We start from the raw sequence: 115,343 nt of genomic DNA on the forward strand, positions 1-115,343 counted from the left end.
CGATCCTGTTAGGCGCTATTTTGGGCGGGATGATGTGTGCCGATATGGGAGGAGCGGTAAACAAAGCCGCCTATGCGTTTGGTGTCGGCTTGCTCAGTTCGCAAACCTACGCGCCAATGGCTGCCATTATGGCGGCGGGGATGGTCCCACCGCTGGCAATGGGCGTGGCGACACTGATTGCCCGGAGGAAATTCGATAGCGTTCAGCGGGAAAGCGGCAAAGCTGCATTGGTGTTGGGGTTGTGCTTTATTTCCGAAGGGGCGATCCCTTTTGCTGTCCGTGATCCGATGCGTGTGCTCCCATGCTGTATCGTCGGTGGTGCGGTGACTGGGGCTTTCTCTATGGCCGTGAGCGCACAACTGATGGCGCCGCACGGTGGCTTGTTTGTATTGTTGATCCCAGGGGCTATTACACCAGTACTGGGTTATTTGATGTCGATTATTGTCGGTACACTGTTGGGAGGGTTAACCTACGCAGTGTTGAAACGTCCGGAGCCGGCCACAACCAAAGCGTAAAAATAGTTTAATGAAAAGCTGGATTTTGCGGCAATTGCAAAAAAATACTCATTTAATCGTGACCTCATTCGCATTTTTGCTATTTTCCGATTGTTATTTGTTTCTTTAAATCGGATATAAATACATTCAAAAAAATGAAGAATAATTATGAGTCGTGGTCTGCTTAAAAAAGAGGGGGTCGCTCAGGCATGTTTGGCGCGTTATCTGCTAGGTGAGTGCAATGGTAACCGCTTGAGGACCATTGAGGAGCTGTCGTCTGACTATGCGTTGTCGGTTGGGTTGGTACAGTTTGCATTAAAAAAACTGGAGAATTCCGGTGCAATTTGTGTGGATCGACGGGGGCGTAACGGTAGTTACCTGGTCAGTCTGGATCACAAGGCGCTGTTAGCACATGCCGATATCGGTAACGTGGTTTGTGTGATGCCGTTGCCTTATACCCGATTGTACGAAGGGCTGGCGAGTGGTCTGAAAGCGCAATTTGATGGTATTCCGTTTTACTTTGCCCACATGAGAGGTTCAGACGCGAGGGTGGAATGTCTGCGTAACGGCATTTATGACCTGGCGGTGGTATCTCATCTGGCGGCGCAAACTTATCTGGAACAACATGATGTGTGCGCTGTACTTGAATTAGGCCCACATACCTATGTTGCGGCACATCAACTGATTTATCGTAAGGGAGGTGAACATAACATCCGTCGTATTGGGTTGGATAATCATTCTGCCGACCAGAAGATCATGACAGAAGTGTACTTTGCCGGGCAGGATATCACGCTGGTGGATATCTCTTACCACGAAAGCCTGGATAAGGTGGCGAAAGGCGACATTGATGCAGTGATCTGGAACGCTAGCAGAGAGGATGAACTGAGTTCCCGGGAGCTTATCGCGGTACCGCTCCGTGGAAACCCGTTCTTTATACAAGCCTCAGAGGCGGTGATTTTAACCAGAGCTGATGACATTCCGATTCAACAACTTTTACGTACTACGGTGGATAAAACAGAGTTGTTGGCTCATCAACAACGTGTACTGACAGGTCAACAGGATCCAAGTTATTAGTTTGAAATGGACGGAGTAAATGAAATGGAAAATCGACTGAATCTGCTCTGTCAGGGAAATGTCATCGATCAGGACATCTGCGATGGCATGCTGCAAGTTGTGACTCAGCTTGAGAATGATTGGGAAATCCCTGTCAGGAATGGGCTGGGTGAAATGGTAGTAACACATATGGCAAATGCATTGATGCGCTCGCGCCGGGGAGAACAAATCGGTTCAATGGATGCTGAACTGTTGATGGAAGTACGTCAATCTGATGCCTTTACGCATTTGCGGGCGATTAACGCTTCGTTGCTGGCACAATTTGACGTGCAATTACATCCCTGTGAAGAGGGTTATCTGCTGGCGAACTTGTTTAGCCTTTGGGCGGCAAAAGATCAGGAGTAGCACGGCAACAGAGATGAAGGAATTTTTTTTCCATCAAATATTCAAAAAAATAATTATTTAAACATTTATTTCTTGCTTTGGCATTGACCGCTGTCAGGAGTACAAGGAGGTACAGCATGTTTATTAATGCACTAAAAAAACAAAATTCTGCACTGATTGAAACTGCCCATACATTATGGGAGAAAGGCGCTTTACTACCCGATACATATGTCATTGACGTTGATCAGGTTTTGGAAAATGCCGGGCGGTTGCTTGCGGTAGCGAAGCACCATGATATTGCGCTGTATCTGATGACTAAACAGATTGGGCGTAACCCCTGGTTGGCACACAAACTGATAGAATTGGGTTATCAGGGGGTGACTGCGGTGGATTTTAAAGAAGCCAGGATATTAATGAGTAGCAAGATCCCGGTTATTCATGCCGGTCATCTGGTGCAGATCCCCCGTAACATGCTCTCCTCAGTGATACAGCAACACCCGGAAGTGATCACGGTATTTTCTTTAGAAAAAGCAGAGGAAATTTCCTGTCTGGCACAGCATAAAGGAAATGTACAATGCATTATGCTGAAAATCTATGATGAACATGATCATTTATATCCCGGACAGGAAGCAGGTTTTCATTTATCGGTATTGAACACCGTTGTGCGACGCATTATGGCGATGTCCGGCGTAAAACTGGTGGGATTAACACATTTTCCTTGCTTATTGTGGCAAGAGGCGCTGCAACAGACACTGCCTGCACCAAACTTATTTACTTTGCTGAAAGCAAAAGAGATTTTACAGCGGGCCGGAGTTGAGGTAACACAGATAAATGCCCCGTCGGCGTCAAGCTGTAGCACCTTGCCGTTACTGGCAAAATATGGTGTTACCCATACAGAGCCCGGACATGCACTAACCGGAACAATCCTTGCCAATTTTCAGGGAGAACAGCCCGAACGTATTGCTATGCTGTATCTGACAGAAATATCCCATCGGTTTAACGGCAACAGCTATTGCTATGGAGGCGGTTATTATCGTCGTGGGCGAGCTCATAACGCGCTGATATTCATGCCAAACGGCCAGATCATATCCACTCACCTGTTACCGATGGATAACAGCAGTATTGATTACCACTTTTCCCTTAGCGGTGAATTTCCGGTCGGCTGTGCTGTCGTGTTGTGCTTTCGTACTCAGATATTTGCCACCCGCAGTGATGTGGCGTTGGTCAGCGGCATTCAGTCAGGGCATCCGGTATTGGAAGGGCTTTATGACAGCCAGGGAAATCGTATCCTTGATAATGGGGAATAAATTCATTTGCATCATCCTCACATTTGGGCAGCATTCTCATGACTCAGCAAGATAGATTTGATGCATCCGGCTATACCTATGCGCATGAGCATCTGCATATTGATTTATCGTCATTTAAAAACAACCTTGACTGCCGGCTGGATCAATACGAGCTGATTTGTGATGAGATGAAAACATTGGTCAGCCTGGGTGTACGCAATATTGTAGAAATGACCAATCGCTACATGGGGCGTAACCCACAGTTTATGCTGGATTTAATGCGGGATTCCGGCATTAACGTAATCGCCTCAACCGGTTATTACCAGTCTGCTTTTTTTCCTCAGCATGTGGCACACACCACAGCCCGGCAACTGGCGGATGAAATGATCGCTGAGATTGAACAGGGTATTGATGGTACAACGTTGAAAGCCGGGGTCATTGGGGAAATTGGTTCCAGCAAAGGGGTGATTACGCCTGATGAAGAGAAAATATTTCACGCCGCGGCTATCGCGCATTTGGAAACCGGGCGTCCTGTCTCTACCCATACGTCATTAAGCACGATGGGGCTTGAGCAATTGGCGTTACTGAAAAAGCGGGGCGTAGATGCTGAACGGGTGGTGATTGGTCACTGTGATCTTAGAGACAATCTGGACAGCATACTGCGCATGATTGAACAGGGGGCCTACATACAGTTTGACACAATTGGCAAAAACGATTACTACCCGGATGAAAAACGGATTGCCATGTTACAGACATTGGCCCAACGCGGCCTGCTTAACCGCGTCATGTTATCGATGGATATTACCCGCCGTTCCCATTTGAAAGCCAATGGTGGCAATGGGTTTGAATATTTAATCAGCACCTTTGTGCCGATGTTAAGCCATGCCGGATTGACACAGATAGAAATTGATTTGATGTTACGTGATAACCCCGCTGTATTTTTCAAATAAAGGAAAAACATATGAGATTTGTTATTGGAGGACAAATTGAGAAGGAAAAAATTGCTGAAACCTTACGCCGTCTGGCCGGAGATAAAGCCTCATCCATTACTGTAATGGGCGACATTGATGCCGCTATGGCTCTCAAGAGCGGTAATGCGGATTACTACTTGGGGGCTTGTAATACTGGTGGAGGCGCTTTGGCAATGGCGATAGCTATTGTTGGTATTGATAAATGCGTCACGATTAGCATGCCGGGGAAAATCCTGCCTGATGAAGAAATTATTGCCCATATTAACGCTGGGAAAACAGCATTTGGTTTTACTGGTCAGGATATAGAAGCCGTTATTCCGGTGGTCATCAGGGCTATTTTTTCTTCATGAGGACGGGAAGATGGAATATGAGTTTTTCACACGTTTAATGGAAATTGATCCGTTTAAAGCGGGTTTGTTGGCAGTTGTTGGTGGAATATCCACCATGATGGCTAACTGTGGTATCGCGGTGTTTCATGATGGTCTGCGTCCTTTAATCCCGGAACATCTTGAAGGGCGGATGGATCGTAAAACCCTGGCTGCGACCAGTTTTGCCTTAAGTTTTGGCTTGGTTATCGGTTTTGGTATCCCGTTTTCGCTGACGGCGCCAATTATTCTGGTGCATAGCCTGTTGCTGGGAACCGACGTCATTGGCACCTGGTGTGCAAACAGTAAAAAAGGTTTCATACTTTCCGGGGTCCTGGGGGCACTGTATGCCGTCGCTTTGATGACGGGTTTACGATCGGTTGTCGATATCTTTGCCCATTTGCCGGTAAATTTCATGAATAATCTGAGCAAAGTTGGCGATCCCATTGTTGCCTGTTTCGCGTTATTTCCTGCCATTGTTGTGGCCTATCAATACGGATATGGCAAAGGGATATGGGTGCTGATTGCGACATTGGTGGGGTATGTTGCGACGAAAGCGATAGGCTCACTGAGTTTTGGCGGTTCCCTGGATAAATCGGTACAACTGGATCCTAACGGGATAGCGCTGCTGATTTCGATGATTGTGATGTTCTACTTTGCCATGAAAGAGCGTGCGCCCAAATCAGGGGATGGGCCGGCCCCGGCTAAAGGCGCGAATGAGGTTCTGGTCGGCTTGTTTTCCACGCGGATCCAACGTATTCAAAACAACATCTGGTTACTGGTGCTAAGTGGGGGATTAACTGCGGTAGCGGCCTCAATGTCACTCAGTTTATTGGCGGAAGGTCCTGTATCACTACAACTGATGGCACAAGGAGAAGGGGCTAACGCCATGTTGGTAGCGCTTGCCAGGGCGATCAGTTTTGTTCCGTTAGTGGGGATGACGGCAATCGCCACAGGGGTTTATAGCCCGGTCGGCATGAAGTTTGTGTTTGTCGCTGGATTAGTCACGAATAACCTATGGATCGCTTTCATTGCCGGCAGTGTGATTATGTTTATGGAAATCAAACTACTGGCAAAAATTGCTATCTGGCTGGATAAATACCCTGGCGTAAAAGCATGTGGCGACCATATTCGTACTGTCATTACTCGTATGCTGGAAGTTGCCCTATTGGTAGGGGGAATGATTGCTGCCAACGCTATCCTGCCGGGAATGGGATTTATGGTGGTGGCGGGCATTTATCTGCTCAATCGTACATCTAAACGTCCTTTAGTTGAAATGGCTATTGGGCCTATCGCAACGATTATTGTTGGTGTTTTGGCCAACATTATCCATCTGATAGGCATCGGTTAATTGAATAGATCTCCCCCCTTATTTTGCGATGAAAAAATAAAAGGGGGAGTGCCGGAGAGCAGATATTGAACACTTATCCATTACATAGTCTGAATATGATGCAGGCGCAGCAAAAACAGTTTCGTTTGGTTGATATTATCTGCCGTCATTTTCCCGGCGCAGACTTTCTTACCACGGGAGATTTAGGGTTGGTACCGGGGTTGAACCAGCCACAGATGACACAGCGAGTTGAGCGGATCATTGCTGATTTCTTTTCGGCTGAGGCTGCTGTGTTGGTGCAAGGGGCGGGAACTGGTGCAATACGTTGTGGTTTAGCGGCATTGCTAAAGGCAGGCGATACCTTGCTGATTCATGATGCGCCGTTATATCCCACGACAGCGATGATTGCTGAACAGATGGGATTACATCTTGTTCGGGCGGATTTTAATCAACCAGAACAAATACGGGTTGCGATTTTGCAACATTGGCCGGTGGGGGGATTGGTACAGCATACGCGGCAGAAAATTGATGATTCTTATGAGCTGGCGGCTGTCATATCACTGCTGAATGCGGCGTCACTACCGGTTCTGGTTGACGATAATTATGCTGCTATGAAAGTGGAACATATTGGTTGTGAATGTGGTGCGGCGTTATCGACTTTTTCCAGCTTTAAACTGTTCGGTCCGCAAGGTGTCGGTGTTGTGGCAGGTCAACAAACGCTAATAGACCGCATCCGGCGTAATATGTATTCCGGCGGAAGTCAGATACAAGGATTTCAGGCATTAAAAGTATTGCGTGGACTGGTATTTGCGCCAGTGATGCATGCGGTACAGGCTCAGGTTAATGAAACGCTGGTTATCTGGCTTAATCAGGGCGTTATACCGCAGGTAAAACAGGCGGTTGTCGCAAATGCACAATCGAAAGTATTGCTGGTGGAATTTTATGAAGAGATTGCAGAGCAGGTGCTTTGTTTTGCCCATCAACTCGGTGCATTGCCTTATCCGGTGGGGGCCGAATCAAAATTTGAAATACCGCCACTGTTTTACCGGGTGTCCGGTACATTCCGTCAGTCTGATCCCACATTAGAAAAACGAATGATAAGGATAAATCCCAATCGAAGTGGGGCGGAGACGATAATGAGGATTCTGAATCAAAGTTGTGCGCAGGCCGTCGCCTTGCTGTAAGTAAGAGGCTAAAGTAAACAGAAGATTATTCTGGACACGGTAACATCCGCCGCAATGGGCGGTATATATCGTCAGTCATCCAAAACGTTTTCAATATGTTTTGTCGGCATAGAACTTTATCGTTTGAAGGAGTAGAAAAATCTGTAATGCCATTATTGTATTCCTGATTATTACTATAATGATCAATAGGTTAGGGCGAAACAAATAATAATAAAATTGACTATGTTAATAAGAAATGACTTATAGACTCAGAATATCTTGGTGGGATATAGAGGTCATAACCATTTTCTTTGCAAAGTAACCTTAACTCCAAAACCGATCCGACGGAAAATTTCTCATAAATATTTTCAAAATGTTTTTCTACAGTACGGCATGAGAGATTCATTTCAGTGGCTATATCTTTATTACTAATGCCACAGCAAAATAGAAAAATAATTATCCACTCTTTATCTTTCAATAAATTATTGGGTGGCCTGGGGTAGATAGATATTGGTATATTATTCTTAAGATAATGAGATACCGTAAAATGATCTATTTCTTTGGCATGAGAAATGATTCCAATACATTGATTATTCTCACACATCAGTGGATATTTTTCGCAAAAATAGGATTTAGGTAGTTGACCACTACCTTGAGGATAAGTACCAATAGATGATATTCGTTGCATACACGCTAAGACTCTGCGCTCATGTTCTTTAAAATGGTGAGCGAAACCACTAACTGGTGTTGGTAATTCTTCATCCGTGTACCCTATAATATTAAAATTTTCAGGTAACTTATTGGCTTTAATAAACACGCTATTTGCGTAAATAAAACGAGATTCCTTATCTTTTACAAACCAAGGGTCAGAGCTTCTGTCCCACATATTTGTTAACTGAGAAGTAATAAAAGGGACTTTTCTTAATCCTGATTTATTCATATATATCCTTTAATGTATTGTTTTTTTTGAACTATTGAGTATAAATATATTCTATTTATGAATAAGAGTCATATTCCTACAGGGCTATTCATTTTATCAACAAATAACTAACAAAGGTAGTGTGTTGAAACAGGGAAGTAATACTTAATCTAAGACAATAAAAATTTTTCTGGTATATAGTGATTGAAATTATTGACTAGACAGTATTCTTCCAATTGCTGACTGGAAGTAATACCTATCTTACGATATATCCGGGCCATATGTGTTTCAACCGTACGATAGGTAATATTTAGTATTTTCCCAATCTGTTTTCTGGAGTATTTCTGTAAAAAGAGAAAGATGATATCCCATTCATGTCGAGTAAAAAGATCAGTCGGCGGTTGGAGTATAATGGATGATGGTAGTTTTTCATGATATCGATGTAGGTAGGTCAATGAGTACTCTTTTACTTTCCACATATGAAACACAATACCCATACAATTACCATTGTCATGATAAAGTGGTAATTTTTCGCAAAAATAGGACGATAGAGTTTGCTCTTGCCCGAATACATGAGTTTCAATTGAACATATTCTTTGTCCTTTTGTCATTGTATTTCTATCGTGGGTAATAAATTCTTTTGAAAAAACAGCCCCATCCCAGGGAAGTTCATGATCATAAAATCCTTCGTAATCAAATGATTCCTTAAAATTATGAACAAATTTTTTTGTTGCAGAATTACTGTAAATGAAGTTTGAAGAACTATCTTTTATTCCCCACGGCTCATTGCTTATTTCCATTGTGTTAATAATTTGCGGTGATATTGCATAGTTCTTCTTCATGTTATCAAAAATTCCTTTTTAATCTAAAGGTTAAAGAAACATTCTGCTTTCTGGGTGTACAAATCTTTCTGGTACATAGAGATCATAATCATTCAGCCGGCAATATTCTTCCAACTGATAACTGGAATTGACACCAATTTTTCTATATATCCGTGAGATATGAGTTTCAACGGTGCGATAGGAGATATCCAACATTTTGCCCATTTGCTTACTGGTATACTTTTGTAAAAGAAGGAAAATAACATCCCATTCCCGTTGAGTAAATAAATCAGTCGGTGGCTGGAACAAAATAGATGCAGGGAGTTTTCCATGATATAGACGAGTTAATGAGAAATCCTGAGCTTTCCACATATGATACATAACTCCTATACAATTTCCATTATCATGGTAAATAGGTGTTTTTTCACAAAAATAAGATGATAGAAATTTATCTTTACCAAATAAATGTGTTTCAAGTGAACATACTCTTTTTCCGTTTGCCATCACACTTTTATCATGATCAATAAATTCTTTTGCAAACTCAGCTCCGTCCCAATTGAGTTCATCATCATAAAGCCCCTCGTAATCAAATGATTTTTTAAAATCATGAATAAATTTTTTTGTTGCTGAATTACCATAAATAAAACATGAGTTTTCATCTTTTATCCCCCAAGGGTCATTACTTTGCTCTAATGTATTAATTACTTGGGCTGAAATGGTTAATTTACTATTCATATTATCATTCCTCTTTTTCAGTTTTAAAATTTGATTATTAATATTTAAGTTTATAATCAATATAATTCTATGCTACCAATAGTGACAAATCTTTCTGGAATATAAAGATCAAATTTGTTTTCTTTGCAGAAATCTTTTAATTCTGCATGCAGTGGTAAATCAAATTTTCGGTAAATTGACTGAATATGATTAACCACATCTTCCGTACTTATCATTAATTCGTCACTGATACTCTCTTCATCCAATGAACGAAGGAACAGAAAAAGGACTTCCCATTCAGTTTGCGTCAGTGTGTCATTAGGTGGTATGAATTGCAGTGCCGACGGAGATGTTTTTTCATAATAATAGGCAACAGAAAAATTTTCCGTTTTACACATATGAAAAGTAATACCAATACAATGACCATCTTCATCAAAAAGTGGATATTTATTACAAAGATAGATTTGCTTAATCCTATGTTCTTCAAATGGATGAGTTTCCAATGAAGTAACTCGTTGCATGGTTTGAATAACTTTCTGATCTTGACGGTAGAACTCTTCTGCATATTCTGCAACAGGAGAAGGTAATTCACCTGTAGAAATTCCGGTAATATTGAAATCCTCTGGTAAGTTGAGTAGTTGATAAAAAGCGGAATTGGCATAGATAAACCGTGATTGGAGATCTTTAGCTCCCCAAGGTTCGTTGCTTTTTTCCCACGTGTGAATTAATTGTGGTGTGATATTATTGGGTTTGTTTTTTATATTTTGCATTGTGACTCCTGAATGATTATTCCAGCCGTTATCTGCGAGGCCTGCCTGCCAATTATACCTTCATTATACTTAAAATATTTTAGTCTCATAATAGAATATAATAACTTGCGCGTCAAAATACATATATTTATTAATTAAGCCTTATTATTATTTTATATAGTAACTTTAATTATTTGTAAATGTAACAATTAATACTATTTTATACAAAAACATTTTAGTATGATTAATAATTAGACAAATTAATGAATTTGATTTTTCAGTCATGAGTAATTAAGTGACATGTGTCAAGAATTTTCTGTCATGAACCGGGGATGGAGAGAACTATTCTTATAACGATGACTGTGTAATAGGATGAAAGAAAAGGTGTTATCTCTGGGCCAGAATAATGCGAATAAAATAGTATTTAATTGAAATAATGTGCGATTAATTAAAGAATGTTTCTTAAATAGCGTATGCGAGACATTGTAATTCGATAAGATATATTTAGGAAGTGTCAGCATAATCAACTATATGAGCTTTTTAACCCAAAAACCGGGTTTGAATTTTTTGGCCGTTGGAATAACTAAACTTAAATAAAATTAAAGTTAGGGAAATTCTGCTTAATTTAGTTTTTGAAGAATAATGAAATAAAAAACTTACTTAAAATGGTATAGCTACAAGATATAAAGTTGTATTTCAAGTTCAACTTAGATATTTGTAGCAACCCGGTTCTGGATAAGATTGCAGTATCTTTGCCTGTCTGTGAATCTCCGCCTGATGGTTTTTATGATGCTGGCTATAACGAAGGTATTCAGGACTGTAAAAAAGCTCTCTTAACTTCTGGAATAAAAATACGGAGTTAGATTATTTTAAAAATAAAGCCAATCCATTGGCCTTATTTATTCTTCTGAGGATAAGATCACTAATTTTATCTATACGTCAGTGAACCTGATTCGGCTTGGCTGGTGGGTAAGCGTGCGAAAAATCGTGAAGCCCAATACTTAGTCAGACCAACGAAGTGTTTGAGGGTGGCGTTTCTCACAGGGTGCTTGCACAGTAACTGGGGAAGCCTGGCATCAGATCCGGTCAGAAAATCCCCTGATAACATCCAATCAATTCATTATGAATAATGGTAACTGATGTTAAAGTGTTAATTAATAGCTTACTTATCGCTATACATCTGGGCACTAAAAAATTAACTATTACGATGAATTTAATCTGAGTTCAGTAAGGCGCTAAAAAACAATATGATTTATACACCATAAATGATATTTGTTGATATAAAATCACGTTGAAAATTTACATTTATCTCCTTAGCTAATTAGATTAGTTAAATAAACCAGAGTAAGGAACATATAATTAATAAAATCGATTATTTATAATAAAAAGTGACCTGTAGGTTGAAAATATCTTGGTGGAGTATATATGTCATAGCCATTTTCTTTGCAAAATAGCCTTAATTCAATCGATGATCCAATTGATAGTTTATGGTAGATACTTTCAAAATATTTTTCCACAGTATGGTATGAGATTTTCATTTCATTAGCAATACATTTATTACTGATGCCGCGACAGAATAAAAATATTATTATCCATTCTTTCTGTGTCAATATATTGTTAGGTGGTCTAAGTTTAACAGATATAGACATAGTATTCATCATGTAATGAGATACTGTGAAATGATCTATTTCTTTAGCGTGAGAAATGATTCCAATACATTGATTATCTTCATCCATTAATGGATATTTATTACAAAAATAGGATTTAAGTTGTTGACCATTGCCTTGAGGGTAAGTGCCAACAGATGATATTCGTTGCATGCATGCTAAGACTTTGCGGTCATGCTCTTCAAAAAGGTCAGCAAAATGATTGAACGGTGTAGGTAATTCTTTATCAGTATATCCAATAATATTAAATTTTTTAGGTAATTTATTGGCTTTAATAGCGACAGTATTTATGTAAATAAAGCGAAGTTCCTTATCTTTTACGAACCATGATTCTGTGCTTCTATCCCATGTATTTGTTAACTGAGTGGTAATAAAAGGAACTTTTTTACATCCAAATTTTTTCATGTATAACCTTTAAAAAATTATTGAGTATAACTATAACGTTTTTAAATAAAAATATATTCCAGAAAGGCTAGCTATTTTGTCCATTAATCATGGACAAGGGCAGCATATGAAACCGAGCATAACTATCTAATTTAAGACAATAAAAATCTTTCCGGTATATAGTGATTGAAATTATTGGCCCGACAATATTCCTCTAGTTGTTGACTGGAATTAATTCCTATTTTGTGATATATCTGGGCTATATAGGATTCAACAGTTCGATAAGCAATATTTAATATCTGCCCGATCTGTCTTCTGGTATTTTTTTGTAGAAAGAGGAAAATGATATCCCATTCACATTGAGTAAAAAGATCAGTCGGTGGTTGGAGCATAATGGAGGCGGGTAGTTTATCATGATATTGATACAGATGAGTTAATGAATAACTTTGGGCTTTCCAGCCATGATATATGACTCCAATACAGTTTCCATTTTCATGATAAAAAGGAAGTTTTTCGAAAAAATAAGATGACAGAATTTGCTCTCGTCCAAATATATGTGTTTCAACTGAACATATTCTTTGTTGTTTTTCCATCACTTTCTTATCATGCTTGATAAATTCTTCTGCAAATTTAGCACTATCCCAGGGAAGTTCATTCTCATAAAACCCCTCAAATTCAAATGAATTTGAAAAATTCTGAAGAGATTTTAATGCCAGATTGCCGTAAATAAAGCATGAATTTTTATCTTTGACTCCCCAAGGATCATTACTTATTGCCAGTGTGTTGATAATTTGAGGTGATATGGTGGTGTGATGACTCATATTATAACTCCTTTTTCCACAACTTTCGGATGTCAATCTTGGTATGTTTGAATTGTGTAGTTAGTTTAATACTTTATTACCAGAAAAGACAAATTTTTTAAAAACATCATGATTATGGCTATTTTATTACGAGAATTATTTAATTATATATGCCATTATGGATTGAATTTTTATTAAATTAGTTGTGGAGTGATGTTGATTACTTTGATAGGGTGTTTTTTCGAAATAATCAGTAATAGTAGTAGGTAATATCCATTTTGCTGGTGGTAATTATTGATGAACGCTATTCCATTTCACTGATTAACTAAAATGTTTACATTTAATTATCCCTAAGTTAAATCATGAGAAGGCTGAAAGGGAGAACAACCAGTAAGCTGTTTGAAGAATTTTCACATTTGAAAAAGCGGTATTGGGGCCAACACTTTTGGGGTCGAGGCTATTTTTGGTGGGCGTGCCGGGATACAGGACGGCGTAGCTCAACCCGCGAATGTGGACGCTATATTGAAAGAATGCTTCGGTCATAAAATGGGGCCACTTGAAACGGCGGACCTGATTGGCATTGACACGGTAGCTTATTAAATCCTTTGCGGATTAGGTAATCACTTTAAATACTTAGGGCCTTTATCCAGGAAAATAACAACGGCAACCGGGAGACCGGTTGTCACATTGAAGATTGCTGCTCTCTGGATATAAGCGAAACGGCTCTGTATCGTTTCGCTTATACAGATGTCTTTTGGTGCTTATTGTTTTATTTTTGTCCATCCATGAGGTATAAAGATTGAATTAAGTACGCAAAATATGTACAAAAAATAAGTATAACTAACCAGAGAAGGAATTAAACTATGATCACTTTCACTTACAGCAGAGCACGGGAAAGCCTTGCAGCAGTCCTCGATCAAGCTATTGCTGGCGAACCTGTAGAAATAACCCGACGTGGCAGTGAATCCGCTGTTGTGATCAGTAAAACCAGTTTTGAAGCGTACTGCAAGGCAATGTTAAATATGGAATTTTCACAGTTTATCGGCCAGTTTGATGTAACTAACAAAGAATTGACCGATAAATGATTAAGCACGTTATCTTGGCTGAAGTCATCGCTTTGTATAACTACTTTTTGCAGCACTATGCAGGTGCTGCGGGTATGGCCGACTATGGTCGCGTTGATGTCATATCTGTAGCTACGGCATAGTGGTAGGATATCCAGTAATTGATTGGATATTATTCTGAAAATATAGCCCTGAATTCACAGGGTTATTTTTATCTGTCATTTAAGCTCGATATTCATTCCTGTATATACAAATAACAATAAGCCACCTGATTTGGTGGCTTTTTCGTAACATCTCACATTAACCGCCTCTGTGAAATGAATTCTTATGTATGGGTTGGTGTCTAACATTATTTATCTAGTTTCGAGTGGTTAGAAATAAGAAAATTGGAGTGTAAATGGGTTATGAGGAAATTAATATTATTGATTTTACTGCCATTTTTTGCATTTGCTAATAATGGTACCAAAAGAGATAAAAATATGAACATCTCTATTGTAGATGGTGAGTATTCTTGCAAGGTAAGAAGTGCTCCTGACGGCGGGGGATCATTTAATGAGTTAAATGTTCAGCCAATTATAGGGAACGCGATATTAAATATATTCGGAGACGGCTCTCAGAAAAAAGTAAAAATTGATATTCCAGGTGTAAATAATACTTTTGAGTTCTCTGCTCCGTTAAAAGAAAAGAATTCCCTGATGATCAGCTATGTTATGGCTGGTAAGAAATCAATATCTGTAGTAATGGCGACTGAGCAATACGGAATCAATGTGCTTCTGATGAGAAAATCGCTGGATGATGGAGTTAATATAGTTTTGACGAATTGCCTGTTGAATAAATCAGGTGATTCAACGAAATCCCGTTAGATCTTAGTGTATTTTTTCAGAAAAGCATCGCAAGCAGAAAGACAAATAGCAATGCTAAAAGAAATAGTGTTCGACTACCACATTATCCCAAGTTGACGATAGCCTGTATATTGATTACCTTCAGGCGAAATTTGCTACAGCCAACAGTGCAGACTTTAAAACGTTGGCAAAACAGAATTGGAAACTTCGTGAGAAATGCACAACGGTTGAATGTTTTCAGAATTGGTATCAACGGTCATCTGAAATGTACAGAAGAATTGCAGCAGGTAAAACAACAGAGAACTGCCATGAAGAAGGACAAAAAATAACTCTTGATGGCACGTTGCTAAGGATCACCTATCCTGGCCCACCAAATTACGAAAGCGTGGAAATTGATGATAGATGTTTATTGAATTGCTTATTGCTACGATTATATAAAAAACAGCTAACCTTATAGATAATGGGAATATCGTATTATCCTTTTTCTGAACTAGACTTTGATTAGTATGAATTGCAGGAGGATTATTTTCAAAATAATTCAATATGTTAATTATAAAATAATATTATTTAATTTGAGGGAAATATATGAATCCTAAGAATGATTTTAAGGCTTTTTCTATTAGTGATAATGCGAATGTAGTGAGTCAGGAAAGATATGAAGAAAGTAAGGATTTGCTGACGGGGTTTCCACCAAATGATGTTCCCACTCATAAGTTAAATAAAGTATTACGTCAAGCGTCAACTATATCATCTGTTGTGGCTGATTTTATCGCGACACAATCTGGTAATGATATTTTGGATGATGGAAACATAGCTAAGCTCACCGATCAATTAAATAAAGCATTAGAACAAAAAATTACAACAAATATTCCCAGTGCTTCATTAACACAAAAAGGTGTTGTCCAGCTTACAAATGTGATTGGCAATAGCGATACATTGGTGGTTACACAAAAGTTTGTTCAGGAAATAATAAATTCATTACGTGAATATACCCGCGAAGAGATAGATAACCGGATTAAAACAGTCAATGAAATTCCTGTTGGTGCTCCTATTCCGTGGCCGTTGCCTTATCCACCGATCGGCTATCTCGTTTGTAATGGTTCTGCTTTTAATAAATTACAGTATCCGAGGTTGGCGGAGGCTTATCCTGACGGTAGGTTACCTGATCTAAGAGGTGAATTTATCCGCGGATGGGATGATAATCGAGGTATTGATAGTGATCGTGAGCTTTTGTCATGGCAAAAAGGATCGCTAGTTGCTGGCGATATAGTTTCAGCAGTTGCAATGCTAGCTAATGTAAGCGGAGGGAGTGTAAGTCTATGGAGTATATACGGATGGGATAACATGCAATCAATCGAACAGTACAACGCCTTAATTGCGGGATATATGCCAGCAAACTTCATAAAAAAAGAAAATGATGTGTTGCCGTACTGTGGTATTACACGTCCCCGAAACATAGCATTTAATTACATAGTGAGAGCAGCGTAATAACAGAAAATACTCTTTAGAACCCGAAATGGCTAGTGTAGGGAAAAGATGGATTAGCAGAGAAAGCCGGTTGGATAAATGTTTACCACACTAATCAAATGACAAGGGAATGTATAAGCGCTGATATTGAATATCTGGTGCTCTGTATCAATCTATCAGCAGGTGCTTATTCCGATGCGCCAGAGTTGTCGAAGTCTATTGATCACTCATGCCATTACCCTGTTTTCAGGTTGGTGGCATTTTTATTTTGTATCGACTGAACATTGAACCGACATGAGGAGTAAGGTTGTTAATCAACTCAATATTAATGAATTTTAGATGTTAGCGTTCGGATGCCTAAAGATTCAGTGTGGAACCTGAATACAGAGGGAGTTGCAGGAAGAAATGGAAGGAATAAGAGAAAAAGAGTTTTCAGATGTTAAATGTAAATTTTGGATATGTTTTCGATTCCAAAATATTGAACTGCTTATTTCTGCCAATTATATAAAACAGTTAATCTTATAATAAATAGGAATGCCGCATTATTATTTTTCTGAACTAGACTTTGATTGATGTGAATTGCATAGAGAGTGTTTTTACAATAACTTAATATGTTTATTACATGATAAAATTATTTAATTTAAGAGGAGTGTATGAGCAAAAAAATAATTTTAAGGCTTTATCTATTAATGATAATACTATGTCGTGAGTCAAGAGAAATATGAAGATAGCCAAACTTATTGATCAATTAAATTTGGGCAATAGAGATACATTGGCGGTTACACAAAAGCTTGCCGAGAAAATAATAAATTCATTGCGTGAAGAAATTAATATACTTGTGGGTTCTCCTATTCCGTGGCCGTTGCCTTATCTTTCGGTAAAAGCTGTAAATTATCCAACTGGAACAGAATGGTTGGCGGATTCTAATTTTATAGGAGTGTCAAGACCACGAAACATGGCATTTAACTATATTGTAAGGGCAGCATAATGAACATATCTTTACTTGAAGAGATCCCGGTAGGAATACCACTTCCTTGGCCGACTAACATACCACCAAATGGGTGGGCGAAATGTAATGGAGCGATCTTTGATAAATTTTTATATCCAAAATTAGCGGAAGCTTATCCTAGTGGCATATTACCCGATTTACGGGGTGAATTTATTCGTGGTTGGGATGATGGGCGTGGGGTGGACGTTAATCGATATCTACTTTCCAATCAATTGGCAGATATTGCTCCACATAGTCACAGGATTGGCCGGATGTGGTCCAACTCAAATGCTGGAGCCGAGGGTTTGGGTACACCAAGCCGTATTCTCAATAGTGTCTACCAAGGCGTTAACTACGGAATTGATTCTCGCGGACTAGGCATTGCTATCGGAATGGGATCGGGTGGTTTCGGTTATATGGATAATGCGGTTGTTGCTTCAACAGGAACAGAAACACGTCCGCGAAACGTAGCATTTAATTACATTGTGAGGATTGCATGATGAATAAGGCTTTACTGGATAAAAATAATATTGCTATCAGTACCGGAAGTATCATTGTGTTTAATTACGATGCGATTACGCTGGAGTATTTAAACAGTACTGATGAGTATCTTCCTGTTGGTGTCGGTCTTCCTGCTAATTCTTGCACAGATGCACCACCTGATACCCAAGAGGGATATGTTGCCTGTCGTTCATCTGATTTAAGCAATTGGATGATTGTACCCGATTACCGTGGAAAAACAGCTTATAACATGCAGACACGTTTGCCGCAGGAGGTTACTGAAATCGGTGAGCTACCCGAAACTCTGACTTTCAAAAAACCCGTCACCGATTATGATAAGTGGGATGGTCAAGAGTGGGTAGTTGATAAAGACCTACTGAAATCCCATCAAATCGAAGAAGCCAGGCAGCAGAAAACAACACTGTTACGACAAGCGAATGAAACACTATCGTTACTTCAAGACTCTGTTGACCTGGAAATCGCGACAGAGGCCGAAAAAACCGCTTTATTGGCATGGAAGAAATACCGGGTATTACTGAGCAGGGTAGATACTTCACAGGTTCCCGATGTTGAGTGGCCGGAGGTGCCGAAGTGATAAACAGGACCATTGTGGCCTTGATTGCTATTGATAGTTTTGTTAATAGATAGTCGCAGTGGATGAATGTTTATTCAATTTTAAAAAAACATCTTTTGAAATCATATTCTGAATGTGATCTAAATCGATAAAAAAGCTGCCTGACGGTGGCTTCGAACCACTGACAAACCTCGTTTAAAAGAACGGGGTTTGTTTCTTTTATGATGAAAAATGTTGTGGCTTATTTTCTTCATTAGAGCAATGTGCTCACCTACCGATGTGCCATTTTTACCCTTGCCGCACTATATGCCTCTTTTATTCAGCAATAAATAAAACAGAGTGCCGGTGTCATTTTCAGAAGGCGACTGCACCAGTTCACAGGGCTGACAGCCCGATGTGCAGCCAACTTCTGAACAGGTTTCGTCAGCAGTCCTGTGCACGATATCTCTTCCTCCGGCTGGTGATCGTTAACTCTCTCTGCTGATCCTCGCTGCCAGTCGTGTCATGAGGTCCATGCGTTCATGAAAAATCGCCACGACCAGTGCGGGCGCACTCCCGCGTGGCAGGCAGAAGACATAGTGATGTTCACAATGCGCCATCCGTAACTCAGGAAAGAGTTCGCTCATATCCTTGAAAGTACCTCGCCCTACGGCAAGGCAGGCAATACCATGTTCCAGCCTGGTGATATAGCGGCGTACTTGCGCTGTGCCCCACTGTTTGCGCGTGTAGCGGATGATGCTGCGTAGATCTGCTTCAGCCTCCGCCGTGAGGATGTAGGTCGTCAAGCGCGATCCCCGCCGAGTTCTTCGTCAAGAATTTCTCCGATGCTCCTGGTGGACACCTTCCCCGCAATCCCGTTATTGATGCGGTTTCCCAGCAGAGTTTTCAGTTCCTGCCATGCCTGATCGGCATCTGCATCGCCGGGGAACAAACGTTCGAGAGCGTATTGTTTGATGGTCTTACCTTGTAGGGCTGCCAGCGCTTTCAGGCTTTGGTGCTGCTGGTCTGTTATGTCGATTGTCAGGCGGCTCATAGAGGGCATCTCCTTTAAAATACACAAACCCACATTAGCACATATGTATAAATAAAGCCATCAGACCGCTCTGTCCATCAAACGAACGTTTGACGGTCAGACCGGAATCTGTCCGACAATATACTTGTTTAATGGTTTGTCGGACATTAAGATAGGCGGACGGAATGACGGACAAATGAGGCAAAATGGCACTGATTGGCTATGCGCGGGTATCGACGGCGGAACAGGACACCGCCTTGCAGACGGATGCGTTGCGCAAGGCGGGTTGCGAGAGAATTTTTGAAGACACGGTTTCCGGGGCCAGGACCGACCGCCCAGGACTGACTGCCGCGCTGGCCTGGCTGCGCGACGGGGATGTGCTGGTCGTCTGGCGGCTGGACAGACTCGGTCGCTCGATGGCACACCTGATCGAGACAATCAGTGCGCTGGAGTTGGGAGGTGTCGGCTTCCGGTCGTTGACCGAGAACATCGACACCACCACGCCAGGCGGGCTACTCATTTTCCATGTGTTTGGTGCGCTGAGCCAGTTTGAGCGTGACCTGATCCGCGAGCGCACCCGGGCCGGGTTGACCGCTGCTGCTCGCGGGCGAAAGGGCGGGCGCAAGCCTGTTGTCACTGCCGACAAGTTGCAGCGGGCGCGTGAGTATATTGCCACAGGTTTGAACGTCCGCGAGGCCGCTACACGGCTCAGAATCAGTAAGACAGCCCTGTATGCCGCATTGCAAAACGGGAGTGAACAATGATGAGTCGCAAGCAAAGCAGTGCCTTCGTCACGACCAGAAAGGGCTTCTGCTATCTCACGGTCAAAGTTGGCAGAAGCAATTCTAACATCATGCGTATTCGGAACTATACGCTTACGCCGCAGGACAAGCGTGACATGCAGCGGTTGTATCCCGACTATCTCTTTGACTGGAAGAAGATCAGCCAGCAACTTACTGAAAAGAGAGAGGTATGCAGAGCGTATCGCTCCAGGCGGCAAACTCCGCGGAGTACGGAACGCGCGCATCAGTCCCTTTTGTCATGGTGTCTTATGACCCAGGGACGCGCACGGTTTACGCATCCGACACCTGCGATTCATTGCCATTGCTTGACGCCGTCCTGCACATAGAACGTTCACGAAAGAAATAGTTCCGACAAGCAGTGCAGCCGACTCCTGACATTTCGTGCAGTTGTCTTCTGAAAATGACAGCCGGATAATAAAGAACGTCAAGCAGAGGGAGTTGCAGGAAGAGATGGAAGGAATAAGAGAAAAATAGTTTTCAGATGTTTAATATAAATTTTTGGATATATTTTTAACTCCAAAATGTTGAACTACTTATTGCTGTAATTATATAAAAACAGTTAGCCTTGTAATTAATAAGGATACTGCATTATTCTTTTCCTGAACTAGACTGTGATTGTCGTGAATTACAGAGGATTATTTTTACAATAATTTAATATATTGATTATAACATCATTTAATTTAAGGCGTATATATGAGTTACAAGAATGATTTTAAGGCTTTTTCTATTAGTGATAATGCAAATGTAGTGAGTCAGGAAAAATATGAAGAAAGTGAGGATTTGCTGACGGGGTTTCCACCAAATGATGTTCCCATTCATAAGTTAAATAAAGTATTACGTCAAGCATCAACTATATCATCTGTTGTGGCTGCTTTTATTGCAACACAATCTGGTAATGATGTTTTGGATGATGGAAACATAGCTAAACTCACCGAACAATTAAATAAAGCGTTAGAACAAAAAATTACAACAGATATTCCCAGTGCTTCATTAACACAAAAAGGTGTTGTCCAGCTTACAAATGTGATTGGCAATAGCGACACATTGGCAGTTACACAAAAGCTTGTTCAGGAAGTAATAAATTCATTACGCGAGTATACCCGCGAAGAGATAGATAACCGGATTAAAACAGTCAATGAAATTCCTATCGGTTCTCCTATTCCGTGGCCGCTACCCCATCCACCTATTGGTTATTTCACTTGTAACGGTTCGGCTTTTAATAAATTACAGTACCCGAAATTAGCTGAAGCTTATCCTGATGGTAGATTACCTGATTTAAGAGGAGAGTTTATTCGTGGATGGGATGATGGAAAAGGGGTAGATTCATCTCGTTCATTATTGTCATGGCAAGAAGGGTCTTATTTGGTACAAGAAATTAATAATCCGCCTGATAGTATTGTTAATTTCTCACTTAATGATCGTGTGGCACTACAGTGGGATATCCCTAAAAATCAATCTATTTCGGTAAGAGCTAGGGGCGTTACAGCAAATCGTGGAACTTGGACTACTGTTGCTGCTTATATAGGGGCATCAAGGCCACGCAACATTGCATTTAACTAGGTAGTGAGAGCAGCATAATGATCCCCATGTGTGTGGACCTCTGATATTGAATGGCCGGAGATGCCGAAGTAAGGAAAGGGGGAGTAATGCCCCCGTGGTTTTCACTTCCAGCACTTTGATAGAGTTAGAGTCAACCAGACCACCGCCCACATAATTTGTCAGTGTGGGCTTTAATAAATCCTGGCTCAGTGATATTGTTGGGACGGGTACGGGTGTGTGTCTCATGGTTAACGATGAAATAACCCCGTTTGAAGTCACCCAAACCTATCTTAGTGAGGAGGGGCGCATTTGATGGGGCAGATCGGCTTTTTGCTGGCGCAATTCAAGTAATTTTTTCATGGTGTTTTTGCAGTTGGTGATTTTTTACAGAAAGGACTATTTAACAGCATAAAAAATAACGGAAAAGCCCCTAAAAATCAGAGGCTAAACAGGCGAAAACATGAGGGCAGAATATTTACAAAATTTTTCACTCACATAATTTAATGTTTTTGACATAAGTTGTAGGCGACATCCATGAGATTTTTTCACATACCAAATAACCATCACTTTTTAAGTGATAACCAACATAAGAAGAGATAGGAAAGCTAACGATAAACGATGCAATCATCAGCATAGTTAAATATTTGATAATCAACTTATTAAATTTCGGCAATCGATCAAAAACAAAGAAAAAAATAGAGCCTGATATAGAATAAAATATTAAAGGAAAGGAAATGAAATACATAACAACAGGACCAGAAAATGTTATTTTTTCTTTCATTAGAGTTAATGAAAAAACGCAGTCACTCACTAAGTACATTATAGATGTGACTACTAGCAATAATATTGTTCCGTATGCGATTTTTACATGCTTATTATTCACTTTATTTTACCTAAGCTGTTAAATACATGTTGTAAATTTCCTTCTGGTAACCTTGGTTTTCTTTTCATTTCTTCTTTTATTAACTCTATTAACTTTTTACTTATTCCATATCTTGCATCGAGAATTTCTAAACCAATAGCAACTCCAAATCCAATAAGAATAACTATTCCAGCAACGGCAATAATACTACCACCTAAAATAGCTGTAGTAGTCAAAAATGAACCCACAGCCCAAGAAGTAGCCGCAATTATTGCTGTTTTAGCCATATCAACAGTTATGTTGCCAATGAAATCCGCTAAGATATATTCATCTTTAAAAATAGCTTCAATCGTGCGATACATAACAGAAAAGATAATGCAGAATTTAACCCCTTTAACGATACTTGAATTAAGACCTTGTTGTCCTATACCCATCGACAGCATTTTAGGATTGTTAGCACCGTATCGTGTTCCAGTAATAATACGTCTAAGACCTGCATGACCTGATATTTTTATATAACACTTGCCATTTTTATCAAAATATTCCGTTGCGGTGATCCCTATACTCCTAAACTCTCTGACAATCTCGGAAAATGCAAAAAAATCATGTATATTTCCAGCAAAAGGCGAAATGGAGTCGGTAACAGAAAAAACCTCCTCATGGTAATTATTTAATTTTATTCTTGGTCTTGTTGGTGAAAAAGGATTGATATCACTTAAAATACTCACTGCTTCTTCTGGAGTGAGAAGGGCGATATATACGGTATTATCACTTAATACCTTTTCTAACCCTACGGCATCAAAGAATTCATGTTGAGGTTTTAACTGATTAATGCCTACATTACCCCTTAAAAAATCCCCCATGTAACCTTCCACACTGGGATTATATTTTTTATATGTCATATGCTCTCCTTACATCAGTTTAATATTACTTATTCTGACATCTTCGTTTATATAACAAGCAGGGTCAACAAAAATAATTTAATTCCTGCCAAAATGAACCCGACAAACTGATAACTCCCCCTGGCTTCATCCAGTGCTTTCATATTGCCGCTTGCGGTTATTGTGTTTACCGGCTAATAAAGACGCGATAATGGTTTGCCAATATCATAAATAGGGTGGTATTAATGCAGGCCATCTTGTTCACATCATTACTCGCGGCATGGGATAACCCGCGATAAAAATTCGGGGTGTGTGCCTGCAAATTTTCCCCTTTTATGGGCTGGGTAAACTCAATGCCATTATGATTCATTAGCCAGTGTTCAGGCTGGTGAGGCTTAAATACCTTCGTCGATAAATCATAAACACCATTACTAAAGCCGATGATTTCCCTGAGCTGCCCTCTGATAACAGGGAGTTGTAATTTCATTGTGTCAATCGCGTTGTTGATTCCACTAGGTGTTTAATCCAAATACCTAAAGATTTAGTGTGGAATGTTAAACAGAGGGAGATGCAGGAAAAGATAGAAGGAATAAGAGAAAAATAGTTTCCAGATGTTAAATATAAATGGATTTAGTATATTTTTAGTTGGAAATATTAGGTTTTTTACTCTTTGAATTATATAAAAATAATCAGCCTTCTGAGTTATAAGGGTGTTTTATTATTATTTTATTGAAATACACTGAATTGTGATAAGTCATCTATAACATTATTTAATTCGAGGAGGATATATGAGTCCCAAGAATGATTTTAAGGCTTTTTCTATTAGTAATAATGCGAATGTCGTGAGTCAGAGATTATATGAAGAAAGTAAGGATTTACTGACTGGGTTTCCACCAAATGATGTTCCCACTCATATATTAAATAAGGCATTGCGTCAATCATCAACCATATCATCTGTCTTGGCTAATTTTATCGCGGCACAATCTGGTGATGATGTTCTGGATGATGGGGATATAGCTAAACTCACTGCACAATTAAATAGAGCTTTAGAACAAAAAACCACAACAAAAGTTCCCGATGCCTCATTAACACAAAAGGGGGTTGTTCAGCTTACGGATGTGGTGGGCAATAGCGACACATTGGCGGTTACACAAAAGCTTGCTCAGGAAATAATAAATTTATTGCGTGAAGATATTAATAATAGAGTGCCTAATACCCGGAAGGTGAATGGGAAAGCGTTAAGTACAGATATTAGTCTGAGTGCAGTGGATGTAGGGACATATACCAAGGCGGAAGTTAATAATCTTATCAATGCAGTCAATAATATTCCTGTAGGTGCACCTATTCCCTGGCCGACTGCTATACCGCCAGCTGGATGGCTGCAATGTAACGGTGCGACCTTTGATAAGTCTAAATTTCCGAAATTAGCTGAAGCTTATCCTGACGGTAGATTACCTGATTTAAGAGGCGAATTTATCCGCGGATGGGATGATGGGCGTGGTATTGATCCAAACCGTTCATTATTGGAATGGCAAGAAGGGTCTTATTTATTACAGGAAGGCGGTTCGGGTGATTTTGTTCTTAGTTTCTCACTTAATAATCTAAAGGTATTGCAGTGGGATGCCTCCAAAAATAAAACTCTTTCATTAAGAGCTAGGATTGCTAGACCAATTTCTACCTGGGATGCTATGACAGCTTCTTATATAGGGGTGTCAAGACCACGAAACATAGCGTTTAACTACATAGTGAGAGTAGCATAATGATCCCCATGTGTGTGGGCTCCTGATGTTGAGTGGTCAGAGGTGCCGAAGTAACTATAGGGGCCAGCAGTGGCTCTGATTACTATTGATAATTTGTTAATAGATAGTCGAAGTAGGTGGATATTTATTCAATTTTGGAAAAGCATATTCTGAATGTGATTTGTATCAACAAAAAAGCCACCTTACGGTGGCTTTTTCTTTTCCCTAACTCACTGAATTATCAGCAAGTTTCATTTGGTGCCCAGGGCGGGACTTGAACCCGCACAGCCTTACAGCCGAGGGATTTTAAATCCCTTGTGTCTACCGATTTCACCACCTGGGCTGAATTTGGAGGCGCGTCCCGGAGTCGAACCGAGGTTGACGGATTTGCAATCCGCTGCATGACCACTCTGCCAACGCGCCTTACTTATCAGCTATTAAGTTACTAACCCTTTATTCTAACTAGTAACTTGGAGCGGGAAACGAGATTCGAACTCGCGACCCCAACCTTGGCAAGGTTGTGCTCTACCAACTGAGCTATTCCCGCACCGCTTCGAACTGGCTGATTTACTTATTTGTTTTTGTAAATCTTATGTGCCGTTCGATGCGTTGCATTCTACTTACTTAACGTATCGAGTCAACACAATTATTGTTAGGGTATGTTTGTTCGATGATTTTTACGTCACTTCGATCAAGCTTCACGCAAATCAGACCACGCCGCGTTGACATATTGAAACATTGACCAAAATGTCATCACTGTAGCAATATAAAGTAATATGAATCCACCCAGTTCGAATTCAAAATTGGGGCGCCATAATAAGGCAACTAATGCCGTCATCTGTGCTGTCGTCTTTACCTTACCCATCCAAGAAACGGCAACGTTACTGCGTTTTCCTAATTCAGCCATCCATTCCCTGAGAGAAGAGATGATAATTTCACGTGCTATCATGGTTGCAGCAGGGAGTGTTATCCACCATGTATGATAGTGCTCGGAAACTAATACTAATGCGGCGGCAACCATGATTTTGTCAGCAACAGGATCAAGAAATGCGCCAAAGCGAGTTGTCTGCTTCCAAAGGCGGGCGAGAAAACCGTCAAACCAGTCTGTCGCTGCAGCGACAACAAAAATTATGGCACAGACCATCGGCGCCCAACTGAATGGCAAATAAAATGCCAATACAAAAAATGGGATCAGGGCGATACGGAATAGAGTGAGCCATGTTGGTATATTTAATTGCATAGTGCTTCTTAACTATCTGGCTATAGTGGAATTTATAAGTATGGTGCATCAATGCACCTAGTGTTTCAATGCATTATGAATTTTTTCTGCTAATGCATAGGAAATAGTCGGTACTTTTGCGATCTCTTCGACACTTGCGTTGCGTAAAGGCTGTAATCCCCCCATATATTTCAGTAACATTTGCCGGCGTTTTGGACCAACACCGGCAATAGATTCCAGCGTACTGGTTTTTCTCACTTTATCTCTCCGCTGGCGGTGCCCGGTTATTGCATGGTTATGTGATTCGTCACGGATATGTTGAATCACATGCAGGGCAGGTGAGTCCGGTGGTAATGCCATACCTTCACCTTCCGCCGCGAAAAATAGTGTTTCAAGCCCGGCTTTGCGATCACTTCCTTTGGCAACGCCTATCAACTGAGGGCGTGTTTTGTCCCATTCAACATCAAGAGACTGGAATACCTCTATTGCCTGAGCTAATTGCCCTTTTCCGCCATCAATGAAAATAATGTCGGGAATTTTTGATTCATCCAATGTCTTTCCGTATCGACGGCGCAGTACTTGATTCATGGCAGCGTAATCATCACCGGGCGTAATGCCACTAATATTATAGCGCCGATATTCAGAACGTAGTGGGCCATTACTATCAAAGACAACACAAGATGCAACAGTTTGTTCCCCCATAGTGTGACTGATATCAAAACATTCCATTCTCTGAATTTTTGCCAACTTAACTAAATTAGCGAGAGATTCTAATCTTTGGTGAATGGTGGATTGTTGAGATAAGCGAGTAACTAAAGCTGTTGCTGCATTTGTCCGGGCGAGTTTCAAATAACGGGCCCTGTCTCCGCGAGGGCGGGTTTGAATATGAATCTTTCGACCGGATATTTCAGATAAAGAATCAGATAAGATGTCTTTCTCTTGCAGAGCAAAATCCAGTAAAATTTCTGATGGCAAAGTCCGGTTTTGGCTGCCTTGTAAATAAAACTGACCAAGGAATGTTTGCATAATCTCGTCAGGTTTTGTCCCGACAGGGACTTTAGGGTAATAACTTCGGCTTCCCAGCACCTTGCCTTGACGTATGAACAGGACATGCAGACAAGCCATGCCCGCTTCAAATGCAATGCTGATGACATCCAGATCGTCGTCTGTTCCTGAAACAAATTGTCTTTCAGTAACCTGACGAACGGTTTGAATTTGGTCGCGATATTTTGCAGCATCTTCAAATTTCAGTTGCTGACTGGCTTCTTCCATTCGGCTAATCAATTGGGTTAAAACTTGCTGATCTTTGCCTGAAAGGAACAGACGAATATAATCAACTTGTTGTTGATATTCTTCTTCACTTACCAACCCGTTAACACAAGGCCCAAGACATCGGCCAATTTGATATTGAAGGCATGGCCGGGAGCGATTGCGGTAGACACTATCCTCACATTGCCGGATAGGAAAAAGTTTTTGCAGTAAGATTAATGATTCACGTACCGCATAAGAGCTTGGAAATGGGCCAAAATATTCACCTTTAGCATGTTTAGCACCCCGATACATTGCCAGCCGCGGGTGTTTATCTGCGCTGAGAAAAATATAAGGATAAGATTTGTCATCTCGCAGTAAAACGTTATATCGGGGCTGATAAAGCTTGATGTAATTATGCTCCAGTAACAACGCTTCGGTTTCTGTATGTGTGACAGTAACATCTATTTGAGCAATGTTTTTGACCAGAGATTCGGTTTTACGGCTGGCAACCTGTACCCGAAAATAACTGGAAAGCCGTTTTTTTAAATCCTTAGCTTTACCGACATAAATAACTGTTCCCGAGGTGTCATACATACGATAAACACCAGGCTGACTGGTTACTGTTTTTAAGAATGCTTTTGAATCAAATTGTTCCGTCACTATTTAACAGACTCTCTGTGTCGAACAGCCCATAACGTATTGCCATATGTGTTAATTCTACATCACCGCCGATATTTAGTTTACTAAACATTCTATAGCGATAGCTATTGACAGTTTTTGGGCTAAGGTTAAGTTGTTCAGAGATATCGCTCACCTTTTGTCCCTTTGTGATCATCAGCATAATCTGTAATTCACGATCAGACAGGCAACTTAGTGGGTTATCTGTCTGTGGATTAATTTGGCTAAGAGCCATCTGCTGGGCAATATCGGGCGCGATATAGCGCTGCCCGGCATTAACGGTACGAATCGCATTGACCATATCCTGAGGGGTAGAGGCTTTACTGAGATACCCTCTGGCGCCCGCCTGCATCACCTTCATTGGCAATGGATTTTCAGTATAGATAGTCAACATAATTACCCGGACATCGGGATGATAACGCAGGATTCTTTTTGTTGTCTCCAGGCCACCGATGCCTGGCATATTCATATCCATTAACACGATATCTACTTTATTCGTCCGGCACCATTTTATCGCATCTTCACCACAATTGACTTCTCCTGTAACTGTTATCCCTTTTACGTCATCAAGAATACGCTTTACACCAACCCTGACCAATTCATGATCATCGACTAACAAAACATTTATCAAAAAAGTGTCTCCAACTGGCCCTATGCTCATACATGAGCTTTCATTGATATTGCTTGTGAATTAAATTTGTTTCAGAAGAGTTAACTTCAGTAATCTATTTTTTGATTTTTAGTAAAAATTATATAAAACAATAGAATAGATAAATTATCCCAAAAACTCATCAGGAATGTGAATATTATACTTATATCTCTCAAAGACAAAAGAGAATTGTCTTATACAGTGACATATATTATTTATTTACAACAATAACATCCTGTATATTCTGATTATCATAGAATTAATAACCGCATAAATATTTATAGAATAAATAATTTTAACAATAAGTTAACATTTGTTTTTGTAGATATATTTACCAAATGTATAAAAATAGGGGATGGATTATATGGTATAATTATTATTTTCATGACGTAATTAATATTTAAGCAGGTAACGATTATGAGTAACATTGATTTGGCTTCATCTTCCGATACTGAAATCCTGGCAACAGAAGTGACATGTTTAAAAATGTTGTTGGCTTCGGTTCTTAAAACGATGGGGCAAGCTAATGCCGGGAAAGTTATACGGAATGTGGAGCGTACTATTGCAGAAATGGACGATGAAAAACAAGCTAAGATATTTGAAAATACAGTTCAGCAAATAAAAGCGTTATACCGGCAGTAAAATAGGTTTCAAGGGTTGATGTTATTACCCCTGTACATGTCACTTTTGGTATGCATTAGAACGCGATAGAGAAAGGGCAGGTCAGCAGGCGTAATAGATGAAAAATCTTTAAACTATAATTGTTATTTTATCGTCATATACAGGATGATATATTGAATAAAGGTATTAATTGATTTTTTCTTTTGTGAGTAATAAGCTGGATAATCATTGATGACAAACAGTAATAGATTTATTATTATCATGATGATTGGTTTTTACTTTTATAAGTGTTGATTCTGTGTGAAAGATATTGGTCATATTCTATATTGATATGAAATATAAGTGTTTTTTGTTTTCATCATTGTTTCCATTTGATTAAATAACTCATAGTAATTAACAGGATATAGAGTATACTAAATGTAGTAGCCTGGTTTGGTATGTAAATATAGGAGAGTGCATATGTACAAAACTATTTTAGTACCGGTAGAAATTTCAGAAGATGAATTAACCGATAAAGCGATTGCACATGCGGAGTATTTGGCTAAGTTGTCTGACGCCAATATACATCTTTTCCATTCCATTCCTGATGTATCGAGATTTTCAGTTAGTTATAGTTATCATTATGACCTGATCAACTCTTTTGCCAAGAAATCTATTGCAAGGTCAGAAGAAGAACTGGCAAAAGTTGCTGAAAAAATAGACTTACCAAAAGAGCGGGTCTCTTTCTCAGTTGCTTTTGGATCACCAAGGGACAAAGTATTATCAACAGCAAATGAGATTAAAGCCGATCTAATTATTATTGGTTCCAGACGACCTAATATTTCGACTCATTTACTAGGTTCAAACGCTTCAGGAATTGTCGGGTATGCAAATATTTCAGTTTTGGTAGTCAGATGAATTATTTATTTAGTAATGAAAAAGCTATCTTCTGTATCGTACCCATTGTTTAATATATATTGAGCTATTCAATACTTGTGTGATAATCCGGTGTCGATATTCTGCACCGGATTTTTATATTTTAAAAAGAATGTTGATCTTATTCTGGGGATAATTGATTTTAAATTATCTATATTTTATCGAAAAGTTGATCCAATAGGGAAAATTCTGCATTGAGTATTGTACTTAAAGTAAATGTGACATTAATATATCTAATAGATCAGCGACTTATGTGGTTGTGTCAAAAATAAGCGTGATTTTCATTTATTAGCTATAGTTAATTCCAGCAAGGTAACTCTATTCGATAACTGGGTGAGGATAAAATATGTTAAGAAAATTAACGGCTGAATTGATTGGAACGTTCGTTCTGGTTTTTGGGGGATGCGGTAGTGCTGTATTAGCTGCTGGATTTCCTGAATTAGGTATTGGTTTTGTCGGTGTCGCTTTAGCATCGGGTTTAACTATTGTGGCGATGGTGTATGCAGTAGGGCATATTTCTGGTGGGCATTTTAATCCTGCGGTGACAATTGGCCTGTGGGCGGGGGGGCGTTTTAGGGCCGCAGAAATTATTCCTTATGTTATTTCTCAAGTTATAGGCGGTATTCTTGCGGCGGCTGTGTTGTATGTTATTGCCAGTGGACAGGCTGGTTTTGATGTGACAGCCAGTGGTTTTGCATCCAATGGTTATGGTGAGCATTCACCTGGTGGATTTTCACTTCAGTCAGCTATTGTTGCTGAAGTTGTTTTGACGGCTATCTTCCTGATTGTCATTATTGGTGTAACAGATAAACGAGCGTATGCGGGTTTTGCGCCATTAGCAATAGGTTTGGCGTTGACTTTAATTCACTTGGTCAGTATTCCTGTTACAAACACCTCAGTTAACCCTGCACGAAGCACAGCTGTTGCTATATTCCAGAATACCTGGGCCTTAGAGCAGTTATGGCTATTTTGGGTTATGCCGATTATTGGCGGGATTGTGGGTGGTGTAATTTACAGGTTACTGCTTGCTGAAAAACAATGATTTTTACTGATGGAGTTACTTTGCTTCAAGGCCACGCGATAGCGTGGTCTTTTGTGTCAGTCAAATTTCGAGGGACCTCTTTCTTTATGACGGGGAAGAAAGGAGTAATGTAAAATTGGCTACTTTTAGTGTAGCGGACTATCTGGATAGTGAAGAGATGGTCGTTGAGTATTTAACTGCTGCAGTGGAAGTCTAACCCCAATGTTTTTTTAGCTGCATTGAAAGATGTTATTAAAGCGCGTGGTGTAACTGATGTTGCTCGTGAAGCAAGCGTCAGTCGTGAAAGCCTATATAAAACGCTTACTCCCGGTGCTCATCCTCGGTATGAAACTATCAGCAAGTTATTATCTGCTATGGGAGTTAAATTGAGTGTGGTTTCTATTTAAGTTTTAAATTCACTCATCCGGTGTGCCGTATCTACGTAATATCATTGAATACAACTATTATATGATGGTGTGGTTATATTATAATAATATAAGTCATCATTCTCAGATGTTTGAGTTATAACGCTGATTGTGCTTGGGGTATACATGGTGGTATTTCTGTTCCTCATGATAACAATAATCTTGAATTGATTTTTGTTGATGATCAGGTTCAACCTGAAGGCGCTATTATCATTGAAACCTTCCATCGCCAGCACTCGCATTTACCTGAGCGATTTCAGAATTGGCGACTCAAATCTATAGATGAAAATGGTAAAAAGGTGTTCTATAAAGATGGGGAACTCTGTGATATTCCTGAATATTGTCGTTTGGGTGTTCGTGTGCAAATGCCAGAAGATTCACTCTGGAACTTGAAGCGAAAGCAGTTACAGGAAGAAATAGAGAATATCCATTCTTATGGTAATGAATTGTAAATTGAAATTATAGTTATACAGGGCTATATAGCCCTGTATATTGATTTGTATACGGTTTTAACCTATTGACTCGCATGTGTTAGAAGTGGTATTGCTCATTTTGTTCACTTTAACAGCAATAATCTTTTGTCAGGTAAAATTAATGTGATATCTCAACCTGCTTGTTAGATAGCCTTTCGTTTTAAAGGAGCGTTTAAGACGAAATGCAAATAAACAATGTTTGTCTTATAGGTCGATTGTGAGGCAATATAAAAGGGAAAGATCAAAATGATATTTTGAATAATAGGGTATATCATTGAAACGAAAAATTAATTTCTGGGCGATTTATATTGGGTGTTTCAGCTTAATTGTTCCTTCATCTTCTTTTGCTGCTCCGGCTACATTTGAACAAGCTAAAACTGAACTGCGCAACCATATCTATCATGATCAATTTAAATCAAAGACGGGAACATTGTATTGTGGCTGTCATTGGCAATGGACGGGGAAGAGTGGTGGGCGCGTCAATCTGTCTTCGTGTGGTTATCAAGTCAGATCACAACAGAATCGGGCCCGATCCGAACGGATTGAATGGGAACATATTGTTCCCGCTTGGGTTTTTGGACATCAGCGGCAGTGTTGGCAAAAGGGAGGCAGGAAAAATTGTGTATCCACAGATCCGGTTTTCAGGGCAATGGAATCTGATATGCATAATTTGTCTCCATCCATTGGCGAGGTTAACGGTGATCGCAGTAATTTCAGTTATGGAATGTTACCAAAGAATGAGCCGAATGATTATGGTGCTTGTACCAGTAAAGTCGATGCTAAATCTCGCACGTTTGAGCCGCGGGACGCAGTAAAAGGGCAAATTGCCCGAATTAATTTTTATATGCACGATCGTTACAATCTTTCTATGTCACGTCAGCAGCAGCAGTTATTCATGGCTTGGGATCGTCAATATCCACCAAGTCAATGGGAACGGGAGAGAGATAACCGAATTGCCGGCATTATGGGGCATCATAATCCTTTTGTTACCGGTGAGCAGAAATGGGAATTATGGCATAAGAATTCAGCTATTGGTGTTCCACCCGCAGAGCAGAGAAAGGGGCAGGGAAAGAATAATCAAACAGATACCCAGAAAAAACGGGTGTCATCTGATTCGTCACATACAGGATTAATCAAAGGTAATAACAATAGCAAAATTTATCATTTCTCCCATTGTTCAGGATATAAGGCGATTTTGGAGAAGAATACTGTTTATTTTCAAACAGAAGTTGAAGCAAAAAATGCCGGCTTCCGATTGGCTGGAAACTGTAAGAGTACTTAACAACCCAGATAATTAATTATTGCTCTGTTGCCAGCCGCCGGTATTTTAATAAAATGGTTGCCATAGGGTGGAAAGGATTATCTCAGATAGTGACTTTCTTACCGTATGGCAACCGAAGACCATAATAAATTAGATTTTGTCATAACGTAAAGATTGCCATTATATCGTCATGATGATTTGTTAGTTTTCATTAAACGGGAATAATTGAGAATAACGCTAATGAACTGAAAGGAAGTTTCTATCTATTTGAAATAACGTATTTATTGTATCGGTGATATGACACCGTATGGGTGAAAACAACGATAAGGTGTTACTGTTATGAACAGACAGAAAGCAGTGATTAAATCACATCGAGAGGAAAAACGGATGATGAAAAGGGATTTACGTCATCAACGCTACTGGGATGATGGACAATGTGACTTCTTTGATGCAGCTTGGTGGTATATACCCGTTATCTTTCAAGTTGTCTCTTTGTTGGCTGCACTCGCTCACCCCGGTCACATAGTTAGCTATGCTCCCGGGGATTCGCTCCCTTGCCGTCGCGATGCATCTTGAAATCTATAGGGTATAGAAGCCATTTATTCGGCGTCTCTGCCTTCATCGTCTAATGCAGGTTAAATTTTTTATAATTAATGATTATATTGAAAAAGTTATTGAATATAATGACATTCTATTTTTGAATTATTTTGCTAAAGCTATTCATTTTTTGTTTTTTTTCTATCAATCAGGTAGATTATAGTTTGAATAAAGTTTTCTTAAGTAAATATAACCAGTGTTATATTTAAATCTTTTGACTTTATTCTTGGTGATCTTTGTTTTTTTGATAAATTATGGTTTGCGTTAAAAATAATTCGTAATATTATACCCGAGGTGAGTTATATTTTATATTGTGTGATGATGGTTATAATTAAATTTATGTAAATATTTATATAGCATAAGGAATTAAATATCAGATTGTTTAACATGTAATTATAGTGAGAGTGATTTACATCAATCTCACTATTTGTAATATCATAATTTAAATATATTTTCTCAGATTTAGATGTAGCTTGTTATTTCTTTCAGAGGTTAATTTCCTGCAAAATTTGTGGTTATCCACATTTTATATCAGTCTCAAAGGGGATTGTGCGGTAGCTATTGCCTATTTGATTGAAGTTACCAGACAGAAAAGATTCACGAAACTCGTTAATGTATGGCATAGAATTTAGGATGTTATTATGGGAATTAATGAATATTTGAGTGATCTTGATGAGAATGAAAAAGATGAATTTTTATCATCTGATATCAAAATATAACCGGGGTAAGAATCGATTGCTTATAAGGCGGGAAAGATTGGAGAGGCTACTTCCATTATCTTTGCCGCAGAATAGGTTATGGTTACTCAGTCAATTAGAGAATGATACCGTTCATTATCACATTCCATTAGTATATAAGCTTATCGGAAATTTGCATATTGATCTATTCGAGAAAGCACTCAATTATATTATTAATCGTCATGAATCTTTGCGTTCAATATTTGTTTTAAAAGATAATCAACCTTGGGTTCCGTTACTGGATGCAAATACATTTTTCCCCCTTATTATCTCTGATTTGCGGCAGGTGGTAGATAAACAAAGTGAAGTCACAAATATCCTGAATAAAACCATTCATACCCCCTTTAATTTATCTCATGACCTTTTAATCTGTACACATTTGATCTATTTGGATAAAAATGAGTATATTTTCATTTTAAATCAACATCATATTATCACTGATGGTTGGTCGATAACGATTTTCTTCAAAGAATTAAGCACGGTTTATAATGAGTTAGTCAATCATCGCACTCCTGCATTAGCATCACTGACTCTGCAATATCCTGATTATGCCGTCTGGCAACAAAGTCATTATTCGTCATGTTTTTAATATGCATGTTGATAACTCGACTGTATTTAATAATCCGACTTTAGCGCTGAGGGATCCCCAGAAATCAGCGCTAATAAATCAAAACCATATTTTGGTAGATTCTGGCGAGGTATTTGAGTGTTTTATTAAGTACGATTTCAAATAATATTAGCGGGGAATGGCGTAAGACATTCTCTGCTAATGTCAGATGAGAGATAACGCTTCTTGATTTAATACTATTTGCCTGATAATTAAGATATATTCCTTTATTTTCGGCATAAAAACCAATCAGCCAAAGTACAACTGAACTCAGTGTAGCAAGTAGACTCAATACTGATAAACGACCAGCACCGTGGCTATAACTTGCTCTAAGACCAAATCCAAAACGTTCACTCTTTTCATCCCTAAAATTTTGCTCTATTTGCATTCTTCGGCTGTAAATTTTCATAACCTGACGAGGTTTAAAATCATCCATACTAGTAAAAATAAGCCAAGGTTCCATTGCTGCCGAACGCCCATCTTTGACCTGAGATTTTCGTCCCATTCGATATCGTGATTTTTTGAATTTTCTCCCTTTATTCGGTCTTTTATGAAGATAAAAATAACCATCGCAACGTGCATATTCTGCTTTTGATAATGTGCCAAACCCTAAAAACTGTGGGGTTGTAGTTGCTTTTAAAGCTTGCCGTTTAAACCAAAGCTCACCCTATTTTTCAAGTCTTAGTTGAGTATTTCCTCGAATGCGTCCGACAAAATCCCAACCGAGCGTTTTTATATGTTTGAACTATGCATTTTGAAAACCTGCATCCGTAACAATAATTACTCTGGCTTTAGGGTTAACAGCACTCGCTAGCATGTCAAGAAATGCATTTTGTATGGTTACATTTTGTTGTTCACATGAGGAAACTATTTGACTTAACAAAGGAATTGAGCGTCCATCACAAATTAAACTCGCACGGAGTACATGATGTTCTTGTGAGGGATATCCACTCCAATCAACAGCTATGACACACAATGAGAGTGACTCAGTCAGCATAGCAATAATATTACGAAAGATATCAGGAATATCCCTATGAAGAGCTTCATTACCGAGTAGCCGGTCAATACGTTTAATTTTATGTTTGACGTGAGCGTTTCCTGGTAAAAAGTGCCCAATGCTGGTTAACGTAAGAGAAGCACCATTAATCAAAGCGATAGTGGCATCGATTAATGCATTCTGACGATATTTATGAAATGGTGATAAAGCATCTTTAAAGAAGTTATGACATACTTCACGTACAGGCATAGCAGTGACTTTATTGACTTGGTGGAACAATCAGTAGATCACACAACGCTATGCCTGTCTATTTTCTGGGGATTCCTCAGGACTTTAGCGGGATTTGCTGCGGTGATTGCTGAACAATTGGCGAAAGGGGAGTAATGCAGATGTAATTGCATTTGTTCAACTTGTAAGAAGAACTTGCCGTTGAGGTTTTTTTCCTTTGTGAAGTAGATAATTGCTAAAATAGCCGGAAGATCTTTCCGGCTTTATTCAGTGTGACCTTCATTAACTTATTGTGTGATTTTCCCTTGTTAGCGCAAGCGTTCGCTGGCGAGATGATAAACATCACTCCGTTCGCGTTTACCCACGGCAACAACGATAATGATCAGGCAGTCATCAATAACTTCATACACCAGACGAAAACCCGAAGCGCGTAACTTAATTTTGTAACAGTTAGGCATTGCCCGAAGTTTTGCTGATGGTATGTGCGGGTTATCACAGCACTTTTTGAGTTTTTTGGCGAACTGCTGCTGTATTGCTTTATCTAACCTCTCCCATTCTTTCGCTGCTTCCTCCTTGAACTTTACGCGGTAGTTCATAGATACTTATCCAGATCCACGTCCACTAATGGTTGGTGTTGGCGCTCTTTGACGAGGCGTGATAATTCCTGATCGTCCAGGGCATCAAGCAGCTTTTCGTACAATTCAGCCGGAACACAGTAAAAGGCAGGTTGATTGCGGTTTAGGATAGCGACGGGGTAACCGCCACCTTCCCCCACGGTAGCCATTGGATTTTTCTTTAACTCACTGATGCTTGCGCTCGTGTCGCTTAGAATAACGTTTGCCATACATCCTCTCAATAAGACTGGTTAACAAGTCTCATCGTAGGCAGAAAAAGACCTGTTAACAAGTCTTTTTTTACGTGTGATTTCTTTTCAACTTGCGATTAATGGTTAATAATTTTCGATTAAATGCCATTAACTATTATTTTGAAAAAGCTGCATTTATTAAGTTAAATCTGTCCTTGATATAAAAGCTTTAATACTTTGGTATTCTCGCTTTTAAATGATTAGGTAGGTTAGGTAAATGTAAAATAAGTGGAGTATAGAATCGCGGATAAATGAGTTAAACAGGACAGGGTAAACAAAGTGAATCCTGCCCTGAGTTTTATGATGGGCAATATTTACACTGTTATTAAACGTTATTTTTTAACTGATAGCCTTAATCGGTATAAAGCTTTAACCGTTTAAATATCGGTTTTTAATTAAGTTTAATCATCACTGGATTATGTTTAATGAAAGCGGATCATATTCACTTTATCTTTACTGTCGTTGTTAAATAACTGATGAGAAAACGCTTTACTATCCATTTTTTCGGATAATATCCTTTTACGTGTGATTTTCTTCAACTTGCGATTAATAGTTAATGATTTTCGATTGAATGTAATTAATCCTCCTTTCATAACATAAATCCCTTTACTCATCTTCATTCGTGTACCTCTTGTTTTATCTGTCCCCCATTGAAGTTGCGGCGCTGCCTTACCCTCTAATAGAATTTGATCTTGTGTTACATAAACTTGAGATGCACTTCCAAGTGTATGCTCAGTGATAGTGAAAATATATTCGCCATGGATAAACAATACGGTTAGCCCATTCCCAGGAAATAAACATGGCACAGCAACGGTGTAGCAATATTAGGAACAGCTATTTAGATAGTCATGCATTCAAGATATTGATTTGATTTATCCCCTTTGTAAGGAAAAACTTCAACCCTTCCGGCCATGATTACTGTGGAATAGAACAAGGCTAGGATGCTCAATATTGAGCATCCTAGCCTAATAACATAAGCTATGTTTATAAAAAGATAAGAGAAAGTTAAATTTTTTATTTTGTTATTTATAATTAGAATGATTTTTCCAGGGATAGCTATTTAATTAAAATAACGGGGTAATACTAATGAATAATAGTGCTGGAAATTTGAATAGTAGTGTTATTGATTTTATTCGTGGAGATAGGGGTTATGTTAAAAATATTAAATTCTACAAGGGCGAATGTATATATATAGGAGGAGGAAGAGGGAGTTTCTATTTTATAGAAAAAGGACATGTTAAAATCTCTACTCAAACCGAAGATGGCAGAATATGTAACATTGGTTTTTATAAAGAAGGAGATTTTTTTGGTGAAAGTGGATTCTCTGGAGATATTATATCTGAAACGGCGACAGCTTTAATTGACTGTGCTATAAAAAAGATAAATTTCATTTCATTTTTAGAAGAAATCAAAGGTAAGGATATTTTATATAACTTTATGATTTGTATGTCAAATAAAATTATAGAGTATCAAAATGCCATTTCTGGATTTGTTGTTTTCAATAGTGAAAAAAGGTTAGCCTATACATTAATGAGGATGGCCTCGGAAATTAAAAATGATAATGTATCTTCAATTAAAAATAAGATTTCTTATCAGGATTTATCTTATATGATAGGTACAACTCGCTCCCGTGTTGGATATTTTATGAATGATTTTATTAGACAGGGAATTATTAAGGAATCTAAAGATTTTTTTCTGATTCTTGATAGGAAAAAAATTGAAGAATACTTAATTGAATAATAAATAATTTTGTGATCTACGCCTTTATTCAGCCTGGATAAAATAGGAATAAATATATTTAACTCTATTCAAATGGTCGCAAATAGTTCAGTTATAATAACGAGATAAAAAAGCCAAGATGTTAGCTTTTTATTATCAATAAACATTTTTCAAATGTGTCAATCTTAGGATAGTAATAGTTAACTTGGCTAACTTATACCTAGGGTGAGGGTGTCAACGTTTTTCAAACACATTTAGGGTGAAATTTATCCTTATATGGACTGCATTACAAACAAACTATTAAGTTTTAATATGAATTTAGTTTGATTATAATTATATTTAATTGTTATTTTAATATTTATATTCTCACCCTGAAATTATATATTATTTTAATAGTAAATGAATCACCAATTGTACAGCGTGGAACAGCGGCTGGCCTTTATGGAAACTGACGGGAAATTGAAGCAGGAAGCCGGAGACAATGAGCCTATCCTGTTCATCAATGGCGTTCATCTCACGCAGGGCATGAGACTCGCTTATGGTTCTCAAAGGTCAGAAAACCGTTGTGAAAACAATGGGCAGCCGTACTCGTCTGAACTTGATGGGAGCTCTGAACCTGAACGATATCAGCAGTACTGTCGTTCGCGAATATGCTGGTATTAACAACGAAAATATCGCTCGTTTTTTTATCGCAATCCGGGAAAAGTACCCTATAACTCAGCGATGAGATTTATAAATAGTTTTTTATAATGTGCTCATTTTTGAGCATTCTTCTTTGAAATAAAGTTTATAGTTTTTTGTAGATGGCTAAAGTTTTTATATTTGAAAGAAAGATTAAAGAACACCAAGAGAAGAGGGATACGCGCATGAATGATAGAAAAAAAATTGCTATTGTGGGAATATCTTGCCGTTTCCCAAGATGTTATAATCAAGAATTATTTTGGAAGTTATATCAAGAAAAAAAATCAGCTATTGTTGAAATCCCTGAATCCAGATGGCTTGTTAGTAAATATTACTCGCCACATTTTGAAAAAAATAAATCTTTAAGTCGTTGGGCCGGCTTAGTAGAAAACTTTGACCGTTTTGACGCCCCTTATTTTAATATTACTCCTCGTGAAGCAGAATTAATGGATCCTCAGCAGCGCATCTCCCTTGAGTTATCGGTTGAATGTTTAGAGGACGCGGGGTATGGCGTTTCTGATATAAAATCTGCTGATATCGGTGTTTTTCTTGGTGTGTGTAACTTTGATTATAAGGAGCGTCTGGAAAAATCAATAACTAATATTCAAGGGCATCTTTCAACCGGAACTTATACTACGCTAATTCCCAATAGAATCTCCTTCTATTTGGATATAAAAGGTCCCAGTGTTCCTGTTGATACCGCATGTTCAAGTTCTTTGGTTGCACTTTCTTACGCTGTGCAAGCTATTCAGACAGGTGACTGTGAAGCAGCTTTTGTAGGAGGAGTAAGTTATCTATTTAGTCACACTTACTTTGTTGCATTTTCCCAAGCAGGGATGTTATCTCCAACCGGAAATTGCAAAACGTTTGATAAACAAGCGGATGGTTATGTTCGTGGAGAAGGCGCAGGAATGATCCTGATAAAACCGCTTGAAAAAGCGTTAGCAGATAATGATCGGATCTATGGCGTGATTGATGCTGTGGCCGTAAATCATGGTGGTAGTGTTGCCACGATCACTTCTCCCAGTGCTTATGCTCAAGCGAATGTAATAAGAAGAGCGCTTCAGAAAGCTAATATTTCTGCAAATTCAATTTCCTATATTGAATCTCATGGTACTGGAACACCGAAAGGGGATCCTATTGAGGTGAATGGGTTGAAACGTGCATTCCGTGCCCATGCCAAAGAATATGGAGAAACATTAGGGACGGCTTATTGTGTGATATCGGGCTCTAAGGCGAATGTTGGACACCTTGAGTCGGCTTCGGGCATGGTAGGTTTGATTAAGGGGCTGCTTTCTATTCAGAAGAAACGTCTGTTACCTATATTTAATCTCAATGAATTAAACCCAAAAATATCTTTGGAAGGCAGTCCTTTCCATATCCTCACTAAAGAGTCTGATTGGCAGCCATCAGATGGAGGAATACGACGCTTCGGTGTTAGTAGTTTTGGGTTCGGTGGTGTCAATGCCCATGCGATTATCTCTGAATATCAGGATAAGAGGAACCCCAAGTTCAAACTGACCACTCATCTGTTTGCATTTTCAGCATCCTCAGATAAGGCATTAAGAGCATATGCATTGTTGATTTCGACGTTTTTGCAGAACACACCTTTAGTCTCAGTTCATGATTGTGCTTACACTTTGGTCAGAAGAACAAATCTGCCATATCGTGTCGCTTTTATATATCAGACTCGGCAGGAGCTATTGGGAAAGATTATCTCTTTTGCTAATGGATTAGCCACTGAAGTATTTCCTGTCAGCAGGTATCCAGATTATGAAAAAGTGGAAGCTTGGCTGAATGGAGAGCGGAATAGTTTGAAAGATTTATTTTCAGAAGGTAGTCACCAAATTATTTATGTTCCCCCTTATCCTTTTCAGCACAATACTTATTTTCCTAATGAGCTTGAAGCTAAAAGAGATAAAATAGTAGAACATGAAAAGCAGCGTGATATCAATATATTGCACCAGATCGAACCGTTATTTTCTTCTGTCTCATCATTTTATGATGGGCTGAATCATGAAGAAAACAGACTGCCAATTATTTTTTCTATGCTGGAGGACGAGCAATCTTCAATATTGAAAAAGCATATTTCATTTGAGCGATATTTTGAGCTTCCCAGATTACCAAATGAAGCTTCAGGTAGCGACTGGATTGATTGGTATTTAAATTTCCTAAAGCAACTCATCAGTGCCATCGAATTAACAAAACCGGGTTCCTGGATATTGTTGTCTGACCGAAAGAACATTTGGGGGAATACGCTATATGCACATGCACTATCACTTGAAAAAGAGTTTGGTCTCCCTTGTGGTTGGTATCAACTCCATAACTTCACTCTTTCTCAGCATATAGAGCAATGTCTGAAGCTATTTCAAATGCCTGTGTCTGGTTCTTTTTGTCGGCGCTTAAATTATGAAATAGAGTCAGATGCTCTCATATTAGAAGCCTTACGCTATCATGTAAGTGTATTTCCAGAATCATCACAACATTGTGAAGCTCTATCTGGTTTTAAACCCACAGTATTAATCAGTGGAGGAGCCGGTGGTATCGGACAAGTATTTGCTAAATATTTAGCAAATACATTTGACGCAAATGTTGTGATCATTGGTCGTCGAAAATGTGATGAATTGCCTGTGGATTGTATGACATCAGAGAAAGGAACTATTGAATATATTCAGGCGGATTGTTGCAATCGTCAGGCGCTCACTGTAGCCGTTGAACGCATTGTCACTAAGTATAAAAATATCGATCTCATCATACACAGTGCAGGAAACATTGAAGACCGAAGTATGTTTTTTAAGACGGAGAAAAACGTTAGAGACATTGTTGAAAGTAAGGTAATTGGGTGTGAATTGTTGGATGAGCTCACCCGTTCACTTTCTGTTAAACAATTTATTGTATTCTCTTCAATAACCGCCCTGTTCGGGAATTCTGGACAAACGGATTATGCAGCAGCTAACCATTACCTCGTCGAGTTTACTCATAATCGTAATAGGAAACAATCTGAAGGGCTGCGAGCCGGGCGAACAACCGCAATCTATTGGCCTTACTGGCTGGATGGCGGCATGAAAATCAATAAATCAGCCTTGTCTATGTTACAGGAAACAACGGGTACTGAACCTATGTTAACCGATGATGGCATCAGGATTTTTAATCATGCACTTATTCATCAACCTACAGAACTCTGTGTTGTGGCTGGTGTAAGCAAGAAAATTGATAATGCGCTCAATCGCTGGCTTGTTCGTCAACCGATATTGAGTGACAGAAAGCGTCTGGTTTCCACCATCTTGTCGGTTATTACGGATATAACGGGGTTACAGCCAGAGAATATTGGTTTAAAAACTCATTTTTCTGACATGGGAATCGATTCTATTGCGATGAGGGGGATCTCATGGGAGCTTAGTCAGGTAACAGGATTTACGATAAACAACGTGGTCCTGGCAAAAAAAACCAGTATACAAGCCTTGGCAGAGTACCTGAGCCAATATTCTGAGAAACCATGTAATGAAGATGTTCTTCAACACCGGACGTCTGAATTCCTTCCGCCATCACGAATAGAAATTGATGAAGAAGAAGTTGGTGTGATTGGTATTGATTTACGCATGTGTGGCTCTGAACACTGGCGCGATTCTTGGCCATTGTTGAGTAAAAAGGTACTGGAGCCTGAAATTTACCCTGAATCGCGCTGGCAGTTGTTGCCGGATGAACTGACCAGAGATATCGAAAGAGAAAAGATACAGGGATATTTCATTAAGGATTGTCTGGCTTTCGACCATAAATTTTTTTGTATGTCTCGCCGGGAGGCTATGTTAATGGACCCCCAGCATAGAACCCTGATAGAAAGCGTCTGGTCTGCAATTATTGATGCGGGTTACTCGCCTGAGCAGTTTAATCAAAGACGTACTGCCGTTTTTGTTTGTATTGATGCCAATGATTACGCATTAATTACTGAATTTGATTCATTAATAGATGAGTTCTCAATTGGTTCATCAACACCTTATTTATCAGCCAACCGGTTATCCTATCTGTTTAATTTTAAGGGACCAAGCGAAATTGTTAACATTGCTTGTGCCAGTGTTTATTCCGCTGTTGAAAAAGCTAAAGAGTTAATCAGTTCAGGCGTCGTAGAACAAGCTGTTGTTGCCGCTGCGCAAATCAACTTATTGCCTTCTCGTTTTAAGGCGTTACAAAAAAGAAATCTGCTGAGTGCGGATGGTATGGTTAAACCCTTTGGTAAAGATGCGCACGGATTTGTTCGCAGCGAAGGTGTTGGTTGTATCTTGTTAAAGAATCTGAAATTAGCGGTTACTGATGGCGACGAGGTATTAGTCAAAGTAAAAAGCGCTGCAACCTGGCACGGGGGGCGGGGGGACTCCTTCACTGCACCGGATGCCTCTACGCATGTGAATGTTATGGAAACCGCTTTTCGAAAAGCACATGCGGATATCGAAAAATTACAATATGTTGAAGCTCATGGTATTGCTTCTAATGTGGGTGATCTCAGTGAAGCAGAGGCTATTGCAACGCTTTTATCAAAGTTAGAGCGTGCATCTTGTGTGGTTAGTTCAATGAAATCGAATGTGGGACATCTTGAAGTATGTTCGGGTATTGCTGGATTTGTACGAACAATATTGGCGATTAAACATCAACAGATACCGGGTATTTCTGAATTACATGAGCTTAATGAAGGGATTGATAGCAGCCGGTTACACATTAAAAACACCAGTCAGTCATTTAATGAGCTCAGAGGATTAATTGGTTTACTTTCATATGGATTAGGTGGGGTTTCTGCATTTGTACTTTTAGAACCTTTTGTCGATCAATCTGATGAATATAAAAAAGATCTCATTATTGAAGAGAAAGAATACTACTTCTGTCTTTCAGCAAATAATGTTGAATCATTAAAACGGTATGTGGCTTCAGTAATAGAACAAATTCACCAATATCGCCATATTACACCACTCTCTCAGTTAATATCGACACTACGTTTTTATCGCAAACATTTAGATGTGCGGTTGGTGGTAAAAGTCAGCAGTTATGAGGAATTGCTCAGTAAACTGGAGGCATTTTTGGCAGGGCATACAGTTGATGGATTACAGACGTCGGTGAACTGTCAGGATGATGACGTCATGTTGGTAGCACTGCCAGAGGCATTGCGTATGTGGTTAAAGAAAAAAGAAGATGATGAAGGGATGAGGCCACCCGTGGATAAACGGAGTTTTTGGCCCAAATACCCGTTCGATCGCTCTTCACTTCTTTATATTGCTTCGAAGTACCAGGGAGGAAAAATGCCGGGCTGAATGAGTCATAAAATGTTTCAGGATTGCATATTTCTAGCGAGAAATGACTATTGGAGAACATAAGTTATGGAAGGTAAAGTTGAAGATTTAGTGATAAATGCACTAAAAGAGGTGATGGCAAGAGCAGTAATGTTAGGGCTGTCGTGTTCTGAAAATAAAATGCAGGGCAGCATCTTGGATGAGCAAAATGCCGATATAGTGTCAAAATTTATGTCGCTATATCAATCGACAGATAAGTTTCTGACAGCGGTGGGAATAACCAAAACGGCTGATGAGATACTCCCGCTATATAAAGAAATCATATCTCAAATTCCGCAAGAGAGACTCTGATATGGAGAAATTTGAAGAAATTAAAGATTTTCTTAGCAGGGAAATTATGACTGCTATGTATATGACAACAGATGAGTTAGATCAAGATGCGTTGTTTTCAAGTTATGGATTGGAATCTACAACTTTGACAAAAATAGTGATGAACATAAATAAACGATTTTTCATTAATCTCTCTGTACAGGATATCTTGCCTTATCAGAGTGTTAATAAGGCAGCTAAATTTATTCACTCCATACTTGAGGGGGAAGTATCATGACAACATCATGCTCAAATTATGATTACGTGGATCTGCCTGAAAAAGAGCGTCTGGAATATGAACATATCTTTTTTCTAAGGAACTTTTTTTTAAAGCCAGATCTCTTTCAGAACGAACTACAACAAGTTGAACAGAGTATGGCATTTGAGTTACCGGCTTTAGAATCAGGATACTCAGAAATAGAAACCTATAAAGAGGGGGAATTGACCTGGCAGAAATTGGCTCAGATCTATGCTAAAGATATTCGACCTATTGTAATTAAAGGGTTTTCATCATCTTTTCCCTGTGTGAAATTATGGACGCCGGAGTATTTCAGAGATAACTTTGGCGATTTTCAACTATGGTATTCGACAACAGAAAAGCTTTTTGAAGAAGATGGCATATCGCTACGTCATTATATCAATGCGGTATTAAATGGTGATGTTAGTCGGGCATATCTTGAAAACTTAAGTGATATCTTTAATGAATACCCTATTCTGCATCAGCAAATTGGTATTGACCGTATTAATAGTTTTTTAGGCGATTTTGCCTCATATCATAAAATTGCCCAACTTTTCATTGGCGGGCCTGGTACAGGAGCTGTTTACCATTGTGCTAATGAACTTAATTGTTTCTTAAATATTTATGGTTGCAAAGAGTGGGTATTTGTTCATCCTAAATATTCTGCGGCTATGTATAGTTCCATTTTTAATAAAGGGATCTTTGTTGGTTCATTTGTCAAACATAATGCTCCGGTAAGATATTTAGAAGAACACCAGCCGCTTTATAACCGTATACCTAAACTTAGAGTTATTTTAGAACCGGGAGATATGTTAATTAATCCACCCTGGTGGTGGCATGCAATTAATAATCAACCACCGATATCAATTGCTATTGCCTCTCGCTGGAAGATCGAAATGCCTTATCAACATCAGAATCCGCTATATGAATTTATTCAATCCCAAAGAGTAGAAAGATTGACTCTGGAAGGAAAGAAAATGTCTGAGGACGATGTTGTTGTACCTGACAGTGAATTACGTAAGAAATATGTCTCATATAAAGAAATGGGGTGGATAGGGCATTGATTGCTAAAAGTGATATGTCTTTTGGATAAAATTCAGAAACGGTATATTATATAGTTTGTTTTTTAATCTAGAGACAGAGTTGTGTGAGACAGTCACAACGCACAAATTAGCGAATAAGGTAGCTATCTTATGAAAGCATTTCAAAGTAACGAAGTTCACTCGGTATTTAATAATTATCCTGAACAATATCAAAAACTTTTGTTGATGATAAGAGAGTTAATATTTGACGTCGCATCGAAAACAGAAGGTGTAGGTTTAATTACTGAGACTTTGAAATGGGGGCAACCCAGTTACCTGACTCTTGAAACTGGATCGGGAACAACAATCCGATTGGATCGTTTCGGTCATTCGTATGTGGCTATCTTTTTTCACTGCCAAACTACATTGGTTGATACATTTAGGACACTTTTTCCTGAACTGACTTATTCAAAAAATCGGGCAATAGTCTTAGATCCGAAGGCCGGTTTGCCAATAGATGAATTAAGTATGTGTATTGAAATGTCACTCACTTATAAGTTGAGAAAAAAGAGATAAAAACTTCATTTAGAAAACAGGATGTGAATAATGAAAACATGTACCGTCGCAATGTTTCCTGGACAGGGCGCCCAGTTTCAAGGCATGGGGCGCAACCTGTTTGATAAATATGAATACCATATGAGGCTGGCACAACAAGTATTGGGGTATTCACTTGTTCAGTTGTGTGAAGGTGAAGCTAATGTTCTTGATAGAACAGAATTTACGCAGCCAGCCCTGTTTGTTGTTAACATTCTTCACTACTTAGAGAGCCTGGAAGGACATGGCTCTGGTGCTGAAATATTTGTGGGTCATAGTCTGGGAGAATATTGTGCTTTGTTTGCCGCAGGCGCTTTTAGTTTCGAGACTGCCTTATCTATTGTTCAGGAGAGGGGCCGATGTATGGCGCTTTGCTCTGAGGGAGCTATGGCTGCCGTCATTGGCCTTAAATTAGAACAGGTAGAGGATTTATTAGCAACTTCCAAATTTAGCGATTTAACTATAGCCAATTTTAATTCGCCTACACAATTTGTTATTTCAGGTGATAAAGTTGAATTATCTCAATTTAAAGATAGGGTATTGAATGCGAAAGGTGTTTATTACCCTTTGCAGGTTAATGGCGCATTCCATTCGAAAAGAATGGCGCATGTTGCAGAAAAATTTAAAAGTTTTCTTGAACGTGTTGATATTTATCCACTGAAAGCATCAGTATTATCTAATGTAACTGCTGACTTTTATCCATTAAATAATCGGGAGAAATTAATAGATTTATTAATTAAACAATTGTCGTACCCTGTGCGTTGGCAACAATGTATAGAGAAATTACCTTTAGATAAGCATATTATTGGTTTTGAATATGGGCCAAAAACTGTGATAGGTCCACTAGTTAAACTAATATTAGGTGAACGTATTACACTAATGAAATGATACATTAATTATTAAAATAAGCAAAATTTAATTATATTTGTGATAATTAACTAAAAGATTATCATCGTGACCTTATTTTTAAACAACCGGTTTATATAGGAATTAATATTTTTATTTTATGCCAAGGGATTGGTTCTATTCCTTTAAAAAATTTTTTTTATTGTTTGCCAAAATAAAAATAGGAGGATTATTGATGGAATATTCTATTATCGGTGTAGCCGCACATTTCTGTAGAGGTTTGTCATTATCTCGTTATTGGCAAACATTGGTTGAAGGCGGATCTTTGATTGATGTCATCGGAGAAGAACGCTATCAACTTAATAACCGCCAAACGTTGGTTAAATGGGGGCTTAGGGAAAAAATACGCGGTATGTTTCTTGAGGATATTGATACCTTCGATAGACATATTTTTCCTCTCTCAGGCTCTGCAATTATGTTTGCTGATCCAAGACAAAGACTGTTTCTACAAACTTGCTGGCAACTCCTTGAAGATGCAGGGATTCCACCATCAATGCTGTCAGGCAAAAAGGTGGGGGTGTTTGTTGCGCAGGATGGTTGGTATTTAAGCTCTTATGTAGACAGAATTCCTGACGAGCATAAGGGAAGTCAAGAGTTCGTTGTTCCGGGGAACGATCCTTGTTTTCTGGCAAATCGTGTCTCTTTCTTGTTCAACTTTATTGGGCCATCAATCGTTGTTGATACAACCTGTTCAAGCGCTTTTGTTGCTTTGGACATGGCATGTCAGGCTTTTGACTCCGGTGATTGTGACTACGCTATCGTGGGGGGTGTTTCGCTGTTTTTGAATCCCTGGAAAGAGGGAGAAACCACTGCAACGCCGTTTGAAACAGGCGGAAAGGATATCCACAGTTTTTCTGGAAAAGCTTCAGGATACAAAACCTCAGAAGGATGCGCTGCTTTACTTTTGCAAAGAAACCGCGACGTATTAAATCGGCACTACCATGTTTATGGTGTAGTGCAGGCTACCGGCCATAATTCGGGCGGTAAAACCAGTTCATTTGCCCAACCAAATAAAGAACAGCAAATGAGTCTGTTTCAGACCGTATTAAAACGGGCGAACGTTTTACCTGAGCAAATTCAATATGTGGAAGCACACGGTGTTGCTTCTCAAATGGGAGATGCTATTGAAGCGAATGCTTTGGTGAATGTTTTTGGTCGTCCACAGGATGTTTCACCCTGTTATGTGAGTACGGTAAAACCCAATATTGGTCATAATCATGCAAGCTCAGGGTTTTACGCCATCATCAAGGGGCTTTTGGCTTTCAGATATAACCAGATTCCCCTAATCCGCGGATTGGATAAAACCGGGTTGAATGCCGACATTCCAGCAGATACCAGGGGAATTCATTTCCTGACAGAGACGGTAAATTGGCCAAAATCTCAGGCAGATACACCCAGGCATATATTTTTCAACAGTTATGGGTTCAGCAATGTCAATGCGGCTATAGTCCTGCGAGAACCTGATAGCAAGTCTGCCGCCAGAATAAATTCTCTTGTGGAAATCGCAGCAGAGAAGCCTGTATTGATCTGTCTGTCAGCAAAGCGTGATGAGCAGCTCCGCCGACAGGTATTAAACCTGTGTGAAACGGTGAGTGAGCCGGATTTTGCACAGACTTTCAATCTGTACGAGCTTGCCTGGACACTTAGCACAGGGAGAGAAGCGTTTACACATCGTTGGGCAACGATAGCTTCGTCAATTGAACAACTGCGGTGTGTATTAGAAGCGTTTGTTGAATACCCGGAAAAACAGCATTCAGCAATATATCTGGGAACATTGGCGCAAAACGCATGTGGAGAGGCTTTAATCGCTCAATGTGCTGAACTTGAAGCGGTGGTAAACAATGGGGTTCAGGCAGCTTCATTAGAGACTGTCGCGAAATATTGGGTTGCGGGTGTTGATATTGACTGGAAGCAATATTGGGGCAACGCTGAATGGCGATCTATTCCTTTGCCCACTTATCCGTTTGCCAGAGAGCGTTATTGGATTCCTAAAGGTGAAGTCAGTAAATTGTTGCCCAAGGAAGGCTCCAGACAGTTTATCCATCCGTTTGTCCATCAAAATACCTCTGATTTTGCGGAACAACGTTTTAGCACAACATTTTCTGGGGAAGAGTTTTGCCTGAAAGGGCATGTGATTCATGGTATTCGAGTGTTACCAGGTGTCGGACATTTAGAGCTGGCCCGCGTTGCTGCACATCACTCATTCGGATCGAAACCGAATTCCTTGTCAGCAGAGGGGGGGAAAACGGGGTTGACGTTGAAAAATGTCGTTTGGGCTCAGATTATCGACGTTATTGATAAGCCCCAGACAGTGCATATTCGTTTTATCAATCATGGAAATGGTGAAGCAGGATATCAATTATATAGCTGTGCAGAGGAGGAGATAATCCATAATTCCGGCGTTGCTGTACGAAGAATGCTCACTTCTCCCCCTGTCTATGATATCGACAGTCTGAAATCCAGATATCTGCAAAACGCTTATTCTCCTAAGCAATACTATGAAATGTACCATGCGCTTGGCCTGTATATGGCGCCAGACTACCAGGGCATTGAAGAATTATATGTGGGGATGAACCATATATTGGCAAAACTGGCGCTACCTCAATCTCTGGAGCCGACCAGAGAGCAATTTGTTTTGCATCCCTGCTTAATGGATGGTGCTCTTCTTTCATCGGTTGGGCTTTTAATGCGTTTTGGCGATCTCGATATATCCATTCCATCTAAATGTTTAATACCTTTTGGTCTTGATGAAATCGAATTTCATGACGAAGAATCCCAATTACACTGGGCCTGGATTAGTTATAGCGCTGATAGCAGTGCCTCGGAGCTTTTTCCAAAAGTTGATGTAGATTGTTGTGATATTAACGGAAAAGTGTGTATCCGGTTTAAGGGTTTTAGTTGTCGGGGAGTTGGTGCTCAATCTGCGTCACCAGCAGAGGTTGAACCTTATTTATTACAACCCCTGTGGAAAAGTCAGTCGTTGTCTTCTGATTCAGCATTACGACCTTTTACAAAACGCATCGTGTTCTTGTGTGAATTAAATAATCTTCAACCCGAACGGTTCACGTCTGATATCGACACATGTGAGTATATTGTGTTGCCAAAACCTGGCAGTGATGAAGGTTTGTTAAAGAGACAACATAATGTCATAACACTTTGCCAAAAAATTAATGAGTTCATTAGCCATCCTCCCATAGAACCTGTTCTGATTCAGCTTGTACTGCCGGAAGCAGAGGTACTACCCGAATATGCCATTGTGACGGCTGTATTAAAAACAGCCTATCAGGATAATGCGAATCTGCTCAGTCAGACGATTTATTGTGATGATACAGAGGGGCTGGCTGAGAAACTGTCAGGTGAAACCTCTCAGCCAAAATATGAAGTGATATTGTGGCACTCTGATGAACGTTGGATACCTCATTGGATTGCCTGGTCTCCCAAAGGGGATGTAAGTATTTTAACTCCCCCCTGGAAAGAAAAGGCTGTTTACTTAATTGTTGATGAAAATGGCAGTATGGGACGCTTTATTGCCAGAGATATCACTGCGCAGACAGATTCAACAATTGTTATTGTCTTGAGCGAATCTGAAGAGAACCAATACCAGATCACTATAACGTCAAAGACTGCTACCACTGATGACGAGGTAATATGTCTTGATGCAGCAGCATTAGCAACTCTTACCCGCAGAATTGAGCAAAATTTTGGTGCACTACGGGGCGTATTTTTCTGTGTCGGTCAACGCTTCTCTGTGACTTCGCGGAGCACAGAGAAAGAAACTGTAAATTCAATACTTGAACGTTATCAGGGGCTGTCACGACTGGAGATGGCTACCCATGGTTTGTCGCTTGATTTCTTTACGGTACTGACTTGCAGGGATGGAGTATTAGGGTGCTCCGGGCATCCCATGTTCGCTGCCCATTGCGCTGCGGTGAACTGCTTTGCACGTTACAGGCAACAGCGTTGTGAATCAGCACCGTTTCAAAGGCAAACACTTTCATTGATCCTTCCTCAATATAACAGAGCGAGTGAGGAGGAGTTCATCCGTCACATGACTCTTCGGGCCTTGTATCAGGCACTGCATGAGGGATGTAGTGGTGAATTGATGCTGATGGAAGGGGGGACAATAGAACGTTTCAGAACAGAAATGTTAGGAGTTCGCCCGTATTATGAACCCGCATCCTCGTTAGATCCAGGAGCTAATGTCAGTTCACTGTTAGCTCAAACTATTCAGTCAACTCAGGGGGAGATTCAAGCATCATCCGATCTCGAATCGGCTGCGGTGGATTTGATCAAACGGGTTGTGTGCAAGGCGGTCAATCTTCCCCTGGCAGAAATTGATGAAGAAGCTAGCATGGAGAAGTATGGAATAGATTCCATTCTATCCATCCGGATGACGGAAGAGTTGGAACAGGATTTCGGTGTACTCCCTAAGACCCTGTTTTTTGAATATCTCACCATTCGGGAACTGGCGGCTTATTTTGTTGAACATCATCGTCATGTTTTACTGGAATGGGTCCAAAACGCCCCACAAAACATCGTGCCGAAATCAACGGAATCTGGCTTTCGTCTGCCAGTGCGACCGGTTGCTGGCAGGCCGAAACGGCTTTCTGTCCTTCAGGCCAACGAGGTGACCCATATCACAACGGATGCAGGTGACATCGCTATTGTCGGTTTAGCTGGACGTTTTCCCAAGGCAAGAAATATGCGTGACTTTTGGAAACTCCTGAGAGAAGGCCAGGATTGCATTACAGAGATCCCTTTTGAGCGTTGGGATCATTCACACTATTTCGACATGGATAAAACCAAACGAGGCAAAACCTATGGCAAATGGGGTGGTTTTATTGAGGGTGTTGATGAATTTGATCCGCTGTTTTTTAACTTGTCACCGCGCGATGCGCGTGTTATGAGCCCGCAGGAACGGTTATTTTTACAATGTGCCTACGAAACAGTTGAGGATGCCGGATATAGTCACAGAACATTAGGTTCCCATGACTGGACATTGTTACCCAAGAACATGGGTGTGTATGTTGGTGTCATGTATGGAGAATATGAGTTTTATAGTATAGAGGAATTGGCAAAAGGGAATGTTCTTGAACAGTCTATCGTGACGGGAAGTTTTGGCTCAATAGCAAACCGGGTATCGCATTTCTTCAATATAAATGGCCCCAGTCTTGCAGTAGATACCATGTGTTCTTCTTCATTAACTTCTATTTACCTTGCCTGTCAGGCGCTCAGACAGGGCGATATTGAGATGGCGCTGGCGGGTGGTGTTAATGTTTCTATTCATCCTAATAAGTATTTGATCCTCGGTCAGTCTAAGTTTTTGTCTAATGACGGGCGATGCCGGAGTTTTGGACAGGGAGGAACCGGGTATGTTCCGGCGGAAGGCGTTGGCGCAATTTTACTGAAACCGTTGACGAAAGCTATTGAAGACGGTGACCATATTTATGGCGTTATCAAAGGGATAGCCGTTAATCACGGTGGCAAAACCAACGGTTACACCGTACCTAATCCTATCGCGCAAGCCACAGTCATTTCTCAGGCAATCCAGTCTTCAAAGGTTGATCCGCGTGCCATTAGCTATATTGAAGCGCATGGAACAGGGACTTCACTCGGTGATCCGATTGAAATATCCGGTCTTAATCGGGCGTTTCAACAATACACACAAGAGAACGCATTCTGTGCAGTAGGCTCGGTAAAATCTAATATCGGTCACTGTGAAAGTGCGGCGGGTATTGCGGGGGTAGCCAAAGTACTCATGCAAATTAAGTACCGGCAGTTAGTACCTTCTTTGCATAGTGCTGAATTAAATCCCAATATCGATTTTGATGCTTCACCATTTTATGTGCAGCGTGAGCTTACAAACTGGAAAAGGCCCCTGTTGGGTGAGATATCCCAAATCGAACAGGGGCAGCAGGTAAATCAATCGGAGCATCCCAGAACGGCGTGTATTTCATCATTTGGTGCAGGAGGAACAAATGTTCACTTGGTTATACAAGAATACATTCAGGACAACCATCAGAATCCGTTAAATGTCTATTGGTCAAAATGGGTCGTTATACCTCTATCCGCAAAAGCGTACGGACAACATCGTGAATTGGCGCAAACCCTATCACAGTATCTTGAACAGGCAGAATGGTGCTCAGAGATGTCCGAAACGGAGTACCTGCACAGTATTGCCTATACCTTGCAGACGGGGCGAGAAGAGATGGAGGAAAGGGCCGCTTTTATTGTGGATTCCCTTGCCGCACTGATTGATAGCTTAAAGGCATTTTCCCTATCTTATTTACCATCAACGCATTGCTGGATAGGACGAGTAGAAAAATCTCATTATACAAAACAGTTAGTTATTCCCACTTATGCCGGGAAAGACAGGTATGAAGAGGAGTATGAGCAGTTAAAACAAATCGCCAGTGCCTGGACTCAAGGGCACAACGTTAATTGGCAGGCGTATTACCAATCCTTTCCTATACGGCCAGGTCGCTTAAGTTTACCAACTTATCCTTTTGCCAGGGAAAGATACTGGATACCAGATTCAGAAGCTCAGGTACCGACTTTCCCTGAATCAACGGAAGATACCGCTTCGACGGTGTTCTATACATCGGGTTGGGAACGATGTGATGTTCGTCAGAGAACGGTGTGCGCAATGAAATCTGGAAGCGCTGATTTATTTGTTATTGGGGATGTGGATGAAACCTTACTGATTGAGTTGGCCTCGTTATCTGGTGCGGCGCACATACATTATCTCCGTGTAGAGAATGCGTGTCCGGCCTCTTTGTCCGGTCTCGTTCTGCGATTAGTTGATTATTGCCAGCAGCAAATTCTTTCCGGCCAAGTATTGCCAACATTAATAGCGGTTTTTGCGCCATGGAAAGATAGTGGATTGCCTTATCGCGGTTTATTGGGTGCGCTCAGAACCATAAACATGGAGTTTCCTGTGATACAAACGAAACTTATTCTGGATGCCGCTTTGGAAAGTGCAGACAGTGAAACTTTCTGCCGAAATGCTGAAAAAGAACTCTTCTCTTCAAATCAAGATATTGCTGTGCTCTATCAGAAAGATGGTCATCGCTTTGTATGGCGCCAAAAAAAGGTAGAAATGGCTTCTTTCACGGATACTCCCACTTTGTTTAATCGTGAATGCCGTGTGGTTTGGATCACCGGTGGTCTGGGGGGATTGGGATACCAGATTGCGCAATATATTGGAACCAAAACAGGGGCACATCTTGTGCTATCGGGGCGTTCTACCATTGATGCCAATAAAGAAGCCCAGCTGAATGCGCTAAGAAGGCGCGGAATAGAAGCAGAATATGTGCCGTGCGATGTGAATAATCGCGAAGCACTGGAAAAAACTATGATGCTTATTCGTCAGCGCTTTGGCTCTCTATGCGGTGTTATCCATTGTGCTGGCGTAATCCATGATGCGCTGATTATCAATAAAACCGAGGAGGAGATTGACCGTGTGATCTCTACTAAAGCATTGGCGGCTGGTCTTATGGATGAAGTTACCCAACACGAGCCTCTGGCATTTTTTGTCATGTTCTCTTCACTTGCCTCCCTGGGAAATATTGGTCAAATAGACTACGCGGCGGCAAGCGCCTTTCTGGATAATTTTGCTGAGTATCGTGAGGATTTAGTTAGGCAGAAAAAAAGAAGCGGAAAAAGTCTGTCAATTAACTGGCCTCTTTGGCAGGAAAGTGGCATGAACGTAACTCAGAGAATGCAAAAGCAGATGTTTGATACCTTTGGTATTGTGCCTCTGGACACGAAAACTGCACTGGAAACACTGGAAATCGCTCTTCGTTCACCCTTCTCTCAGTTTGGAGTGATGAAGGGCGACAATCAAAAGATTACGGATTACCTAAGATTCTCTGCTGATTCTTCATTGGTTACACCTCTGCCAGAGCCGGAAAATGAAGAGCTACCGCATGGACAGCATATTGATCTAACGGTGTTAAAGGGATTATCTGCGTTGTTGTCGATAAACAGCACAGATATCGATAAGAACCGCCAGTTTGGTGATTATGGTATGGATTCTGTGAGCCTGAGTGAGTTAGGTAACTATCTTAATCAGCATTTTGATTTGAACTATACCGGAGCAACATTTTTAGCGTTAGATACAGCCAACAAAGTCATCGATCGAATCAAACAGTGTGTGAATGCGCCCTGTATCTCTGATACGGCCAATAGCGCTTCAACTGCCTTCTTGGCGAAAGAAAGTAAGACGAAGACTGAGTCATCAAACTACGATCAACAGAACATGAATTCCGTTTTATTGACACAGACGTCGGTAGAAACAATGGTTGATATTGTTGCTGGAAAATTATCCGAACTATTGGGTATGTGCTGCGATGCAATAGATATGCACCGGCAGTTTGGCGACTATGGAATGGACTCTGTCGGGCTGATTGAACTGGCCGAATATATTAATTCCCGTTTTGGGGTCACGTTGTCACCGGTGAGTTTTTTAGAGTTCAACACACTGAACCGTGTAGCAGAGCATCTGATGCCGCTTTTGTCAGAGCAAACCCGTTTTACTTTTGACACTCCATCACTGGAGATACCTGTACCCGCTACGGTGCCATCTTTTGCCATTGTGGGATATGACTGCACGTTTCCCGGGGCTAAGGATGCGGAAGCATACTGGCAGAATATTGTCCAAAAAACGATTTCTATTCAAGGGATCACGCAGGAAGAGTGGCAACAGCGTCACATCATCACACCGTCTGACAAAGAAGATGCGGTAAAACGCATGCAATCATCCGGTTTTTTGCAAGATATCGATCAGTTTGATGCTGAATTCTGGGGAATTGATGCAGAAACGGCAAAACAGATGGACCCACAGCAACGCTTGCTTATGCGGTGTATCTGGCGATGTATTGAGCATGCCGGTTCTGACCTGGAATACCTCACACAGCGTAAAGTTGGATTATTTGTTGCCGTTGATTCCACCGAATACAAATCCCTGATCAAAGACGTCGGAGAATATGGTGGATTACAGTCTGGCCTCAGTCTGGGCATGATGGTGAATCAGATCTCATATTTTTTCAACTTTACCGGCCCGAGTGAAGTGGTTGATAACGCCTGTGCCAGTGTGTTTGTCGCTCTGCAAAAAGCCCGGCAGGCTATTATGCTAGGTGATTGTGAAGTGGCAATTGTCGCGGGGGTTAAAGTCATCCTTGATTTTATGGAGTTTTATATTCGAGATCGGGGAGGAATGCTCAGCCAGTCAGGCAAAATGGCACCTTTTGACTACACGGCAGATGGTTATATCAGGGGCGAAGGAGTGGGCGCTGTCATAATTAAGCCCTTGGAACAGGCGCGTCTTGAACATGATCCTGTTTGGGCCGTCATCAGAGGCTTAGGGATTTCTCATAATGGTCGGAGCGCGTTCTCGTCAATGGCACCGAGTATTGAGAAGCAAGAAGAGAATATTAGAAATACCTACCATTCAGCAGATATCGATCCCTGTTCGGTTGACTATATTGAAGCCCATGGCTCTGCGACTCAATTTAGTGATGCCATCGAAGTTGCTGTTTTTAAAAAGATTTTCTCAGCGAGTCAGGCAGTTTCACATCGTTGTGTAGTCAGTACAGTTAAAGGCAACATTGGTCACTTGGAAGCGGCTTCTGGCATGGCATCACTGATTAAAGTGATATTGGCAATGAAGCATAGAATCATTCCGCCTATTGCTTCTTTCTCTAAATTACATCCTTCGATTTTTATTGAGAACACTCCTTTGTTCTTTCCGCTTGAGCCGGTTTCGTGGCAGCGAATTGGCTCAGATAAAACACAGCCAAGGCGAGCCGGATTGAACTCGATTGGGATCACGGGTGTAAATGCGCATGTTATTTTGGAAGAGCCTCGTTGGTCAGCAGAATCGGTGCCCCCAGAAAATGGCGATTACTTTTTAATTACCATCTCTGCAAAATCCCGAAAGACCTTAAAGGCTTATCTGAATCAGTGGCTGGATTATGTACGCAAGGAAAAGTCATCCCGCAATGATAATGCGTTCACGTTAAGGAATTTGGCTTACAGCTCCCAGACGGGTCGCTCGGATATGCCATTTCGCACGGCGATCATCGTTAACGATTTAGAAAAACTCATCACGGTACTGGAGTGGGTTGTCACAGAGAAAAGCGAGGCCACGATAGACGGTGTGGTCGCAATGGGGATGGTTTCTCAAAAAAATCGTACATCAAAAAAACAGGTTGAATTCTCCACCACGTTACCTGTGTTGAAACAACTGGCGGACGATTGGATTGCAGGCGCTTATATAGACTGGAGGGCTTTTGCTTATGGTCAGGGGATATACGTTGATATTCCCGGTTACCCATTTGATGAACAGAGATATTGGTTTTTTTCAGAGTACTGCATTGAAAAAGGGGTATAGAGATGAATGAAAAGAATGTGTTATTGGAATCACTAAAAACAATAGTGAAAGAGGTATTACAGCTTAGCGATGATATTAGCACTCAGGTACATATTCAGGATCTGGGATTTGATTCTAAATTGCTGGTCACCTTTACGGATAAGATTTCCTGTATTCTGGATGAAGAGATACATCCTGGGGTGTTGTTTGAGTTCACAACGCTGGATAAATTTGCAGATTATCTCATTACCTATCAGACGTCAGCGATTAAACGATTTCTTACTGCCTCATCCCCGGTCGCGTTAATAGAGAAAAAAGGGTGGTTTTTTCAGGAGGACGAAAACAGCAGTCAAAGCGCCTGTTGCCCCCAAAATACGGAAGATGTCGCTTATATGGAGGGAATGACTCAAGATATCAAACAACGCCTCCCTGTCATTATTGGCGGTGGCATCTCAGGTATGCTAATTAGCCACCAGCTTATTCAGGATAAGATTCCTCACATCATAGTGGGTAAGCCGGAAATTGGTGATACACCAAAACTGGGTGAATCTATGACTGAAATTGTGAGTATTGAATTTGCCCGGCGTTTTAAAACGCTATCCCGCTATTTCTATCCCAAAGAGTTCACGCCATTTTTTATGGGGGAATTAGTTGCTGGGCTGCGATTCCACTTTTTCGAATCGCTGGCTTCGCTTTTCATGGAAAAAGATATTCCTAAGCATTTTATTCATATTGACAGGCTTGGATTTGATAAAGCGCTTTATGATGAAATTATTCAGGCTTCTGAGTGTATTTGGATTGAAGCAATAGTCGAACATGTTGAATATTCTGAGGACAGTGACAGGATTTCATTACTTCAGCTTTCAGACGGACAGATTATTCAACCCGCTTATGTATGGGATTGCACCAACCACATCCGTTTATTAGGCCACAAAATCAGGCTTCCATTCACAGATCTTGATAGTCGCCGGGAAGTGATTTTTACCCACTATTATCAAAAAGCGGGAAGTAAGCTTTGTGACTCAAATGTACTTCCTTGGGTCCATGCGACATCGTTGCTAAGTGCGGATGAAGCGTTTGATCAGTTAAAAGGCGTTTCCTGGCTGATACCAATGGGCAGTTATGTATCGGTTGGCATCAGTATGTTGCCTGAGGATATTCGGGATCGCACGACGGAAGAAATTATTGCCTTGCTGACAAAAGCCTACAAGAGACGTGGATTAGATTATTCAAAACATTTTTCATGCCGCAGGGAAATCGTCTGTCTCCCGACACAACATTTCATGTATGAACGATTTACCGGAAAGAATTGGGCGCTGGTTGGCGGGAGTGGAATCAGTACATGGTTCACTTCCGGCTCAAATTTAAGTATCGCGACCTTTATGTCCTCTATTGCGTCAAAAATCATTCAATCACCGGAAATCTATGGTGAATATTACTCCACACATGTCCGTGGTTTTGCGAAAACACAGACTATTTATAACACCTTCATGGAATCGAATATTGGCGCAGTGGACGCGCTTAAGTTTTTAAGTGGCGTTGTTGAACAGGCAAGAAACCGAATTACTTCTTTCTTCTTGCTCGGTGAGATAGATGACCAAACCAGCGGAAAGGTTGCACGTGAACTCTGGCAGGAGAATGTCACCATTGACAAGGAGTACTTCGATTTTCTTAGACAGATAGCAACACATGCACGCCCCGAAGATCGCCAACAACAGACCGATTTGATATTTCAGAAACTCATGCAGTTGAAGTCAATGGGGCGTCAGATACGACTGCCTTACTTAAAAGATAGCAAAGTAAGACAGGAAAAACCCCAATTATTCATATGATTATGTGATGGATGGCATTTTTATGATCGATAAAACGACTTGGCTGCTGCAACATCCGTACATGGAGTTTGTTCTTGGGTTGAAAGCGGCATGGGAAGATGAATTATCTTCTAATGCCTTTGATAATCTGTTCGCTCAAACCTGTGTTTGCCATATGCAGGGTAATGAGTTGAACAGTGCTCAGACGTTTCAGGAATTTATTCAGTCTGTAAGGCAGAACATATCCAATTTAAAACTTATCCCGGAAAGCGTTATTGTTCAGGATGATACCCTGCATCTCTTTCACCGTTGGAAAGCGGATCGCTGGCATGATGATGTTATTTCTGGTGGGGAATATTCTAACTTTTGTCAGGTCGCAATACGTATCAGTGACGGTAAGGTTATTGAGCTGTGGCAACAAGCACAGAACTTTCTTTTTCTACTTGGCAGTCCCCTTTCTGAAGAGCGTCTGTACTATCCTTCCTGGCAGCACTGTTTGCTGGTTAAAGAACATGGACGTTTGCATACAACCTGCGATGAGCAGTCTGTGCGAATGAGTGAACGGGCCCAACAACTTGTTGATTGTGTCTTTGGTCATGGAGCGTTACGCCAAATTGACAACCTACTACACCCGGAACTGACATTTCATAATGGCAATATAAAAGGACATGGGATTGCTGAGTGGAAAAGTTTCATTTATGCATTACGGACAGCAATAGGGGAGGAAGGCGTAGCACTATTTGATGAGTTATTTATTCGCGACAGGAATTCTTTAACCTTATTTGTCCGAATAGGGTTAACGCAAGCATCTCCTTTTGTTTTATCCGGCTTGAATGGCATGTTGTGTACATTGAAGCTGGAGATGGACGATCGTTATATTACCAAAATTCAAACTTATCCTGAGAACTACCTATTTTTCCTGGGACTTGATTTTTCTCAACATAAAACGCGTCTGAAACAGCTTTTTCGGGGGCAAAGACTGCGATTAGAAACAAAATCCCGGCAGAAAAATAGCGCAGAGGTAACGATCCAGTCGTCAGAAAAATCTGTTCAGAATGAGCAAGTTGTGGTCGTTGGGATAGCGGGGCGTTTTCCGCTGGCTGACTCTGTGGCTCAGTTGTGGGAAAACCTCCTTGAAGGAAAGCTGGGTTTCTCTGCATTTCCTGAGGAGCGTCCAGGGTTGTCTGTGGGAACGATAATTCGTTTCGCCGGGTTTATTAATGATATTTTCCGGTTTGATGAACAATACTTCCAGATCCCACCTGCTGTCGCACAGTACATGGACCCTCAGCATCGTCTACTGCTTGAAGTCATTGTACAAAGCATTGAAGACAGTGGTCACACAAACCAGGATATGAACGGAGATCGTACAGCTCTTTTCGTTTCAGCCTTGTCTAGTGACTATGAAAAGCTATTGAGGGACAAGGACGTAGAAGAAAACTTCTATTATTGGGCCGGTAATGAACCTGCCATGTCATCAGGCCGGATAGCCCGATTTCTTGATATTCAGGGCCCCACTCAATTTGTTAATACCGAATGTACGGGGGGAATCACTGCATTGCTTGGGGCGTATGATTTGATTCGCTCAGGGCAGGTGGATCAGGCCATTGTCAGTGCAACGAGTCTTTTCCTGCATCCTTATGGTTTTATTGCCCGTGAAGAAGGGATCTTGTCGCCAGCGGCAACGCCTGAATTGTTCAGCCGGCGAAGCAAAGGGCAGCTCAGGGGAGAAGCCGTGGTCTCTGTAGTGCTTAAATCGCTATCAAAAGCGCAACAAGATAGCGATGATGTCTATGCCATTATCGCCGGTGGTGCGGCAAATAATAGCGGAAGAACATTTTCCCTCATTTCTGCCAATGTTGAACAGCAGGCTAAAACCCTCAGAAAAGCTTGGCAAAATGCAGGAGTATTGGCAGATGATTTCTCCGTTATTGAGTGTAACGCATCCGGCGTCAGAGCCGGAGATTTCACTGAAATTACCGTTTTAAAAAAAGTTTTTCGACCCGATCAACACATTCATTTATCCACCGTAAAAGGCGCTATTGGGCACACAGAGGCTGTTTCCGGGCTGGTGGCATTGGTGAAAGTTTTGCTGCAACTGCGTCACCAGACAATTATCGGGATTCAGGGATTAAGCGAGATCGATGACAGCTTGGGGATAGAGGGTTCCGGGCTATACCTGAATCGCCAAAATAGAAAATGGGAATCTTCCACACGGGAAGGATATTCGTTACCCAGGATCGCCGGTATCAATTCATTTGCCGGCGGGGGGTATAATACACACATCGTCGTTAAAGAGTTTATCGGGCAGAAAAATACCGGTATTAAGCGAACAACCACGCCAGTATTAATACCGTTGTCGTCGCACTCGGAAGCATCGTTACACGATCATGTTGTTCAAATAAAACGGTATTTACAGGAACAAGATGTTGATTTAGCGCGTTTGGCATTCACGTTGCAATCCCGTGAAGCGCGACAATATCGGGTAATGTTGGGCGCATCCCATTTATCTGAGCTTATATTACAACTGGATAGCGTACTTAAAGGTGATATCTGTATTCAGAATGTAGAGGAACCCAGGCAGGAAGAGACGTTAAGATCGGTATTACAGATGCAACAATCAATATCTTCATTCTTGGCAGATCGGGAACTCATTGAATTGACACTTCGCTGGTTAAGAGGTGAAGAACCTGACTGGTCACTCTTATGGGGAAATATGCATCCACATCGTCTGTCAGGTTTGCCTGTCCGTGCATTTTTAGGGGCTGTCCATCGCCCACCATTTTCCTCTGATGGAACGATTACTCCATTGAAATTGAATGATGAACAGAAATTCTATCAATTCCGTGTGAGTGCCACTGAGCACTACTTACGTGAACATGTGGTAAATGGGCAGAAGGTTCTTCCTGGTGTGGTTCATCTTGAGTTTGTACGACATGCAGCCATGCTGCTGCTGTCAGACAATACAGAAAACGCGGGTATCCCGTTTTCAACAAGTCAGTTGAGCTTGCGCAATGTTGGTTGGGTGAAGCCGGTTATCATGGCAGAAGCAGAACAAGCACTGACTCTGACGGTGAATATTAAACCAGAAACTTCGCTTGATGAAGAACGGGTTTTTAATTTTGATGCTACTTTAGGAACAAAAAATACTGAAGAGGCAGATGGAAATCATGCTGACTATTTTACTGTCGGGAGTATTGTTTTCTCGCCGTTGCAACACCAGCCTTCTCTGGATATTGTACAGTGCCAGCAATACTGCCAGGAACGTCAATTAACCGCCGAACGATGCTACGATGTGCTTATGTTGCTTGGTATTCAGATTGGCACAAAGCATAGGGCTATTCAGAATGTGGCAATAGGGAAAAACGGTAACGGGGACACTGTTGCGCTTGCGAAGCTGGCATCTAAACCCGATAACGTTCCTGTCTATGAATTTGCTCATCAATCAATAACTTTCATGCTCTGCCCTGCAATTATGGATGGCGCACTACAGGCTGCATATTTGGGATTATTGACAACAGAAGATCTCAAGTATGGTGCAGTAGCGCCTATTCCTTTTGCTATTGATGAAATCATTGTTATTCGGCCGGTTAAGGATGAAGCATGGGCATGGGTGGCGAGTTCCACATCGTCTGTATCGCAAACACACATCAGGAAGATGGATGTTGTCATCTGTGACAACAACGGAACGGTTTGTGTGGTTATAAAGGGGTTTTTAACGCGAGGCCAACGGATAGCTGTAGAATCTAATACTGCATTGCAAACAGAAGATCATCAACCACCCGCGCAAAATCAGCCAGCACCAGAGGCCATAATCAGACAACTAAAAGCGATTATAGGTAAGGAGTTAGGCATATCGCCAGCGCAGTTGCGTACCTCTGAATCTTTGGATAAATACGGTATTGATTCGGCGATCGCAGTACAACTGATTGCGGTATTGGAAAAAACATTTGGTTCGTTGCCTAAGACGTTGTTTTATGAATACAAATGTATTGCCGATATCGCCCAATATTTGGTACGGACTGCGGCTCATGATGCAGATGAGCCCCTTCTTCCTGTGGATCTGGGAAAGGAGTTTGAATGTTGCAGACCATCTGTAAAACATCGACAGAATACGTCTGATCATCGGTTGAACATTGCCATCATTGGGATCAGCGCAAAGTATCCGCAGTCAGAGAATATCGCCCAGATTTGGGACAGCCTTAAACAAGGCAAGCGTTGTATTAGCGAGATCCCCCGGCTTCGTTGGGATTGGCAGCATTATTATCACGGAAAAAATAATCAAAATGCTCGTGCTAACACTCACCTTAGCAAATGGGGCGGCTTTCTGGATGGCGTTGATGAATTTGATTTTGAGTTTTTCGACATTTCTGAAAGTGAAGCCGCGACAATCGATCCTCAGGAACGATTATTCCTGCAAGAAGTGTGGAAAGTGATTGAAGATGCAGGCTACACACCCGATACCCTTGCTGCTTACGACAAGAGAGAAAGGGATGGCATAAATGCTGTCGGCGTTTATGTAGGTTCAATGTACAGTGAATATCAACTGCATGACGTGACGTCTAGTGAACTGAAGCAACCTGTCGGATTAGTGGGCAGTCAGGCCAGTATTGCTAACAGGGTTTCATACTTTATGGATTTTCATGGGCCAAGCGTCACCCTGGATGCCATGTGTACGTCTTCAATGGTAGCGATTCAACTCGCGTGTCAGGATCTAAAACAAGGACATATCAACGCCGCCATTGTCGGCGGTGTTAATCTAACTCTTCACCCAAATAAATATTTGACCCTCAGCCGCAGGAGAATGCTCTCCTCAGAGCCTGAACTTAACAGTTTTGGTGAAGGTACCAATGGCTATATACCGGGAGAAGGTATTGGTGTCTTGGTATTAAAACGGTTAGAGGATGCGTTAAATGAAGGTGCGCACATTTACGGGGTGATTCAAGGCTGCGCTGTTAATCAAAATGGAAGATCGAATGGATTTGGTGCTCCAGCCCCGAAGGCACAGCAGGTGGTTATTGAGCAGGCTATGGCGGAAGCAAGGGTTAATGCGGATGAAATTAGTTATGTCGAAGCACACAGTATAGGAACTCGGTATGGTGATCTGATTGAGGTTGGTGCACTAACACAAGCCTTTCAGAAACGTTCAGGTAACCGTCACCTTACATGCTTGATTGGTTCGGGAAAGCCGAATTTCGGTCATTGTGAAGCAGCGGCAGGTGTGGGTAGTGTCATTAAAGTCTTGCTCCAGATGCAGCATAAGGTGATTGCACCAACACTTTATGGTGAAAGGCTGAATCCCGACATCGTTTTTGAGCAGACACCTTTCTCAGTTAATGCAACTTTAATGGAATGGAGACAGCCCAACAGGAAAGGCATAAACATGCCAAGAATCGCGGGCATCTCTTGTTTTGGGGCCGGTGGAACAAATGCTCATCTTATTCTGGAAGAGTTCGAACAACCAGAACCTCCAGAGACTGAGATAAACCTTCCCTGTGTCATTCTTCTTTCTGCGAAAACTATTAGTGCATTGCAAGAGCGGGTGAAACAGCTACTTGCATTTTTATCGCTGTATCAATCCGGGAACAGCTACCAAGGTAGTGGGGCTGATCCTGTGCTGGAGCGTTTGGCGTTTACCCTACAGGTTGGGAGGGAAAGTATGCCGGTTCGTACCGGTTTTCTTGTCCACAATCTGGATGATTTGTGCCAGCAACTGAAACGATTTGAGTACAACAGCGAGAACATCACTGCGCTTGATAGTGTCGATCGGTTTGAAGAAGGCATGTGGCAAGAGAAAATTAACAGTTGGTTAGTGGAAAATAACTGTCGTGAGTTACTTAATGTCTGGATGAAAGGGACAAACATCGAATGGTACCGGCTATATCGGAATAGGTTGCCTGGACGTATGAGCTTACCTGTTTACCCGTTTGAACGTCGTAAAATCGAATTAAAGGCGGTTGAAACAGTATTACCATTGCCGGTCAGCGTGCATGAGACACATGTATCCGATGATAATATATACAGTGATAATGGATTCGCTTTTCTTTTCGATCGAACAATGAGGTTTCAGGAAAAGGCTGAACGATTCTTGGTTAGGACACTGGAAAATATAGTGGGCCATGAAATTCCAGCGCTAAACACCCCATTTTCGGCACTGCATCTGACATCGCTGCATGTCGTCCGTTTTCTGGATTTTTGGCGGATTGTTTTCGGTATATCTCTTCAATTTACGATTTTTTATGAACAACGAAATGTGAGGACTCTGGTTGATTATTTGATTGCCCGTGAGCTTCTTACAGAAGAACAGCTTGCAGCAGCGGCAGAATTTTTGACACCTATAGCTGAGGAGCACTCAGAGCAAGCCTTCCCTCTTTCTGAACTACAAGAATCGTTTGTAATTGGACGGGAACTACCCACGTATGGTCAACGCGTTGGTAGTACACTTTATTTTGAACTTCATATCGCACAATCAATACCTCTTAAACGAATAGAGTCGGCTTGGAATCATTTAGTTGATTACCATGAGGCTCTGCATACGGTTATTAACAACCATTTTCAGCAACAGGTGCTGGAAGATTATGCCTATTATTCATTTCAGGTCATTGACTTAACGGAATATTCAGATTCAGAAAAAGCAGATTATCTGACTAACAGCCGCTCAGCACTTAACTGTAAGGTATTTGATTTAGCACGTTGGCCCTATTTCGCAATCAGGGCATTTATACTGGATGTTGAACATACTGTGGTGCAAATTGCACTAGATGAAGTGATCGCTGATGCTGCCAGCTTCTTCTTGCTGGTAGAACAGTTACGTCATCTGTCAGGAAATCCTAATTATGAATTACCGCCAACATATTCCTTGAGGAGATACTTCACCTTAGTTGAACAGATCCGTGCAGGTGAGCATTTTCAGCAGAGCATGCAATATTGGGTTGATAAATTAGGAGATATGCCACCAGGGCCTGATCTGAAATATCGTTTTGTTCACTATCCTGTGCAGCAGACAGTTCACTGTTTAAGTGCAGAAATAGATCGCGAATTTTGGTCGGCAATAAAGGGGCAGGCCGACATGTTATCTTGTTCACCAGGTGCTGTATTGCTGAGTGTATTCTGTGAAGTGCTTCATCAATTTACTGAGCAACAACGTCTTAGTCTTAATCTGACTAATTTCAATAGGCTGGCCATCAATCAGCAGGTAAGTGGGTTGGTTGGATTGCTGGTTAATAGCAATATTTTTGTCTCTGAATGGGAGCCGGAACACACTTTTCAATCACGGGTCATTGCTTGCCAGCGACAGTTGGATAGGGATGCCAGTCATAGCTTTGTTGGAGCTGTAAATGTACTCAGAAAATTACGACAAAATCCGGCTAAACGTACAGGTATACATTTGCCGGTAGTTTTTACGAACTTAATCTCTTCTGTGTTTCAACAGCCGGATCCTGAAGATAGCTGGTCTATTCAGCACATGATGAATACGACGCCTCAGGTAGCTCTGGATCATCATATATTCGAGGTTAATGGGCGGTTAGTCTATCGTTGGTATGTAGCGCATGCGTTACTGGAACAAGGATCTGTCATTGCCCTGTTTGAAGCTTACCGTCAAAAATTGATCGCACGAGCACAATCTGTTTCAGATTGGCAACAGTGGTGCAGTTCAGAGAAAGACCATGAAGCCTTGTTCCCCATGCTTGGTATGCAAAAAGCCTTATATGCGGGGCAAATGATGCCAGTAAAACGGGGAGGAAAAGCCTGTTGTTGCCATCTTGAGTTTGATATTGATGTGCTTGATATATCCCGGTTAACCAGAGCCTGGAATGACGTTATTGCTTATCATCCGGTTCTTAGAATACGTTATCTGACTTCATTGCATCAGTATGTGTTGGATAAAGTGCCTGATTATAACGTTCTGACTGAAAATGTGACCAAGACAGAGGATGCATTTCATCAGCGATGTAACGAAATACGTAATGAAATGTTGCTGGCACATTATTCTGCGGGTGAATATCCGGGGTACCACATTCGGGTGTGTACGCTTGAAGGACAGAAGAATCGTCTGTTTGTGAATTTTGATTTTGTTCTGATTGATGGAAAAAGTATTTTTCTGATACTGAGCCAATTGTTTAATAAGTATAAATCAGAAGCGTATAGATTACCGGTACAGGACATCACATTTCAGGATGTTGTCCGTCATCATCAGCGTCAGCAAAATACCTTAGCCTATTCAACGGCGAAGGATTATTGGCATGATAAATTTTCCCGGATGAGGCAGGGGCTTAGTGGGTTAACTCCATTAGTACATCAGGCGTTACTCCCCGCACAATTTACCCAGGTATTGCCTTATTACCATCAGATGCAGGCGTTGGCTGAAAGGCTTGGTGTTTCTGTTGACAGTATCCTACTGGCCGCTTTCGGTTTAACATTTTTAAATTGGAATAGATCAAAAACGGGTGGAAATGAGCCTGTTACCATCGCTGTTGTTTCCTGGGACAGATATGCTGAATTGCCCGAAACCACAACCGGCGTATTTACCCGCCTCAGTTGGGTGAGTTTTTCTGATACAACACAAATGCCAGAACAGCTGATTCTCCAGGTTCAAGCGCAGCTAGATAAAGATCGGCATCACGGCTCCATTGATGAACTGGAAGTGGCGGCGCATTATCCCAAATTGCATTTCCCTATTGTTTACACCTGCCTGTTAGCCTATGGCACGGATTTCCCTGAACCAATATATAGCGTTTCTCAAACGCCGGGGGTCGTCTTGGATAATATTTCTACCGTACTCAATAGATCGTCCCTCCGGCTTCAGTGGGACATGCTGGAGTATGGACGGAATGAGTTTTCAGCCGTATTTCAACAATATTGTTCCTGTCTCAAAAAATGGTTTTTTTAGGGATGAATTGCTCAATTTTGATCATCAAGAGAGAGACCTTACTGACATTATGTGTGGGACTCTGCAACGGTGGATTGAATGCCAGTAAGATGAGGATAAACAGAGGAATGGCTATGGGCGGAAAATGTAATATTAACAATATCAATGAATTAATTAAGATATTCATGATTGAGCATTCGGTTGATTTCAGTAATGACCTGTTTGATCAGGGAATGACATCGAAATCAATCATGCAGTTGCTGATTCGTGTTCAAGAGCGTTTTGACGTTGATATTGACCTTAATGAGTTTTTGCATGCCCCCACAATGGAGCGTCTGAATCGTTTGATTATCAGGCAGATTGAGAACAATCAGCAGGATGTCAGAGAGCCTGTAATAACAGACTATCAACATTCGGAAACCTTACAACGGCTTGGACAACTGATGGAAGGCAAAGGGCTGAAGCCAAATCAGGATTTTTTTGAGCACGGTTTCAGTTCGCTCAATGTTATGGAGCTTGTCTTAGCCGTGAAAAAACAGTTTGGTGTAGATATTGAGCTTGAAATGCTATTGTCAAACCCAACGTTGGATACGCTGGCAGTGCTTATTGATCAACAGCGGGTGCAACGTGAACAGTGTGAACAAGTTGTATCAGATTCAGAGCAAAAGCCAGTTTTTTCGGTGGATAATGAACTATCTGTACTTTCATCGTTATCAGCAAAACAGGCATTTAAAGAAAAACAATTCAACATCCGCCATTTGAACAGCAATTATGACACCATTCGTGCCAAAACCCTCTCACCTGAGCAGTTTCAACATCAGTATAACGCTCGTCGCACTTTCAGATCGTTTGATGATGAACCAATGCACAAAGAAAGTGTATTGGGGTGGCTGAGCGCACTGAACGCCATGTTGATTGATGGCAGCCATCGGTATCTCTATCCATCGGCTGGTGGAACATACAGCGTTCAGATTTATGTAGAGATAAAACCTGGCAGGGTAGAGGGATGTTCAGCAGGGTTTTATTACTATCATCCGGTGGAACACAAGCTGGATAAAATTTCATCGGCTGAGTTATCTCACAACAGTCATTTTTACTATAACCGCGCCTATTATGACAATGCACACTGCTGCTTATATTTTGTCGTTGAGTACGACGGTATTAGCCCGCTGTATAAAGATAAAAGTGATTTTTTTGCAGCAATTGAAATAGGTGCCATTGTCCAACTGCTTTCACAAAATCAAGCGTACTACCATATTGGTTCTTGCCCGTTATCCGGCGTCGATGAAACCTCTTTAGCGGAAGTACTGAGGCTAAAGGAGAGCCAGCGAACACTTTTAGGTATGGCTTTTGGGCTGGTGGAGCAGGCACATCCTTGGGGGCATGAGAACAGTATTGAGACGCTGGAGCAGAATATTGCAATTATTGGAGTGCAGGGTAAATACCCTGGTGCACCAGACTTTGAGACATTCTGGAATAACCTCAAAGCGCAGAAATGTTGTTTCTCTCAAGTTCCTGATAACCGTTGGGGGGCAAAGGCGCTTTTTAAACATTGGGGAGGATTTGTTCATTCAATTACGGATTTTGATTCTGATTTTTTTGGCATTTCAGCGACCGAATTGGAACGGGTGTCTGCTCAGGAAGCATGTTTTTTAACCAGTGTTTATGAGCTATTAGACTGTGCAGGATACAACGGAGAAAATTTGCGGAGTCTGGGGCAGCGTGTTGGTGTTTTCACAGGAGTGATGTGGAGTGCTCCTGTCTGCCCTACAGAGGGAACTGAAACGTCTCCGGAGTCAGGCAGCCGTTCTACCTTTTCATCAATCGCAAACAGGGTATCCTGGTTTTTCGATTGGACAGGGCCCAGTATTGCCGTAGATACGAGTTGTTCGTCTTCATTAACATCTATTTATCTTGCGTGTCAGGCTATTGTGCAAGGTGATTGCGATGTAGCTGTTGCAGGTGGAATAAATCTTTTTACACACGCTTCCCATTTTACTAACCTCAAACGATTTAACATGATTTCTGAACGTTCAGATGCACAAGCGTTTGGAGAGGAAGCCGCTGGAATTATTCCGGGAGAAGGGGTTGGCGTTGTACTGTTAAAGCCGCTTTCTCAGGCGGAAGCAGACAGGGATCATATTTGGGGGGTGATAAAGGGGGGAAGTATTGCCCATAGCGGTAAGGTATCGGGCTACGGTGTACCTTCCACGCAACAGCAGAGTGAACTGCTCAAAAACACATTACAGAAAACAGGCTATGATGCTGACTCTGTAGATTATATTGAAGCTGCCGCCGCAGGCGCGGTATTCGGTGATGCATCAGAAATTCTTGCAATACAAACTGCCTTTGCTGAACGTCATTCTCCATTGTTTGTTGGCACTCTGAAACCGAATATTGGGCATCTTGAATCCGCTTCAGGTATATCGCAAGTAACTAAAGTTCTGCTGCAAATGAAGCACGGGTGTTTATTACCTGTTATGCCATATAGAACCATTAATCCGTTGATAAAGCTGGATGGTAAGCCGGTAAATATTATTATTGAACAACGTCTATGGCAGGGGACTCGGCAACATCCAAAGCTGGCTATGGTGAATAGTTTTGGCAGTACTGGCGCCTATGCGAATCTCTTGCTGCAAAGTTATCATCCGTCAGAGCATTTTTTGCAGGAGAGTATGAACATCATCCTGCCAGAATTGTTTGTTTTATCAGCTAAATCACCTGTCTGTCTGCGACGTTATGCAGAGCACTGGGTGCATTTTTTTGAATTAGAATTAAAAAACACCAGGGAAATACTACTGAAACAAGTATTTGCTGTAACCCAGGCAGGACGAGAACATTTTAATCAACGATTAGCTATTCCCGCTAGCTCATTATCAGAGCTTCTCACCAAGCTGAAACAATGGATTGCAGAAGGAACTGGAGCCGGTATTTATCAAGGTTGTGTTTCTTACGCTGATGCAGACGGGCAAAATCGTTTGGCCTTCAATGTGGATCAGAATCATCAGATTGCAGGTGCCTGGGTCAGTGGTCAATGGCAGGACTGGCGGCATTTTTACATGAATGAACCGCTTCCTAAAATTCCACTGCCTGTTTATCCGTTTTATGAATCTCATCAGGATTCATCACTCATGAACACTCAACGGAACATCCATGATATCGCTTCCGAGTCTGTTATTGGCAATAGCACATTGGCGGACGATATTTCACAATCGCAAACGACAGGTGAGAAGTTGCTCAGTATAAAAGAGCTCTTGCTTTCTCTGATTGCCCGTATATTGCAACATCCTTTAGAGCAAATTGATAGCAGTATAAGTCTGTTTGCATTGGGGATGTCATCATCTCAGGTGATAAAACTGGTCCGGATGGTGGAGCAATATACGGGGACTAGTGTTCCGATCGCGATTTTGCTGAAGGAGAATTCAGTGACTGACCTGTCGAATTATCTGATGGAACAGTATGGCGAAATCAGGGTGAATGCTATAGCAGTATCTGAACACCAGGAGCAGGTTCAGACCATAAACAACGCAAACACGTCTGTCGAACATGTGACAAGGCCTAAAACATATCCGTTATCAGAAGGCCAAAAAGGGTTATGGGTTCTTCATAAACATGCTCCCCAAAATAGTGCTTACAATTGTCCGGTATGTTTCCGAGTGAATGGTCTGATAGATCCACAGTTATTTCAACAAGCGTTGGATTTACTGGTCAGGCGCTATCCGATACTGGCGACAACGGTTTTCGAAGAAGAAGGGATGCCCTATCTGTTCAATAATCCCAAAAGTGCGTTGAGGGTGAATGTTGAAACAGAGATGTCATTGACTAAGCATGAACTTGAAACCTATCTGTCGGAGAAGATAAATCAACCGTTTGATTTCGATAGCGATGTATTGTTACGGATCAATTTACTGCGTCTTTCTGAAAAAGAAACCATCATTTTATTGTGTGCACATCATATTATTGTGGATGCAGTTTCTGTTAACCCAATGGTCTCTGCGTTATTCAACTTTTATCACTTGTTATCGATGCAGCAGAGACCTGTTTTTGAGATAGCGAAAGACAGTTGGTATGACTTTGTTATGCACGAACAGGCACTTTTGCAAAGCGATGAAGGAAGGCGTCGGTTAGATTATTGGGTTAATACCCTAGCGGGAGCGCCTGTTTCAACAAAATTACTTGCGGATAGTTCATACCTGAACGTTGAGAAATATCAAGGTGAAACGCTGACACGGACGTTATCCGCGCATTTCTCAGCAAAATTAAAGGCATTTGCCAGCACCCATTCTGTTTACCTGTCATCCGTTTTTTTAAGCGTGTTCCAGTTAGTTGTCCATCGTTTTACCGGGCAGGACGATATTGTCATTGGTATGCCGACTGATGCTAGAACAGAAGAATATCAGAGAGAAGAGATTGGGTATTATGTTTATCCGATCCCTATTCGCAGCCAGCTATCACAGGATACGTACTATCCGGTGTATCTGAAAACGTTACAACAGATGGTACTGGATGGTTTAGCACATGCCTTACCATTTCCTGTAGTGGCAAGAGCCTTAAATCTGACTCAGAGCATGGATGATACGCCTCTGTTTCAGGTGGCTTTTATCTATCAACAATCAATGCCAAAAAGAGAATGGGATAAGTTATCTCAGGCTTTAGGCAAGCTGACATCAGCAGAACATTTAACTCAGTACTCTCAGACTGGAGAATATGAGTTCATGTTAGAAGTCGTTGAGGCGGCAGATACATTCACATTAAAGGTAAAACACAATCCTTCCTTATATCGCCAGTCAACCGCGCTGAGGGTAATTGAACACTTAGAAAGGCTGTTGCAGGAAATCGTTCAACAACCAGACCGAAATCTTATTGATTTTCCACTGATGGATCAAAAAGAGTCTGTTCAAATCCTTGCGGAATGGAATCGTACCTCAGTCAATCTGGGGGATGCGTGCTGTGTTTACGAGTTGTTTGAGCAGCAGGCAGCAAAAACACCGGAAGCGGTGGCTGTGGTATTTGAAAATATGACCTTGACGTACCAGGAACTCAATGTGAAAGCAAACCAACTGGCGTACTGTTTGCAGGAACTTGGGGTTCAGACGGGAACATTGGTCGGTATTTGTATGCAGCGTTCAGTGGAAATGATTGTTGGCTTGTTAGGTATTTTAAAAGCGGGTGGTGCTTATGTTCCTCTTGAACCTGACTATCCTATTCAGCGCATTGCCTATATTTTGAAAGATTCGGCTGTCCCCGTTGTATTAACGCAGAAGCACTATCAGTCTATTTTTACCCACTTTAATGGGAAGCTGGCGTTTTTAAATGCTCAACGCGTTGAGTTGCATCCTCATAACGTTTGGCCTAATCCTGCGGGGATCACGCCAGACAACCTTTGCTATGTGTTGTATACATCGGGTTCGACTGGCACGCCCAAAGGGTGCATGTTATCTCATTCCGCTATCGTTAATCGGCTTCGCTGGATGCAGGATAAATATCAGTTAAATGTAACGGATAAGATCCTACAGAAAACGGCATATAGCTTTGATGTCTCCGTATGGGAATTTTTCTGGCCATTGATATCGGGAGCGATGCTGGTCTTTGCCAGTCCTAAAGGACATAAAGATCCTGATTATCTTATTCGGCTGATTTGCGAACAACAGATTACTACCTGCCATTTTGTTCCCTCTATGCTGCATGTTTTCATCAATACCCATGAGAGCGATAAATGCGTTTCATTAACGCGTATTTTTACCAGTGGGGAGGCATTGCCGTATAGCGTGTTGGAGCGCGTAAGCCAAAAATTGCAGGTAAAACTCCATAACTTATATGGCCCGACCGAAGCAGCTATTGATGTCAGTTATTGGGAAGCTGAAAAACGGGAAGATAAAAAAACGCTTATAGGAAAACCCATTGCCAATACTCAGTTATATATCGTCGATGACCGCATGAACCTTTTGCCAGTTGGTGCTCCGGGGGAGTTATTAATTGGTGGTGCTGGCTTGGCAAAAGGGTATTTAAATTTACCGGAACTGACAGCGGAGTATTTCATTTCCAATCCGTTTTTATGCGATCCGGCAGAGAAAGTCTTCCGCACAGGCGACCTTGCAAGATGGTTAGCTGATGGCAATATTGAATTTTTAGGCAGGATTGACAATCAGGTAAAGCTTAGAGGATTTCGAATTGAATTAGGTGAGATTGAAGAGTGCCTGAAGCATTGTAAGGATGTTAAAGCCTGTGCCGTTCTTTTAACGGAAAATGAGCATTCAGGCAATTTCATCACCGCCTATATAGTGTTACACCAAAACGTGACTATCTCTGTCAAGGAACTTAGGGCTTTTCTGAGGCAGCGTTTGCCGGATTTTATGGTTCCTGCGCAGCTGATTATATTGAATGAGTTGCCGGTTACAAACAACGGCAAGCTCGACAGAAAGGCGCTGTCCGCATTAGAGGTGCCACTAATATCCGATAAAACATTTGTTGCTCCATCCTCTGCTATTGAACAACAACTGGCGGATATCTGGAAAGATGTTCTCAATCTGAAACAAATTGACATTAACGATAATTTCTTTGAAATAGGTGGTCACTCATTAACCGCAATCACACTCTTGTCCCGTATTCAGGACAGATTTCCTGAAAATAAAATTTCTTTAATCCAGTTTTACCAGGCTCCCACCATCGCAGGAATGACTCCACATTTATCTGGTGTTGAAAGTGAAGAAAATGGGCTGTTGTCATTGCTGCACAGGTGTCAGGAAGATACTCAGATGACGCTGGTGTGCGTGCCTTATGCAGGGGCGGCAGCAACGGTATATCAGCCACTGGCACACGCATTAGAGAAAAAGAGCGCCAGATATACAGTCTATGGTGTCACAGTTCCTGGTAATGAATTTGGCAGCAAGCACGAAGTAGACATGGACTATGACATGATTGCTGAACTCTGTGCCAGAGAGATAATAAAACAGATTTCAGGGAAAGTGGTCATTTATGGTCACTGTGTTGGAAGTTATCTGGCATTGGAAATTACTCGGCGGCTTGAATTAAAGGGAAAACCCGTCGAATTTTTAGTGGCTGCGGCTGCTTTCCCGTTACCACGAATTATCCGTTACTTACCGTTCAATGATCGATGGAAGCATAAAAGCGATGAATCCTTATTACAGTTACTCACAAAGTGGGGAATTTCCACTAATGAGGGGCTGGAAGATTCCGTTGCCCGCTTTTTAGTGTCCCATTTTAGAAAAGATGCAAGGCTGGCTTATCAATATGAAAAAAAACGGGGTGATTGGCGGATAAAAACTCCTCTGGTGAGTTTAGTGAGCAAGCAGGACCCTTTAACCAAAAAATACGCATCTCAGTATTTAAAATGGAAGCAGTGTGCCCATGAAGTCAGTTTGATCACGTTAGAAAAGGGGCATCACTATTTCATTACAACGTATCCAGAACGGGTAGCCGATGTTATTGAGCAGTTCACATTCAGTCAATTAACTTTAGCTGATGCCAACGTCCTGTAGCAGTGGATGATTGGAAAAGCGTAAGAGGGAATAGATATGAAATTACAGAACAAGATACTGGTTCGATTTTGCTGGTCATGGGTCGCGGTAATGTGCTTGAGCACGATAATCCACGGCTTTTATCGGACTTGGTGGGTTGCAGAGGGGGTAAGTGGCAATATACAGCCCAACCTGTTAAATCCTAATCAGGCTAATGATATGGAATATATTAAACATCACTATATGTCCTATATCCATTTGATTACTGGCATTGTCCTCTATGTATTAGGGCCTCTTCAGTTCGTCGATCGCGCCAGACGAAAATGGCCGAAAGTGCATAAATGGTCGGGATATTGTTTCTTTGCCACCGTTATGATGGTTGGTGTGACCGGGATTTTAATGGGAATTTTATTTCCAGTTGGCGGTACATCAGAAACTGTTTCATCAATTATATTTTCTCTGATCATGATTTTTTGTGTCTTAAGAGCTCTATCAATGATTTTAAATAGGAAAATTGAGCTTCATCGTCAATGGATGATCCGTAGTTACATGATTTCACTAGGCCCCGCCACAATGCATGCCTTTATTCCGCTTTTTATCCAGATCGGAGAAAAAGATATTGGTGAAGCTCTGGCTCTGTCTTTGTGGATTGGATTCACTATCCATCTCATTTTGGCAGAGGTTTGGATCCATAACTCACGACCATCAGAAAAAGGGCAAGCCACTGAATCGAAAAAAAGAAAGCATGCTGCTTCTACCCCGGTATTGCAAGAAAGATACGAAATTACACTTTAAGGAAGGTTGTTTTTATCCCTGTGAGCTGGCCGCACATAGGGAAAGCAGGATGTCGTTGTGTGGCGATTTATTAATCTTTGCGTTTATATAAGGACAGGACATGAAATCTTCTAACTGGGTAGATAACGCTGCATCGGGTTATGCGCGTTGGGTTGTGAAAAGGCGTTATCTCAATCTTATTTTAGTTTGCATTGTATTGTTTTTTACCTTTAAGGGGATGGAAAACCTAGCATTTACCAGCAGTTATAAGGTCTTCTTCAGTCGGGAAAACCCATTTTTGAATGCGTATGAATCAATGCAAAAAACCTACAGTAATGGTGATAGTGCTTTGATTGTACTGGCGCCGAAGGATGGCAACGTTTTCAGTAAACAGTTTCTTTCCATAGTTGAAAAGTTAACAAAAGATGCCTGGCAAGTTCCAAATGCGTATCGCGTTGATTCTATAACTAATTTCCAGGCCACTAAAGCGGATGATGACAGTTTGGAAATCAGAAAGCTGGTGCCTGATGCGGCAGAGTTAACAGAACGTGACTTGGTAGAGATCAGGAAGATAGCGTTGAATGAGCCTCTGTTAGTCAAACGTATCATTTCTGAAAATGGTGATGTAACCGCGGTAAATGTGTCTGTGCGCTTGCCAGACGGAGACGACAAAATTGTTGCGGAAGTGGCAGGGTATGTACGTCAACTGAAAAGCCGGTACACGCAAATGTACCCGGATATTGATATCTACCTGACTGGTATAGCGATGATGTCAAATGCCTTTCCTGAAATCAGTGTTCAAGAAATGTCAACCACAATCCCCATTGTGTTTCTGATTGTTCTTATCCTGTCTTTTCTGGTGCTGAGATCGTTTAGTGCGACCTTTGTAGTCTGCCTGGTGATTGTTTTTTCCATCATTTCGGCATTGGGTGCAGCCGGATACATGGGGATAAAACTTACTCAGGTTTCCGCCAATGTACCTGTCATTGTAATGACTCTGGCAGTTGTTGACAGTATTCATATTTTGGTGACCGTTATTCACCGTATGAAGCTGGGTGACAGCCAACATGAAGCAATAGTAGAGAGTTTGAGGGTAAATCTATCTCCAGTTGTTATTACTAGCGTTACCACCGCGGTGGGATTTTTGGGACTGAATCTGAGTGATGCTCCGCCCTTTCATGATTTGGGCAATATGACGGCAATAGGGATGGGGGCAGCGCTGTTTTTTGCCACATTTTTGCTGCCTGCGTTGCTTGCTGTTTTACCTATTAGAGTGAAGCTTGGTGTACAGAGAAAGCAGTTCTCCATTGAATTTCTGGCCGATTGGGTTATCGATAACAGGAGAAAACTTCTGGTTAGTACTGTGACATTTGGGCTCATCATGCTTGCCTTTATACCAAGGCTGACGGTTGATGAAAACTTTGTCAAAAATTTTGCCAAAGGTCTTGAAATCAGGGATGACTCGGACTTTACCCAGGATCATTTAACGGGGCTTTTCAATATGGAGTTTTCGTTAGGTGCAGGGAAAGAAGGAGGCATAAATGAGCCCGAATATATGGCAAAAGTGGATGAGTTTGCGAATTGGTCACGCGCTCAGCTAGGGGTCATGAATGTTAATGTCATCACTGACACAGTGAAACGCATTAACCAGAGTATGAATGGGGATGATGCAGCTTACTACAGATTGCCGACAGACAGAGAAACGATTGCTCAGTACCTTTTGCTTTATGAAATGTCTCTTCCTTTGGGGTTAGATCTTAACGATCAGATTGATGTCAGTCGTTCAGCAACCAAAATGACCGCCACTTTTTCTGATTTAAGTACTTTTGAAATGCAAAGGGCAAAAGAGGCACATGAACAGTGGTTGATAAATAACGCGTCTCCATCAATGCATACAAATGCAGCTAGTGCATCTTTAATGTACACCTACCTGATGAATACCAATATTAAAGGACTATTAGCGGGTACAGCTATCTCGTTTCTGATTATTACCATCTGCTTAGGAGTAGTTTTCCGCAGTACGAAATATGCATTGATTAGCATGCTACCTAATATATTACCCATTTTTATGGCTTTCGGTTTATGGAGCATCATTGACGGGGTTGTGGGAATAGCGGCTGCAACAATCGCTACCATGACTTTAGGTATTGTGGTCGATGATACAGTCTATTTTGTATACAAATATCTTCGTGCACGTCGTGAACACAAAATGGATTCAAAAGATGCCGTGCGTTATTCCTTCTCAACAGTTGGTATCGCTCTGCTATCAACCAGCATCATTTTTATCTGTGGTTTTGGCTCTATGATGCATTCAGATTTTTTAATGAATGCGCAAATGGGGATTTTTACCGTCATGACAGTAACTTTTGCACTTTTATTTGATTTCTTGTTGTTGCCAATACTACTGATAGCAATAGACGGTAATGCTAAGAAAAATAAGCCCTCCATTCCTGATGATCCACTGATGATGAAAATATAACGATGGCCTGATAGCTTGGCTGTGATGGCATTAAATTAATAATTAGGATGTTTTTAGGAGAAAACATAATGAAAAAACTCTGTGTTCAGATTTTAGCAATAAAAGGATTCTCGTTGGTATATCTATTCATTTTATGGTTGCTTAGTTTTCCCGCATTCGCTTTAGAGGAGCGAGGAAGAGAAATTATACAAGAGGCTATTGCCAGAGATAATGGGTTTGGTGATACGGTCGCTGATCTCAAGATGACTCTACTGAATGCAGAAGGCCAAGAAAGTCATCGCTATTTAAAGATTAATACGCTGGAAGTCGCAGGGGATGGAGACAAATTATTGACTTTTTTTGAGCATCCCAAGGATATAAAAGGTACAGCCTTATTGGCTTTTACACATTTAGATAGGGATGATGAGCAATGGATATATTTGCCTGCGTCACGGCGTGTAAAGCGTATTTCTTCCAGCAATAAATCGGGATCTTTTATGGGAAGCGAATTTGCCTATGAAGACTTGGCTTCCGAAGAGGTTGAAAAATACAAAATGTACAAATATCTGGGAGAAAAGCCTTGTGGACAACAAAGCTGCTTCATCGTTGAGAGAAAGCCAGTTAATAAAGAATCAGGATATACTCGGCAGATTGTGTGGATAGACAAAGATTTCTACCGATTTATCAGAATTGATTACTATGATCGCCGTAATACGTTGTTGAAAACAAGAACATTCGACGATTATCGACTTTATATGAATAAGTATTGGCGTTCTTTAGAAATTACGATGAAGAACTATCAATCGAACAAAATAGCGAAATTGTTTGTGAGAAATATTCAATTTCAGGTTGGCTTAACGGATCGGGATTTTGACATTGCTGCCTTGAAAAGAATGAGGTAGCACCTAGAGGTACAGACGATGTGGTCAATAATAAGTACTAAGAGGAGTTTTATTTCACAACTGGTCAGTGCATTGGCAATGTTCGTTTGTTGGAATGTATCATCAGAAAAACTCGATGTATCTGTAGGATGGGAGCAACGAGCGTTCTTTGAAAATGGTGTGTCTGATGAGCAGGAAACTGAAAGCTATTCATTTCAGGTAGGAGGAAAATACTTTACAGAGTGGGATAACGGCAAACAGCACTTAGTCATGGATGTATTGTATCGAAAAGACTCCAGCAGCAATAACAGAGAGCCTTTTGAGCCTCGAGATTTATATTGGGGATATATTTATAATTCGTGGGAATTTTATGCTGGCTTTAGGAAGGTATTTTGGGGAGTTACGGAGTTTAGTCACCCTGTAGATATTATTAATCAATCAGATTTGGTCGACGATCCTTTTGGAAACGAAAAGCTTGGTCAGCCAATGATTAATTTAACCAAAGTTAATGATTGGGGCATTTTTGATCTGTTTCTTCTTACTGGATTCAGAGAAAGAACTTTTCCTGGTCATAAAGCAAGATTACGTGCTGAGTTGGATATCAACACCCTCAATGCGGTTTATCAGCATGCTGATAAAAAGTCAAAGCTGGACTTTGCAGTACGCAGCCATCATACATTAGGTAACGTCGATTTAGGATTATCCTATTTTAATGGAACTGAACGTACTCCGGAGCTTGTTTTAAACAGTAACAATCAGCTTGTTCCCTATTATGGACAAATTCAGCAGATTGGATTGGAATATCAATGGCACATTGATAGTTGGATAGTTAAATGGGAAGGGGCTTACAGGCAAAAAGACAGTCATTTTTCGACGAGCCCTAAAACATCATTTTTAGTTTACTCAGGCGGTTTGGAATATACATATTATGGCGTTTTTGAAAGTAATGCTAATTTGACTTTCTTCCTGGAGTATATGAAAGACACTCGTAATAAATTTTCAGATACTCCCTTTGAAAATGATATTTTTACTGGTGTTCAGTTTTCTGCAAATGATGAACAAGACTTGGTTTTGTTTTTAGGTATGACTCAGGATGTTCATTATGGCTCCAGAGCATGGACATTTAATGGCAGCCGGCGCTTGGGAGATAATTTCAAATTGTCGTTGAATGGCGCCATTTTTGAAAATTTAAGTTCCGAGGAATTGTTATACAGCTTCCGTAATGAGAGTTATGTTGGAATGAAGTTTATCTATTTCTTCGGTATCTAGAATTCATTAAAGGGTTAAAAATGGAAAGAAGAAATTTTCTGAATATGTCTGAAAGACATCAACAGAAAATATTATCAGAATGTCTTGGTTTAAGTTCTACTCGGAATTTTTCTGGGGATCTTAATAAACAATTGGCTAAGCATAATTTTGATAATATTTCGCTGATTTCATGGTTTGAATCAATAGTTGAATACTATTCTGAAAGAACAGCATTGGTATTAAACAATAATAGAATGAGTTATGCTGAACTGAATAAGCGAGCAAATCAAGTTGCACACTATTTACTGGGAAAAGAACCTGGAAGCAAATGTATAGGTATCTTTTTAGAGTCATCCTTTGAAATGGTTATCAGTATCATAGGGATATTGAAGGCAGGTTATGCTTATTTGCCAATTGATATTAATAATGCTGATGAAAGAATAAAGTCTATTCTTAATGATGCAAAACCAGAAATTGTTATCACAAAGAGTTTATATTTGAATACGCTATCTCATTTTTCGCTTGAGGCTTTTTGTTTTGATTGTGACTATCCGGTACTTTTACATTCATTGGCATTGAATCCCAGGAAAGATATTAAGGGTGAACAATGGGCTTATGTTATTTATACCTCTGGTTCTACAGGGATGCCAAAAGGAGTACCAATCGCGCATTACAATGTGATTCATCTTTTTCGTGCGACAGACATGCTGTTTGATTTTTCGGATAAAGATGTTTGGACATGTTTTCATTCAATGGCATTTGATTTCTCTGTTTGGGAAATTTGGGGAGCCCTTTTAAAAGGGGGAACGCTGGTATTGGTTCCTTATCATATCAGCCGAAATCCCCCTAAGTTTTATGAGTTACTGGTGCGTGAAAAAGTAACGGTATTGAATCAAACCCCAACGGCATTTAGGTTGCTTATTCAAACAGATGATTATCTGTCAAATAAAACAGAACCTCTTAGTCTGCGATATGTTATCTTCGGCGGAGAAATGTTGAATGTTACAAGCCTTCAACAATGGCTGAATAAATATGGGTATGAGCGGCCTAAATTAATTAATATGTATGGTATTACAGAAACTACAGTTCATGTTACTTTTCATAAGATTCAACCTGATGATGTGGCAAGTAATATAAGCCCGATTGGGTTACCTTTACCAGGAGTAATAATTCACTTATTAAATGAGGCAGGGCAGCCAGTAAAAGAAAATCAGGTTGGAGAGATATATATTGCGGGTTTGGGGGTTGCCGATGGCTATTTAAATCGCCCAGAGTTAAGTCGTCAGAAATTCATTCCTAATCCCTTTGAAAAATCACCTTCATGTTTGTACCGTACTGGTGACCTTGCTCGGTATATGGAAAATGGAGAGTTGTGTTATTTAGGGCGTATAGATAATCAGATCCAAATTAGGGGATTTCGGATTGAATTGGGTGAAATTGAGTCTGCAATGCGGAAGTTAAGTTTTGTAAAGGATGCTATTGCCACGACATATCGACAAGAACAAAGCGATTTAAAAATTGTCGTGGTATATCAAGCTTGGGCAACTGATAAGATTAAGCATAAAGAAATTCGAAGATTATTAAAAGAATATCTTCCTGATTATATGCTGCCGGATTTTACTGAAATGGTTGCAGAGTTTCCGATGAGTAAAAACGGCAAGTTGGACTTAAGTCAGATTGGGTGGGATAAAGATGGTATGACTGACGAGAGAGTGATGTAAACTAATAATGATCTTATTAATTCGGCATTACATTTAGCTTATCTTTGTTCTATTTTATTAAGAAATTTATCAAGTTGAGTAATTAATTGAGATTTTTGTTTATCTCCAATAGAATAAATTTTTATATTTGTAAGAATAGAACATGGGGGAGTGACAATGATTGGTTATATCACATTGGGTACGAACGATTTTTTCCGCGCAGCTAAATTCTACGATGAGCTGCTTGCTGAATTCGGTGCACAGCGTGTGACTGAAACGCCGGCTTTTATCGCTTGGGGTCCAGATCTTAATGTTACAAATTTGTGTATTATTAAGCCATTTGATGGTAATCCAGCAACTGTGGGTAATGGGGGAATGATCGCACTCAATGTTGACAGTCAAGATAAGGTCGATCAAGTGTATAACAAAGCTATTGCTCTTGGAGCAACAGATGAAGGAAAACCTGGCCCTCGTGGTGAACATGGTTTTTATGCTGCCTATTTTAGAGATCTTGACGGTAATAAATTGAATATCTTCTGTATGCTATAGGGATAATGACTATTATTATGATGTATACAGGCAACTATTATAAAGTTGCCTGAAATAATTAACTTAAAAGTAAATGGTCAGGTGTTATTTTCCTCCAACATGTTTTTCCGTGGGTAAACTAGGTTTGTTCGGAAATTAAAAATTTTTTTAGATAAATAAGTATTAGAGGTCATCATATATAGATAAAAAGTAATAATGCTAAAAATAACTGCATCACATGCGAAAATATGGAGTGTTTTTCAATGCTAAATGATTTTTATTTATTTGGCATTGATATATGAATCAGGTCCTGTTTATTTTAAAAAAACTGAGAGGTAAAATATTATAACTGCAAGAGCTGGAAGTTATTTTTTTATATAAAGGTTCATTACCACTATTTTTAGTGAAGATTATTTTTATGTGATTGTTATTTATATCTTCAATAATGATTTTGTGTGTAAATGAATATCATTAGGCCTTTAATTACATTTAACATTAAATGGAGTTTATTGATATGAATGAAAAAAATAATATGCTAATTTTCTCATTGATAGATGAAAGTACGTCGGCTGTTGGTTACTCAGCTGAGGATATTTTATTGAAATTACTATATCAATTAATTGTTATTCTTATTGTTACACGAATTTTTGTTTGGATTGGTCGCTCTTATTTAGGGCAAACTGCCGTTGCAGGAGAAGTATTGGCAGGCTTGGTTTTAGGTCCAAGTGTGGCAGGAGCGTTATTCCCTGAGTTTATGGGGAATATTTTTCCAGAGGAGAGCTCAACTATTTTCATAGGAATTGCCCAGATTGGACTGATTTTATTAATGTTTGAAATAGGGCTTGAATTTGAGTTCGGGGAGAAACTAAGAAAGAGTCGATTTACAGTCGCTGTGATAAGCATTACGGGTATTTTTCTGCCCTTTACGGTAGGTTTCTTTTCTGCTGAATGGTTATGGAATTCTATTACAACCCCTCGTCCTGATAAGAACGCTTTCCAATTATTCTTTGCTTTAGCTCTGTCGATTACAGCTATTCCAGTTCTGGGAAGGATTTTTATGGAGTTGGGGCTGGCTCACACACGGACAGCGACGTTAATAATCGGAGCAGCAGCAATTGATGATATAGGAGGTTGGATATTATTAGGTGCTATATCGACAATCTGTGCTTCTAATTATCAGTTTGATCAATTTATATTCAACATATTTGGTATTATTGTTTATGTCATACTGGTATTTTTGATTGTTAAACCACTACTGCGTTATTGGCTTTCTTCGGAGTTAAAAAAAGAAAAGCGACTCAGCCATACGGTTATGGCTTATATTATTATTTTTTTGTTTTTGTCTGCTTCTGTAACGAGTTATCTGGGGATCTTTGCCCTAATCGGTAGCTTTGCTATTGGTGTAGCATTACATGAAAATAGAGAGTTTGTCACACTCTGGAAAGAACGTATTGGTAGTTTGGTACATATATTTTTTCTCCCGATATTTTTTACGTATACGGGGCTTCGTACAGATATTGGCACCCTTAGTGGACCTGATGAATGGATTATATGTTTACTGATATGCTTGTTGGCATTTGTGACAAAGTTTGGGGGGACCTACATTGCAAGTAGATTATTAGGTGAAAATCGCCGTATCGCTGCGACTATTGGTATTTCAATGAATACAAGAGCCTTAATGGAACTTATTGTTCTCAATATTGGTTATGATTTGGGGATCTTACCGCCTAACATTTTTACTATGTTAGTCATCATGGCTATTTTGAGCACGTTCATTACAACACCTCTGATCCGTCGGTTAATGAAGGGTCAAGCTATAAGAAATTAAGCAGATATACTTCCCTTACGTGTGATGTCTTTTCAACTTGCGATTAACGGTTAATGATTTTCGATTGAATGCCATTAACTGTCCTTTTAAAAAGTGGCATTTATTGAATTAAATTCGTCCTTGATATAAAAAGTTTTAATACTCCAACATTCGGGATTTTAAATAATCATGGCAAGTTAGGTAAATGTAAAATAAGTATAATATAAAATCGTGGATAAATGACTTAAACAGGGCAGGGTAAATAAAATAAATCCCGCCATGAGTTTTATGATAGGCAGAATTTAAATAGTTATTAAAAGTTATTTTTTTAATTAATGGTTTTAAGTGGTATAAAGTTTTAATTATTTTTTTACCTCTTTTAATGCCGGTTTTTTGTTAAGTTTAATCATCATCGGATATTGTTTTTTACGTTTTACGAATGCGCATCATATTCATTTTTTATTTTTACTGACACGGTTAAATAACCGGTGAGAAAACGCTTGAATACCCATTTGTTCGGATAGTATTTTATTAAGTGCAGATTTCTTTTTAACCCGATATTAATGGTTAATGATTTCCGATTAAATGCCATCAACTATTCTTTTGAAAAGTGGAATTTATTAATTTAAATCTGATCTTGATATAAAAACTTTAATATGCCGGTATTCGCGCTTTTAAATTATTAGGCAAGTTAGGAAAATGTAGAATAAGTGGAATATAGAATCGCGGATAAATAAATTAAGCAGGGTAGAGTAAATAAAGCCAATCCCGCCCTGAATTTTATGATAGGCAGGATTTAAATGGTTATTAAAAGTCATTTTTTTAATTGATGGCTTTCAGTGGTATAAGGTTTTAATTGTTTTTTTACCTCTTTTAATACCAGTTTTTTAAGTTTAATCATCATAGGATTACGTTTAATAAACGCGGTTTATATTCATTTTATTTTTACTGACGCAATTAAATAACTGGTAATAAAGCGTTTGAATACCTATTTGTTCGGAGAGTATTCTTTTACGTGCGGATTCTTTTCGACTTTCAATTAATGGTTAATGATTTTCAATTGAATGTAATTAACTGTCTTTTTATAAAATAAATCACTTTCTTCATCTTCATACTGCCCACAAAACCGAAGATTGCAGCTGACGGTTTCCTCTTTCCGGGCTGAGACGGTCCAGAACTCTGATTCACCCTAGGTGAACAGCCTGCCCGCCCATTTGGCGCCGAACAGACCGGAAAAGTGCGCGGTCGAGCGATACACCCGGTTCAGCGCCAGCGGCAACAGCCCCGGCAGGGCGATCACCGGCCAGATTTGGGTGATCCCCGCCGCTGCTGAGGACTAACAGGCTAACATCCTGCCAGTCGTGGGGCACCTTCACTGTGCCGGCATTGAAGTGAAACGGGATGAAGCGGGTTTCCTGGGTCATAGTGGGGTCCTGATCATCATGTTAAGGTGTTTGGGGGGCCGGGTTACTTGTTCATATTGATGTTGCGGCCCAGCACAATGACGCCGCTTGCATTGATTTCAATACAGGCGGTAATCCACCGGCAGTGAGGGTAAAGAGTAAGCCGCTGGCGCTTTGCGTTTTTAACCGATCGGCAATGTGTTTGGCGCCAGATGGCCTGGGTTGATTTTTCTGGAATGACATCACGTCCCCTTAAATTTTTCATGAGGATATTTAACGCACAGACCTTCGGTCCGGCGTTTTTTGCGTGTAGTCATAATAATCAAGGGGTTAAAGAGACCGCCTTGGGGAAGAACATGAAGACAATGAGGTTGCTAGCAGTCTGTTGCTGGTAGTCTTGTTGAAAACCTTCATTGAGCACATCAAGCGGTAACCTGGGCTGCTATGCCATTGGTGACCTAAGCGATAGTAAAGACAAATAATGAATAGTTTTATCTGTTTAATATCTAATCAGTAAAATATAACAAAAAATTTACTGCGTCTTGTTTGTTTGGTTGGTTAATATCCGATCAATTTTAAAAATGTGATGCATGTCACGAAATTTTTTGTGCAGTGCGGCTGTAACGGAGTCAGCGCCGTTTTGTTAAAAATGATCAAGCCCCTTCATGATTAATCAGTTGTTTTATCAACTTCCGCAGTCAGCGTTTCAAGGCTAACAGGCGATAGTGGGATGCGAGGGGATGGTATTGCCCAATGTTTGATATCGTGGAGAATGGCGGAACAGATTTTTCCCTGACAAGCCCCCATGCCGCACCGTGTTGCCATTTTTGCACTATGCCAATCCTGAAATGGTTCAAGTTCTTTTAAACGCACGTCTTCACAACGGCAGATCAATGTATCGGGTGTAAGTGCTCGTATGATCTCTGTATTCAATTTAAACGTCTGTGCTGCTGTTGCGGCAAAACGCCGCCATTTTATCCGTTTTTTCTGCCATTTTTCAGCCAATGTGTATTTACCACTCGCGGCAAACCCAGCAACAAATCCTTCACAAAGTGCAAGTTCACTGCCACCAATACCGGTACATTCTCCTGCTGCATAGACACCAGGTATCGTCGTTTGTTGCCACGCATCTGTTTGAATATTCCCTTGTTCATCCAGCAAGCAACCAAACAATTGCGCTAATTCCGTATTTGGTCTTAAACCAAAACCGCAAGCCAAACGCGTACAGGATAATTTCTGTTTTTGCCCTTTATTGCTGATATACACCCCAGTTAACTTTCCTTCTGCTGAGGCTTCCACTCCCAACACCATACTGTTTTTGTAATAATTTTTAAGAGGTACGAGAGTGATGGCTTGACGCAATTTTTCTGGCCAATGGATCAGTTGCAAGCCAAACCAAAATAAGCGGTGCAAAGGCGTTTGTTCAATGATACCAACTACGTTCCCTCCCGTTTTTTTCACCGTTTCTGCAACTGCAAGCAAAAGCGGGCCGCTACCCGCAATAACAACACGCTCACCCGTCATAGGTAGGCCATTTTTTATCAGTGCTTGTAACCCTCCAGCTCCCGTGATACCCGGTAATGTCCATCCAGGAAAAGGAAGTACTTTTTCTTTGGCTCCGGTACAAAGAATGATGCGTTGGTAGTGAATAATTTGGTGCTTACCTGCTGTTTCAGCAATCACGCATTGGTTGTCTACTGCAACCACTTTACAACCGGGTAAATAGATTAATGCATCTGCTGATAGCACTGATAAATAATGTTTTGCCATCGGTGGCAATGCATGAAATGGCCCTTGACGCCAAATTTGCCCGCCGGCTCTGGGATTGTCATCAATCAGGATCACGGATTGCTGTCCCTGTACAGTAGCCTGTGCGGTAGCTAATCCCGCAGGTCCTGAGCCAATAATCAGCACATCACAGTGCAGTACCGTAGAAGATGGTGATGTTGCCATATTCAGATCCTCTCAACTTTCATATCAGTTTCACAAACGGTCTGGCACGCCATACGACGGCGACCATTAATCATCAAACGGCATTCCTGGCAGATCCCCATACCACAGAAAGGCACTCTCAATTGATGTGATACAGACATACGGCAATGCTCATCACCGGTATAAGCCAGTGCCGCTGCAACCGTAATCCCCGCAGGAACTGTGATCATTTCGCCATCAATAAACAATGCAATAAATGGTGGTTTTTTGAGTGTCATGGCAACCTCTTTTGACGGGCCATAGGGGTAAAACGAGCAGGTTGGTAAGGTGATGGATCAATCTCTGTTTTTCTATTTAGCATCAATGCAGAAATGATTCTGGCGCTGCCCGGTGCCGTCGTCACCCCTAATCCTTCATGGCCTACTGCCAGCCATAGCCATTCATAATCGGGATGTTGTCCCAATAGCGGCAAGCCATCCGGAGTTGCAGCACGAAAGCCGGACCAGCAACGTAAGATATTCATCTGACCTAGCTGGGGTAAAAAATAAAGTGCGCGTTGGAGCATAGAACGCAGTAGGGCAAGATCAATAGTGTGTTTTTCGTTATGAAACTGGCGTGAGGATCCAATTAAGAGCTGACCAGTAGGGCGGGCCTGGACGTTAAAAGCGGTTGACGTACCATCTGGGGCATGCGCACTGGCGCTATATCCTAATTCCACCAATTGATGTGTGATGCAGGTAGGGTAACGATCTGTAATTGCTAATTGCCCTTTTTTAGGAACAATAGGTAATTCAGGTAACAGATGTATGCTCCACAACCCATTTGCCAATAATATTCTCGGTGCGCAATATTTTGTTCCATCACGCAACACAACGGTTTGAGGTTCTAAGGCGTGTACTTGCCCTTTAATGAACTGAATCTTTTCATTACCGGCAGCAAGAAACCAGTGTACAACATTCGGTGCATAGATAATCCCATCCCCTGGAACACATAAACCACCCGCTATTCCAGTTCTTACCATAGGTTCCATCTGATGAACCTGTGTCGCTGTCATCAGAGTATTCTCAATGCCATAGGTAGCAAGACGTGCGCTTTTTTCCTCAGCAAGTTCCATTTCATTTTCTGCATCCGCCAGCCAAAGTGTACCGCATCCACGCCATGCACAATTTTCTGGCATATATGGGGTGAATGTTCGCCATATATCCAATGAATAACTACTCAGTGCCAATTCAGCAGGGTTATCGTCCATACACACCAGATGTCCCATTCCTGCCTGTGTCGCTCCTTTACCGCCATCATCAATCACAGCAACGCTCAAACCATCCTGTATCAGTTGATAAGCGCACGCGGCGCCAATGATACCTGCGCCAACGATGATGATGTCCGACATTTGAGGTGGGGTCATACGCTGATCCCCCAGACGAAAGGATCGTTCTTCGCAATGATTAATTGGTTATCACCGTAAACATATGCTGTTCCCCGGATCACCGGGGCAATTTTCTGACCAACCCATTGATATTGGGCTTCAAAAACACTCCCAATAATGCTGGATTGTCGCCAAACCTCACCAGGCTGCAATTTTCCATCCGCCGCCAGGCAGGCTAACTTGGTACTTGTTCCCGTGCCACATGGTGAACGGTCATAGGCTTTCCCCGGACATAACACAAAATTGCGGCTGTCAGCATTGTTATCAGGAGCAAACAATTCAATATGGTCGATACACTCGCCATTTTCGCCAGTAATCCCTGCTTGTTCCAGTGCCTGCCTAACGGCCCAACTGTATTGCGTGAGTTCATCGATATGGTGGGTGGTTAACGAATAACCATGTTGACTGATCAGAAAAAACCAATTTCCTCCCCAGGCAATGTCCCCGCGGACATCACCTACACCAGGCACATTCACAGTGATATTTTTCTGATAACGATAAGAGAGGACATTATGAATAGACACCGTTTTATCCTCGTGGAGCACTGCCTCCACAAGACCAACAGGTGTCTCAATTTTATATTTGCCAGGTTGAAACCAGCCCAGATGATGGAGGGAGGCAATAAGGCCCATAGTACCATGGCCGCACATGCCCAAATATCCTGCGTTATTAAAGAAGATAACGCCTATATCTGCGTCAGGTGCAGCGGGCGGACACAAGAGTGCGCCGACCAACACCTCATTCCCTTTGGGTTCAAGAATGAGAGCTTTGCGCCAGTGATCAAATTCGGCTTCAAAGCGTTGCCGCTGTTTGGCGACAGTTCCTTTGCCAAGAGATGGAAATCCCTCTATTACGGTGCGCGTGGGTTCTCCACCTGTGTGTGAATCAATGACGCGAATAATCTGATACTCATTTTTCTCTGCCATAAGGCCACCAAATTAACGTATTTTTAACAAATGGTGGCGTACTATTTCCCTTGCCGCTTGATGCATTTCATACCGCAACATGCCGAAATCAGCACAATGAAAAAATCACTGAATTATCATTTAAACACCATGAAAAATAATGATTTAAAAATTAAATGGATAAATAAGAACGATCGGAATAATTTTCTGTGATAATTATCACATGAAAATAAAATAGTTCTTTTGAATATTGCGGATACGTAGAGTTTGATATTTATTTTGATCTTTTTAATCAAGATAAATAACAAAATACACGCGTTAAAAATCTTATTTTAATGATAATAGACTGGAGATATTGATGATGAATATAGCCCATGACAGCCTATACCAGCACAATGAAAAAAACGGCATTGGTACAAGTGACCATGATGTTTGTAATATTGAGTTTTTATCAACACTGTGTAGTGGACTTGCTAATCACAAACCCAGTCACCTGCAAGATATTCTCAATGCGGTTGCTTTAATTACACCATTGCTGAATGCAATTCCTAGTGTGGTTTTCTTTATCAAAGATACCAAAGCACGTTACCTGATTGCGAATCTTACGCTGGCTACACGCTGCGGATTTAAATCGATCTCTTCGCTACTGGGTAAAACTTCCGCCGAAATCTTTCCTGCTCAGATGGGCAGTTGTTACACCGAACAAGATTTACGTGTATTACACCAAGGGGTAATTATCCAAAACCAACTGGAGCTCCATTTTTATCATGGACGCAAAACAGGTTGGTGCATGACATATAAATTGCCGTTGTATAATCAATATAATCAAGTTATTGGTATGGCGGGAATTTCTCATGATCTGATGGAAGTTAAGGAAAACCATCCCGTGTACCAAAAACTGGCTATCGTTGATGATTATATTCGTGAACATTTTGATCGAACAATTCGTCTCGAAGAGCTGACGAATCTAACACATCTCTCGGTTGCTCAATTGGAACGTTACTGTAAACGCATCTTTCACCTGACGCCCCGGCAGATGATCCACAAAATCAGAATTGAAAAAGCGTCTGAATTGCTGGCGACAGAACTGCCTATCACCGATGTCGCCTTGCAATGTGGTTATACTGATCACAGCGCATTTACCCGGCAATTTAAGGCGTTAACTGGAATCACGCCCAGTAATTTTCGCCAGTCAATGGGCAGGAGTCATTTGCCACTTGCCTGATATATCCATCCTTTTGTGGTCCAATTTGTTGTTTTACTGCCACGACATTGGGTTAATTCATTTAAATTAAATAAATGCGCTTTTATAATCATCTTTAGATATTAATGGTCATTTCTAATTATTATAATAAATTTAATTAATTGATTTTTAAATCATATCTTTTTAATGAATTTTAGATGTTAAATATAAATGGATTTAGTATATCTTTGGTTGGAAATATTAGGTTTTTACTCTTGGGATTATATAAAAATAATCAGCTTTCTGAGTTATAAGAGTGTTTTATTATTATTTTATTGAAATACACTGAATTGTGATAAGTCATCTATAAATCGATAATATTATTTAATTTAAGGAGTATATATGAGTCAGAAAAATGATTTTAAAGCTTTTTCTATTAGTTATAATGCTAATGTAGTGAGTCAGAGGTTATATGAAGAAAGTAAGGATTTACTGACTGGGTTTCCACCAAATGATGTTTCCACTCATATGTTAAATAAGGCATTGCGTCAATCGTCAACCATATCAGCTGTTGTGGCTAATTTTATTGCGACACAATCTGGTGATGATGTTTTGGATGATGGGGATATAGCTAAACTCACCGCACAATTAAATAGAGCTTTAGAACAAAAAACCACAATAAAAGTTCCCGATGCCTCATTAACACAAAAAGGGGTTGTTCAGCTTACAAATGTAATTGGCAATAGCGACACATTGGCGGTTACACAAAAGCTTGTTCAGGAAATAATAAATTCATTGCGTGAAGATATTAATAGTAGTAAAACCAACGACATACCCGTGGGTACTCCTATTCCCTGGCCTACTGCTATACCGCCAGTTGGGTGGTTGCAATGTAACGGTGCGGTTTTTGATAAGTCGAAATTTCCGGAATTAGCGAAGGCCTATCCTGATGGTAATTTACCAGATTTAAGAGGAGAGTTTATTCGCGGCTGGGATAGTGGTCGAGGTGTTGATAGTGATCGTAGGATTTTATCATCGCAGGGCGACGCCATTAGAAATATCACAGCATCAGTAGAAGGACGTACAGTAGGCTGGGTGGGAAGAATATTTTCAGGCGATGTATCTGGAGCATTTGCAACATCAGGTGCATACGGCCCATACGGTGCAGATGATTATCGGTCAATTAGTGAAGCAGGTGCACGTGATCGACTTGCAGTGTTATCGTTTGATGCATCTCGTACTGTGCCGACTGCGAATGAAAATCGCTCCCGCAACATAGCATTTAATTACGTAGTGAAAGCAGCATAATAATAGAACAAAAATATTCTTTAGAACCTGCAGTGGCAGTATTAGGTAAAAATGGGCAAGACTCTTCACAGACTCTTATTATTGGGTAGCCGAAGGTGCTGAGGTAATAAGTAAGCCGGTTAGTCCGGCTTCAATGCTTTCCGGTAGTCATGGCGGTCGTAATGCTTGGGTAAGTTTATACATATGTGTGTACATGATGTTTTCAGGAATTATCTGGCCCAGTAACAATCCCTCAGCTTTAAGTTTGTTATTCCTATTATGCTGATTTCGTCATTGTTCACTGCGAAAAGTGACAAGCTTCTTTTTGGCGAAATAGCCATCATTCAGTCAAAACCAATGAGTCACATTTTATTAACAAAATAAAAACAATTTGCATGTCAAATATCAATCAAAGGATAAGACTATGAGCAAGAAAAAGGTTAACTGGCATGGTGTTTTCCCGGCAGTAACAACCCAATTTAACCCCGATTTTTCCATTAATTTGGATGCCACTCATAAAGTGATGACAAACCTGATTAAAGATGGGGTTTCCGGTTTAGTTGTCAATGGCTCCGTGGGGGAAAATACTTCCCTGTCCATGGAGGAAAAGCGCGCTATCGTTGAACTCGCGGTGGATGTGACTGCTGGGAAAGTTCCTGTTCTTTCGGGTATTGCAGAACTGACCACCGACAATGCGTGCAAAATGGTCTCTGAATGCCGCCAGGCAGGTGCTAATGGGGTGATGGTTATGCCACCACTGATTTATACGCCAACACTTAAAGAAAGCAGGGCATATTTCCGTACCATTGCTGCCTCTACTGATTTGCCCATCATGCTATATAACAACCCCCTGCTGTATAAAAATGACATTACGCCAAAAATTCTGACATCTCTGGCCGATTGCGAAAATATCGTTGCGTTTAAAGATTCATCAGGCAATACCCGACCTTTTAGTGATATTCCCAATGAAGCAGGTGATCGCTTCATTCTTTTTGCTGGTTTGGATGACGTCGTTTTAGAGTCAGTCGCCGTGGGCGCAGAAGGTTGGATTTCAGGTATGTCGAATGCTTTTCCTCGGGAAGGGGAGACCTTATTCCGTCTGGCTAAACAGAAACGTTATGAAGAAGCCAGGGAGTTATATCGCTGGTTTATGCCTTTGCTGCATCTGGATTTCCGTCCTGATTTGGTGCAATGCATCAAACTGTGTGAAGAAATGGTTGGCCGTGGCAGCGCGATTACCCGCCCACCCCGTTTACCACTTGAGGGGGAAACATTGGCTGAAGTACGTTCCATTGTAGAAAAAGCCCTCGCAAATCGTCCTTCATTGCCTGATGTAGGTCTGTAATAACCCATCGCGCCCATTTTGATCCCCTTGGAGGAATCGCTATGTCAATAACACATTCAGGTATGCAGTTTATTGGTGGTCACAGGCAAGCAGAGGGAGAACGTTGTTTACACAGCCGGCGGGCAGTGGATAACTCATCAATAGGTTATGTGTTCTATCAGGCGACAGTACATGAGGTCGATCTTGCTGTTCAAGCTGCCGCCGATGCCTTTACACGTTATAGCCAAACATCATTAGAAGAACGTGCCGATTTTTTAGATAAAATTGCGGATGAAATCGATGCTCTTGGCAATGACTTCATTGCCCTTGTATCGGAAGAAACGGCTCTTCCGCCAGTCCGACTTCAGGGCGAACGGTTGAGAACGAGCGGGCAAATGAGGCTGTTTGCCACGCTGTTACGCCGTGGTGATATTCATGCTGCCCGCATTGATACGGCACAACCTGAGAGAAAACCGCTCCCCAGAGTTGATATTCGCCAGTGCTATATTCCTCTTGGCCCTATTGCAGTTTTCGGTGCCAGTAATTTCCCTTTGGCTTTTTCAACCGCGGGGGGTGACACTGCGTCAGCATTAGCAGCGGGCTGCTCCGTTGTTTTCAAAGCACATAGCGGTCATATGGCAACCACCGAAATCATCGCGCAAGCCATTGAACGCGCTGTCATCGCCACACAAATGCCCGCAGGTGTATTTAATCTGATTTATGGCAATAGTGTGGGGGAGGATCTCGTCAAACACCCAATGATTCAGGCGGTTGGTTTTACCGGTTCACTCGCGGGTGGGCGTGCATTATTCAATATGGCTATGCAGCGACCACAACCTATTCCGGTTTTTGCTGAAATGTCGAGTATCAACCCGGTCATTGTGCTGCCAAATGCTTTAATACAGCGGGGAAAACAAATTGCCCAAGAACTGGCAAATTCATTCACATTAGGTTGCGGTCAGTTTTGTACTAAACCGGGAATGATTTTGGGTATTCGTTCACCAGAATTTGATCGATTTATTGCTCAATTAGCGCAGGACATCACTCTTCGTCCGGCACAGTCAATGCTAAACCAAGGCACATTACTCAGCTACCAAGAAGGTATTCATCAACTGGATAATGAACCCTTAATGACGCAGTTAGCCACTGGTGAACATCATGAAAATCAGGCAACTACGATGCTGTATCGTGCAGATATTGCTTTGTTGTTGAATAAAAATGCTCTGCTGCAAGAGGAGGTTTTTGGTCCTGTTGTTATTGTGATTGAAGCTGAAAGCCAGCACCAGCTTTTACGCGCAATTGACTGTTTGCAGGGGCAGCTTACCGCGACCTTGATTGGTGAACACGATGAATTAGCTAATTCGTATGAACTCAGCCGACGATTACAGAACATCGCTGGCAGAGTGGTTGTCAATGGCTACCCGACAGGCGTTGAAGTCTGTGATGCCATGGTTCATGGTGGGCCTTACCCAGCGACTTCAGATGCGAGAGGGACTTCGGTTGGCACATTAGCTATCTGGCGTTTTCTGCGTCCGGTATGTTTCCAAAACTATCCCGAATCCTTACTTCCCCCAGCACTGCAAGACCGTAATCCGTTAAATATTTCCCGATTAATCAATGGGGTGATGAGCAAGGATGCATTGTAAATCAGTTTAATACTTGCATTGCTGTTAGTTATGCACATTGCGCCACTGTCACGCGAAATTACCCTACTGGCGTATATCAAATAAGAAACAGAAAAGAGCGAATAATTATGGCGCCATATGAAACCTCTCCACTGCCGAAATCCAATTCAGGGCAGGGAAAATTTAAGAAACAGTTAACACTTACGGATTTAACTTTCATCGGATTAGGTGCCATTTTTGGTTCTGGCTGGTTATTTGCTGCCAGTCATGTGTCTGTTATTGCCGGGCCAGCAGGGATTTTTTCCTGGGTAATTGGTGGTATCGCTGTGCTCTTACTCGGCATTGTGTATTGCGAATTGGGTGCAGCTCTGCCGAAATCAGGTGGCATTATTCGTTATCCGATGTTTTCTCATGGTGAACTCATGGGATATTTAATGGGTTCTATCACCTTAATTGCGTTTTCCAGCCTGATAGCCATTGAAGTTGTCGCTGCCCGGCAATATGCGGCTGCGTGGTTCCCTTTTCTCAGTCAGCCGGGTTCTGGTGATCCGACTCTGGCAGGCTGGTTGGTTCAATTTATTTTATTAGCATTTTTCTTTTACCTTAACTACAACAGCGTAAAAACTTTTGCGAAATTCAACAATATTATTAGTCTCTTCAAGTTCATCGTTCCGCTGCTCGTTATTGCTATCCTTTTTAATTATTTTAATCCGAGTAATCTGCAAGTTCATGGATTCTCCCCGTTTGGGATCTCTGGTGTTGAAGCCGCGGTTTCAGCGGGCGGTATTATCTTTGCTTATCTTGGCCTGACGCCAATTATTTCTGTTGCCGGTGAAGTGGAGAAACCGCAAAAAACCATCCCTATTGCTCTTATTCTGTCTATTTTACTGTCTACGGTCATTTATGTTTTATTACAGTTAGCTTTTCTTGGCGGAATACCCTCTGATCTGCTCTTTGGCGGCTGGAACCAAATTGGGCAATATTTTTCACTGCCGTTTCGTGATATAGCCTTAATACTCGGTGCGGGATGGCTCGCTTTTTTGGTGGTATGTGATGCAGTGATCTCTCCAAGCGGCACTGGGAATATTTATATGAATGCGACTCCGCGTGTTATCTATGGCTGGGCAAAAAGTGGCACGTTATTTAATGTGTTTACCCATATCGATGAAAAATCGGGAATACCACGTCCTGCACTCTGGTTGACGTTTATTCTTTCTATTTTTTGGACATTACCTTTTCCTTCATGGGAAAAACTTATCAGTGTTGTTTCAGCAGCGTTAGTCCTGAGCTACGCATTAGCGCCAGTCACGGCCTCTGCTTTACGCCGTAATGCCAAAGGGATGAAACGCCCTTTTTATGTTAAAGGGTTTATCATCATTGGCCCGCTCTCTTTTATTGTTTCCGCCTTCATTGTTTACTGGTCTGGTTGGAAAACCGTTTCCTGGCTGCTCGGATTACAAATTATCTTGTTCTTCATCTACTTGTTATTCAAAAACAGAGTCCCCACAGGCAAAGTGAGCCTGCGCCAACAGATAATCTCTGCCTTGTGGCTGATCGGTTTCTACAGTGCCATGATCATTTTGTCCTATCTAGGCACATTTGGTGGGAAAGGCATTATTCCTGCACCCTGGGATATCGTTGCAGTGGCAGTGATGTCTTTGATTGCCTTTTATTGGGGAACCTTTAGCGCTCTGCCCAACGCTATTTTACCAACGGAAGATGAGGATTGATTAGAGTGCTAATGGAACATTTTGATTGCTTCTCTTCCTAATTGGGGTAAAGCCTGTTCTGGCTTTACCTACCAACCTATCTGGAAAAAACAACCCCCATTATTTTGAATGAGGTTTGTCAGCGGTCTGAAATCCCTCGATGAAAATCGAGGGATTTGTGTAGGAAAGACAACGGATCTCGGGGATTATCTTGTTAAAACTGACAAATAAGAGCTGTATCAAGGCAATTTCGTTGATAATCATCCCAAAAACCTAGGGGATAATCCTCAATATCGCTTTTTAACAGCATTGGTTTTTGCCATCTAAATTGTTTGAATCCCGCTTTTTGGATAGCCGCTTGATACTGTTCACGACTCCAATGATACATGGTGAAAGGGCTGGGTGGTGTGGTAAGAAATTCAGCTCTCACGAGAGTTGTGTCTTTCACGGGCTCTTTACTCAGAATTTTTATACAATAATTTTCATAATTCACTTTTTCTAATCGACAATCAGGTTCAGCGGTATACGCAATGAGTTTACCTGAAGGCTTGAGATGAGCGGCAATGACACGGAACATAGTTTCAAGGTCTTCAATAGATTCTGCATGGCAGAATAACCAGGCTGCATTGACTATGTCAAATTTGCCAAATGACTCCATCTTGCAGACATTTCTTACGTGAAATTCGATATCGTCACCGTATTGTTGTGATTTGCTTTTCGCAATTGCTATCATGTTATCTGATATATCGACTCCAATGACTTTTGACGCACCACGATTTTTGTATTCTCGACTAAAAAGGCCATATCCACAGGCTAAATCTAATACTGATTTCCCGTGTATATCTCCTGCCAGATCGAAGACAGTTCTGATTTCTACTTTGATATGGGCAGCAGCATCTGAAAAGCTCTCGTAAAGATGTGCAATAGGATCATATAAAGTGTTATCTTTCATGTTTTTTATCCTTAGCTAAAGGTCAAAGTACTTTATTTATCGAAGAGATATTATTTAGTATGAATTTAATAATTACTGAAGGTCTTTCTCTTATTATATACTAATACGTTAGTGATGAATTAGATATACCCGTTATCTTTCAAGTTGCCTCTTTGTTGGCTGCTTTCACTCACCCCAGTCACAGAGTTATCTATGCTCTTGGGAATACCTATAATATGTTTCGTAGAACTATTATTTTTATAATAATTATATCGTGTCATCAATTGTTGAAATAAGCGATACATACAAGCAACTGTCTTGAGCGATAATTTATGAGGTAGCCCGGTGATACAACTCATCCTATTCTGCGTTCTTTCTGAGCATTGCATTTAGCGATTTGGTTCGGCACACCAAATCGCTGGCTGGGTAATAAAAAACCAAAAGTGGAAAGCAGGTATACCTATTGATCACACCGTTAAGATTCCTGAAAAAATCTCCCGGCGTGATCTTTTGCCTATTATGACTGGCCGAAATTATGCACTAATCATAGCGCAAAGCTATCCATCACTTCATGGCGCAGCTCGTGATAACCTTCTTCATTAAAGCCATGTCTCCAGTAAGGGATAGCATACAGCTGGTGGCGTTCATAACCTTTTTCACGGCGAACATAGCGACGAAGCGCTTTTACCATTTTATCTTCACCGGCAAGCCAGAAAGTGACATCTTCTGTTGGTAATGACCAGGATTTGAACGTGGATACCATCTTGTCAGTCACTTCAACACCGCCGGTAATCCAGTGGATTGTTATTCCCGCCGGTTTTTTCAACTTCTGAATATCTTGTTCACTTTCGATACGGATAATCACCTGCCCGGCAGCGTCTGGTTTCATTGTTTCCAATAGCGCCGCAATTGCCGGCAGGGAACTTGGGTCGCCGGCCATATAATAGTTGCTGACTTTTGGCAGTAGTGGATCAGGGCCTCCGGGGTTAGTGATGCCGATCCAGTCACCGATTTTGGCTCTGTGAGCAAACTCCACCGCCGGACCGCCATGGTCATGCAGTGCGAACTCAATATCGATCTCTTTTTGTTCGGAACGGAGAGCCCGAACAGTGTAAGCACGGGTAACCGGGCGCAGTTCTTTTGCCGGCCATATTGGGCCTTCTGGGGATAGAGTGGGTAAGATCGGTTTGGTCTGTCCCGGAAGAGGTAAAAATATTTTTACCAGCCCGCCTTCGCATTCAGTGGGATAAGTGTCCAGGTTTTCACTTTCGAAAGTAATGCTGCGCATATTGGGGGTTACGTCGAAAATTTTTTTTACCTGAACAAGCCTCGGTGGTGCAGGGCGGTAAATATTTTTCTCTTCAATTGTTTTATTCGCCACGTAAAATTCCTCTGGAAAATTTATCGAAGGTAATGATCTGATAAAGCAAAATGCAGTGTAACAGTAATTAACACAAATGCTAATCATTATCATTCAATAAGTTGCACTGATGCCAGTAATTTGATTTATCTGTCTTTTTCAATCCAGTGATAACTGAATTTCTATTTCTGTACCACCATTTTTACGGTTTTTTATCTGTAATTGTCCACCGATAAGAGTGACTCTGTCTTGCATAATAGCCAGTCCAAATCTGTTTTTATCAATTGCATTTAGATCGATGCCTCGGCCATTGTCACTGACAACAGCAATGATTTTGTCATCAATAGGATAAATACGGATACTGATCCAGTTTGCATTGGAATGCTTGTAGCAATTGTTTAAACACTCCCGGATGATTTGTAATAAATGCTTACAGTAACTGTCAGGGATGTGCTGATGTGTCAGACGGTAATTGAATTCAATATTGAAGCCCAGACGATGGTTAAACTCATTAATCAACGTCTGTAAAGATTCTTGCAGATTACATTGAGGCTGTTCGTTCCTGAAGGTTGCTAATAATTCTCTTAGCTGGCGGTAAGCGATATTCAACTCGTCCTTAATCATATTGAGTGAGGTTAAACTTTGCTTGGATAAGTTATCACTACCGATATACAGGCAATTAACCTGAATCTTAAGGAAAGAGAGCGATTGGGCAATTGAATCGTGGAGTTCACGGGAAATAGCTGCCCTTTCTGCTGCCAGGATACTCTGATGGTGGCACTGGATTTGGTTTTCCCGTAACAGTTTATTCGTCATTAAGGCAACCACATTCTGAACCAGGCTTTTTTCATCGGGAGTCAGATCGCTATTTCTGTGTGTTTTTATCCAGAGTGTCCCATAGTTATCAATATTATCATCCAGATTCCATCTCATAATCAGAGGCATATCGAAATAGGGGCACTGGTGGGGATTGCGGAAGAAATATTCTTGTTGCGATGGATAAAGGATGATTTTGGCTTCACAGAAAGGGATCAGGCGATTGAGATGAGAAAAAATCTCCTGTAGCTTTTCAGGAAGAAGTTTACAGTTTTGTAGTTTGAAATGGCTTTGACAGAGGAAATCCAAATGACCATTTTTTTGTTTCAGGGCGTTAATTTCTGCTTTGTATCTTGAATGTTGCCATTCTTTGACAGGAACAGAGTTATATACTACTTTTATCAGGAAATACACATTTGTAATGCTTAACATTATCAGTAACGGTAGAATTAAATCTTGAGTAGACGGTTTGTTAATCAACAGCAGTATAAAAAGTAAGAATAAATTTATAATAGAGTTGATTACAAACAACTTTTGGTTTTTGAAGATAGTGTTATTTGAACTTGTTTTCATCAGATTAAGATTCCGTTCTGCAATACTGATGAAAACTTTAGCTCAAATTATTAAATAGTGTTAACAATTACTTTAATTTCATGCCTGCTGCTGTCATCAGAAGGCGAAATAGTGTGGAGACAGCAAAAAGCGCCATCACACTGCAAAGCCAGATTATCGCCATCCAGCCTATCCGTTTCCATACAGAAGGGCGTTGGATATTTTGATTAGTGGTAGCCTTGTTCATGGTTCACTTTCCCCCGGAAAACGTAGTAGCTCCAATAGGTATAAACCAGGATCGCTGGGATAATCAGCAGGGCGCCAACCAGCATAAAACCTAAACTTTGTTGTGGTGCCGCGGCTGCTTCATAGCTGATTGTCGGTGGGATCAGGTTAGGCCAAATACTGATGCCCAATCCACTGTAGCCAAGGAAAACCAGCAACAGCGCTAATAGAAACGGTGTGTAATGGGTTTTGCGTTTGATGGAGCGCAATAGTTTCCAGCCCGACCATACCACTAACAGCGGTACAGGGAGGAAGAACAATAAATTAGGTAAGCTGAACCAACGTTCCGCAATTGCCGGATGGATTAATGGTGTCCACAAACTGATAATGGCGATGACAGCTAGCATCAGAAGAATGAGTGGGCGGGCTACACGGTACATCGCCTGTTGCAGATGGCCTTCGGTTTTCATAATCAGCCAGCCGCAGCCTAACAGGGTGTAAGCAACGATAAGCCCAAAGCCACAGAACAGCGGGAACGGTGAGAACCAGTCAAAATAGCCACCGGCATAAGCCCGGTTTTCAACAGGGAACCCCTGAATAAAGGCACCAACCACAACTCCCTGAACGAAGGTGGCAATCACAGAACCACCGATAAAGGCTTTATCCCAGATATGACGATGCTCAGGCGCGGATTTAAAACGAAACTCAAAGGCGACGCCACGGAATATCAGGCCAAATAGCATTAATGTCAGGGGAATCGTCAGTGCATCAAGTATAACGGCATAAGCCAGAGGAAAAGCACCGAATAAACCCGCACCCCCAAGTACCAGCCAGGTTTCGTTACCATCCCAGACGGGGGCGACACTGTTCATCATTAAATCACGGTCGCTGTCGCTTTTAACCGTGGGATAGAGCAGCCCAATCCCAAGATCAAAACCATCCATGACAATGTACATCATGGTGCTGAACACAATGATGATGAACCAGATTAACGGCAGATCAATACCCATTTTCTAACTCCTTTTTGGGGCCTTTGCGGATAAGTTTCATCATATAGGCGTAACCCACACCAAATACCGAGCTATAAACCACGATAAACAGCAACAGGCTGATGCTCATATGGATTTCACCGTGTGCGGATACAGCGTCTTTAGTGCGTAACAGACCATAAACCACCCATGGTTGACGGCCTATTTCTGTGGTAAACCAGCCGGCAAGAATGGCGATCAGGCCGGAAGGTGCCATCAAAAATATAAAACGCAGGAAGGGTTTTGATTGGTAAAGCCGTTGCTTATAACGTAACCAGAGTCCCCAGCAACCGGCAATGATCATCAGCATACCCAGGCCGACCATCACTCTGAATGACCAGAAAACCATCAGGGCATTTGGTCTGTCTTCCGGTGGAAACTCTTTAAGAGCAGGAACCTGTTTATCGATGCTGTGAGTCAAAATCAGGCTGGCGAGATATGGGATCTCCACGGCATAATGCGTCTCTTCCCGTTCCATATCAGGAATACCGAACAGGATCAGCGGAGTCGCTTCGCCGGGACGATTTTCCCAATGGCCTTCCATTGCCGCGACTTTAGCGGGTTGATGCTTGAGTGTGTTAAGACCGTGAGCATCACCAATCAACGCCTGCAAAGGCGCAATAATCAGGATCATCCACATCGACATGGAGAGCATTTTTTTCATTGCTGTCGAGTCATTGCCTTTTAATAAATGCCATGCCGCTGAAGCTGCAACAAAGAATGCTGAGGCAAGGAATGCCGCAGTACACATGTGAGCCAGACGGTATGGAAAGGAGGGATTGAATATGACTGCGAGCCAGTCGACGGGGACGACCTGATTATTGATAATTTCGTGGCCTTGTGGGGTTTGCATCCAGCTGTTGGAGGCCAGTATCCAAAAGGTGGATATTAGAGTACCTAGCGCAACCATACAGGTGGCGAAAAAATGTAACTTCTCACCCACACGGTTCCAGCCAAATAGCATCACGCCAAGAAAGCCCGCTTCAAGAAAGAACGCGGTCAGCACTTCGTAAGTCAGCAAGGGGCCAGTGATCGAACCGGCAAACTCGGAGAAAAAACTCCAGTTGGTGCCGAATTGATAAGCCATAACCAGGCCGGAAACCACGCCCATGCCGAAGTTAACGGCAAAAATTTTCGACCAGAAGTGATATAACTCTTTGTAATCACTATGACGGGTTTTTAGCCATAATCCTTCCAGTACCGCTAAAAAACTCGCCAGCCCAATCGTGATTGCTGGAAAGATAATGTGAAAGGAGACAGTAAAAGCGAACTGAATTCTGGCCAGTTCCAGGGCACTTAAACCAAACATAGTGACCTCTTATTTTAGTTTGAATAAAGGCAGGAAAAGTATGTGGGTAAGTAGAGCATGAAAAAAATAACTATAATAGTGACAATTTTCTGTATATTAACTATAACAGTTTCCACGGAGGTCTGAACTTATGACGCGTTATGAACAATTTGCCAGGCAAATTCTGCAACATATTGAAGATGGTACCTGGCTGGTAGGCGATAGATTACCTTCTCTGAGAGAGTCAGTGAAATTATCGGGTTTGAGTTTGATGACGGTTGTTCAGTCGTATCAGTTATTGGAAAGTCAGGGATGGATCGCTTCCCGGCCTCAGTCTGGTTATTATGTCACCAAGCGTTTACAACCATTTGCGGCGGCGAAAGGGGGAAAGCGATTACATCTGAGCGAAAGCGTAGAAATAAGCGCTTCTATTTTTGATGTATTACAAGCGTGCAAAGATCCTTCGATTATTCCTTTTGGTTCAGCATTCCCGGATCCATCCTTATTGATTCAGCCTAAACTTACCAAAGCGTTAGCGGCAGTCGCCAGGCGAATTGCGCCGCATAGCTCTTTAGCTAACTTACCACCGGGTAACGATAAGTTACGCCGTAACATATCGCGCCGCTACGCGATGCATGGTATTCATGTTTCTCCTGATGAAATTGTCATTACCGCCGGTGCGATGGAATCATTGAGTTTCAGTTTGCAGTCAGTAACTGAGCCGGGTGATTGGGTGGTCATTGAATCACCGGCTTTCTATGGTGCTTTGCAGGCAATTGAGCGTTTACGCTTAAAAGCGGTGGCAATAAAAACCGATCCGCAAAACGGTCTTGATTTAGATGCGTTGGAGGAAGTACTGCAAAAATATCCGGTAAAAGCCTGCTGGTTAATGACTCACTTCCAGAATCCATTGGGCGGAACGATGTCTGCCGAAAATAAATTACGATTGGTGAATATCCTTAACAGTAACCAAATAGTACTGATTGAAGATGATGTGTATGGTGAACTCTATTTCGATCAGCAACGGCCTGTACCGGCGAAAGGGTTGGACAGTGAAAGCAACTTTATGCATTGTTCTTCGTTTTCTAAATGTCTGGCACCCGGATTCCGGGTGGGGTGGGTCGCGGCAGGAAAGCACGCCAGAAAAATCCAGCAGTTACAAATGATGAGTACCGTTTCTGCCAGCATGCCGACACAACTGGCTATTGCCGATTATCTAGCCGAAGGGGGATACGATAAACATTTGCGCCGTCTTCGCCGTATATTGGAACAGCGTCAACACCAAATGCTACGGGCGATTGGTGACTATATGCCTGCATCAGTGAAAGTGAATCGCCCGAAAGGCGGGTATTTCCTCTGGCTGGAATTTGAGCCACTGTTCAGTGCCGAGCGGCTTTATCAACTGGCGTTGGCGGAAGGGATCAGTATTGCGCCTGGCAGTATGTTTTGTACCAGCCAACAGTTTAACCATGCCTTTCGTCTTAATGCCTCTTTTGATTGGAATGAGGAAATGGAACGTGCTATGCAGACTTTAGGCCATCTTTGCCATACTTTAATTGGCTGAATGTGGATAATAACTATAACACATTGGTCAGGGTGAAACTTAGTTCAAGCGCTACAGAGGAAGGAGCAAGCCACATATAGAGTGCTTAAATAGAAAAAATCAGGTATATCCCTTTGACATATTTCTCCTGGTGCTTATTATGGATATATAAGAAGTATATCCCTATGGAGGAGGATCTTATGGCGCAAACAACAGTATTTAAAAGTAACCGTTCTCAAGCAGTCCGACTTCCCAAAGCTGTAGCTCTACCGGAAGAAGTGAAACGGGTTGATGTGGTGGCTGTGGGGCGTACCCGTATTATCACGCCCGCTGGTGAGTCTTGGGACAGTTGGTTTGACGGTCCTGGTGTGACTGCCGATTTTATGGCAGAACGTGAGCAGCCGCCAGTGCAAGAGCGTGAGGGGCTCTGATGCTGAAATACATGCTTGATACTTGTATCTGTATCTACACTTTCAATAACCGGCCCCAGAAGGTGCGTGAAGCTTTTTTGCGCCATCATGGTCAACTGTGTATCAGTACTGTGACATTAATGGAACTGGTGAAAGGGGCGGAGAAATCAGGAAATCCAGAGGCCAATATGAAGTTAATTGAGGAGTTTGCTGCCAGGTTGGAGGTGCTGAATTTCGATAGTAAGGCTGCTGTGCACTCAGGTCAAGTCATTGCAGAGCTTGAGCGCAATGGTTTGTGCATTGGGGCTTATGACAACCAGATAGCAGGACATGCCAGAAGCCAAGGACTGATTATCGTCACCAATAATGTGCGTGAATTTGAGCGAGTTTCTGGTCTTCGCGTGGAGAACTGGACCAACTAAGGGGGTAATTACTGTATTTATTGCTTGTTTTAATAAAGTGTTTTATATCAGAGATATTCATCATGGTGTCCACGATGAATTTGCGGACACCGTTTTGTCAGTTATTTCACTATATCAACTTATTCTATACAACGTGCCCTTACTTCTTTTCTTTCTTCCTGGTTGTCATATTGTTAATCCAATCTTCTAATGTTTCCTTCTGCGCTTTCTCGAATGCGGGCCGCGCATTTCTCCATGCTTCGTAACTCAGTTGATATTCTGCTTGCGGTAGAAGGTAAGTAGATTGGAATTCGATAGTGCCTTTATTATCGTCTAAAGCGATTATTGAAAACTCAGACCAATATAAGAAGCATGATACACCTCTTGACGATGTGGCAAGCACGTTTTGTACGAAATTAGATCGAGTTTGCTTTTTACCCGCATATGATAACGCAGCGAGAGCCAGTTGTCTCAAGGGGGTTCTCATCTGGTCTCTCTCCAGATAAGTTAAACCTTGGAAGCTTTCCAGGAAAGAGTTGATCAAAACATCCATATTACGGCTTTTTTGGACAACATTTTGTACGCTTTTTGATATTAAGGAAAGGATCGGTACACCCGATAATTCTTTTGTAAATGCAAAGAAGTGTTCTTTATTACCTTTGCCTTCAGGATCTAAAGGATTATAATCTGAAACTGCACGACATATATTGACTATAGTTTGCAGACCTTCGGTAACGCTTACCGGATATTTATATGATGTAGCAGATTGTTTTGCAAGTAGTGTATAATTTTCTGTAGCTGCGGCGTTAGCTGGACTTTGTACTTTGGAATAATCTTCAAGATCGGAAGTATCTGTGAAAATGTTATCTGAGTGTTGCCAATCTTTCAGCAACCTTGTTCCTCCTTTCTCAATATGTTCCATCCATTCTTGGGATTTTTTTACTGCGTAATCAGGATTGCTTAAGATATTTTCCATGATTTTTATCCTTTATAGGTTTATTAAACAAGATATTGAATGTCAAAATACTGTTGAAAATAGGGAACAATATTGAGTCCTATTTGCAACAATGCCTATGTAAGCTTATGTTTTATCTTAAAATCTTTCGTTAATAGATTTTAAACGACTAATAAACACACTTTTCTATGAGCCAATTATATCTATAAGTGAACGCTTTTCATTATAAAATATTGATGATGGATAGTATGTAATTTAATTTATTTCTCATTGATAAATGATTGTTTATGTGTAATTTTCATATATTCTGATGATATATCTCTTTTATTATATCATCGTTATATTTTTTTATTGGAAATTAGTCATTTTATATGATAACCATGATTAACATTGGGAATTTATTTAAAATACTCTCGAAATATATTTGTAATAATTTCGTTGATCTGGATCAACTAATCTGCTTATAGAAATATTTTAATTTATGTTTTTAGTCTGGTTGTCATACAATCAATTAAATATTCGATTGATATTTTATTTTCTTTCTCGAATGTTGGTCTTACATTTTCCCATGATGCTTGACTGAGATTATATTCTGCCTGTGAAAGTTTATAACTAGATGTGAATTTTATAGTACCTTTATTATTCACTCTCTGTATTGTTAACACAGAGGAATACAATATAAGTGAAGCGCCATTTGGGGGTTTAGTAAGAGCGTATTGTACGAAATTAGATTGTCTTTCTTTTTCATCAGCATATGATAAAGCAGTATTAGCCAGCGCTTTTAGATAGGTTTTGATTGTAATTTTATCCTGAGGAGATAGACCTCTAAAGACTTGAACAAAAGAATCGATTAGGATATCGGTATTATGGCTTTGTTGAATCACAATACTTGAGTCTGCCCACAGTAAAGAGAGAAATGGAACATTCGTTATTTCTTTTGTGAATGCAATAAACTTCTGCGCATTGCCATTACCTTCAGGCTTTAAAGGGTCATAACCTGCAGCTATCCGACATAAGTTAATGATAGTTTGCAAACCCTCAGTGACGCTTACTGGGTATTTATATGATGTAGTAGATTTCTTTGTAAATATTGAGTATTCATTTGTTGCTGCTATACTGGCTGGGCTTTGCACATCAGAAAGATTTTCAGGTGCCGCGGAATGAGAAAAAATGTTATCGGGATATTCCTGTGTTTTCAGGTATCTTAGTTTTCCTTGTTTAATATACTCCAGCCACTTTTGAGCCTTTTTAAATTCATAGTCAGAGCTGGTTAATATATTCTTCATGATTATTTTCCTTATAAGTTTATCTAATTAACTATTGAATATTTATTTTTAATCCAGGTTAATTCTGTCTTCAGGAAATATAATTTATTTTAGATCAATAAGATATGGTTTTATTTTGTGTAATAAATGTTTTTTCTAAAAACCGGTAATATCTATGTCCATTGTATAGAAATTGCATCTATGATATTTCCATAATAGTTTAAAAATACAGTATGTAAAGTTTATTATCATAAAATTTGTTTTTAGAGTATTATTATAAAAATAACTCTTTATTATACAGATGGATAATGCATTTATATCTGCTAATAATTTATTTTACTATCAATTGTATATTTGTTTGTTTTTTGTTTATATTTATTTGAAATGAATAATTACAAATAAGGATTGTTGTTAATTATATTAACTTCTTGGTTGAAATATTTTTTTAGTTTGATTCATTTTGTTTTATTGTTATTAGAGATGAAAGGTAGGATGGCGATAATGACGAAATTTCAAGAGCCTTCTGGAATAACAGAAGGCTTTAAATTAAATTTGGATAAGTTCAACAGTGATGGATTTCAGGCAGACTTTCCATTTAGTAAGCAAAATTTGCATTCAATTAATTGTGATAAGGGGATTAAGGCACTTATTCATCAGCATCGTCCGATTGCGTTGCTGGAAGGGATGGTTTGTTACACCGACGCCGTCAAGCTACAATTGAGTTGCTGGTTACGGTTGATTGGTTACTGACACGCGAAAACTGCCCGCCAACACTGATGTCCGTGAAAGAGGGATTACACTATTGGCCTGCCGGTGAAAGGTGGGCTAATCGAAGATTGAAAATAAAAATCCACGCAACTGCGTGGATTTTAAGTGTTTTTCTGATCCTCATGAAACATCGTGAGATGTCATGAGACAGAAAAAAATATTTAGACATTAAACAAGAAGTTCATCACATCGCCATCTTTAACGATATACTCCTTACCTTCTGAACGCATTTTACCGGCTTCTTTTGCGCCTTGTTCGCCTTTATAAGTGATGAAATCTTCAAAAGCGATAGTTTGCGCACGGATAAAACCTTTTTCGAAATCAGTGTGGATCTTACCGGCAGCCTGCGGTGCGGTTGCGCCTACAGGGATTGTCCATGCCCGGACTTCTTTCACACCGGCGGTGAAGTAAGTTTGCAGATTCAATAACTGATAACCAGCGCGGATAACGCGGTTTAAACCAGGTTCTTCCAGACCAAGTTCAGCCATAAACTCTTCGCGTTCGTCATCTTCCAGCTCTGCGATATCGGATTCTACCGCAGCACAAACAGGGACGACCACCGATCCCTCTTGTTCTGCGATTGCACGAACAATATCCAGATGAGGATTATTTTCAAAACCCTCTTCGTTGACGTTAGCAATGTACATCGTGGGTTTCAGCGTCAGGAAACTCAAATAGCGGATAGCGGCTTTTTCTTCAGCGCTGAGGTCCAATGCCCGCAACATACCGGCTTGTTCCAGATGTGGCAGGCATTTTTCCAATGCTTCCAGTTCAGCTTTGGCATCTTTATCGCCACCTTTGGCTTTTTTCTGGACGCGATGAATGGCTCGCTCACAAGTATCCAGATCGGAAAGTGCCAGTTCTGTATTGATGATCTCAATATCAGCGGCAGGGTCAACCTGACCGGAAACGTGAATGATATTGTCGTTAACGAAGCAACGCACAACATGGCCGATAGCTTCCGTTTCACGAATATTAGTCAGAAATTGGTTGCCCAGACCTTCACCTTTTGATGCGCCTTTCACCAGACCGGCAATATCGACGAATTCCATTGTGGTCGGTAGGATACGTTGAGGTTTTACAATTTGCGCCAGTTGCTCAAGCCGTGGATCGGGCATAGGTACTACACCGGTATTTGGTTCAATGGTGCAGAACGGGAAGTTTGCTGCTTCGATACCTGCTTTGGTCAGCGCATTGAATAATGTTGATTTTCCGACGTTAGGCAAGCCAACGATACCGCATTTGAATCCCATAAATTTTCACCTTAAATTACTTATAAATCAAAAGACTGGGGTAGCCTTTTCGATAAATCAGAAAAAAATTGGCGCCATTATACACGGAATGGCGAGCTATCACGATCCCGCAAATAGGATTTATCTATTCTGTGTCGTCAGGCACTGGCTTTGAAGCTGTGCAATCGGTTGATCGCTTTATCCATATCTTGTTTCATCAGAATATCAGTGCAGCGCAGTGCTTCATCAATCGCGTCATCAATCAGTTTTTGTTCACTGGCTGGTGGTTTTCCCAATACAAAACCAACAACTTTATTTTTATCGCCTGGGTGACCGATACCAATACGTAAGCGATAGAAGTTAGGATTATTGCCAAATTTGTTTTGGATATCTTTCAAACCATTATGGCCGCCATGACTTCCGCCCAGCTTCATTTTTGCCACTCCCGGCGGTAAATCGAGTTCATCATGTGCCACCAGAATTTCATCTGGTTGGATACGGTAGAAGGAGGCGAGGGCCGCGACAGATTTACCGCTGAGATTCATAAATGTTGTAGGGACTAACAGACGAACATCATGGCCGCATATATTAATCCGGGTGGTGTAACCGAAAAATTTACTCTCTTCTTTCAATGGCTGATTGTGGCTCCGCGCCAGCAGGTCGAGGTACCAGGCCCCGGCGTTGTGCCGGGTTTGGGCATATTCAGCACCAGGATTCGCCAGACCGACAATTAATTTTATGTTACTCACTATTCTTCTTCACTTTTAACAGTAAAAACAACAAAGAGGGGTAGTTTACCTGTCAGGTGCGACGAGTACAAAGTTCCGTTTGATTGATCTTTCTTTTAAGTGATTACTGATGGTTATCGATCAATAAGTTATTTTCATTATGTAAAATTGTAAAAATTAATTTAATAATTTTCGCAATTGTAATAGCAAGTGAGGAAACATTAAGTTGGTGATTTAAGTTGTAACAACATTCCATTATTCTTTTTCTAAGCTAGACTATAATTGAAATGAAGTTTTGGGGGTGATTTTTACAATAATTTAATATGCTATTTATGAAATAATATTATTTTATTTTGGAGGGTGTATGAGTCACAATAATGATTTTAAAGCTTTTTCCATTAGTAATAATGCTAATGTAGTGAGTCAAGAAAAATATGGAGAAAGCCCGAGTTTGAAGGTTGGTTTTCCACTAAAAAATATTATGGTTCATTTGCTCAATAAAGCATTACGTCAATCGTCGACAATAGCATCTGTTGTGGCTAATTTTATCGCGACATATTCCGGTAATGATATTCTGGACGATGGTGATATAGTTAAACTCGCTGCTCAATTAAATAGACCAAAATGGTGCAGATATTCGTGATAAAAAGGTATTTGTGGAAAATCTCGGTTTATACCCGTTATCTTTCAAGTTGCCTCTTTGTTGGCTGCACTCGCTCACCCCGGTCACATAGTTCGCTATGCTCCCGGGGATTCGCTCCCTTGCCGTCGCGATGCATCTTGAAATCTATAGGGTATAGAAGTTATTAGTACAAAACCGGTTGTTGTTGGGAATAATACAGCTTCTACAATGAATAATCTTGATAATATTCCTCAAAATTCGACATACTTTGGATATCTAGCAGTATTACAACGATGGTGAGTTATGCGACATCCCTGATAGCCGAGTTTTGTTATATATCAATATGACAGCTAAAACCTGAACTTCTTTTTAAATGAAGTTCAGGTTATCTAACTCATTATTTTTTTTAATATTATTTCTCACTATAAATAGGGCATTGTGATTAAATCTCTGTTAGTTGTGATCGCGTCCGCAATGACCTTTTAGCAAATAGAGCTATACTCTATAGTGTTAAGTAAACATAAGCTTTCTGATTTTAAGTTCTTAGTGTTCACGAAGTGTGTTGGAGGTAACGTATGAAACGTCAGAGTGCCTTCATAGTTGGTAATGTATTAATGGGTGTTGGTATGTTGACTATCGTTAGCAGCCTGGCTTATACATTACTGCCCCATATCTTCGGTTTTGGCTGGCCTGAATTTTTATCTGAAGCAGCGCTATTGGGAGTTTTTATTGGTGCTCTTGTTTGGTTAGCTGGTGCCGGTGTGGGAGGCCGGGAAGGTGTGGCAGATCGTTACTGGTGGTTGAAAAATTACGATGAGCGTTATCGTCGTGGTGATCATCGGTATCCATAACAAAAACAGTGTTAGTTAGAATTTTTGCTAATGGGGATATATTATTATGTCTCTGGATAAGCAAAAAACCCGTTGAAGCTTTTGACAACGGGTTTTTTCTTATAAGGCGATTATGGATGAAACTTAGTGTTCAAACATTGCAGAGATTGACTCTTCATTACTGATGCGGCGGATCGCTTCAGCTAACATACCGGATAAAGTCAGAGTGCGAACCTTGTTCAGTGCCTTGATCTCAGCAGACAATGGGATGGTGTCACAGACAATGACTTCATCAATCACCGAGTTTTTGATGTTGTCCACTGCGTTGCCGGAGAAAATCGGGTGAGTTGCATAGGCAAATACACGTTTGGCTCCACGTTCTTTCAATGCTTCAGCCGCTTTGCATAATGTACCGCCGGTATCAATCATGTCATCGACCAGTACGCAGTCGCGACCAGCAACATCACCAATGATGTGCATCACCTGAGAAACGTTAGCGCGTGGCCGGCGTTTATCAATGATAGCCATATCTGTGTCATTCAGCAGTTTAGCGATAGCGCGGGCGCGGACTACACCACCAATATCCGGGGAAACGACGATAGGGTTTTCCAATTCTTGCTGCAACATATCTTCCAGCAGAATCGGGCTGCCAAATACGTTATCAACCGGAACGTCAAAGAAACCTTGGATCTGTTCAGCATGCAGATCAACTGTCAGTACGCGGTCTACGCCGACACTGGACAGGAAGTCTGCGACAACTTTTGCGGTAATCGGCACACGGGCTGAACGGACCCGGCGGTCCTGACGGGCATAACCGAAGTAAGGGATGACTGCGGTAATACGTCCGGCGGAGGCACGGCGCAGTGCATCAACCATAACGACCAATTCCATTAAGTTGTCGTTGGTCGGTGCACAAGTGGACTGGATGATGAAAATATCACCACCGCG

General features: G+C 41.0%; 88 protein-coding genes, 3 tRNA genes and 6 pseudogenes (2 of these 97 cut by a window edge). 58 read left to right on the plus strand and 39 right to left on the minus strand.

From position 1 onward, the window contains the following. From fruA to C5470_RS09010, 8 genes are all read left to right on the plus strand, one after another. Positions 1–515: the 3' portion of a PTS fructose transporter subunit IIBC gene (gene fruA, locus C5470_RS08975; protein ID WP_166287940.1), read on the plus strand. 1,150 nt of this gene lie to the left of the window's left edge; only the last 515 of its 1,665 coding nucleotides appear in the window; the start codon falls outside the window, past its left edge; the stop codon is at positions 513–515. Between the two features lie 147 nt (positions 516–662). Beyond that, positions 663–1,568: a GntR family transcriptional regulator YhfZ gene (yhfZ, locus tag C5470_RS08980; protein ID WP_166287943.1), complete on the plus strand. Its 906-nt coding sequence runs from the start codon at positions 663–665 to the stop codon at positions 1,566–1,568. A gap of 24 nt (positions 1,569–1,592) precedes the next feature. Beyond that, positions 1,593–1,952, plus strand: a complete 360-nt coding sequence (locus C5470_RS08985) for a PRD domain-containing protein (RefSeq protein WP_166287946.1) — start codon at positions 1,593–1,595, stop codon at positions 1,950–1,952. Between the two features lie 116 nt (positions 1,953–2,068). Further along, on the plus strand, positions 2,069–3,238 hold the full coding sequence (locus C5470_RS08990) for a YhfX family PLP-dependent enzyme (protein WP_166287949.1): 1,170 nt from the start codon (positions 2,069–2,071) through the stop codon (positions 3,236–3,238). Between the two features lie 38 nt (positions 3,239–3,276). Further along, entirely contained in the window at positions 3,277–4,167 is an 891-nt protein-coding gene (locus C5470_RS08995; RefSeq protein WP_166287952.1) for a phosphotriesterase-related protein, read from the plus strand. A gap of 11 nt (positions 4,168–4,178) precedes the next feature. Beyond that, positions 4,179–4,538 carry a DUF2620 domain-containing protein gene (locus C5470_RS09000; RefSeq protein WP_166287955.1) on the plus strand — a complete coding sequence of 120 codons (360 nt, stop codon included), beginning with the start codon at positions 4,179–4,181 and terminating at the stop codon, positions 4,536–4,538. A gap of 10 nt (positions 4,539–4,548) precedes the next feature. Further along, a complete protein-coding gene (locus C5470_RS09005) occupies positions 4,549–5,904 on the plus strand; it encodes a YhfT family protein (protein WP_166287958.1) in 1,356 nt (451 codons plus the stop codon). Between the two features lie 65 nt (positions 5,905–5,969). After that, positions 5,970–7,067: an aminotransferase class V-fold PLP-dependent enzyme gene (locus tag C5470_RS09010; protein WP_166287961.1), complete on the plus strand. Its 1,098-nt coding sequence runs from the start codon at positions 5,970–5,972 to the stop codon at positions 7,065–7,067. A gap of 220 nt (positions 7,068–7,287) precedes the next feature. Here C5470_RS09010 and C5470_RS09015 read toward each other — a convergent pair whose 3' ends face one another. From C5470_RS09015 to C5470_RS09040, 6 genes are all read right to left on the minus strand, one after another. Beyond that, entirely contained in the window at positions 7,288–7,986 is a 699-nt protein-coding gene (locus tag C5470_RS09015) for a helix-turn-helix transcriptional regulator (protein ID WP_166287964.1), read from the minus strand. Between the two features lie 149 nt (positions 7,987–8,135). Further along, on the minus strand, positions 8,136–8,807 hold the full coding sequence (locus tag C5470_RS09020; protein WP_166287967.1) for a PAS and helix-turn-helix domain-containing protein: 672 nt from the start codon (positions 8,805–8,807) through the stop codon (positions 8,136–8,138). Between the two features lie 30 nt (positions 8,808–8,837). Beyond that, positions 8,838–9,521, minus strand: coding sequence for a helix-turn-helix transcriptional regulator (locus C5470_RS09025; protein ID WP_166287970.1), 684 nt, complete (start codon positions 9,519–9,521; stop codon positions 8,838–8,840). 56 nt (positions 9,522–9,577) lie between these two features. Further along, on the minus strand, positions 9,578–10,270 hold the full coding sequence (locus C5470_RS09030) for a PAS domain-containing protein (protein ID WP_166287973.1): 693 nt from the start codon (positions 10,268–10,270) through the stop codon (positions 9,578–9,580). A gap of 1,355 nt (positions 10,271–11,625) precedes the next feature. After that, entirely contained in the window at positions 11,626–12,321 is a 696-nt protein-coding gene (locus tag C5470_RS09035) for a helix-turn-helix transcriptional regulator (RefSeq protein WP_166287976.1), read from the minus strand. A 131-nt stretch (positions 12,322–12,452) separates the two neighbouring features. Next, positions 12,453–13,121, minus strand: coding sequence for a LuxR C-terminal-related transcriptional regulator (locus C5470_RS09040; protein ID WP_166287979.1), 669 nt, complete (start codon positions 13,119–13,121; stop codon positions 12,453–12,455). A 338-nt stretch (positions 13,122–13,459) separates the two neighbouring features. Between C5470_RS09040 and C5470_RS23400 the strand changes: the two are divergent. The 8 genes and pseudogenes from C5470_RS23400 to C5470_RS09075 form a co-directional block, all read left to right on the plus strand. Further along, a pseudogene (locus C5470_RS23400) lies at positions 13,460–13,567 on the plus strand (transposase); the annotation flags it as partial. 43 nt (positions 13,568–13,610) lie between these two features. Then, the gene (locus C5470_RS22745) at positions 13,611–13,700 is read left to right on the plus strand and encodes a 3-hydroxyacyl-CoA dehydrogenase family protein (RefSeq protein ID WP_339916288.1); all 90 of its coding nucleotides are present in this window, start codon (positions 13,611–13,613) and stop codon (positions 13,698–13,700) included. Positions 13,701–13,963: 263 nt separating this feature from the next. Further along, positions 13,964–14,185, plus strand: coding sequence for a type II toxin-antitoxin system Phd/YefM family antitoxin (locus C5470_RS09050; RefSeq protein ID WP_166287985.1), 222 nt, complete (start codon positions 13,964–13,966; stop codon positions 14,183–14,185). A gap of 401 nt (positions 14,186–14,586) precedes the next feature. Further along, on the plus strand, positions 14,587–15,027 hold the full coding sequence (locus tag C5470_RS09055) for a hypothetical protein (protein WP_166287988.1): 441 nt from the start codon (positions 14,587–14,589) through the stop codon (positions 15,025–15,027). Between the two features lie 564 nt (positions 15,028–15,591). Next, complete coding sequence (locus C5470_RS09060) at positions 15,592–16,494, plus strand: tail fiber protein (protein ID WP_166287991.1); 903 nt, start codon at positions 15,592–15,594, stop codon at positions 16,492–16,494. 700 nt (positions 16,495–17,194) lie between these two features. After that, positions 17,195–17,461, plus strand: a complete 267-nt coding sequence (locus C5470_RS23605) for a hypothetical protein (protein WP_422631061.1) — start codon at positions 17,195–17,197, stop codon at positions 17,459–17,461. Between the two features lie 17 nt (positions 17,462–17,478). Continuing rightward, positions 17,479–17,961: pseudogene (locus tag C5470_RS09070) on the plus strand (phage tail protein); the annotation flags it as partial. Then, positions 17,958–18,557, plus strand: coding sequence for a tail fiber assembly protein (locus C5470_RS09075; RefSeq protein ID WP_166287997.1), 600 nt, complete (start codon positions 17,958–17,960; stop codon positions 18,555–18,557). The pseudogene C5470_RS09070 and the gene C5470_RS09075, both read left to right, overlap by 4 nt. 446 nt (positions 18,558–19,003) lie before the next feature. On the opposite strand, the gene C5470_RS09080 is transcribed toward C5470_RS09075, so the two are convergent. Together C5470_RS09080 and C5470_RS09085 are read right to left on the minus strand one after the other, a co-directional pair. Next, on the minus strand, positions 19,004–19,321 hold the full coding sequence (locus C5470_RS09080) for a type II toxin-antitoxin system RelE/ParE family toxin (RefSeq protein WP_088374050.1): 318 nt from the start codon (positions 19,319–19,321) through the stop codon (positions 19,004–19,006). Further along, complete coding sequence (locus C5470_RS09085; protein ID WP_036849172.1) at positions 19,318–19,569, minus strand: antitoxin; 252 nt, start codon at positions 19,567–19,569, stop codon at positions 19,318–19,320. The genes C5470_RS09080 and C5470_RS09085 overlap by 4 nt, the downstream gene beginning before the upstream one ends. A gap of 185 nt (positions 19,570–19,754) precedes the next feature. Here C5470_RS09085 and C5470_RS09090 point away from each other — a divergent pair, with 185 nt between their 5' ends. Further along, positions 19,755–20,312: a recombinase family protein gene (locus tag C5470_RS09090; protein WP_166288000.1), complete on the plus strand. Its 558-nt coding sequence runs from the start codon at positions 19,755–19,757 to the stop codon at positions 20,310–20,312. 732 nt (positions 20,313–21,044) lie between these two features. Next, the gene (locus tag C5470_RS09095) at positions 21,045–21,911 is read left to right on the plus strand and encodes a tail fiber protein (protein WP_166288003.1); all 867 of its coding nucleotides are present in this window, start codon (positions 21,045–21,047) and stop codon (positions 21,909–21,911) included. Between the two features lie 87 nt (positions 21,912–21,998). Here the strand turns inward: C5470_RS09095 and C5470_RS22755 are convergent. The 4 genes and pseudogenes from C5470_RS22755 to C5470_RS09110 form a co-directional block, all read right to left on the minus strand. Beyond that, a pseudogene (locus tag C5470_RS22755) lies at positions 21,999–22,179 on the minus strand (phage major capsid protein); the annotation flags it as partial. Positions 22,180–22,377: 198 nt separating this feature from the next. Then, positions 22,378–22,773, minus strand: coding sequence for a DUF1240 domain-containing protein (locus C5470_RS09100; RefSeq protein ID WP_166288006.1), 396 nt, complete (start codon positions 22,771–22,773; stop codon positions 22,378–22,380). Beyond that, positions 22,770–23,654: a hypothetical protein gene (locus C5470_RS09105; protein WP_166288009.1), complete on the minus strand. Its 885-nt coding sequence runs from the start codon at positions 23,652–23,654 to the stop codon at positions 22,770–22,772. Before C5470_RS09105 ends, C5470_RS09100 begins: the two co-directional genes overlap by 4 nt. Positions 23,655–23,752: 98 nt before the next feature. Next, positions 23,753–24,153: pseudogene (locus C5470_RS09110) on the minus strand (DNA primase); the annotation flags it as partial. A gap of 268 nt (positions 24,154–24,421) precedes the next feature. Between C5470_RS09110 and C5470_RS09115 the strand changes: the two are divergent. After that, the gene (locus C5470_RS09115; protein WP_166288012.1) at positions 24,422–25,393 is read left to right on the plus strand and encodes a phage tail protein; all 972 of its coding nucleotides are present in this window, start codon (positions 24,422–24,424) and stop codon (positions 25,391–25,393) included. A gap of 235 nt (positions 25,394–25,628) precedes the next feature. Here the strand turns inward: C5470_RS09115 and C5470_RS09120 are convergent. From C5470_RS09120 to uvrY, 6 genes are all read right to left on the minus strand, one after another. Then, positions 25,629–25,715: transfer RNA gene (locus C5470_RS09120), tRNA-Leu, on the minus strand. Between the two features lie 6 nt (positions 25,716–25,721). After that, positions 25,722–25,795: transfer RNA gene (locus C5470_RS09125), tRNA-Cys, on the minus strand. Positions 25,796–25,843: 48 nt separating this feature from the next. Continuing rightward, positions 25,844–25,919, minus strand: a tRNA-Gly gene (locus tag C5470_RS09130). A 144-nt stretch (positions 25,920–26,063) separates the two neighbouring features. After that, a complete protein-coding gene (pgsA, locus tag C5470_RS09135) occupies positions 26,064–26,612 on the minus strand; it encodes a CDP-diacylglycerol--glycerol-3-phosphate 3-phosphatidyltransferase (RefSeq protein WP_166288015.1) in 549 nt (182 codons plus the stop codon). A gap of 57 nt (positions 26,613–26,669) precedes the next feature. After that, entirely contained in the window at positions 26,670–28,502 is a 1,833-nt protein-coding gene (gene uvrC / locus C5470_RS09140) for an excinuclease ABC subunit UvrC (RefSeq protein ID WP_166288018.1), read from the minus strand. Beyond that, the gene (gene uvrY, locus C5470_RS09145) at positions 28,486–29,151 is read right to left on the minus strand and encodes a UvrY/SirA/GacA family response regulator transcription factor (protein WP_166288021.1); all 666 of its coding nucleotides are present in this window, start codon (positions 29,149–29,151) and stop codon (positions 28,486–28,488) included. Before uvrY ends, uvrC begins: the two co-directional genes overlap by 17 nt. Positions 29,152–29,586: 435 nt before the next feature. On the opposite strand from uvrY, the gene C5470_RS09150 reads away from it, so the two are divergent. The 8 genes from C5470_RS09150 (at position 29,587) to C5470_RS09185 (ending at position 35,808) form a co-directional block, all read left to right on the plus strand. Further along, positions 29,587–29,811 carry a DUF2594 family protein gene (locus C5470_RS09150; RefSeq protein WP_166288024.1) on the plus strand — a complete coding sequence of 75 codons (225 nt, stop codon included), beginning with the start codon at positions 29,587–29,589 and terminating at the stop codon, positions 29,809–29,811. Between the two features lie 438 nt (positions 29,812–30,249). Further along, positions 30,250–30,687: a universal stress protein gene (locus C5470_RS09155; RefSeq protein WP_166288027.1), complete on the plus strand. Its 438-nt coding sequence runs from the start codon at positions 30,250–30,252 to the stop codon at positions 30,685–30,687. Positions 30,688–31,051: 364 nt separating this feature from the next. Further along, positions 31,052–31,747, plus strand: a complete 696-nt coding sequence (gene aqpZ, locus C5470_RS09160) for an aquaporin Z (protein ID WP_166288030.1) — start codon at positions 31,052–31,054, stop codon at positions 31,745–31,747. A gap of 179 nt (positions 31,748–31,926) precedes the next feature. Further along, positions 31,927–32,133 carry an addiction module antidote protein gene (locus tag C5470_RS23610; RefSeq protein WP_422631064.1) on the plus strand — a complete coding sequence of 69 codons (207 nt, stop codon included), beginning with the start codon at positions 31,927–31,929 and terminating at the stop codon, positions 32,131–32,133. A gap of 110 nt (positions 32,134–32,243) precedes the next feature. Beyond that, the gene (locus tag C5470_RS09170; protein WP_242687852.1) at positions 32,244–32,603 is read left to right on the plus strand and encodes a phage tail fiber protein; all 360 of its coding nucleotides are present in this window, start codon (positions 32,244–32,246) and stop codon (positions 32,601–32,603) included. A gap of 295 nt (positions 32,604–32,898) precedes the next feature. Next, a complete protein-coding gene (locus C5470_RS09175; protein ID WP_166288033.1) occupies positions 32,899–33,906 on the plus strand; it encodes an endonuclease in 1,008 nt (335 codons plus the stop codon). A 318-nt stretch (positions 33,907–34,224) separates the two neighbouring features. Further along, entirely contained in the window at positions 34,225–34,461 is a 237-nt protein-coding gene (locus C5470_RS22760; protein ID WP_242687853.1) for a hypothetical protein, read from the plus strand. Between the two features lie 777 nt (positions 34,462–35,238). After that, positions 35,239–35,808 (plus strand): condensation domain-containing protein, encoded by a 570-nt coding sequence (locus C5470_RS09185; protein WP_166288036.1) that lies wholly within the window; start codon positions 35,239–35,241, stop codon positions 35,806–35,808. Positions 35,809–35,878: 70 nt separating this feature from the next. Here C5470_RS09185 and C5470_RS09190 read toward each other — a convergent pair. Beyond that, a pseudogene (locus C5470_RS09190) lies at positions 35,879–37,072 on the minus strand (IS4 family transposase). Between C5470_RS09190 and C5470_RS09195 the strand changes: the two are divergent. Continuing rightward, positions 37,049–37,207: a hypothetical protein gene (locus C5470_RS09195; RefSeq protein ID WP_166288039.1), complete on the plus strand. Its 159-nt coding sequence runs from the start codon at positions 37,049–37,051 to the stop codon at positions 37,205–37,207. The pseudogene C5470_RS09190 and the gene C5470_RS09195 sit on opposite strands and share 24 nt — an antisense overlap. A gap of 152 nt (positions 37,208–37,359) precedes the next feature. On the opposite strand, the gene C5470_RS09200 is transcribed toward C5470_RS09195, so the two are convergent. The 3 genes from C5470_RS09200 to C5470_RS09210 all read right to left on the minus strand — a co-directional run bounded on the left by C5470_RS09200 (position 37,360) and on the right by C5470_RS09210 (position 38,686). Then, complete coding sequence (locus tag C5470_RS09200; protein WP_132356405.1) at positions 37,360–37,647, minus strand: type II toxin-antitoxin system RelE family toxin; 288 nt, start codon at positions 37,645–37,647, stop codon at positions 37,360–37,362. Beyond that, complete coding sequence (locus C5470_RS09205) at positions 37,644–37,895, minus strand: type II toxin-antitoxin system Phd/YefM family antitoxin (RefSeq protein WP_036847707.1); 252 nt, start codon at positions 37,893–37,895, stop codon at positions 37,644–37,646. Before C5470_RS09205 ends, C5470_RS09200 begins: the two co-directional genes overlap by 4 nt. A 443-nt stretch (positions 37,896–38,338) precedes the next feature. Continuing rightward, entirely contained in the window at positions 38,339–38,686 is a 348-nt protein-coding gene (locus tag C5470_RS09210; protein ID WP_166288042.1) for a hypothetical protein, read from the minus strand. 316 nt (positions 38,687–39,002) lie between these two features. Between C5470_RS09210 and C5470_RS09215 the strand changes: the two genes are divergently transcribed. The 19 genes and pseudogenes from C5470_RS09215 to C5470_RS09305 all read left to right on the plus strand — a co-directional run bounded on the left by C5470_RS09215 (position 39,003) and on the right by C5470_RS09305 (position 86,668). Further along, positions 39,003–39,656 (plus strand): Crp/Fnr family transcriptional regulator, encoded by a 654-nt coding sequence (locus C5470_RS09215; RefSeq protein ID WP_166288045.1) that lies wholly within the window; start codon positions 39,003–39,005, stop codon positions 39,654–39,656. 438 nt (positions 39,657–40,094) lie between these two features. Next, positions 40,095–40,347, plus strand: a pseudogene (locus C5470_RS09220) (IS630 family transposase); the annotation flags it as partial. Between the two features lie 154 nt (positions 40,348–40,501). Further along, positions 40,502–45,613, plus strand: a complete 5,112-nt coding sequence (locus C5470_RS09225) for an SDR family NAD(P)-dependent oxidoreductase (RefSeq protein WP_166288048.1) — start codon at positions 40,502–40,504, stop codon at positions 45,611–45,613. A gap of 66 nt (positions 45,614–45,679) precedes the next feature. Further along, positions 45,680–45,943 carry a hypothetical protein gene (locus C5470_RS09230; RefSeq protein ID WP_166288051.1) on the plus strand — a complete coding sequence of 88 codons (264 nt, stop codon included), beginning with the start codon at positions 45,680–45,682 and terminating at the stop codon, positions 45,941–45,943. A gap of 1 nt (position 45,944) precedes the next feature. Continuing rightward, entirely contained in the window at positions 45,945–46,199 is a 255-nt protein-coding gene (locus tag C5470_RS09235; protein WP_166288054.1) for an acyl carrier protein, read from the plus strand. Next, entirely contained in the window at positions 46,196–47,263 is a 1,068-nt protein-coding gene (locus C5470_RS09240; protein WP_166288057.1) for a cupin-like domain-containing protein, read from the plus strand. Before C5470_RS09235 ends, C5470_RS09240 begins: the two co-directional genes overlap by 4 nt. A 129-nt stretch (positions 47,264–47,392) precedes the next feature. Continuing rightward, positions 47,393–47,797: a DUF1801 domain-containing protein gene (locus C5470_RS09245; RefSeq protein ID WP_166288060.1), complete on the plus strand. Its 405-nt coding sequence runs from the start codon at positions 47,393–47,395 to the stop codon at positions 47,795–47,797. A gap of 51 nt (positions 47,798–47,848) precedes the next feature. Then, positions 47,849–48,703, plus strand: a complete 855-nt coding sequence (locus tag C5470_RS09250) for an ACP S-malonyltransferase (protein ID WP_278249182.1) — start codon at positions 47,849–47,851, stop codon at positions 48,701–48,703. A gap of 193 nt (positions 48,704–48,896) precedes the next feature. After that, the gene (locus C5470_RS09255) at positions 48,897–59,114 is read left to right on the plus strand and encodes an SDR family NAD(P)-dependent oxidoreductase (RefSeq protein ID WP_166288065.1); all 10,218 of its coding nucleotides are present in this window, start codon (positions 48,897–48,899) and stop codon (positions 59,112–59,114) included. Positions 59,115–59,116: 2 nt separating this feature from the next. Further along, on the plus strand, positions 59,117–60,925 hold the full coding sequence (locus C5470_RS09260; protein ID WP_166288067.1) for a phosphopantetheine-binding protein: 1,809 nt from the start codon (positions 59,117–59,119) through the stop codon (positions 60,923–60,925). Between the two features lie 22 nt (positions 60,926–60,947). Next, on the plus strand, positions 60,948–69,794 hold the full coding sequence (locus C5470_RS09265) for a beta-ketoacyl synthase N-terminal-like domain-containing protein (RefSeq protein ID WP_166288069.1): 8,847 nt from the start codon (positions 60,948–60,950) through the stop codon (positions 69,792–69,794). A 113-nt stretch (positions 69,795–69,907) separates the two neighbouring features. After that, the gene (locus C5470_RS09270) at positions 69,908–77,272 is read left to right on the plus strand and encodes a non-ribosomal peptide synthetase (RefSeq protein ID WP_166288071.1); all 7,365 of its coding nucleotides are present in this window, start codon (positions 69,908–69,910) and stop codon (positions 77,270–77,272) included. A 198-nt stretch (positions 77,273–77,470) separates the two neighbouring features. Then, positions 77,471–78,046, plus strand: a complete 576-nt coding sequence (locus C5470_RS09275; protein ID WP_166288074.1) for a DUF2306 domain-containing protein — start codon at positions 77,471–77,473, stop codon at positions 78,044–78,046. A gap of 100 nt (positions 78,047–78,146) precedes the next feature. Next, positions 78,147–80,504 carry an efflux RND transporter permease subunit gene (locus C5470_RS09280; RefSeq protein WP_166288076.1) on the plus strand — a complete coding sequence of 786 codons (2,358 nt, stop codon included), beginning with the start codon at positions 78,147–78,149 and terminating at the stop codon, positions 80,502–80,504. Between the two features lie 68 nt (positions 80,505–80,572). Continuing rightward, entirely contained in the window at positions 80,573–81,385 is an 813-nt protein-coding gene (locus C5470_RS09285) for an outer membrane lipoprotein-sorting protein (RefSeq protein WP_166288078.1), read from the plus strand. 18 nt (positions 81,386–81,403) lie between these two features. Then, positions 81,404–82,633, plus strand: coding sequence for a hypothetical protein (locus C5470_RS09290; RefSeq protein WP_166288081.1), 1,230 nt, complete (start codon positions 81,404–81,406; stop codon positions 82,631–82,633). Between the two features lie 20 nt (positions 82,634–82,653). Further along, the gene (locus C5470_RS09295; RefSeq protein WP_166288084.1) at positions 82,654–84,333 is read left to right on the plus strand and encodes an amino acid adenylation domain-containing protein; all 1,680 of its coding nucleotides are present in this window, start codon (positions 82,654–82,656) and stop codon (positions 84,331–84,333) included. 156 nt (positions 84,334–84,489) lie between these two features. After that, the gene (locus C5470_RS09300) at positions 84,490–84,861 is read left to right on the plus strand and encodes a VOC family protein (RefSeq protein WP_166288087.1); all 372 of its coding nucleotides are present in this window, start codon (positions 84,490–84,492) and stop codon (positions 84,859–84,861) included. Positions 84,862–85,354: 493 nt separating this feature from the next. After that, positions 85,355–86,668 (plus strand): cation:proton antiporter, encoded by a 1,314-nt coding sequence (locus C5470_RS09305; protein ID WP_166288090.1) that lies wholly within the window; start codon positions 85,355–85,357, stop codon positions 86,666–86,668. Between the two features lie 1,163 nt (positions 86,669–87,831). Here the strand turns inward: C5470_RS09305 and C5470_RS23615 are convergent. From C5470_RS23615 to C5470_RS09335, 6 genes are all read right to left on the minus strand, one after another. Continuing rightward, positions 87,832–88,017, minus strand: coding sequence for a hypothetical protein (locus C5470_RS23615; RefSeq protein WP_166288093.1), 186 nt, complete (start codon positions 88,015–88,017; stop codon positions 87,832–87,834). A 105-nt stretch (positions 88,018–88,122) separates the two neighbouring features. Further along, positions 88,123–88,293: a hypothetical protein gene (locus tag C5470_RS09315; protein WP_166287842.1), complete on the minus strand. Its 171-nt coding sequence runs from the start codon at positions 88,291–88,293 to the stop codon at positions 88,123–88,125. Positions 88,294–88,719: 426 nt separating this feature from the next. Further along, positions 88,720–90,003, minus strand: a complete 1,284-nt coding sequence (locus C5470_RS09320; protein ID WP_166288096.1) for an FAD-dependent oxidoreductase — start codon at positions 90,001–90,003, stop codon at positions 88,720–88,722. Between the two features lie 2 nt (positions 90,004–90,005). Further along, complete coding sequence (locus C5470_RS09325; RefSeq protein WP_166288099.1) at positions 90,006–90,260, minus strand: (2Fe-2S)-binding protein; 255 nt, start codon at positions 90,258–90,260, stop codon at positions 90,006–90,008. Then, positions 90,257–91,387 carry an NAD(P)/FAD-dependent oxidoreductase gene (locus C5470_RS09330; RefSeq protein WP_166288102.1) on the minus strand — a complete coding sequence of 377 codons (1,131 nt, stop codon included), beginning with the start codon at positions 91,385–91,387 and terminating at the stop codon, positions 90,257–90,259. The genes C5470_RS09325 and C5470_RS09330 overlap by 4 nt, the downstream gene beginning before the upstream one ends. Then, positions 91,384–92,334 carry a 4-hydroxyproline epimerase gene (locus tag C5470_RS09335; RefSeq protein WP_166288105.1) on the minus strand — a complete coding sequence of 317 codons (951 nt, stop codon included), beginning with the start codon at positions 92,332–92,334 and terminating at the stop codon, positions 91,384–91,386. The genes C5470_RS09330 and C5470_RS09335 overlap by 4 nt, the downstream gene beginning before the upstream one ends. A gap of 340 nt (positions 92,335–92,674) precedes the next feature. On the opposite strand from C5470_RS09335, the gene C5470_RS09340 reads away from it, so the two are divergent. From C5470_RS09340 to C5470_RS09360, 5 genes are all read left to right on the plus strand, one after another. After that, on the plus strand, positions 92,675–93,538 hold the full coding sequence (locus C5470_RS09340) for an AraC family transcriptional regulator (RefSeq protein ID WP_166288207.1): 864 nt from the start codon (positions 92,675–92,677) through the stop codon (positions 93,536–93,538). A 360-nt stretch (positions 93,539–93,898) separates the two neighbouring features. Continuing rightward, complete coding sequence (locus tag C5470_RS09345) at positions 93,899–94,804, plus strand: tail fiber protein (RefSeq protein WP_166288108.1); 906 nt, start codon at positions 93,899–93,901, stop codon at positions 94,802–94,804. A 403-nt stretch (positions 94,805–95,207) separates the two neighbouring features. Next, a complete protein-coding gene (locus C5470_RS09350; protein ID WP_166288111.1) occupies positions 95,208–96,128 on the plus strand; it encodes a dihydrodipicolinate synthase family protein in 921 nt (306 codons plus the stop codon). Positions 96,129–96,169: 41 nt separating this feature from the next. After that, on the plus strand, positions 96,170–97,753 hold the full coding sequence (locus C5470_RS09355) for an aldehyde dehydrogenase (NADP(+)) (protein WP_166288114.1): 1,584 nt from the start codon (positions 96,170–96,172) through the stop codon (positions 97,751–97,753). Between the two features lie 107 nt (positions 97,754–97,860). Next, positions 97,861–99,462 carry an APC family permease gene (locus C5470_RS09360; protein WP_166288117.1) on the plus strand — a complete coding sequence of 534 codons (1,602 nt, stop codon included), beginning with the start codon at positions 97,861–97,863 and terminating at the stop codon, positions 99,460–99,462. Between the two features lie 193 nt (positions 99,463–99,655). On the opposite strand, the gene C5470_RS09365 is transcribed toward C5470_RS09360, so the two are convergent. The 6 genes from C5470_RS09365 to C5470_RS09390 all read right to left on the minus strand — a co-directional run bounded on the left by C5470_RS09365 (position 99,656) and on the right by C5470_RS09390 (position 105,662). Beyond that, on the minus strand, positions 99,656–100,393 hold the full coding sequence (locus C5470_RS09365; protein ID WP_152962187.1) for a class I SAM-dependent DNA methyltransferase: 738 nt from the start codon (positions 100,391–100,393) through the stop codon (positions 99,656–99,658). Positions 100,394–100,916: 523 nt separating this feature from the next. Next, positions 100,917–101,753: a siderophore-interacting protein gene (locus tag C5470_RS09370; RefSeq protein WP_339916318.1), complete on the minus strand. Its 837-nt coding sequence runs from the start codon at positions 101,751–101,753 to the stop codon at positions 100,917–100,919. A gap of 138 nt (positions 101,754–101,891) precedes the next feature. Next, complete coding sequence (locus C5470_RS09375; protein WP_242687863.1) at positions 101,892–102,980, minus strand: histidine kinase; 1,089 nt, start codon at positions 102,978–102,980, stop codon at positions 101,892–101,894. A gap of 208 nt (positions 102,981–103,188) precedes the next feature. Further along, on the minus strand, positions 103,189–103,347 hold the full coding sequence (locus C5470_RS09380) for a DUF2474 domain-containing protein (RefSeq protein WP_133813203.1): 159 nt from the start codon (positions 103,345–103,347) through the stop codon (positions 103,189–103,191). After that, positions 103,328–104,335 (minus strand): cytochrome d ubiquinol oxidase subunit II, encoded by a 1,008-nt coding sequence (cydB, locus tag C5470_RS09385; RefSeq protein ID WP_166288126.1) that lies wholly within the window; start codon positions 104,333–104,335, stop codon positions 103,328–103,330. The genes C5470_RS09380 and cydB overlap by 20 nt, the downstream gene beginning before the upstream one ends. Further along, positions 104,325–105,662 (minus strand): cytochrome ubiquinol oxidase subunit I, encoded by a 1,338-nt coding sequence (locus C5470_RS09390; protein WP_166288129.1) that lies wholly within the window; start codon positions 105,660–105,662, stop codon positions 104,325–104,327. The genes cydB and C5470_RS09390 overlap by 11 nt, the downstream gene beginning before the upstream one ends. A gap of 130 nt (positions 105,663–105,792) precedes the next feature. On the opposite strand from C5470_RS09390, the gene C5470_RS09395 reads away from it, so the two are divergent. The 3 genes from C5470_RS09395 to vapC all read left to right on the plus strand — a co-directional run bounded on the left by C5470_RS09395 (position 105,793) and on the right by vapC (position 108,016). Then, entirely contained in the window at positions 105,793–107,205 is a 1,413-nt protein-coding gene (locus tag C5470_RS09395; RefSeq protein WP_166288132.1) for an aminotransferase-like domain-containing protein, read from the plus strand. Between the two features lie 179 nt (positions 107,206–107,384). Continuing rightward, complete coding sequence (gene vapB, locus C5470_RS09400; RefSeq protein WP_166288135.1) at positions 107,385–107,615, plus strand: type II toxin-antitoxin system VapB family antitoxin; 231 nt, start codon at positions 107,385–107,387, stop codon at positions 107,613–107,615. Then, positions 107,615–108,016 carry a type II toxin-antitoxin system tRNA(fMet)-specific endonuclease VapC gene (gene vapC / locus C5470_RS09405; RefSeq protein WP_036847669.1) on the plus strand — a complete coding sequence of 134 codons (402 nt, stop codon included), beginning with the start codon at positions 107,615–107,617 and terminating at the stop codon, positions 108,014–108,016. Before vapB ends, vapC begins: the two co-directional genes overlap by 1 nt. A 139-nt stretch (positions 108,017–108,155) precedes the next feature. Here the strand turns inward: vapC and C5470_RS09410 are convergent, their stop codons facing one another. Together C5470_RS09410 and C5470_RS09415 are read right to left on the minus strand one after the other, a co-directional pair. After that, positions 108,156–108,971, minus strand: a complete 816-nt coding sequence (locus tag C5470_RS09410) for a hypothetical protein (protein ID WP_242687865.1) — start codon at positions 108,969–108,971, stop codon at positions 108,156–108,158. Positions 108,972–109,429: 458 nt separating this feature from the next. Then, the gene (locus tag C5470_RS09415) at positions 109,430–110,236 is read right to left on the minus strand and encodes a hypothetical protein (RefSeq protein ID WP_166288138.1); all 807 of its coding nucleotides are present in this window, start codon (positions 110,234–110,236) and stop codon (positions 109,430–109,432) included. A gap of 480 nt (positions 110,237–110,716) precedes the next feature. Between C5470_RS09415 and C5470_RS09420 the strand changes: the two genes are divergently transcribed. Beyond that, positions 110,717–110,965 (plus strand): hypothetical protein, encoded by a 249-nt coding sequence (locus tag C5470_RS09420; protein ID WP_166288141.1) that lies wholly within the window; start codon positions 110,717–110,719, stop codon positions 110,963–110,965. Between the two features lie 179 nt (positions 110,966–111,144). Here C5470_RS09420 and ychF read toward each other — a convergent pair whose 3' ends face one another. Both ychF and pth read right to left on the minus strand, forming a co-directional pair. Further along, entirely contained in the window at positions 111,145–112,236 is a 1,092-nt protein-coding gene (gene ychF / locus C5470_RS09425; RefSeq protein WP_166288144.1) for a redox-regulated ATPase YchF, read from the minus strand. Positions 112,237–112,373: 137 nt separating this feature from the next. Continuing rightward, the gene (pth, locus tag C5470_RS09430) at positions 112,374–112,964 is read right to left on the minus strand and encodes an aminoacyl-tRNA hydrolase (RefSeq protein WP_166288147.1); all 591 of its coding nucleotides are present in this window, start codon (positions 112,962–112,964) and stop codon (positions 112,374–112,376) included. A gap of 343 nt (positions 112,965–113,307) precedes the next feature. Here pth and C5470_RS09435 point away from each other — a divergent pair, with 343 nt between their 5' ends. Further along, complete coding sequence (locus C5470_RS09435) at positions 113,308–113,586, plus strand: hypothetical protein (RefSeq protein WP_242687867.1); 279 nt, start codon at positions 113,308–113,310, stop codon at positions 113,584–113,586. A 554-nt stretch (positions 113,587–114,140) separates the two neighbouring features. Beyond that, positions 114,141–114,416 carry a stress-induced protein YchH gene (ychH, locus tag C5470_RS09440; RefSeq protein ID WP_021325124.1) on the plus strand — a complete coding sequence of 92 codons (276 nt, stop codon included), beginning with the start codon at positions 114,141–114,143 and terminating at the stop codon, positions 114,414–114,416. Between the two features lie 123 nt (positions 114,417–114,539). On the opposite strand, the gene prs is transcribed toward ychH, so the two are convergent. Next, positions 114,540–115,343, minus strand: the 3' portion of a protein-coding gene (gene prs / locus C5470_RS09445; RefSeq protein WP_036847644.1) for a ribose-phosphate diphosphokinase. 144 nt of this gene lie beyond the right edge of the window; 804 of the gene's 948 nt are visible here — the last part of the coding sequence; its start codon lies beyond the right edge, outside the window — the gene reads right to left on this strand; it ends in the stop codon at positions 114,540–114,542.

Origin of the sequence: Photorhabdus stackebrandtii, from assembly GCF_011189495.1 — a bacterium.
Classification (GTDB): Bacteria; Pseudomonadota; Gammaproteobacteria; order Enterobacterales; family Enterobacteriaceae; genus Photorhabdus; species Photorhabdus khanii.

Excerpts from the sequence above, each read along its gene's own strand:
- C5470_RS09320 (WP_166288096.1), bottom strand. The coding sequence starts at position 90,003 with ATGGCAACATCACCATCTTCTACGGTACTGCACTGTGATGTGCTGATT.
- ychH (WP_021325124.1), top strand. The coding sequence starts at position 114,141 with ATGAAACGTCAGAGTGCCTTCATAGTTGGTAATGTATTAATGGGTGTT.
- C5470_RS09260 (WP_166288067.1), top strand. The coding sequence starts at position 59,117 with ATGAATGAAAAGAATGTGTTATTGGAATCACTAAAAACAATAGTGAAA.
- C5470_RS09270 (WP_166288071.1), top strand. The coding sequence starts at position 69,908 with ATGGGCGGAAAATGTAATATTAACAATATCAATGAATTAATTAAGATA.
- C5470_RS09205 (WP_036847707.1), bottom strand. The coding sequence starts at position 37,895 with ATGGCAAACGTTATTCTAAGCGACACGAGCGCAAGCATCAGTGAGTTA.
- C5470_RS09435 (WP_242687867.1), top strand. The coding sequence starts at position 113,308 with ATGAGTCACAATAATGATTTTAAAGCTTTTTCCATTAGTAATAATGCT.
- C5470_RS09155 (WP_166288027.1), top strand. The coding sequence starts at position 30,250 with ATGTACAAAACTATTTTAGTACCGGTAGAAATTTCAGAAGATGAATTA.
- C5470_RS09150 (WP_166288024.1), top strand. The coding sequence starts at position 29,587 with ATGAGTAACATTGATTTGGCTTCATCTTCCGATACTGAAATCCTGGCA.
- C5470_RS09195 (WP_166288039.1), top strand. The coding sequence starts at position 37,049 with ATGACATACTTCACGTACAGGCATAGCAGTGACTTTATTGACTTGGTG.
- C5470_RS09305 (WP_166288090.1), top strand. The coding sequence starts at position 85,355 with ATGAATGAAAAAAATAATATGCTAATTTTCTCATTGATAGATGAAAGT.
- C5470_RS09280 (WP_166288076.1), top strand. The coding sequence starts at position 78,147 with ATGAAATCTTCTAACTGGGTAGATAACGCTGCATCGGGTTATGCGCGT.
- vapC (WP_036847669.1), top strand. The coding sequence starts at position 107,615 with ATGCTGAAATACATGCTTGATACTTGTATCTGTATCTACACTTTCAAT.
- pgsA (WP_166288015.1), bottom strand. The coding sequence starts at position 26,612 with ATGCAATTAAATATACCAACATGGCTCACTCTATTCCGTATCGCCCTG.
- C5470_RS09355 (WP_166288114.1), top strand. The coding sequence starts at position 96,170 with ATGTCAATAACACATTCAGGTATGCAGTTTATTGGTGGTCACAGGCAA.
- C5470_RS09360 (WP_166288117.1), top strand. The coding sequence starts at position 97,861 with ATGGCGCCATATGAAACCTCTCCACTGCCGAAATCCAATTCAGGGCAG.
- C5470_RS09350 (WP_166288111.1), top strand. The coding sequence starts at position 95,208 with ATGAGCAAGAAAAAGGTTAACTGGCATGGTGTTTTCCCGGCAGTAACA.
- C5470_RS09325 (WP_166288099.1), bottom strand. The coding sequence starts at position 90,260 with ATGACACTCAAAAAACCACCATTTATTGCATTGTTTATTGATGGCGAA.
- aqpZ (WP_166288030.1), top strand. The coding sequence starts at position 31,052 with ATGTTAAGAAAATTAACGGCTGAATTGATTGGAACGTTCGTTCTGGTT.
- C5470_RS09380 (WP_133813203.1), bottom strand. The coding sequence starts at position 103,347 with ATGAACAAGGCTACCACTAATCAAAATATCCAACGCCCTTCTGTATGG.
- C5470_RS09235 (WP_166288054.1), top strand. The coding sequence starts at position 45,945 with ATGGAGAAATTTGAAGAAATTAAAGATTTTCTTAGCAGGGAAATTATG.
- C5470_RS09095 (WP_166288003.1), top strand. The coding sequence starts at position 21,045 with ATGAGTTACAAGAATGATTTTAAGGCTTTTTCTATTAGTGATAATGCA.
- C5470_RS09340 (WP_166288207.1), top strand. The coding sequence starts at position 92,675 with ATGAATATAGCCCATGACAGCCTATACCAGCACAATGAAAAAAACGGC.
- C5470_RS23605 (WP_422631061.1), top strand. The coding sequence starts at position 17,195 with ATGAAGATAGCCAAACTTATTGATCAATTAAATTTGGGCAATAGAGAT.
- C5470_RS09410 (WP_242687865.1), bottom strand. The coding sequence starts at position 108,971 with ATGGAAAATATCTTAAGCAATCCTGATTACGCAGTAAAAAAATCCCAA.
- yhfZ (WP_166287943.1), top strand. The coding sequence starts at position 663 with ATGAGTCGTGGTCTGCTTAAAAAAGAGGGGGTCGCTCAGGCATGTTTG.
- C5470_RS09015 (WP_166287964.1), bottom strand. The coding sequence starts at position 7,986 with ATGAATAAATCAGGATTAAGAAAAGTCCCTTTTATTACTTCTCAGTTA.
- C5470_RS09365 (WP_152962187.1), bottom strand. The coding sequence starts at position 100,393 with ATGAAAGATAACACTTTATATGATCCTATTGCACATCTTTACGAGAGC.
- C5470_RS09025 (WP_166287970.1), bottom strand. The coding sequence starts at position 9,521 with ATGAATAGTAAATTAACCATTTCAGCCCAAGTAATTAATACATTAGAG.
- C5470_RS09105 (WP_166288009.1), bottom strand. The coding sequence starts at position 23,654 with ATGACATATAAAAAATATAATCCCAGTGTGGAAGGTTACATGGGGGAT.
- C5470_RS09240 (WP_166288057.1), top strand. The coding sequence starts at position 46,196 with ATGACAACATCATGCTCAAATTATGATTACGTGGATCTGCCTGAAAAA.
- C5470_RS08990 (WP_166287949.1), top strand. The coding sequence starts at position 2,069 with ATGTTTATTAATGCACTAAAAAAACAAAATTCTGCACTGATTGAAACT.
- C5470_RS09335 (WP_166288105.1), bottom strand. The coding sequence starts at position 92,334 with ATGGCAGAGAAAAATGAGTATCAGATTATTCGCGTCATTGATTCACAC.
- C5470_RS09250 (WP_278249182.1), top strand. The coding sequence starts at position 47,849 with ATGTTTCCTGGACAGGGCGCCCAGTTTCAAGGCATGGGGCGCAACCTG.
- cydB (WP_166288126.1), bottom strand. The coding sequence starts at position 104,335 with ATGGGTATTGATCTGCCGTTAATCTGGTTCATCATCATTGTGTTCAGC.
- C5470_RS09245 (WP_166288060.1), top strand. The coding sequence starts at position 47,393 with ATGAAAGCATTTCAAAGTAACGAAGTTCACTCGGTATTTAATAATTAT.
- C5470_RS09390 (WP_166288129.1), bottom strand. The coding sequence starts at position 105,662 with ATGTTTGGTTTAAGTGCCCTGGAACTGGCCAGAATTCAGTTCGCTTTT.
- C5470_RS22760 (WP_242687853.1), top strand. The coding sequence starts at position 34,225 with ATGAACAGACAGAAAGCAGTGATTAAATCACATCGAGAGGAAAAACGG.
- C5470_RS09420 (WP_166288141.1), top strand. The coding sequence starts at position 110,717 with ATGACGAAATTTCAAGAGCCTTCTGGAATAACAGAAGGCTTTAAATTA.
- C5470_RS09085 (WP_036849172.1), bottom strand. The coding sequence starts at position 19,569 with ATGAGCCGCCTGACAATCGACATAACAGACCAGCAGCACCAAAGCCTG.
- C5470_RS09200 (WP_132356405.1), bottom strand. The coding sequence starts at position 37,647 with ATGAACTACCGCGTAAAGTTCAAGGAGGAAGCAGCGAAAGAATGGGAG.
- C5470_RS08995 (WP_166287952.1), top strand. The coding sequence starts at position 3,277 with ATGACTCAGCAAGATAGATTTGATGCATCCGGCTATACCTATGCGCAT.
- C5470_RS08985 (WP_166287946.1), top strand. The coding sequence starts at position 1,593 with ATGGAAAATCGACTGAATCTGCTCTGTCAGGGAAATGTCATCGATCAG.
- C5470_RS09215 (WP_166288045.1), top strand. The coding sequence starts at position 39,003 with ATGAATAATAGTGCTGGAAATTTGAATAGTAGTGTTATTGATTTTATT.
- C5470_RS09300 (WP_166288087.1), top strand. The coding sequence starts at position 84,490 with ATGATTGGTTATATCACATTGGGTACGAACGATTTTTTCCGCGCAGCT.
- vapB (WP_166288135.1), top strand. The coding sequence starts at position 107,385 with ATGGCGCAAACAACAGTATTTAAAAGTAACCGTTCTCAAGCAGTCCGA.
- C5470_RS09285 (WP_166288078.1), top strand. The coding sequence starts at position 80,573 with ATGAAAAAACTCTGTGTTCAGATTTTAGCAATAAAAGGATTCTCGTTG.
- ychF (WP_166288144.1), bottom strand. The coding sequence starts at position 112,236 with ATGGGATTCAAATGCGGTATCGTTGGCTTGCCTAACGTCGGAAAATCA.
- C5470_RS09090 (WP_166288000.1), top strand. The coding sequence starts at position 19,755 with ATGGCACTGATTGGCTATGCGCGGGTATCGACGGCGGAACAGGACACC.
- C5470_RS09375 (WP_242687863.1), bottom strand. The coding sequence starts at position 102,980 with ATGTTAAGCATTACAAATGTGTATTTCCTGATAAAAGTAGTATATAAC.
- C5470_RS09230 (WP_166288051.1), top strand. The coding sequence starts at position 45,680 with ATGGAAGGTAAAGTTGAAGATTTAGTGATAAATGCACTAAAAGAGGTG.
- C5470_RS09255 (WP_166288065.1), top strand. The coding sequence starts at position 48,897 with ATGGAATATTCTATTATCGGTGTAGCCGCACATTTCTGTAGAGGTTTG.
- C5470_RS09060 (WP_166287991.1), top strand. The coding sequence starts at position 15,592 with ATGAATCCTAAGAATGATTTTAAGGCTTTTTCTATTAGTGATAATGCG.
- C5470_RS09050 (WP_166287985.1), top strand. The coding sequence starts at position 13,964 with ATGATCACTTTCACTTACAGCAGAGCACGGGAAAGCCTTGCAGCAGTC.
- C5470_RS09115 (WP_166288012.1), top strand. The coding sequence starts at position 24,422 with ATGAGTCCCAAGAATGATTTTAAGGCTTTTTCTATTAGTAATAATGCG.
- C5470_RS09005 (WP_166287958.1), top strand. The coding sequence starts at position 4,549 with ATGGAATATGAGTTTTTCACACGTTTAATGGAAATTGATCCGTTTAAA.
- C5470_RS09000 (WP_166287955.1), top strand. The coding sequence starts at position 4,179 with ATGAGATTTGTTATTGGAGGACAAATTGAGAAGGAAAAAATTGCTGAA.
- C5470_RS09030 (WP_166287973.1), bottom strand. The coding sequence starts at position 10,270 with ATGCAAAATATAAAAAACAAACCCAATAATATCACACCACAATTAATT.
- C5470_RS09225 (WP_166288048.1), top strand. The coding sequence starts at position 40,502 with ATGAATGATAGAAAAAAAATTGCTATTGTGGGAATATCTTGCCGTTTC.
- C5470_RS09315 (WP_166287842.1), bottom strand. The coding sequence starts at position 88,293 with ATGTCATTCCAGAAAAATCAACCCAGGCCATCTGGCGCCAAACACATT.
- C5470_RS09265 (WP_166288069.1), top strand. The coding sequence starts at position 60,948 with ATGATCGATAAAACGACTTGGCTGCTGCAACATCCGTACATGGAGTTT.
- C5470_RS09040 (WP_166287979.1), bottom strand. The coding sequence starts at position 13,121 with ATGAGTCATCACACCACCATATCACCTCAAATTATCAACACACTGGCA.
- C5470_RS09345 (WP_166288108.1), top strand. The coding sequence starts at position 93,899 with ATGAGTCAGAAAAATGATTTTAAAGCTTTTTCTATTAGTTATAATGCT.
- C5470_RS09295 (WP_166288084.1), top strand. The coding sequence starts at position 82,654 with ATGGAAAGAAGAAATTTTCTGAATATGTCTGAAAGACATCAACAGAAA.
- C5470_RS09035 (WP_166287976.1), bottom strand. The coding sequence starts at position 12,321 with ATGAAAAAATTTGGATGTAAAAAAGTTCCTTTTATTACCACTCAGTTA.
- C5470_RS09330 (WP_166288102.1), bottom strand. The coding sequence starts at position 91,387 with ATGACCCCACCTCAAATGTCGGACATCATCATCGTTGGCGCAGGTATC.
- C5470_RS09290 (WP_166288081.1), top strand. The coding sequence starts at position 81,404 with ATGTGGTCAATAATAAGTACTAAGAGGAGTTTTATTTCACAACTGGTC.
- C5470_RS09075 (WP_166287997.1), top strand. The coding sequence starts at position 17,958 with ATGATGAATAAGGCTTTACTGGATAAAAATAATATTGCTATCAGTACC.
- C5470_RS09395 (WP_166288132.1), top strand. The coding sequence starts at position 105,793 with ATGACGCGTTATGAACAATTTGCCAGGCAAATTCTGCAACATATTGAA.
- C5470_RS09415 (WP_166288138.1), bottom strand. The coding sequence starts at position 110,236 with ATGAAGAATATATTAACCAGCTCTGACTATGAATTTAAAAAGGCTCAA.
- C5470_RS09275 (WP_166288074.1), top strand. The coding sequence starts at position 77,471 with ATGGAATATATTAAACATCACTATATGTCCTATATCCATTTGATTACT.
- C5470_RS09020 (WP_166287967.1), bottom strand. The coding sequence starts at position 8,807 with ATGAAGAAGAACTATGCAATATCACCGCAAATTATTAACACAATGGAA.